This window comes from Mycobacterium sp. NTMscope_MAC_269 (assembly GCF_976985695.1).
The window spans coordinates 339,808-455,150 of record NZ_OZ335668.1 but is presented as its reverse complement, the minus strand read 5'-3'; the positions used below and the strand labels follow the sequence as shown (position 1 = coordinate 455,150).

Here is a 115,343-nt window from a genome sequence, read left to right as displayed (position 1 = left end):
GGGAAGTACAGCGTGCCCTCGAAGAGGTGGCTGTTGTACGACGTCGGCCAGTAATGGTAGGTCAGGTACCAGCCCTGGCCCCAGAACAGGATGACGAAGTTGGGGAACAACTGGAACGAATCCAGGCCCCACGGGTCGCATTTCGCCGGGTTGAGCCCCTCGGGCATCGGGCCCAGGTCGGGCTTGTCCCACGGCCCGAACAGCCCACTCCGGCAGATGTCCTCCATCGGTTTGCGCATCTCGTCTGCCATTTCCCAGGCCCGTACCCCCGAGGTGCTGACCAGCCGGTGGGGCCCGTCCAGCCGGTAGTGCGGGGCTTCAAAACCCGCCTCGGCGGCCGCCTTTGAGTACGCGGTCGGCGACTGGTTCGCGTGCAACACGGGCGCGTGATAGAACTCCTGGAACGCGTCCATGTAGAGCTTCCAGTTCGCCTTGACCTCCGAGCGATAGCACCAGCGCGACACCATCTTGTCGAAGGGGTAACCTTCCAGCCCGGCGACCATGGGGCCGAGGAACTCTCGCAGCGACTGCTCGGGCTTCTTGGCGAAGTTGACGAAGATGAACCCTTCCCACACGTCGCAGTGCACCGGCACCAGCCCGTAGCGGCCCTTGTCGAGGTCGAAGAATTCCTCCTCTTGCTGCACGAAGGTCAGGTTGCCGTCCAGGTCGTAGCGCCAGCCGTGGTATTTGCAGGTGAACTGCCGGCACACCCCGCTCGTTTCTTCCTGCGGCATGTCGTTCCACACCAGCTTGTTGCCGCGATGGCGGCACACGTTGTGATAAGCCTTGATGTCACCAGATGTGGTGCGAACCAAGATGATTGAGGTGTTGACGACCTTCAGCTCGCGGGTGAGATAGCTGCCTTTGCGCGGAAGCTGTTCCACACGACCGACATTGAGCCACGCCCGCTTGAAGATGGCGTCACGTTCCAACTCATAGATCTCGGGGCTGATCGAGTCCTCGTACGACACCGGCTCGGTGCCCAATTCCGGGTAGTGCTGAGTCCAGCTCCCCTCCGGCGGTTTAGGAAATCGAGCCATGATCGCTCCTTATGCAATTCAATCTCACCGAAACGCCCGCGCGAAAACAACCACCTGCGCACCGGTTTCACCGATCCCTGAGGGCTCCGTCACGGCCGACGGTATATCCTCGTCTCACCAATAGCAAGTAGTTGATACTGACCTCGGAGGCGCGGATGGACCACAACCCTGTCATGCACGTCATCTCGCCACACACCGAGGAACCCATCGCCGAGGTCAATGCGGCGGGGCCCGACGATGTCGACGCGGCGGTGGCCGCGGCGCGCGCGGCCTTCGGGGCCTGGGGTCGCAGCGAGCCGGCGGAACGGATCGCCGCGATCCGGCGCCTGGCCGACATCTACGACGGCCGCCGCGCGGAGATGGCCACCACGATCACGGCCGAGATCGGCGCCCCGATCAGCTTCGCCCAGCGCGCCCAGGTCGGCCTGCCGGCATTCATGATGCGCGCGTTCTGCGACCTGGCCGAACGGCATCCGTGGCAGGAGACCAGGCCCGGGTTCTTCGGGAGTGACGTGCACGTCCGCAAGGAGCCCGTCGGTGTCGTCGCGGCGATCGTGCCCTGGAACATGCCCCAGTTCCTCATCGTCACCAAGCTGGTGCCCGCGCTGTTGGCCGGCTGCACCGTCGTGCTCAAGCCCGCCCCCGAAAGCCCGTTGGACGCACTGCTTTTAGGCGAGATGATCGCCGAAGCCGGCCTGCCGCCGGGCGTGGTCAGCATCGTGGCGGGCGACGGCGCGCTGGGCGCCTACCTCGTCGGCCACGCCGGCGTCGACAAAGTGTCGTTCACCGGTTCCACCACGGCGGGGCGCGCCGTGGCCGCATCGTGCGCGGCCAACCTCACCAAGGTCAGCCTGGAACTCGGCGGCAAGTCCGCCGCCGTGGTTCTCGACGACGCGTCGCCGGACAAGGTGGCCGCCGGGGTGCGATCCGCGAGCCTGTCCAACAGCGGGCAGATCTGCAATGCGCTCACCCGCGTGCTGGTGCCGCACGGGCGCCACGACGAGTACGTCGATGCGCTCGCGGCCGAGATGACCGGCCTGCGCGTCGGCGATCCCACCGATCCCGAGACCCAGCTCGGCCCGCTGGTGTCCCGACGCCAGCAGCAGCGCGTTCGCGACTACATCCGGATCGGGCAGGACGAGGGGGCGCGCGTCGTCGTCGGCGGCACCGACATGCCCGACGGACTCGACCGCGGCTGGTATGTGCGACCCACCCTGTTCGCGGCGGCCGACAACAGCATGCGCATCGCCCGCGAGGAGATTTTCGGGCCCGTCATCACCGTCATCCCCTACCGCGACGACGAGGAGGCGCTGGCGATCGCCAACGATTCCGATTACGGGCTGGCCGGATCGGTGTGGAGCAACGACACCGAGCGCGCGCTGGCGATGGCCACCCGCATCCACACCGGCACGGTCGGCGTCAACCAGGGCTACACGATGGATCCCTTCGCGCCCTTCGGGGGCGTCAAGGCCAGCGGCTACGGCCGCGAACTCGGGCCCGAAGGCCTCGACAGCTATCTGGAGACGAAATCGATCGCGGTCGCGCCGGGATCCTGAATCCCTTGCGCGCTTGGCCGTTGTGGTCAAGCTTTGGAGTATCTGCGAACTACGTCATCCTCGCCGAACGTGCTGGCGCGCTGTTGGCCGTTGTCGTCACGGCTGAAAAATGTCCACTGCCGCGGATCGCTCTGCGGACCACTGATCATCTTGACGGTAAGGCGCAATTCAGTGGGGCGCCGCGTGCCGATGACGTCGCCGACGCCGATCTGCGACGGGTGAATCTCGGGTGCGTCGCACCAATTTTGTGTGGACATGACATCCATCCTCCTCTTGTTCGCCCCGAATGCGATTTCCGGCTCGCGTCGGGCAAGCCGCGTCCGGGTTCCGCGCCGCCCCCGGCTCTCTCGCATAGCGCTCAAACCCCGGTGGTGGGGTAGCGTCGAGCGTGAGCCGTTTCGTTGTCAGCGGTGATTCACCGCAATGGGCGCAGAGGACACCCAGAGGCAATGTGATTCCTCCACTCGCCACGCGACCGCGGACGAGCGATGCCAACCTAGGGAAAACTGTGTATCGCACGGCGCTATTGGTGACGTTGGTCCCCACCAGATTTGTCAGACGATGACGTATATGCGGGCGGGCCGGCGCGCAGCCGTCCCCGTCCGGCTCTCCGTATCCCGCGAGTTAGGCGGCGACATCGACGGGGCGTGGTGGCCGCGCGCGGACCGCATCACCAACGAACTGCCCGGACTTGTCGTGGCACTGACACCCCTGCTGGGAGACATCTGCTCCGTCAACGTCAACTGGCCGCCTCTACAACGACCGCCCGACTTCAACTGGCACGGATGGGAACACAAACGCCAGCACGTGATGACGTTCATCGGCAGCGAGGCGCGGGTGAACCTTTTGATCGTTCCCTATACGACATACAGCGCGCTTGCGCTGATGGTGCTGCGTCGCGCGGCCGGGCTGCCCGTCGACGCCAACGACCGCGACAAACCCGCGTTTGTCACCGCCGGCTCGATCCTGCAGGCCGCCCGACAACAACGCGCCGCCGGCCTTCACTGAACCGACTTCTGCAGCGGTCCACGGGGCGGTAGTTCCGCGGGGATTCGCCGTTAAGCGCTTTCGCTCACGACGAAGACGGCGACGTAGCCGATGGGGATGCCGGTCCACGCTGCGATGCAGGCGCGCGCCGCCAGCTCCACGGCGGTGCGGCCGGTGGCGCGGGTGGACCTGCCGATCTCGGGAATCCGTACCATCCATCCGTCGGCGTCGCGGGTGACCTCGACGTCGAAGCACTGACCGACCATCGGGCACTTCACGCGGGGGGCGAGTCGCTGTCGACGGGCGCCGCGCGACGCTTGTCGGCGCAGCAAAGTGGGCTGAACAGGCATGGCTGCTTTCCTGAGTCGCAATCGAACCGCGGGCTAGATTAATGCGCCTCGAGACGAAAACCTAATTGGTGGGTCTCCGCCGGATAACGGCGTTGCCGAAGCCGGTGTGGCTGCGGACCAGCGGCAGGTCCGCCATGGTCGCGACGCCCGCGGGCGCCGCGCAGACCGCCGGTACAGCGTTGAGCACCTGCATGGCGGTGGCCACGCTCGCCGAGCGCACGTGCTCCTCGATGCTGGCCGCGCGGCCGAAGCTGGCCAGGCAGAAGAAGTGGGCGCGCATTGACGGGTCGCCCTCGATGGTCAGCGTCCAGCCGTGCTCCGGGGTGGGCCAATGCTCGGGATATTCGCCGCCGACGGTCCACAGCGTTTCGATCTCGACGAGCACCTCACCGTCGCGCCGCCCGGACCATCTCCATCGTTGTCCCGCAGTGGTTCCGGCGCGCAACACGTGATCGAAGACCTGGTGATCGGCCTTCGCGGGCACCGCCTCCACCGTGGCCGTGACCTCGTCGATGCCGGCTCCCAGTTCGTCGGCGAGAAACCACACCTGTTCGGTGAACAGAGCGCTGTTGAACGCCAGGAAGTCGTTGGCCGTCGGATTGATCTCCTCGACCGGGCGACCGAATGCCATGCCGTCGAAAGTGATCGAGCTGCTCTCGTAGACCGACCAGTCGGCGCGCTCTTGCACCGTGATCTTGTCGATGGTGCGGCTCATGCCCGACAACGCCAGCGGCAGAACGCCGGAGAGGTTGCCAGGGTTCAGGCCGCTGCCGTGCACGGTGGAGCGGCCGCGGTGGCAGGCGTCGAGCACACGCTCGGCATCGCATGGCGCGAGACGCCGGGGGTGAAACAAAAAGGCCGTGGTGGCAACGTTTTTGCCGCTGCCGAGCAGGGCGCAGACCTCGTCGATACTGGCGTGGCGCGGGGCGTAGAGGACGAAATCGGCCTGCAGCGCAAGGATTTTGCCGAGGTCGGTGCTCGCCGAGACACCGATGGGGTTGCGCCCGGCCAACGCGCCGACGTCGGCCCCGTCCTTATCACCCGAATACACTCGGGCACCGACGATTTGGAGATCGGGCCGGTGGTCGATGATCGTCGTGATCACCTCCCGGCCGACCGCACCGGTGCCCCACACGATGACTTCGATGGGCGATTGATGAGTCAACTCAGCCTCTTCACGACGCTTCGATGTCCTTATCGAACTAGGCGATGGTAACGAAGCGCTGCCGAGCAGCTTCCGAATCGCCTCGCGCCGCGCGTTGTGTGATGCAGACCACATTTAGCTGTGATATGTTGCGGGCGTCACAACCGAGGGGATTTCATGGTGGGCGTGAATCGTTCGGGCAAGGCCGTCGTCGCGCCTCGCGCTGGAGCGGCGGTCAATGCACACCGGGTGCTCATGGCGTTGTTGGCGGTCACCATATTTATCTGCGCGATCGTCGGCGTCGTCGCGGCCGCGACGACGGGACACGAGACCGCAGCGCTCATCATCGCGCTCATGGCCGGCGGGAGTTTCTTGACCGCCGCCTTCTGCTAGAGCCGCGAGGTCGGTCGGCGCAATGTCTTTTGGGTGGAGCTAAGGGGACTCGAACCCCTGACCCCCACACTGCCAGGAGCAGGCAGGAACCGTGAACAGGCACGATGCCGGCGTTTCGGCAGTGTAGGGGTGGTGGCTGAGGGAGCAATTGTCGTCACGGTTGTCGTCAAAATTGTCGTCAGTCAACCCGCCATCGCGATCCGTTGCCCACCGGACAGCTCAACCCTCTTGGTAGCTCCAGCTGCGCAGTCGTTCCGCGATCTCGTCCAGGCCGGTGATTGCACCAGTAGCGACCTCGATCACGAAGTCGAAGCGCTCGTCCTCCAGCGCACTAATCCAGTGAGCGTTGATGGCCAGGAAGGTCCGACAGGCTGTCCACGCGAGCCGCTTGTTGCCGTCCACCAGCGCGTGATTCCGAGCCAGTGACTGCAATAGCGCGGCGGCCTTCAAGTGGAGATCCGGATAGGCATCCTGGCCAAACACCGAGGCGCGAGGCCGTGCCAGAGCCGATTCAAGCAAGCCGTAGTCCCCGACCACGACATCGCTCCCGACGGCCTCTCGGGCAATGTCTAGCAAATCTTCGAGATCCAGGAACTCGGTCACGCGTCCTTAAGACGCTCCAAAACCCCGGCCTCCTCGCGGACGACACGGTGCAGCGCCGCGGCAACCTTGGCCTTGTGCGCTCGTCGGGCGATGTACTCGTCGACGGCAGACAGCGCAACCACCTGCATCGAACGACCTTCGACAGTGGCCTGCCGTCGCAGCGCCTCCGCCTGCTGCTCACTGAGCCGCAAAGTCATTCCCACAACGACGATGGTACCAGATTGATACCACTTTCTCGCCGAGGGTCAGGGAAGCCCTCACAGAGCGCAGGTGAACTGCGTCGGGTGCACTTACACGATCTATATCCGAAGGGTGTCATTTTTTGCGCGAGAACCTACGTTTAGCGGGATTGGACAGCTGTCAAGTCCAAGTCCCGTCAGGCACACCGCCTCGCACTCTCCTATCGATGTCGACCAGCTCCGCACGTACATCCGCCATCGGGCGGAGCGCTCTACGTACCTCGAAGAATCGCCGAGCCACGTTTCAGGACGTTGACAACGACAACGGTCGCTTTATCAAAAATCCTTCGAAGGAGAGATTTTGACTTAGACAATCCTGGCCACTCTGCAGGTGCAAATGTCGCATTTACAGAACGTATCTCATCCCCGGATATAAATACGTAACGCCACTGCTTACCGATCGGTTCCAACGTGCCGTCAGTTTTGCGTACTACAAACGGAATTACTGAATGCTCCTTGAGAACTAACCAAGCCAACGTTTGGTCTGGTTTCGATTCGTAGCCCTGAATCCCGCCGTGAACCATCGCGTTAGTCTTCAACTCGACAGCAACAATGACATCGGTGTTGGGCGGCCGATATGTGACATCGAGCGAGTCAAACCACGCAGGGTTCGTCCTCACATTTCCCCGTGACGGCTCTCGAGCGCGAAGAACTCGATCCGCGATAAAGGCCAGCAGCCCCGCCACAGCCACGACCGTCAGGACAAAAAACACTACCTGACTTAGATGCGACGCTGAATATTGGGCAGGTTCGCTAGCAAGCGGGTAGAGGTGCGGAAACCATTGTTCTTCTAACTCCGGACGCCATCTGGCTATGCAATCGCGGACTTGCAGCAGCAGCCACACTGCCGGAGATACAAAGAAGACGCTCGCAACAATGATAAGACTGGTTTCACGTAAAACCGTATATTGGCGAGCTGGTCGGCTACGCTCCCTAAGGAGCTCGAATATCAATCCAGGAGTTACGAAGCAAAAAAATAGCAGAAGTGAAACGACCCGTCGATGGCATTTTCTAAATCGGTGATTCCAGTTAGGAAAGCCGACTCATTTGTCCACGTCTTCGGAGGTCTCCACAGCCAATTCGGTCGGACCAGACGGACCGCTGGTAGATGGCGGTAATTTGATTGGGCCCACCTCTACCTCAGGAACCGTGATCGGGCTTGATACGACCCACCCTTTGGTCTCCCCTGGGGGTTCATACGTCGGTGGAGGATCTGCCGCCGCATATTCAACGTCGCCATGCTCAGGTCCATCTGTCATTTCAGCATCCTGCGGGCTTTTGTCGTGAACAGCTGAGCAGCCTACCCACTTCGAGTTTGCAACGCCAGGAGTGCGGTCGGGCGCGGTATCGACTGGTCGCGATCAGCAAGACTTTGATGAGGTGGGCGGGGCTCGAACCCGCGGCCAACGGATTACGAGTCTCTTTTCAGCACACCGCTGACCAACACAGTAGGTTGGCTGATTCGCTCAGTACCGCTGCTCGACAGCAAAATTTGCCGTTGCCAGTACGGGCGGAGTGCCGGTCAAGTACGGCTACAAATCGGCCTCGGTCGCCGGGGTGAAGCCGGGGTGGCACCAACACGCCGAGGTGGGCTGACCACATCCACATCGTCCCGGTGCGAGCATCCAGTAATGGCCGACCCCGTGCGCGAAACCATGGACGGAACCCTGGGCTACTTCTGGACCGACCTCAAAGACGTCTTCAATATCGACAAAGCGAGCAACGGTTATGTGAGGCTCGTTGATGACGAGCTATTCCACGTGGGAACGCGCGCACGCTGGAGTTCGTTCGCGAAATCGGTCGTAACCAAAGTCGACTGCCACGCCCCGAAGCGATATACGGGATGACAGAGAGCACTCGCACCATCTTCTTCGATAGGGCGGGAGTATCGCGCTCGAACGTGATGGGCCAGCAAGCATCGACGCAAACGGTGCGCACACGCGGCGTCGTCGTCAATGTCCCCTTCGCCGTCCTTGAGAGTCCAGACTTCAAGGAAGTTGAAGTCTGGATTCCAGGGGTCACTCTTTGGTCTGGCTTGCAGGGCGCAACTGAGACTGTTGAGTTCTACGATGACGACCGACAGAAGGGTTACACCGCCGCGACGGTTCATGTTGAGCCGCTTGAAATCCAGATACGCCCTGGCCTGAAGCTGACCCTAGGCACCACCTGGTCCGTGGAGGGGCCTGACGACAGGCGAATTTTGAGCACTCCATTGGTTGTTGGAACGACCAGTGCAAGACCACGGACCTGGCAACAGCATGTTGTGCCACTCATAGCGGTTCAAGACCTGATCAACTTGGCCTACGAAGGTTTCGTGCCGGCAGGACACGGGACAGTCGAGTTCCAATGCGTTAAGGACAGACAACCGCGTCAAACTCCTCAGATGTGGAACTCGCGCCTTATGGCGGTGTCCCGTGGTGTATCGCGGCCGAAGTCCATGACAGAATTTCCGCTGTTCAACCTTCGCAATATCGGCGGCGTCCGAGGCGTGAGGAATTGGATTCGGCTCGACCACGAATATCCGCGCGCAACAGGTCCGCTCACAACCGCATACCGCTACGGAGCGAGCAGTGTGGAATTGCGGCTGATCGAGATCGCACTCGGTCTTGAGTACTGGACAAAGGTCCATAGAAAGCTTGGCCGCGCTTGGGCGCAACCACGACGGCTGCGACGGGGAGTGAACGAGCCACTACCGATGGCGGTTGGACGTCATGTCGGCCCAGCCTTCGCCGAATTCGTCGGTGACTTGGCAGAATGGAGTAAGCGGTTTTGGGACACCTATAGCAGCCTGAAGCACGCACCGTCATTTGAGTACGACATTGCTGAGGTTCGACTGCTCGGCGATAGCGGGGCGCTTCTACTCCTCGGCGCTCTCCTCAATCAGGTTGCTACCAACAAGATCCCGATGAAGGTGATCTGTGATAGCCACAGAACGCACATGATTGGGTATAACGTCCGAGAGCTGTTGAAATAGGGGGATCAAAACGAGATGGCCATACCCGACCCTCTGAAGCACTGTTACGCCCGCACGCTGCGGATCGAAAACGCCATGGGCCAGTGTTCGTCGTCGTTCGTATTGAGCTACGCGGAACGCCAATGGCTTGTAACTGCCAGGCATGTCGTCCAAGAGGATTCGGGCGAGCTGAGGACATTTGAAGTCCTGGAAGCGGACGGGACGCGGCACTCTGGCTCTGACCTGGAGAGACTGGCGATGACGTTCCCCTTCGCTGATGTGACCGTATTCCGCCTCTGGACGGAAGACGTCAGCCTAGAGCCTCCCATTGAACCGTATCGGGGAGAAGTGCATCCTACGCAACCCGTGTACTTCTTGGGCTTTCCCGATCTAGGCGAACCCTTACGCTACGGCTTGACATACGCTTCCCAGACGACGCCATTCATCAAACAAGCAATTGTGTCCGGCGAAGCGATGCACCGCAGTGGCCTCATGAGGGACATCTGGCTACTTGATGCATTGGCCCATCATGGCTTTTCCGGCGGCCCGGTGCTTATCCCCGAACCAAAATGTGAGGACTATCTGGTCCTTGGAGTGGTCAGCGGCTACGTGCCATCGAATGTACGTGTTCTGCCAGGCAAAGTGCCCTCGACTCCAATGCAGATAGGCGGAGTCGCGCCGTTGCCGAACGATGCCTTCTCTGAAACCAACTCGGGGCTAACGGTCTGTTTCGGTATCGGGCACGCGCTCGCCGATATAGATGCACAATTACGTGCTGACTCAGCCAGTTAGCTGCACCACATTGCTCGGTAAGTCGGCCTGCTTCGCGGGGCGCGTAGCTCGGGCAGGTTGTTCGCCGCGCCGCCGTCCTGTTCGGGGATGTAGCCGCCGTACACGTTCAACGTTAGTTAAAGGTGCTGTGCCCCAACCACTTCGACGCCTGCATGAAGTGAACGCCCGCCGATAGCCGGAGCGTGGCGAACGCGTGCCGGAGGTCGTGCATGCGGACGAAGGGCAACACCAAGTCGGTCGCCGCGCCACGAGCACAGCCAAGCCCAAGAAGAAGCGCGGCTAGACCGGGGCGTCTTCGGGGCGTCCGACCTTCAGGAACTTCATCTTGACGGACTGCGACCCAGAGGCGTCGCCCCAACCGATCATCTGGATCAAATTGCCGTTACCGGCGGCGAGGGGCGCAATTCGCTGCTGGGAAAACGTGTGGGCGCGAACATAACTAAAGTTTGCGTTCACTTCCATTACCTCGTCGCTCAACGTGTCGGTCAGAATCGCGCCCGGCGCGGTCGGCATCGAGGGAATGACCATGACCATCGCGTCCTGTCCGACGACGGGCGTCCGACCTGATACGCGACGTTGCGTCTTGACTAGAAGACGCTTCACATCTTCAACCTTGTGGTTCGCCACCAACTCGGGCAGCGTGTCGAAAACACGTTGGAACTCATCAGCTTTCAGCGACACGCCCGACACCATGTAGTGTAGATTTCCTGCGCTGAGTGGCATAAGTATCTGCTCAACCGCGAAGTGGTCGGCTTGCTTGAGCAGCTTGTCCGTCCCCTTCTCGAAGTTGGATATACGCGCGCAGTACGCGATGCCCGCCTGTGGCGGGATGCCTGCGAGAACTATCGAAAGCTTCCGCTTTTCCCAGTACTTAGCCAAGTCGAAAGCGACCTTGGTTGCACCCACCATGAGTGCGTCGACCGCGCCCGCCGTATCGACCTGCCAGCGCAGCGTGTCTGCGATCCAGTGTGATACGGGGATGGTCTCGCTGTAATCCGTATAGGCGAATCCCGTAAACGCGGCTGTCATGCATCCGCACCAGGACACCGCCTTGTTGAACCTGTCGTCGTGAAACTTGCCGCCTCTGGTAAGTCTCCGATCCGAGACCTGCATTACGTACTTGTGCGTAAGCAAGGTCTGAATAAGCGTCATCCGACTCCCTGGCCGCGGCCTGCGTTCACGCACACCAGCCTATGGCCGCACCCCGACCCTTCTCGGCGTGTCGCCGGGCGCGTCGCGCGCCCACACGCCGGAATGATGCCGGGGTCGATGGGGTTCGCCAGGTTGGGACTCCGCGGCAATACCCGCTCTGAAGTAGGGCGGGCGGGGCTCGAACCCGCGACCAACGGATTAGCACCCCACCGAGCGCGGTGCATGCCCATGAATCCCGTATGTGCCTGTCCGCCAAGCGATTACATTGCTCGTTAGAAGTTCATGATTGCCGTTGATTCTCGTACATTCTCGACCATAATCGCCGAATAAAAGACGAGGCTAGGAACATTAGCCATGAAACGGGCATGGCTCTCAGCGAGGATCGCCTCGCACGGGGCAGTCGCCTGGCGGGAGGTCGAGATCCGCGCGAAGCTGCTTGAGGCCCTCTGCAGCCAACTCACGGTTCACATTCGGTTGCGCGTCTGCGACCTTCAGGACACTAAGGCCGGTCGTTGACACTGGCTCGCCACGCGGATCGCACCAATTGCAGCGGTACCGGAACCGCTTGCCGCGCTTCCACCCGTTCCGACGCCGGGCGCAGTATCGCGATAAAGCCCCCGATTTCCCATGTCGATAGATTGTCGATCGTCAAGGCGTCGTGTTCGAGGGGTCCATCGACGCGTCGACGAACCTCCCCTTAAGGCCCAGGCGGGTCCACCGAGACTTTCAGTTTCAACGTGCGCCGGCTGAACGGGATCGGCCCCCCTTCAAGATGTTCCAGAGCCAACGCGTTGAGCTCGTAGCGTTCGAGTGAACCCACAGCTTCGACCTCGCCATGGCCCGCGGTTGCCTTCATAGTGACGATCTGCTCAGCGTCGCCGCTGACGACAATGCCGGGGCTGCGCGTGGCAAAGAGGTATTGCCGAGTCCCTCGCAGTGACCGCAACCGATCAACGAGGTATTCCTCGATCCACGGCGCGTGCAGCGCGTCCTCCGGTTGGTCGACCAGTACCGGTGTGTCGCCGTCCGCAAGCAGAATCACGAGGATCGCTGTGCATCTTTGGCCGTGGGCAAGCTCTTCGATTGGGGTGTAGGTGTGGTCGTCCGGCTTCTTGAACTTGATGGTGAGGACATCCGGACGGTCGATCGACTGCAGCTCCAGAAGCTCTTCCCACAGGTTGCGTTCATCGATATTGCCCAGTAGTTTCGCGAGGCTGGCCATATCGATTCCGTGCTCTGCGTCGACGAGGTCCGCGAGTTCCTGGGACCACATCGTGCGCGCGAACTTCAGCGGATGCGTGCGCAGCGCAAGCTGATTCAAGAACTCGTCCCTTACACGCGATCCGACTTTGATGCTATCGAGTGCGCTACGGAATTCAGAATGATCGCCTTGGCTGGGAATGTCGAGCTTCACGAAGCCAGCAGCCTTGGTATTGAGTTCCAGGACCCGCGCACGGCGCATTTCACGACGTTTGCGCCGCGCATCATGAAGGGCAGCAATGAGTTCCTCACGCTCGCACGCCAGCCTTTCGAGCTCGGGACGTGCCCGTTCTTCGAGTTCGGTCTTCGACGCCTCGGCCTGGGTCAGCTTCGTCTGCAATTGCTCGAGGCTGGCGCGCAAGGACGTCAGCGAGGCCTCGGGGTTGATCTTCTCCAGCTCCTCGTCAAGACGCTGTTTGAATCCCTCGAACCGCGTCGTCCATTCGCCGTGAATCCGCGCCAATGCGCCGGACGCGTCGGCGAGCGCGTCACCGATCTCCTTCATCCCGGCGCCGACCCGCTGGTGGAGACGTCCAAGTGCGGTGCTGACCTCGACGAAAAGACCAGCGTTTGTGGCGATCGATCCGCTGATCTCCGAGGCGGGCAAATCGAACTCGGGCAGTTCAATGTCATCCACGCTCCTCTTGGCGCGCTTCAGGCTCGTCTGCTCCTTTGTCCAGCCCGACTGTTCCTTGACGGCTTCGGTCTTGAACAGGTCGGTGAGTTGGCGTACCTGCTCGGTAAGCTCGGCCTCGTGGCCGGCCTCGGACGCCAGCTTCTGGACGCGGCGGCGGGTGGTGATCAGTTTGCGGGCGTTGGCGCGCAGTCCGTCAATCGCCAAGCCGACCGACTCGTTGATCTCTTCGAGATCGATGGAGGCATCGACAAGAGTCATGCGACCCACAGGCTCCCGCGAGTACTCGAGAATCTCGCCTTGGGAAAACGCCGCAATCGGACACAGGGCTGCGGGGTCGACATCAACTTCGGCCCAATCGATTCCGGTCTGCTGAAGCACTCGGGCAGTGGGCGATCCGCCAGTGCTGAACGTGCGTTCGATCCGGTACCGCTTCCCGTCGCATGCCACGTGCAGTAGAACCACGCTGTTGTTCATGAGCGCCTTTGCCATGCGCGAGTCGATCTCGCGGCGAATGTTGGGGAAAGCATCGGCGTCCACTTGCTGGTTCAGCGCGAATCGTGTCGCCTCCAGTATCAGCGATTTTCCTGCGCCCGTCCCTCCCAACAGACAGTTCAGATCGGGTGAGAATTCGATCCGTTGTCCGCCGAGGAACCCTCCCACCACCTCGATGTCTTCGATGCACGCGTACGAGGCCGCCGACGGCGGCTCCTCCAGCGAGATGCGCAACGTCGGGTCTGCCAGTGCGTGCCGGATGCCGACCAGGTCTGGTCGACTGGCTTTGATCCATGTGCGCCGCGCCCCGATGCCGGACAGCGCATGACAACTCTGGTCCTTATTCCATGTGTCCGATCCGCGGACGAAGGCCAGATTCCGCTGTCCGCCAAGGCTGTTTCGCACATCTTGGATCGTGTCGAGATGGACCACCTCGACGGCGCCGATGGCGCCGTCGAGGAGGATGTCCTTGACGTGAGCTTTGACGGTGAGCCGCATCAGGCCCTTGTCCTTCTCGATATGAGCCGGGATGGCCAGTCCGCCGGAGGCGGCTACCTTCGCCGCTGCGTCGGAAAAGCCGGCATTGGCCGCGATGTCCAGCTTGCCTCGATCGGCCTGGCCGATATTGAGCTTGACGAGCACCTCCTCGATTTGGCTCGGGTCCGTTCCCTGTTCCCACACAGCGAGGAGATGGCCCTCCGTGGTGCTGATTTCGACACCGGGCAGCACAACCAACGGCGTGTCACTGGCCGCATCCGCGACGGCTTTGCACCACGAGACCGTGTTGTGATCAGTGATGACGATGGCATCAAGGTTGGCGGCGATCGCGGCATCGACGATGTCTTGCGGCGTGCCGAAGTTCTCGTCCTTCGCATCCGCCGAACCCGGTGTGTGGACGTGAAAATCAACAGCCCAGAAGCGCGCCCAAGTGGTCATCGATCGAAAGCCTCCACGGTGCCGCGAGACATCGCACGCAGCACGCGGCATGGGCGTGCAGCCCGTCGGAACTCGGTCGTCGCAGCAACGCCACAATTAACGAAAAATACCTTAGTCACGGGAGAAGGACCCCGGCTGACTCGAACGCCATCAAATCCACACGGCACATCATAAGCTGCTAGCACAAGCTCAGAGTGGCGTGTCGCGGAACATGTCCGAGGTCTTCGACGGCAGCAAAACGTCACGTCCTGGCGCGTCATGCCAGCCGCCAGCGAACCTCGTGCAGTTGGATTAGCAACGTGGATTCCACAACCCTCCGCGATGCGTCAACAGCGTCGCCTCACCGCCGATCTTCACCCACCCAGCCAGTCGGAGAGCTAGCCAGCGTCCGGGGAAGGACACCCCAGGCCAGCCGACGCGGCGGCATCGAGCATGGGAATTCACCAGCACTTTCCGCATATCGTTCTATGGCGTTGTGTGGCAACCACCTTCAAGCGCCCTGGTAGCGCCGAGAAGTGCTGCGCAATGGTTCGAGGTTTGAAAGCCCATCAGGCGAAACGCTCATTCATGGATAACCGACTGGTATCCACGAAGAGCTCCCATGCCTAAGCTATGCCACGAGCTAAGCCGCAGCAGCAGTCACCTGCGATTGCCTATCCGGTTTGGTTTACGACTGGCTGGTCAACGAGGCAACGCGGCTATTCGGCGAACACGAAACATGATGTCCTCGAATCCTTCTCGCCAAGGGTTCGAGGACATCATCCCGGCTCAGCGACCGCCAGCTTCCTCGCCACGCCGCGACTTTTTCAGGTCGAAGTAGTTAGGAAACCGTATTGGCTCCGTCGACAGGAATCGAGGCGCCGTGCACATATGACGACTGGTCTGAGATCAGCCAGACGGCGGCGGCAGCGATCTCCTCAGGACGCGCCCAACGCCCCAGCGGGGGCATGTTGGCGGGGTCGCTGAGCGAAGGTATCGATTCGAAAGCCGCTTTTGTCATCGGGGTCAGTGTGCCGTCGGGCATGACTGCGTTCACCCGAACACCTGAACCAGCGCAGTCGATGGCGGCGCCTCTCACGAGACCGTTCACTCCGGATTTGGTCGCGCAGTACTCCGGGCTATGTCCGAGACCTCGCACAGCAGATGTCGAGCTGATTGCGACGATCGAGCCGCCACCGGATTTCTGCATCGCAGGTATTTCATACTTCAAGCACAAAAACATTCCCCGCAGGTTCACCATGTAGGCACGTTCGAAGGCATCGAGCCCAAGCTCTTCCACGGTCTGCCCGACGGGCGCGACGCCCGCACAGTTGATGGCCCCATCGAGACGACCGAACGTTGTGAGCGCAACATCGACCATGTTCCGGACCGCGTCCTCATCGGACACCTCGACCTCGACTGCTTTCGCCTGCGTCGGGCCACTCCGCCCGTTCAGCGTCGCCGCCGCCCTCTCGGCGCCCGGCAGATTGCGGTCAGCTACAACGACATTGGCACCGTACTCGCCCAGACGAATTGCGGCCGCTTCGCCGATGCCACTGGCCCCGCCAGTGACGAGGACGACCTTACCGCGAAGGTCGTTCACGAAGTCGCCTGTCCCACCGGCCAAACCAAAGGTAGCGATGTGACCGACCCGCCCTGGCCACCGCGGAAGGTGATCTCAGCACCTGGTGCGACCGAGAACTCCGGGATCCGCGCCAGCCACTCCTCCAACATCACCTGAACCTCTGTGCGAGCCAAGTGACTACCAGGGCAGAAATGCTTGCCGTATCCAAAGCTCGCGTGAACCGCATCAGTGCGTTTGAAGTCGACGTGCATCGGGCAGGCATTCACACGATCGTCGAGTCCGACCAGCATGCTCGGCGCGATAATCATGTCGCCCTTCCTCAGCTGTGCACCACCAAACTCGATATCGTCGCGCACCTCACGAGCCATGGTGACAATCGCGAATCGACGGAGAAGTTCGTCGATTGCCTTGGGAATGATCTCCGGTTCCTCAATCAGCTGCCTGCGGTGCTCTGGACTTCTCGCTAGGAATAACATCACGAAACTCACGAAGTTCAGCACCGTGTCGATACCTGTGATGAGCACCTGGACACCGATCGCCAGCGCCTCATCGTGGCTGATGACCCTGCCCTCGATGGGCTTGTTGATCATTCGGCTGATCAGATCCGTGCCGTCCGCACCGCTTCGTCGATCGATGTAGGGCCGGATGTAGTTCTCCAGCGCCATGAATCCGGAGATCTGATCCATGCCTTCGTCCACGTGGATGATCGCGTCTACCCAGGACTTGAGCCTGGGCAGGTCTTCGATTGGGAGATCGACCAGAGCGAGGAAGATCTTGATCGGGTAGATCTCGGCGAACTCCTTGGTGAACTCGCATGCGCCTCGACCGACGAGGGGTTCGATGAGTTCGATCGCCGTCGCGCGGATCTTTTCCTCAAGTGTTCGAACGACGGCCGGCGATAGATTCTCGTTGAGGAGTTTGCGGTAAGGCCGGTGCTCAGGGGGGTCAATTTGAACCGGGATCGTTTGTTGCTGCTCACCGATTTCCTTGGGAAGCAGGATCACCCGGCTCGAGAAGTGCTCGTAATCCGCGAAGACCTGCTTGACGAGCTCGGCGCGCGTGGCAATCCAATGGCCCCCGTTATACGGTGTCCACACCACATCTGCCACCCCCGGTTCTTGCAGCAATCGCCAGGATTCGTGAAAGTCCTGCTCCACCGCGGGCGGGTTGAACATATCGAATTCCACCACGCGCTCGGGAGCGACATGGCCTGGCCGTTCGACGGTATTGCTCGCAGTCATGATGACCACCTCTCGTCCATGGGTCGTGTATGGGTTATTTGTCCGGAACTATTTACCTGCTCGGCTGACAAAACTCGGCCGAGTCGCGCCGGGTAGTGAACTCAGGGTCGCGCCGAGCGCGGCGGCGGCCCGTTCACCGGATTCGGCCGAGTTGTTCGTGCTGGGGTTGGCGAAGTAGTCGCCAGCGAGCTGGATGGGGTCGCGGGGGTTCATCGATGCCCGCAGTTCAGCAGTTGTGCGGTAGAACCCGACATGCCGTGCATTCGTTGCGGTATCCCAGCGTTCCAAGTGGGCGAAGTCCACCTCCTGGGAGAACCCGGGGATGATCGTTTCCATGTCCTGGATCATCTCGGCCAGAACGTCGTTGTCTGATCGGCCCACGGCCGCTTTCGCGTACCGGTCGACCCAGTGGCCCGAAACGATTGCTTTGCCGGCGGGCGCGGCGTTGACAATGTCTCTGGAATCGAAATAAGTGATACCCAGCCCGATCCCGGCTTTGCTGGGGACTGCGACGATGGTCGGGATGTTGGCCGGAGGGCGCCGCAGCGCGAACATGCCTTTCAGGACGGCTGCGTAGGGGATCGATTGGATCAGCTCGCGCTGCCGGTCGGGTAGGCTTGGATAGATTTTCGCTACGTCGGGTCCGTTGACCGCAATCACACAACCTCGGCTAGCGATTGTGTGTTCCCCGTCGGCGTCCTGCCACGATGTCTGCACACCCGTATCGGTGCGCGTGATGTGCTGTACATGGGCCCCTGTGCGTACGTCAAGCAGCGAGGCGAGGCGCTTAGCTAGGAAGTCAATGCTATTGGAGTACTTCATGGGCGGCCCCTCGACGAACTTGCCAATGGTGATGAAAAGGTCCACCACGGACATGTTGGAAGGCTCGTCGAGGTAAATCCCGCGCAGCAGCGGGTCGATAACGTAGTCGTAAATTTCTTGATTGAGCCGTCGATCGGCATAGGACGATACCGATTCGGTGTCCAGCTGTCCTGCCGCCTGGTAATTGTCGTGGCCCAATCGGTAATTCCATCGAATCGCGTCGGCGACGAGGCGGCCCAGCAATAGCTTGCTGCGCCACGAGAGCAGTGGGGTTCGAAGCCCAGCGATCGCTGCGGCGAATCCTTTGCCGCCGATCCCCAGTACGCGGCCGTTTCGCGGGATACCGAAGCTCAATGGGACGGGCTTGAACGGGGTCCCCAGCCCGGCGTCGGCGCATAGGCGGGTGATCACCGTATAGCCCTGCGGAATCATCGTGGCACCGCGGTTAAGCAAAAATCCATCTCGTTGCATGCTGGCCATCTTGCCGCCGACCACATTCCCTGCTTCTAGAACAGTGACCGTCCAGCCTTGCTGTTGGAGCCGGAAGGCTGCGGCGAGGCCTGCGATGCCTGCGCCGACAACCACCACATCCGGCGAATTATGGTTGGAGTGAGTCGATTTAGAGGCGGGCGCTGTTGTTCTCTGTCGCCGCCGAGCTGCTTCAGCCACCTCACGCCTCCCGCGTTATCGGATTTTCGCCTTCAATTGTGTTGATGTGCCGGCATTTTAGATAATGCACGGTTCTCCTTGCTGCGGATCTGTTGTTAGGTTGGGGTTTTTGTTGTTTGGGCGTGTTTGATGAGTTGTTCGGCTGCGATGTATCCGAAGGTGGAGGATTGTCCTAGTGAGATGCCGCCGCCGGGGTATTTGTCTCCCATGCAGCTGGCGGCGGCGGTGCCGCATGCGTAGAGGCCGGGGATGGGGGTGTTGTCGTGGGTGAGGACGCGGGCGTGTTGGTCGGTGAGCAGACCGCCGGCCATGCCGACGTCGGTGGGATACATTTTGGCGGCGTAGAACGGTGCCTTGGTGATGGGGCCTAGGCAGGGGTTGGGCTTGTTTGTGGGGTCGCCGTAGGCGCGGTCATAGGCGTTGTCTCCGCGCCCGAAGTCTTCGTCGATGCCGGTGATCGCCATTTTGTTGAAGCGTTCCACGGTGTGTACGAGACCATCGGGGTCGATACCGCACTTGGCGGCGAGCTCACGCAGCGAGCCCGCTTTGACCAGGTGCCCGCTTTTGAGCCACGCCCGGGGCGGCACCGCCGGGGGAACTTGCCCCAGGGTCCATTTCCTGCGGTGGATGGCATCAATGATCAAGTAGGCCGGGATCGCCGGCACGCTCTGTTGGCGTGCGTATTGCTCGTTGCCCAGCGACATGTAGGACTGCGCCTCGTTGGCGAAACGCGAACCACTGTGATCGACCAGGATCGAGCGCGGTACCACCCGCTCGGAGATAAAGACCTGGCATACGCCGTTCTTGTCCATCAGACCGGGCAGATAAAACGCCTTGTCCAGGTTGCTGGTCGCAGCACCGATGGCAGTCGCGGCCAGCAACGGGTCACCGGTATCACCCTCGTTGACCGCGGTCCACTCGACACTGGCCGGATGCGGCCCGAACTTCTCGCGTAGCTGCAGGTTGCGCGCAAAGCCACCGCCGGCCAGCACCACCCCGTGGCGCGCGCGGATCGCGACGCGACCGGCCGGCTGATCGACGATCACACCGCTCACGTGGCCGTCTTCATAGATCAACTCGCGCATCGGGCTGTTTCGTGCGATGCGCAACCCGCGGCGTCGCGCCGCGGCGAGCAAATGACCGATATAGGACTGTCCCATGATCAGGGGTTTGACACCGGTGACCCTCCACTTGAGAGTCCGGGCGATGATCTTGGCGGTATCGAGCCTGGCCCGATTACTCACGCCCGCGTTCAGTACGGCGCGAAACTCCGGAATCGAGGCCAATACCATCCCCGCGGTGATGTCGGGCCGCGGCCGCGGCAGATCCTGCCAGGGACCCAGCGTGCGGGCATCAAGCCAGGGCGTGCTCAATTGCCGGTGAGTATGCGACCCGGGCGCTTCGGGGTGATAGTCCGGGTAGTCAGGAACGATACTGAGCGGGATCCCCTCGGCAAGCAGGAACTCGATCATCCGCCGGCCCCCGCGGATATAGGCCTCCTGGCGCGCCGCACTGGTTGCCGGGCCCTGATCCCCCACCACAGCCTGCAGATACCTCAGACCGTCTTCCACGCTGTCTTTGAACCCGGCCTTGCCCATCACCGGGTTGTCCGGGATCCAGATTGCGCCATGGGAATACGCGGTCGTGCCACCGAGCAGATCACTTTTCTCCAGCACAATCGGCTTCAACCCGGCGGCCTGCGCGGCCAGGCCCGCGATAAGCCCCCCACAACCCGACCCGACCACGATCACGTCGGCCTCATTGACCCCATCAGCATTGACCGCATCCACTACGCCATTGCCCGTCATCGATCGATCCTCGCAGTCACGTGACCCATTTCCCAGAAATTCGCGGTTTTACGTCGCTGTCAAAAATTACACCATTACGTCAGCGCCCATGTCAACCCACCCCCACACCCCACCTGATACCGCAATCACCAACAAACCAGCACCCACATCCGCCACACGATCAACAACACTGCAGAACTGCCCACCACAACACCCCCACGCCACCCCGCCCACCCCAAACCCAGCCCCCGCAGCGGCGGTCAGCCGAGCGAAAACAGCTGAGCGCAGGCAATCGGGTAGCTTGCTGACGTGAAGATCGCGGGCAGGTCGCCAGCGAGGCCGTCTCCGCTCCTCCGAGTTCGGTACGTCGGCTGAAAGCCGTCTGGGCGTTCGGATGTCGCTTAATCGGCTCAGCAACGCCGTGAGGCCCAACCACATCCCCGTACCAAGCTGTGTGCGCAGCGAGAAAAGTACGGAACCCAAACCGAACGTGAGGTGCGGATGAGGTTTCCGGTCCAGAGGAAAGCGCTTGGCTCCGAGGACACGTCCGAAACCCAATTCGCCGCCGCCCCATCCCTTGCCTGAAAATGAGCAGCCACGCGGGTCACTACGATCATGCAAATTTCATCCAGTGCGTCAGCGCCCAATGGTCAACCTGCCGCCAGTCCCGACGGAAGTGGACACGCTGATCCACTCGATGTGGCACAGGGTCTTCAATCTGGGCCTCGAGCTCGAAGTATCGGCTCGCGAGTCGAGAACCTGGTATCAGTATCCTCAGTCGACTTTCCGCAACATCCACGTTGACAAATTAAGCCAGGAAATGTCCGCCCTGCCGTGACGTACGGTCGACGGCGAGTTCAACCAAGAACTGGTGAAATTTTGCCCTGCTGCGGCGCCGTTCTTGGGATCATCGAGCGGACGAAAGCAGCTCGCTTGCGCGCAGTCGTGACTCGTCATGGAAATCGAAACCGATAACGCGGCACACCGCCAAGGCAGGAATCTGCTCACAGAAGTCGCGCACAAGTCACTCGCGCCGTCCTCGGCAAACCTCGCAGCCAATTGTTCAGTGTCGACCGCTCCACCCCGCATTCCCACGACTGACCGGACACCGACTGCGAGCTGCCTCAGGATCCGTTGTGCTTCTTTGGGTACGACCTCCGGCGTAGGGCGGCGATAGTACGTAGGGATCCTGCAGGTGTCACCGAAATTCCCGATCTGCGCCGGTCAGTTTCTGGTCATCCACGGGGAAGTCAATTAGTTAGCCATTTTTTTGTCGTTCTCATCAGCTTAGGCCAGGAAGAGGCTGGACAACCGCACCCCTGAGTGCTTACAGTCATGTCGACTATTCGTCGTATTAGTCCGCTAGCTGGTCGAGACCGGCATCGGCGACCACGTAACCCAAGTGAAATTACCTGCAACTACGTAGGAGAACGAATTGACGACAGCGCGAACGACGAGACTAGCGGTTGGGGCGCACATGGTGGGGGGCGTCCAAGCCGACAACGCCGAGCAAGCGATGCGCGCCGTCGCCGGGACGCTCGGCAGGCACGTATACGCGATGACCGACGGCGAGACCGGACCACGTAAGCAATGGATATTCTCGCAACTCCAGCCACTGCTGGCCGTCGACGGAATCCAACCAGCGGGCACCAAGAACGTCTACAAGGGCACCGTAAAGGAGGGTAAAGACGTAACCAAGCTTGAAGTTGATAAATCACTCACCAAGCTGCCCCGCCGCGTGTTGGGCTATGCCGATGCCGCCGAAGCGTCTTACCAGATCTTTGCTCGACTTCGCGGGGAAAGTGTCATTCCCGAAGGCGTCAAGTTCCAAGTCTCCCTGCCGACCCCGCTCGCACCCGTCGCCGCGTTCGTGGCCGAGGACGACCAAGAACGGTTTTACGGGATATACGCCAAGGCAATGGAGAACGAGATCGAAGACATCGTCAACTCCATCCCCGCTGAAGACCTCATGCTTCAGTTGGACATCGCGCTCGAACTGGCCGTACTCACCGGTGCGCAGTCGGCCGCTCCGGGCAGGCTTAGCGACAAGAAGTTCATGATCGACGAGATTCGTCGACTCCTAGCGCTCGTACCAACCGAGATCGAACACGGAATCCATCTTTGCTACGGCGACTTCGGGCACGCCCATTTCGCTGCACCACAAGACCTTTCGCTATGTGTCGAGCTCGCCAACGCGCTCAGCGGCGCGTTCGACTTCGTCCACATGCCGGTGGATCGGGAGAACGGCCTGAAGGCCGCCTACCACGAGCCTCTGAAGACACTCACTGCCGAAGGTCGACTCGCCCTAGGCATTGTCGACTACCGCGGCGACGAGCAGCGCACCCGCGACCTTTACGCTGCGGCGGCCAGCGCTGGCCGGGAATTCGCGGTCGCGACCGAATGCGGAATGGCCAGGCTGGACGAAGGCGCATTCCCCCAAGTGTCACTTCAGACGTTGCTCGAGCTTCATGCGGCGATTGCCGATCCCATTCGGTAGCCAGGATCACCATGACTGACAACGTCATGCGCTGCGTGGCTTTCTTAACGGTGACGGTGCGCCGCCACGCACCGAAAGCGTCACGAAAGTGGATGATTCTGGTATCGAGCTACGGCATTGCGGCGCGCCATGAGGGCGTGGATTACTCGCTGTACTGCCAGGGCTAGCCACCTGCAGGCTCGGATCGGCGAGGCGACGATAATCATCGTTGTCGCGATCGGGGATCGAATGTTATGTCGACGCTGACAAGCACCGACGAGATCGGCAGGGAAAACGCCGAATTGCGTCGTCTCGTAGCGGCGCTGCAGCACCTGTCAAGCCTCGCAGTGGAGAATGCCGCGCTGGATTCGGTCGTAGACTTCGTCGCCGAACGTGTTGATACTGCCGTCGCAGTGGTGGACGAACAGTTAAAGCTGTTGGCCGTATCTGCCGGCTCGGTATCCGATGCCGCGCAGATCTTTACTGACCAGCTATGCCATCCGCAGTTGGCTCAGGTTCTCGGGGTTGTCGGCCCTACGCGGCGGGCGTTACGCATTCCTGGCCTCGCCGGCGTGGCTCCGATGATCGTCGCACCGGTCCCCGTCGGTGGTGCGGTGCCGGCGTATCTCCTGACCCTGGACGACGGCATACGAGATGCCGGCGCGGATGTGCGGCTCCTGCTTACCGAACACGCGGCGACGATCTGCGGGGTGATCCTGGGGCGGGACCGGATAGTGGCCGCGGCAGCGACACAGGCGCGCAACGACCTCGTCGAGGGTCTGTTATCCGGAAACGGCAGAGATCCAGACGAGGTGCGGCGGTGGGCAACGCACCTAGGCTACGACGAGCAACACCCACACCGCGTGATCTCGTTCCTCCTACATGAGGGTTGCACGGATGAACGCTCGGCTTCGACGTCCGCAATGGTTCAGCGATTTTTCACCGCGCAGGCTCCGGAGGCTGTCACGGCGTTACGGGACCGCGAAGTGGTGATCTTACTACCGGAGCAGGATTCAGCGACACCGCGCGCCTTGGAGCTGTCAAAACTCTGCATCCGCCGCCTCACCGAAGCATCGCGCGATACGGCGGTGAATGCGGGAATAAGTGGGTTATGTGACGCAGCAACGCAAATCGCGCCTTCCTACGCTGATGCTCGTCGCACGGTTGAGAGCCTCGCCCGTATGGGACGGACCGGAACAGCGATTGCCGTGGAGGAGTTGGGAATTCGCCGACTCCTGTTACAGGTGCCCGACATCGGCCAGTTGCGCGACTTCGCCCATGACGTGTTTGGCGCTCTGTTGGTCCAGCCTGAGGACACCGCGATGGGGTATCTAGCCACATTGGCGTGCTACTTCCGCGTCAACAACAGTCTGCAGCGTGCCGCGCAGGAGCTTCAACTGCACCGCAATACTGTGACGTACCGGGTTCGGCGCATCGAAGAACTAACCGACCTGGACTTCCGCAGTCACCGCGACCGGCTGATGGCCCAAGTTGCACTCGAGATCATTGACATGGTGGATGTGATTGGCGGAAAGCAATGACGACCTTCACTGAAGCACTGGCCGAGCGAGTCCTAGTGTGCGACGGAGCAATGGGTACCATGCTGCACGCGGCGGGTAATTCGCTCGACCGAGCGTTACCAGAGCTTAACGTGTCGAACCCGGAGTTCGTCAGCACCGTTCACGACAGCTACGTGGAAGCTGGCGTAGACCTAGTTCTCACCAACACGTTCGGCGCAAGTCAACTTCGGCTGGCTGAGCACAACTGCGGCAGCGATATCCTCGAGATCAATCGTGCCGGCGTGCATCTCGCCCGCGCCGCCGCAACAGCTTCTCGGCGCGATGTGTTTGTCGGTGGGTCGATCTCACCTGCGGTGAGCGCTTCTCAGCGAAGCCGAATACCTGCCGCCCATCGGGTCGACGCCATTCGGGAACAGATCGCCATCCTTGCTGATGCTGGAGTGGACGTGCTCGTTCTCGAGACATTCGGCTACTTGGATGAGCTTGTGGAGGCGGTGCGGGCGGCTGCGGACGTCACGGACCTGCCGATTCTCGCGCAGGCAACCTTCACTACCGACGGCTGTACTCCGGGCGGGGAGACGCCGCGAGAAGTGGCCGCCGCGTTATCACGGTTACCGATCACCGCAATGGGCGCTAACTGCACGGTGGGACCCCAACTCATGCTTCGCATAGTCGAAGAATTGCGCCGTGCCTCCACGCTCCCCATCAGCGCCCAGCCCAACGCCGGGCTGCCCCGACGAACACATGGCCGACATTTCGAATACAACCTCGACCACGACTATTTCGCGCGTTACGCGCGGCGGTACGTTGGCGCCGGCGCGGCCATCGCGGGCGGTTGCTGCGGCACCACACCCGCACACATCCGCGCGCTTGGCGCCGCACTGGACCAGCGTCGCACGCCCGTGGCGGCAGCACCCATCCGCCAACCCACACCGAACGCATTCACGCGTCGCCTCGCAGAAGGTAAGTTCGTGGTCGCCGCGGAAATCGCTCCTCCTATTGGCGGGTCGACCGATGACGCCGCCGAAAGCGCAGCCAAGCTGCATGAGCGAGGTACCGAGCTGGTGGTTGTATCCGCTGCGCGGAGAACGCGTGCACAACTGTCCTCGATGAGCCTGGCATTGCAGCTACAGCAACACGTTGGAATGCAGAGCATTGCGACGATCACAACGTGGGACAAGACCATTATGTCGCTACAAGCGGATCTACTCGGTGCCCACGCGTTCGGGATGCGCGCAGTGCTCTGCGAGACTGGAAGTCCGCCGTTGCAAGGGGATTACCCGAATGCCGACGGCATCTGGGAGGTCGATTCGCTCGGCCTAATCGAGCTGCTGGCCCGGCTCAACGCCGGCCGGGACTGCAACGGCCTGGCGCTTGCCACCAAAACGTCCTTCCACATCGGAGCGCGCTGCAGCCCCGGTGCTGAAGATCTCGACAGCGAGATCAGCCGGACGCTAGCGAAGATCGCGGCCGGAGCGCAGTTCCTAATCACTCGTCCCCTTTACGAACTCGACCGCCTAACGCAGTTGCTCGCGGCCCTAGGGGCGGAGCGCGTCCCTGTGCTCGCTACGGTTTCGGCGCTGAGCGGGTTCGCCGAGGCCGAGTATCTGGCGTATGAGGTTCCTGACGTCACAATCCCGTCCGAAATCCTCGCCGAACTATCGACAGCCGCCACGGCGGAGCATCAAATCGGCGAGAAACTCGCAGCCGACCTCATTTGCCGTGTCCGCTCGTGTGCTGACGGCATCGTGGTGGTATGTGACGATAACCAAACCGGGCAGGCACTACTCGCGGCGTCGGACCTGTAGCACAACTCGAACCGTTGACGTTAGCTTTACTGCCCGCGATGTTGTGCTGGCGCACAAGGGCGCACCTTCAGATTTGGTGCGATGGCCGCCCCTGGCCTCAGCCGTCACAAGTAAGCAGCCGATTTTCCTATTGTGCAACCCGAAGACGGTCCAACAATGTGGATCTAAAGTGATCCGCGAAACACTGTTCCTGCCACCGAATTTCGGGAGTGTGGATGATCGAGCACAGCGACAGGGCGTATTCGTGGCCGAAGCCATTTCGGCCGCGGGTGCCAGCTCGGCAGGCCTACCGGTTACATGCTGTACTCGCGGAGAACCGCGTCTACCGCTACATTGCATCGTTTTTGGAACGACACCCGCGGATGTATCGGGCTTTCACTTCTATCGAGAAATCCTCCAAGGAGCTGCTATTCGGTTGCCGGATGTGCGGCCAGTGCGAGCTGCCCACGACGGGTTATGCATGTCCGATGACCTGCCCAAAGCAGCTGCGTAACGGGCCATGCGGAGGCGTCTCCCCGGAGGGGCGATGCGAAGTACATCCAGATGTGCGTTGTGTGTGGGTTCTTGCCTATGAACGTTCGGCAGCCCAAGGGCGCAAATCAGATCTCGCCCTCCTCCAGCGGCCCGTCGACCACCGTGAATGGGGCCGCAGCTCGTGGATCAACTACTGGCAGGGCCGCGACAACGAGATGTCCGTCTCAGCAAGCGGTTCGCAGCCGTCAATAGCCAGGAGTCCTGAGGTTCCAGTGCGATGAGTGCCGCCGTGCCGTCTGACCGCGGATTGAAAGACGCGTTGGCCGACGGCCGTTTCGCGATCACGGCGGAGCTGGGTCCACCGCGTGGTGCTGATCCGGATACGTTGGTGGCAAAGGCATCTCACTTGCTGGGCTGGGTTGATGCTGTCAACATCACGGACAACCAGGGCGCACGAGTGCGGATGTCAAGCTTGGGTAGTGCTGCGCTAGTGCAACGGGAGGGCCTCTCCCCCGTGATGCAGTTGACATGCCGCGACCGAAATCGTATTGCGTTGCAGGCGGATCTGCTGGCAGCAGGCGCTCTAGGTATCCCACATGTACTACTACTCACCGGTGATCATCCTCGTCTCGGTGATCACCCTGAGGCTAAGCCGGTGTTCGACCTCGATGGTGTGCAGCTGACGTGGCTGGCTCGCACCCTGCGCGACGATGGCGTGTTGTTATCCGGCGACGAGCTCACGGTGCGTCCGCAATGGATGATCGGAACGGTAGAAAACCCGTTCGCCCCGCCGCTGGCGCTGCGCGCCGAACGCCTTGCGAAGAAGGTTGCCGCAGGGGCGGAGTTTGTGCAGACCCAGTACGTCTTTGACCTTAGTGTGTTCACACAGTGGATGACCTGCCTGCTAGACATGGGCGTCACCGAACGCTGCGCGGTCCTAGCTGGCATCGGTCCGATCCGGTCGTTGCGGATGCTGGAGTTCCTACGTGCGTCAGTGCCCGGGGTCAACATCCCCAGTGAGGTCGAATTTCGCTTACGCGGCGTGCCCAGCGATCGGGTCGCTGAGGAAGGAATGAGATTGTGCGCGGAGACAATTCAACAATTCACTGAGATTCCCGGTGTCGCTGGGGTGCATGTCATGGCATTCGGATTCGAACACGGTGTCCCGGAAATTCTCGAGCGAGCGGGCTTGATACGCCGCAAAAGCGACAACCTTGGTGAGCGCCGCAGAGGGCGGTACAGGTGCTGATTGATTTTCGACCGCACGCACGATTGCGTGCCGAACGCCCTGTGAACCTCAGCGCGTCGGTTCTGCCTGTTGTGACAGCACTCAGTCAGACCGAAGCCGATTTATCCAAAGTTCGCGTGGTGTGCGACTGGGTGCAGTACCGCAACAACTTCCGAGACGTGGTGGATATCCGACCGATCCTGAACAACACCGGCCCGCATGCCTTGACGCCCAACGGTGCCCACGGTGGCGATATAGAAGTAGCGGTTGATGTCCGGCGTGTCTCCGACGCGCCGGTCAGCGAAGTAGCCTCAGCGCTGCTGCACCGCGAAACCGAGCGCCTCTTCCTAGAAGACTGGACGGCAGGCAGCCGTAGTTGTATTTGGCGATTCAACTCTTTGTACTGGTCGGCGCTGGACCTGTGGGAGAAGGCAACCGGCCGCGGTTATGAGCAAGCGCTGCCCGGAGGTGAGAGCGACGCACGCAACCGCACGACAGCAAGTGACCTCATCGTCGAACTCATGGCCGTCTGGGACCGGCTGGGTGCCGTCAACGCTCTACCGGACGAGTTATATGTAGTCGAGCTCGGTGTCGGGAACGGCAATCAGGCGAGGGTGTTCCTCGACGAGTTCCGTGGTATTGACCGACGACACGGCAAAGGGTACTACGAACGCCTGCACTATCTGATGTGTGATTATTCAGCGCACGTATTGGATTTGGCGCGCGAAACAGTTGCCGACCACACCGAGCGCGTGAGCTGTCTTGCCGTGGATGCCACTAGGCCGCGTACAGCGCTGAGCTTCTTGGGAGATAAGGTCTTTTTGGTCTACGTCTCCAATGTGTACGACAACCTGCCCACCGACGAGGTCGCGCAATTAGGCGGGCGCACCTATCAGGTACAGACCCGTGCATACCTGCCGGCTAAACAGGCCGCCGAACTGGCTAAGTCTGTATCGGCAAGCGCCACACAATTACTTGGCCTGGTCGACAAGTTATTGCGGCTGACACCTGGCCTGCTCGTCGATGCCTATCCGACACACTTCCCGGATGTGCAAACCGCGGTGGGATTCTGGCAAAGTACATGGTCGGCTTTGCGCCTTGAAGAACGCTATGTGCCACTGGATGGCCTGGACAATTACCGCATTACCAATACGCTGACCGGCGAGGTGTTACGCCCGCTGCTGGAGTTGGGCGCTGACGTGCGTATGCATGTCAACAACGGGGCCCTCGCGAGTTTCGACGACACACTCGCGTTACTTCATCCGTACGGAAAGCTGGTGTGCCACGACCTGTTTGTCACTGACATCGAGGGTTACCGCACGACCTTTCGCGGTCCGGGCAAATACGACGGGTCGGTGGTCAACTGGGTTAACTGGCCGCTAATGGCGCACGTGGGACGGCGCCGCGGCTTCGACATCCACCATGAACCCTTTCGACACCGCAACGGCGGGAACATCGTTACGATGACGGCCCAGGCGAGGGATTGATATGCACCAACGTCTTCCGATTCTCCCCACAACGGTCGTCGGCTCATACCCAGTTCCTGAGTGGATGGAACGGCTGAAAACTGATTATCTACGCGGCCGGATAAGCCAAGCACAGCTCGTTGACATACACGAAATGGCGATCAAAGCCGCGCTCCGTGATCAGGAACTGGCCGGCATCGACATCGTGTCCGACGGAGAACTCCGACGCGACAACGACATCGACTACTTCCTTGCCAGGCTGCCCGGTGTGCATATCGACCAGCGCGCCAAAGACTTCTACTTCGACTACTACGACGTAGCCCTGAACGACCCGCTGCCCCCTGCATTAGGATCCGACTTCCTTTGGCTCGCAGATGATTTCATGTTCACCGCTTCGCAGAGCCACAAGCCTATCAAATTCTCGTTCACCGGACCATTCTCCCTGGCCAGCCGTATCCGCAACCAGGCCGGCGTTGATCAGCATGAGCTCGTGATGGCGATGGCCCACCGCCTCAACGATGCTGCCCATGCATTGGCCGAAATCGGGGCAGAGCTTCTGCAAATCGATGAGCCGTTCCTTGCTGGCTATCCCGACGAAGTCGAAAGCACAATTGCGGCAATCAATGTCGTCACAGCGGGTGTGAACGTGGATTGGGCATTGCATGTGTGCTATGGCAACCGGTACGCGCGCCCGCTGTGGGAGGGGCACTACGATTTTCTGTTCCCGGCGGTGCTGGATGCCAATGTGGACCAGTTGGTACTTGAATTCGCACGCAAGGGATATGCGGACTTGCCCGTAATCGAGAAGTTTGGGTGGGATCGCAAGATTGGGCTCGGCGTCATCGACGTGAAAACCCATCAGGTCGAGACTCCCCGAATGGTAGCCACCCGCATCCGCGCTGCGCTGGATCTCGTGTCCGCCGAACAACTTGTGATCAACCCTGACTGCGGCCTGCGCAATCTATCTACCAGGGTCGCGCGTGCAAAGCTGGCGGCCATGGTCGAAGGCACATCGCTGGTCCGCAGCTGCCTGTCCCCAGTAACGGTCGCAGAACCATCAGAGACCCCCGATCCCGTCGCACAAGGAGCATGAAGTGACCCAATCAGAACCGCACGACTTCCTTTTCACCTCAGAATCAGTCACCGAAGGACATCCCGACAAGATCGCCGACGCGATCTCGGACGCGGTGCTCGATGCTGCATTGATCAACGACCCGTACTCACGCGTGGCGTGCGAAACGCTCATAACGACCGGGATGGTGGTGCTGGCGGGTGAAATTACGACCCCTGAGACACTCGACTACACCCAGATTGTGCGAGACACCGTCAATCGGATCGGCTACAACAGTGGCGACTACGGTTTCGATGGTCACAACTGCGCAGTACTCGTTGCGCTCGACAAGCAGTCCCCCGACATCGCACAAGGCGTCGACCAAGCGCACGAAAATCGCAGCGGCGCATCCGGTGACGAGTTCGACCTTGCTGGCGCCGGTGACCAGGGCATGATGTTCGGCTATGCAACCGACGAAACACCAGAGTATATGCCAATGCCAATAGCTTTGGCGCACCGTCTATCTCGTCGACTTGCAACTGTCCGCAAAGACCTGACGCTTCCGTACCTTCGGCCAGACGGTAAGACGCAGGTGTCGGTCCGCTACGTCGATGGGGTTCCGTTTGCGGTTGAGCGCGTGCTGATTTCCACACAGCACGCAGAGGACGTCACCAACGAACGAATTCGCGAGGATCTGTGGGAACACGTGATCTCCACCGAGCTTCCCGCCGGGTTCTACGACCCCAAGCAATTGTATGCCGATCTGTTGATCAACCCAACAGGCCGGTTCGTGATCGGCGGCCCGGTCGGCGACGCCGGCCTGACTGGTAGAAAGATCATCGTTGACACCTATGGCGGCTTCGCCCGTCACGGTGGCGGTGCCTTCTCCGGAAAAGATCCCTCCAAAGTGGACCGGTCAGCCGCGTATGCCGCTCGCTATGTCGCGAAAAACGTTGTCGCAGCCGGGCTTGCGCAGCGCGCCGAGGTACAGGTCGCTTACGCGATTGGGGTGGCTAGGCCAGTGTCACTGTTCATCGACACGTTCGGAACAGAGCATGTGGACCGCCATCTCATCGAGAAGCTGGTCGGCGAGCACTTCGATTTGCGCCCGGCCGCGCTCCGGTCCTACCTGAATCTTCACCAGCCCATCTACGAACCCACTGCCGCGTATGGCCACTTCGGACGGACCGACGTGGACCTGCCCTGGGAACACACTGATCGTGCTGCCGCGCTGCGCGCAGCCGCCGGCCTGGCCGACACCACTGTGGGGCCTGAAGGAGATCACGCATGACAACCATTGAGCAGAAACTCACCCCCGACGTTCGAAATGGCATCGAATTCAAGGTCGCCGATCTGTCGTTGGCGGACTACGGTCGCCGGGACATCGAGCTCTCCGAGCAGGAGATGCCGGGCCTGATGTCGCTGCGTCGTGAGTACCACGACGTCGCGCCGCTCAAGGGTGCGCGCGTCTCGGGTTCGCTGCACATGACGGTGCAGACCGCGGTGTTGATCGAGACCCTCGTCGCGCTGGGCGCCGAGGTGCGCTGGGCGTCGTGCAATATCTTCTCCACCCAGGACCACGCCGCGGCTGCGGTGGTCGTCGGTCCGCACGGCACCCCGGAGGAGCCCAAGGGCGTGCCGGTGTTCGCGTGGAAGGGCGAGACGCTCGAGGAGTACTGGTGGGCCGCCGAGCAGACCCTGACCTGGCCGGGCGAGCCTGCGAACATGATCCTCGACGACGGCGGCGATGCCACCATGCTGGTGTTGCGCGGTGCGCAGTATGAGAAGGCCGGCGTGGTGCCGCCCGACGAGGAAGACGACTCGGCCGAGCACCGGGTGTTTTTGAACCTGCTGCGCGAGCGCTTCGAGACCGATAAGAACAAGTGGACCAAGATCTCCGAGTCCATCAAGGGCGTCAGCGAGGAGACCACCACCGGCGTGCTGCGCCTGTACCAGTTCGCCGCCGCGGGCGACCTCGCGTTCCCGGCGATCAATGTCAACGACTCGGTCACCAAGTCCAAGTTCGACAACAAGTACGGCTGCCGGCACTCGCTGATCGACGGCATCAACCGCGGCACCGATGTGCTCATCGGCGGCAAGAAGGTGTTGGTCTGCGGCTACGGCGACGTCGGTAAGGGTTCCGCCGAATCGGTGGCCGGCCAGGGCGCGCGGGTGACGGTCACCGAGATCGACCCGATCAACGCCCTGCAGGCGCTGATGGAGGGCTTCGACGTCAAGCGGGTGGAGGACGTGATCGGCGAGGCCGACATCATCATCACGACCACCGGCAACAAGGACATCATCACCCTCGAGCACATGAAGGCCATGAAGGACAAGGCCATCCTGGGCAACATCGGTCACTTCGACAACGAGATCCAGGTCGCCCGGCTCGAGAAGTCCGGCGCCACCAAGGTCAACATCCGCCCGCAGGTCGACCTGTGGACGTTCGGCGACACCGGCAAGTCCATCATCGTGCTCTCCGAGGGCCGGTTGCTGAACCTGGGAAACGCCACCGGACACCCCTCGTTCGTGATGAGCAACAGCTTCTCCAACCAGGTCATCGCCCAGATCGAGCTGTGGACCAAGAACGACGAGTACGACAACGAGGTCTACCGGCTGCCCAAGCATCTCGATGAGAAGGTGGCCCGCATCCACGTGGAGGCCCTCGGCGGCGAGCTGACCAAGCTCACCAAGGAGCAGGCCGAATACATCGGCGTCGACGTCGACGGCCCCTACAAGGCCGACCACTACCGCTACTGAGGGCCAGCCCATGTCGATCACCACCGAGGTGCCCCACGCCGAGAGCATGGGGCACCAGGAATACCACCGCGACATCGGCCGACTAGTCGTGTCCTGTCCGGACGGCCCCGGGATCGTGGCCAAGGTCAGCACATTCCTTCATCGCCACGGCGCCAACATCATTCAATCTGACCAATACTCCACCGGACCAGTCGGGGGCAGCTTTTTCCTGCGGGTGGAATTCCACCTACCGGGTCTGACCGACAAGTTGACCGCTTTGCAGCGCGATTTCGGAACCGATATCGCCACCTCGCTCGGTGGGACATTTCGACTGCGAGACGCTGCGGCCGCTACCCGTGTAGCTGTGTTCGTATCGCGCTACGACCACTGCCTGCTCGACCTACTATGGCGGACCCGCCGTAGTGAGCTGCCAATGGAGGTCGTGCAGGTGGTGTCGAACCATTCCGACCTTGCCTCCGACGTGACCGGATTCGGGGTGGCTTTCGAGCACATCCCGGTAACGCGTGAAACCAAACGTGCTGCCGAGCTGCAGCAGTTGGAGTTGTTACGCGGCCGAGTGGATTTGGTCGTCCTAGCCCGGTACATGCAGATCCTGTCGGCCGACTTCCTGGATCTCATCGGCGTTCCGGTGATCAACATCCACCATTCGTTCCTGCCCGCGTTCGCCGGCGCAGGACCCTACGAGCGCGCAAAGGAGCGCGGTGTGAAGCTAATCGGCGCCACTGCCCACTACGCCACCGAGGACCTCGATGAAGGACCCATCATCGAGCAAGACGTTGTCCGCGTGTCGCACCGGGCCACCGCTGCCGAACTCACCCGGCGCGGCGCCGACATAGAGCGCACCGTTTTGGCGCGCGCCGTTCGCTGGCACTGCGAGGACCGCATCCTCATCGACGGCCGCACCACCATCGTTTTCTAGAAAGGGCCTAACTCATGTCCGACAGATCCATCGTTGTCACCGGATCGATAGCAACCGACCACCTTATGCGGTTTCCCGGAAGGTTCGCCGAGCACTTCATCGACACGCACCTCGACCGGTTGTCGCTGAGCTTCCTCGTCAAAGATCTCGTGGTCCGACGGGGAGGAGTGGCGGCCAACGTCGCCCTCGCCTTGGGCGTCCTGGGCCAACGACCGATCCTTGTCGGCGCCGTCGGTCCCGACTTCGACGACTATCGGGCCTGGTTGGAAGGCCGCGGGGTCGACTGTTCTCACCTGCTTGTCTCCGACACCGAATGCACCGCGCGGTTTACCTGCACCACCGACGACGACCAGTGCCAGCTGGCATCCTTCTATCCCGGGGCGATGAGCGAAGCGTCCCGCATCTCACTCGAATCGTTGGCCAGGACCCGCAAACTTGATCTAGTGATCGTGGGCGCAAATGACCCTGACGCCATGTGCATCCACACCGAGGAGGCTCGTCGCCTGCACATTCCGTTCGCTGCCGACCCATCGCAACAATTGCCGATGCTGGACCGAGACCGCGCCCGGATGCTTGTGGGCGGGGCCAAGTACTTGTTCACAAACGAATACGAATGGGAACTACTCACCCGCATCACCGAATGGACTGAGAACGACATCGCCGTCCGTGTTGGTCTTCGTATCACGACTCTGTCGGGCAACGGTTGTCTGGTCGTCGACTCGAGCGGCGACCAGACCCGCGTGCCAGCGGTGCCCGCGCGCGAGATCGTCGATCCCACGGGAGTCGGAGACGCATTCCGCGGTGGTTTTCTTGCTGGGATGGCGGGTGGTCTGAAATACGAAAACGCCGCACAACTCGGCTCGTTGATCGCAACTCTCGTGCTCGAGACCTCAGGCACACAGGAATGGCAACTCGATGTCGATGACGCCGTCGTCCGGCTCGCCGAGACATACGGTGCAGCAGCAGCGGGCAGCATCCTGCCGGTACTGCGCGCATCGCGGACGGCGCACGCTGTATGAGAGTTAAGTTCATCGATGGCGAGGTTGTGGCTCGACCGGCAAATGCCGCACGCGATGACGCCAACCACGACCTCCCCGGGACTGGGCGGGGGGATGACCATATCCGTCACTTCCACCGGCTCGCCCTTTTCCGTGAGATCACACCCCGCACCGTCTGGGTCATGGATTACCAACCTGTAATCTCGTCGTGGCATTTTCAGATGGCCACGGAATCGTCGCGGCGGTCAACACATCCCTGCACTGCCACAACAACATCCGCTACCGGACCAATTTCTGTTGCCACTCCCGTCAAAGACAGGCTCTCCTGCGACGGGACAGTTCTAGCTCGACTTATCTAGAGCGATACAGGGCCTATGAAGGCTGTTTCGAGGCGGGCCTTTACTGCAGTCAGGTACCGCGCGGCGTCCGCCCCATCGACGATTCGATGGTCGTAACTCAGCGATAGATAGGCCATCGAACGCACACCAAACTGTATGCTGCTCTCCGCGCGTATCGGCACGACCCGTTCGACGACCGACCCAACACCGAGAATGGCCGACTGGGGTTGGTTGATGATCGGTGTATCGAAAAGGGCGCCGCGACTGCCGGTATTGGTGATCGTGAAGGTGCCCCCAGACAGCTCGTCTGCACCAATGAAGCCGTTGCGGACTCGCTCGGCCAGGTCCGCAATGGCACGGGCCAACCCTCCGACGCTGAGATTCTCAGCATGCCGTATCACGGGCACCATCAACCCTTTAGGACTGTCGACCGCCATACCGAGATGGCAGGCGTGATGATAGGTGACCTCTGTGGCGCCGTCATTCAGCGACGCGTTGATAACGCGGTTAAGGGCTAGCGCATCGACCGCGGCCTTGACGAAGAATGGCAGGAAAGACAACTTAATCCCGGCTTCTTGCAGGAATTCGTCCTTGCGCCGGACTCGTTCAGCCGCGATGGCGGAGACGTCAGCTTCTACGACGGTGGTCAGCTGGGCAGAAGTATGAAGGGAATCCATCATGCGGCGCGCGATTGTTTGCCGAATCTTGGGCAGCTTCTCGATCGTGAGGTCCGCGGTGCGGTCGAGCTTGGGTGCGGTTGCCATCACGACGGGTACGTCCGCCGGGGGCGACGATGACGGCTCGGGTGGCACTGGATCGGCCGCCTCTGGCAGCTCCGGCTCGACGACTGCTGGACTGTCCACCTCCGTCGGCTGCGCTTGGTCCGCCTGTTCCCGCCGATCCGATCGATCCTCGACGGGAACAGGCGTCGTCACCGGATCCGCCGCATTGCGTTGTCCGATGACAGCCAAAGGCTCGCCGACGGCGACGACGCCGTCCTCGTCAGCGAGGATGCGCAGCAATGTCCCGGCCGCAGGTGAGACGACTTCGGTGTCCACTTTGTCCGTGGCAACTTCAACGATCGGCTCGTCCACCGCGATTTCGTCACCGGGTTGTTTCAGCCATCGTGTGACAGTCGCTTCGGCAACGCTCTCGCCGAGCTCAGGAAGCGGCACGCTTATCTCGGTCGCGTTAGTTGCTGTCATGAATCATGCTTCCTTGGTTATGGTTTCGCCGGCCGCGCCGATGACATCGAGAGCCGCGGCGACAATACTGTCGGTGTCGAGTCCGTGGTAGCGGTAGACTTCGTCGAGCGAACCAACCTGACCGTAACGACTGACACCCAGCGCAATGTGGTGCACACGATTGACCCCCGCCAGGAACGCCAACGTATGCGGGTGTCCATCCAGCACGGTCACGATCGGCGTGGCACGGTTTGCGGGAAACAGCTGATCAAGGATCCAGCTGTCCGCCGTCCCCCGGCCTTGGCGCGCCTGCATCGCCTCGAAGAGCAATCCCGGACTGGTGATACAGACTACGTCGGACGCGATGCCGGCCGAGCGGAGTCGCTCGGCGGCTGCGAGCGCTTCGGTCATGACTGCGCCCATTGCGACAATGGTGACTACCGCGCCATCACGGCGAACGATCGGATATCCCCCCGCCACAACCTGCTTGCGGCGACGTTCCCGCGCGGCCGGATCAGCAGGGACGTCGGCTAATTGCTGATCAACCGGCCGGGTGGACAACCGCAAGTAAGCGGAAGTGCCATTAGGCCGGCCGAGCCGGGCCATGCTGGCCAGCAGCGTCCATTCCACATCGATGGCAAACGCCGGTTCATACGCGATCAATGACGGGGTCTCGATACCCACGGAGGGTGTCGTAATGGATTGGTGCGCACCACCTTCTGCAGCGAGGGTCACTCCTGACGGCGTCCCGATCAGAATCGACTGTCCGCCCGCGTAAATGCCATATGTCCACGGTTCCAGCGCACGCTCTACGAACGGGTCGTACAGCACGCCGATTGGAAATAGCGGCGCCCCCCATCGACTCCAGGTCGCACCCAACTCGCCAATCAACCCGACGAGATTGGTTTCCGCGATACCGAGTTCGAGGTGCTGACCGGAAGGCCGCTCCCGCCAGTGCATGATGGTTTCGGCGTCATCGGCGAACCAGTCATGCCGTTCTGCCGGCGACCAAACGCCCACCTTGTTGATCCAACCCGCTAGGTTTGTGGTCGAGCTGACGTCGGGGCTTACCGTGACGACTCGCTGTGCCGCCTCCGGAGCCGTACGAGTCAGATCCAGCAACACCCTTCCGAGGGCCGCCTGCGTCGTGGCTGTCCCCTTAGGACTCCGCCCGAAATCCATTGGCACAGCGGGCGGTGATGCCGGAGAGACCGGTTGCCGGCGCAACCTCTCGGCGGTGGCTGAGCAATACCGCCCCGCAGGGGTTCCGATATCGAACCGATCCCACGGCCGTTGGGGATCCATGCCCAGTTGTTGCGCGAGCAACTCGTACTGTTCGACGGTCAGAAGCGACGAATGGTTCTGCGGATGACCTTCGATGGGCAGGCTCCACCCCTTGATCGTGTAGGCGATGATCACGGTGGGCCGGGAGTCATCGATCAGGCCGTAGGCGTCAATGAGGGCCTGCATGTCGTGGCCGCCGAGATTGCGGACGGCGGCCAGTAAGATCGAATCATCCAGATCTGCAATCAGGTCGACGATCTTCGCGCTATCAGGGCCGGATCCAGGCAACCGGTCACGCACCTCGGAGGCGTTGCACCGCAGCAGCCGTTGATATTCCGCGTTCGGCATCTCAAGGATGCGAGTACGCAGCGCGTCACCGCCTGGCCGAGCGAACAACGACTCGAGCAGTTTGCCGAACTTCACAGTGATCACTTGCCAGCCTGCGGCCTCGAACATCGACTCCAGCCGGCCCACGGCGATATTCGGCACCACTCGGTCAAGTGACTGCCTGTTCAAGTCGACGATCCACACGATCTCACCCAGATCGGCGGTGCCTGGGTCGACGATAGCTTCCCACACCGCGCCCTCGTCGAGTTCTGCGTCGCCAACCAACGAATATTGTCTACCACTGCCCGCGTCGGCGCCCAGTGTGGCATTGATGTAACGGCGCGAGATTGCCCCCCACATGGGCGCAGTGGCACCAATACCCACCGACCCGGTGGAGTAGTCGACTGGATCAGGATCCTTGGACCGACTCGGATACGACTGCAAACCACCGAACTGCCGCAATGCGGTCAAGTAGGACTCATCGAGTTCGCCCAATATGTAATTGATCGCATGCAACACCGGTGACGCGTGCGGCTTGACTGACACTCGATCCTCGGACCGCAACGCGGTGAACCACAGCGCGGTCATGATCGACACCATCGACGCGCACGACGCCTGATGGCCGCCGACCTTCAGCCCCGATTCATTCGGCCGGACGCGGTTCGCGTAGTGAATGATCGCGGTGGACAGCCATAACGTGCGCCGCTCGATCTCCGTCAATGCCGCAACATCCGCAGCAGTGGTCGGGCTGCGATCAGACTCCGTGACCGTGGTCATCAACATACTCCTCAGGTGCGCAGATCGCGTGCTAGTTTTCACTCAGTGCTCGGATAAGCGCAACGAGGTCGCCGATATATGGGCAGAATGCCAATCAGCGCCGATTTAGATGGGCCTGCCGGTTGTCGAAACGACAAGCTTGCGGCGGCCTGGCGGGAGATGAAGGGAATGATATGGCACGGAGCTTTCGCGCAGATGGAATCGATGTCAGCATCTTCAGCGCACTCATCTCCGAACCCCGTGGCAGCGCCGTCGCACTGGCGCACCGAACAGGGCTGTCACGCAACACAGTTCAGGCGCGATTGAACCGGTTGGAAGATCACGATGCCCTGGACTCGTTCCAAAGGTGCATTGACCCAGCAACCCTCGGCTTCCCGCTGCGCGCATTTCTGTTCGCGACCGTAACGCAGCGCAAACTCACCTCGATCGCCGCTGATCTGGCCGCGATTCCGGAGATCTTGGAGGTGCAGGGCATCAGCGGCGCAGTCGATCTGCTCATCCAGACTGCCGCTCGAGACGCTGATGATCTCTACCGAATCGCCGGTCAAGTACTGGAGATCGATGGGATCGACCGAACAACCACCGCGTTGGTGATGCGTACGCTCGTCGATTACCGCATCACACCGCTTCTCGGAGTTGAGGGTTAGTGGCACGTTAGGCCCTCAGACTACGGCCAAGCGCGTTCAAGCATTCGCCATCACACTGGCGGATACGCCGGGGTAGCGGAAAAGCGTTGCGACGAACTTGACCCTGACCACCACCTCCGCCTCCGGCCGCGGGTCTCCCTGCAGCGGTGGCTGGGCTGATCTGAAGTGACTCTGCCTTACTTCTACGGTGGTGGGCCAGGACTTAAGTCATACGAGACACCGGGCTGCGGGAGTTAACTCGCTATATGTATCTGGTCCTCCCCCAACGCTCCGCGTGGCGGCGAGGGCAGGGAGTGGTGGAACCCGAGTTCGGCAGTGCCCAAGAACGGGACCAGGCCCAGGGCGCCCGAAGATTGTCGCTGACCCACATAACCATTGGAACCGTCCGTCGCACGGTCTGATCAACGAGCGAAATTGATCTACGGCTGTAGTACTAGGCGCTTCGACCACGCAGAGTTGGTTCCCACCGTCACAGGTAGCCACCCAGCCCCCTGCCGATACCGTGATGCCGAAGTCAGGGTAGTAGTCTCGGGTCGCTGTCGGATCGGGTACGCCGATCGTAACCGACGAAAGTTGGTGCAGTGCCATCGTGAATTCCCTCGAGTCCGCAGGTCAATTACCGCGACCTATTACCAGACGCTCTCGCCGGCGACATCGGAACTTGCTGCGGCCTGCTTATCGGCGAGCACTCACGTGTACTCGACAACGACGGTCAAGTAATGCTGCGCCTGTACGCCGCCGACAATACCAGCGCCAGCATTATGGGCGGAACCTACCCAGGTGGTGGCGGCACCATCGGTCCTGCGATGGTCACTGGGTACAGTGCAGGCAAGTACTTGGCAACCTCCATGTGAGCCACAGCTGCCGCGACCGAACGATCGTCTACCGCCATACCGAGATGACACGTGCGGTGGTCGGTGCTCCAAGAGTCGGCTCGTCCAACGCAATTTCGTGACCGAACGCCGACCATCGACCATTCTGACATGCCAGTCGAAGAAACATCAAACATGTAGATACTATTGTGCGATGGCCCTGGTCCTCAACGACACTGCGGACTCCCAGCCTTGGTCGCCGCGCCAGGCCGAGTTACTCGCGGTGACGTTGCGGCTGTTGCAGCAACATGGCTACGACGGCTTGACGTTGGACGCGGTGGCCGCCACCGCGCGAGCCAGCAAGACGACAATATATCGCTGCTGGCCGACGAAGGCCGAGTTGGTGTTGGCCGCCTTCATCGAAGGTACCCGACAGGTCGCTACCGTGCCTGAGACCGGCACGCTGCGTGGCGATTTACTGCACATCGGAGAGGTGGTTTGCGATCAGGTACGTGCCCATGCCGGCACTATCCGCGCCGTGCTGTTCGAGATGTCGCGCAACCACACCCTCTACAAAGTGATGCAGCGCGAATTCCTCGACCCACGAAAATCCGTCATCGACCACGTCCTCAGCCAGGCCGTCGCCCGCGGCGAGGTCGATGCCGCCGCCATCACCGAAGACCTCTGGGACGTGCTGCCCGGCTACCTCATCTTCCGATCGATCCTGTCGAGCCGAGCGCCTACCCGGGGGACCGTCCAACTACTGGTGGACAGTATGATCATCCCCAGCCTCGCCCGAGGACCGTTTAACAGGACGTAATTGCCTGTGCTGTTTGAGAATTCACCCGGAATGCCAGTTGGTGACCGCCAAAATCTACCACCGCTTACCATCGAGCCCGAACGACCAAGTCACCAACGTTGTAGAGACCCACCCGGCCGCAAGCCCGCGGAGGCCGATGCTGCGATGCCTCGCGCTGCCGCATTTTGCTCAGGAATGGTGCTGCGCATAGTGCTGAGCCAGCAGGCTCATCCCGTAGTCGTTGCCGTTCGGTTCACGCATGATCGTGTGGACGTGGGATCGCTCCGGTTCTTCGTTGGCGAGCAGAACGCCCGGATGGTTATCGTACTCGATCAGCAAGACCGGCGAGTGCACCCGGTAGTAGAACGCGCTGGTTTCGTCATGCCGGCCGCGCCAGACGAATCGTGTCGCGGCAAAATGATCGGCGACTTGGTCGAGCTTTTTCGCGGCATGACCGGCTGGCAAGCGACCGAGATAGACCTCTCCTCCTGCTCGGGTAATAGTGCTCGGCGCAGAGCGAGGCCTCGATCGGTTTCCTCGCCGAAGGCTCTCAGACCCGCATATCGGCCACAGGGCGCGAAGGCCAATTCGGCGCCGAGGAAGACCGGGGCCAGGACGACCTGTGTGTCGATAAAGACGCAGTGAACATCGACGTGGTGACCCATCAGCTGCCAACCCCAGGGGTCCCCCGAGCTCGGATCACCGAAAACGGTGAAGTAATAGGTATATTCGCCGAGGGTGTCGCGGTAGTCGTCGATGTATTCGCCGAGGGCGAAGTTGAGTTTCATGGCATTGCGGATGGTGAAAAACCCCTCGGGGCTCAGGCCGGCCTCCACCACTGCGAGTGCATTCTCGCGTTGGGTTTGAGTTAAGCGGTCAAGGCGCATGCCTTTCGGCACCCACACCGGCAACGCGTTGGTCCACAGTCGCCAATCCGGGGAATCCATTGGGAGGCATCCCACTTGCCGCTGGTACGGCTCCAGTGAGTCCAGGTATCCGCGTGCGGCGTCGACGGATTTGCGCGCAGAGATCCCCGTGTCTTTCAAGGTGTACAGACCTCGTGTCACGTTGCCGTCGGTAGTGACGCCGACATAGGGGTCTAGGTAGTGTCGCAGAGCGGCCGAGAGTTCGTACCGAGCCTGCTCGGGTAACAGGTCTGCGTACAAGATCCCGTCCACGATCGGCAATGCTCCCCGTGCGCGGGGTGGTGGAATGCGAAACGGTTGACGGATCATTTGGACCTTGCTTGGTTGATGAGCCCGTTGTTGGGTTGAAATGGCGAAAACGATTGCACCCCAGATGGAATGCGGGTTGATATGACGCGATCGGAGCCATCGTCCGCCGGGACGTTCGAACACATCGGTGATGTCGCCGACGATCGTGGGAATGACCGAAGGCGTTGGCGAGTGCCCGTCGTCGGCGACGCTGATCCGGGCTGTAAATGGCCAGCGGCCGGGGAGCCCACAATGCGGTTGCCCGGCCAGTATTGCCTGCCGGGCACGCTGCGGGGCCCGGCCGGCTGAACCACGCATTCTTTCATGACAACCTCGGGTCCAACGTTGCTATGTCCGCGCGGGGATCCTGTGACGTCCCAACAGTTATGCTGCACTGGGGGTCTGAGGCAATCAACGCGCGACTTCCGACTGCACTGTTCGCACTATCCATACAATTCCTCGTCGTTCGGCGGTGACGACGGCGACCGCTGAGAGTCGGGCATGCGGTTTATCCTGCCGCCTGGGAGTGCCGGACAATTCACCTGGTGAGGATTCTTACGGTGTCATTAGTGGCTCGATCATGTTGCAGCGATGACATGCCGATGCGTTCGGCACGGCCTCGCGGAATACTCAGAGGCACACCACGATTAGGTCGAATCCGACTCCGCGCGATGGCGGATGCCACGCTGGCTGATCGGCGGCGTCGAGGCAACCGCGCCCGGGATGAGCAGCGGGTGAAGCCGATCATCGGTGAATTCTTCGGCCGTGGCGGCGAGGGTCGCCAACACCGAATCGGCATCGGGATGTGCCGTCGGTGCGCGCGTAAGCGCACAGACCGTCTCGTACAGGCTGGGATCGACGACGCGGCGAAAGGCGATTCCGGGGATATCGTTGGTCAAAGCGAGGGTAGCCGGGTGCAGACCGACCCGATCCCCCGCCGCTACCTGGACTGCCAGCTCGTCGTACCTGCAGACCTCGTCGACGATGGGCGTGACAACACCGGCCTGAGTGAAGCTGACGCGGCGGTGGTTTGCCACGAAAGGGTTGTCGTGTCCGGGAGTGGCCAACACGCACCGGTTGCGGAGCTCAGCCAGGGGAATTTCCGAACTCATCGCCAGTGGGTCATTCTCGCGCAGCACCGCCACGACCGGGACCTTGCATAGCGAAACCGCCGTCAATGGTTGCCGCACAGCAGCGGACCAGCACAGCCCGATGTCGACTGAGCCGTCTTCGATCTCGCGGATTTGCTCCGCAGTGTGCATCAACAGCGGTCGGATGGCGGCGGCCATGTGGTCAGCGCCACGCGAAGCATGGGCGAGCACGGACGGAAGGAACAGGCGCCCCAGCTCAGGGGTGTAGGCGATGGTAATGCCTGTACGGTCCTTACTGCGGGCGCGCGCGGACTCGTGCGCTAGGCGCAGCTGCTGATAGGGCTGCCAGACGTCATCCAAAAACCTTGCTCCGTACTGGGTGAGGCGCACACGTCGAGTCGAGCGATCGAAGAGGCGGCCGCCGAGGCGTCGCTCGAGCCCGGCGACGGCCTCACTGACGCTGGCCGGGCTCAGATGCAACCGCTCGGCGGCCTTGCGGAAGTGCCGTTCCTCGGCAACGGCCAAGAAGCACTCAAGATGACGAAGGTCCCATGACACGCTCACGGCCGAAGCTTCTTCGGCTGCAGCGTCAAATATCGACACCACGTCAGCACGTCACCGAGAAGAGCCGATTGGTCGCATCTCAGCGACCATCGCGACGACGATACCCGCACACCTCCGCGCCACGAACCCGACGGCGCCGGTGGTCCGGCACCCACAGGCATCTGAGACCGGCGCCGAGATCGGATGGTCAGATCGCGGTCACATGCGTGGATCATGAGTCAATCCTGTGTCAACGATGAACGAGAATCGACCCAGTCTACGTTCTTGTTCACTATTCGTCTGCATCGTTGAGGTTTTGTGAGCGCCTCAGTCCAGTTGTGGCCCCACCCCGTCCCACCGGGTGGTGCCGACGGGTCTGACCGCATCGGCGTCAAGACCCGCGAGTCAGGGTGCGGCGCCGCTGAGATCAGAAGGCGTGGACAAACCACACCGCGACCGCGATGCCACCGGCAACACCGGCGAACAGCAGCATTGCTCGATTCACGCGCAAACAGACGCTGCCCGACGAACGGGTGACAGAACGCCGCCGCCATCGGAGCCTAGCAAACCACGCGGTGATCCCCATCATGATGGCTAACAGCATGGGAAGCACTCCTTTCGCCGCACCTCGGCAGTCGGCTCAACTGAGCTCGCGCAACTCTTCAGGAGTCAACGTGAAAGATCGCGCGGCAATGTTTTCCTCGAGGTGCGCGAGCGATCCCGTGCCGGGGATAGCCACCGTCACGGGCGACAGGGCCAAAAGCCACGCAAGTGCGATTTGAGAGACCGTGGCGCCGCGCTGCTTCGCAATCTTCGCCAAAGCCGCGTCATTGATGTCGGTTCGGCCGCCGCCCAGAGGATAAAAAGGCGCAAAACCGATGCCAAGCTCTGCGCACTTCTCCAGGACAGTCCTCTCACCGCGATTGGTGATGTGAAAGTTGTTTTGTACAAGGACTACTGGCGCAATATCACAAGCTTCAGCAAGGTGGGCGGTGTCGATGTTGCTCAGCCCTAAATGACGGATCAATCCCTCCTCACGCATCGCGGCGAGCACCTTGAAACGGTCGGCCAGCGATTCGCCGTGCGGCACCTCCATCATTCCGATACGCAAGTAGACCACGTCGAGACAATCGACGCCCAATGCTTGCAAGTTGCCCTCCACCTGCGGGCGAATGTCCTTCGCGGAGCCCTGCCGGGGGCCCTCAGGAGCGAAGATCGGACCCACCTTGGTTGCGATTACCAAGCCGGGCGGATAAGGGTGGAGCGCCCTCCTGATCAGTTCGTTGGCGCGCACCGAACCGTCGCCGCTGCGGTAAAAATCCGCCGTGTCAATGTGGTTGACGCCAAGTTCCAGCGCACGACGCAATACAGCGATGCCCGTCTTGGGATCTCGGGGGGGGCCGAGAGTAGTCGCTGTGGGCAGACGCATCGCACCAAACCCTGTCCGGTTGATCGTCAAATCGCTGCCGAGACACAATTCGTCGGACACGGCTCTCCTTTCCTCGACGGGCTGCCCAGTGATGCCAACGTCCTCGTTAACTATCTGCCGTATGAGTTTATCAGCGGTGGGCGTCTACCGGATCGCGATCTCCGTTCGTGCTTCACTTCAGCTTGACCAGCTCAAGCCGGCTCAACCCCTCTCCTGTGCGCCTGTGATCGCGTGCACAGTCTTTCACCCACCCTTTCACGCATCCCCGCGAGTGACGGGACGCCGCCGCCACACTTGCCGGCATGCACACGCCAGAGGATCACCTACTGGCACAGCAATCATTCATCTTCCACGTATTAGCGGTTACGTATGCTTGCGGGCGGCCAGGCTGTTGTCGTTCCGCCGACCAGACGGTAACCGGCGCGGCGGCGGTGCGTTGCGTTGATTGGTGGAGGAGTTCTGGGTTACCTGAGCGCAGTCGCCCCGGCCGCACCGATTATCACGTTGCGCCAATGGCATTGAGGATCGCCGTAGCCGCGTTGCGGCCGGCAGCCAGCGATACGCCTGGGCCCGGATGGCTTCTTGATCCACAGAGAAAGAGGTTGTCTATAGGTGGAAAGTACTGCCCGAGTTCCGCTATCGGGCGCATCCCACTGATAAGGAACCACGGCGGCGTGGGTGGAGGTGCCCTGTACGGCGGATGGGAGGATGTGCCCAAGGTCGACAGGGCTGTGGACGATCCGTTGAAGGATCCTGCCCGCCAGGTCCGGGATGTAGGCGCGGGTAAGCAGTTCGATGACTCGGTCCGTCAACGGGTTCTTCGCCTCGTCCCAATCGCTCACGCGTATGCTGCCCCCCGCGTCTCCGCGGATTTGGTGCGGCAGCGGCTGAACCAGTAGCTTCATCAGAGCGCATCCCTGAGGTACGCAGCTGGGGTCGGCAGCGCTCTCGTTGCATACCAGTGCGAATGGCTCGTCGGGCAGCAGCTCGGCGCACACCTGCTGGGTCAGGCGAGCGTAGTAGTCCACCGTAGTCGGGCTCGGATGCACATATACCGAGCTGCCAATGTCCTCCCCAGCCCTATAGTGCACCGGCGAATCCAACGCCAGATAGATCGTCATCACGGAGGCGCTCATTTCGTACTGGCGCATTTTGCGGATGATCGTCTCATCGACGACGCCTTCGCCGAGTAGGCCGAGCACCAGTTGGCGCGGATGCACACTCGACGCACGCAGGCGGAAAACTCACGCTATCGCCGCCCGCGAGTTTGGCGGCGATAGCCTGTCCGTGCTCCACCTCGATCTGACGCACCGGCGTACTTGTGCGGATCTCGCCACCGTGCTCCTCGATGACCGCGGTAAGCGCCCCGGTGAAACGCCGCATCCCGCCCTTGACGACGTTGTTGCCGCGGCGCTGCACCATCATCGAAAGCAACCACGCCATCGCACCGCTTCCGGCGTCATCGGGTGACGCGCCCACATGGGCAGGCCATCCGCTCATCAGCATCCGCCCCGCTTCCGAGGCGAAACATTCGCTGCTCCACGACCGATAGCTTTGGGCCTCAAATCGGAACTGATGCGCCCCGGGCACTGTCCCGGCGCCCGGGGCGAGGGGAGGATTGTTGATGGCCGCCACGATCAACTCTTCCTAAGCCACGAACATCTGATAAAGCGCAAGCCAAGTCTCCGCGTCGCTGGCGGAGTGGTGCCCCAGCCCGAGCGCGGTGTTCTCGACGTCACGACGGATGGACACCGCCCGGCTATCGGGGAAGACGTGGGACAGCCCTGGATCGGGATAGAGCAACTCCAGACCGTGTTGGTCGAGTGCTAGCTCGTTGAGCGCTGGAGAGAAGTTCGCTGCCTCGAAACAGAGGGCTAAGCATCTGACCAGAAACCCGGCTGAGTGATCTCCTCGGTGCTAGTCATCCCTCCGACCGTGTCCCGGGCCTCCAGGACCAGCACCTTCAATCCCGACTTCGCCAGATACGCCGCGCGAGTCAAGCCGTTGTGACCAGCTCCGATCACGACCGAGTCGTAGTCTACTGACACCTTTCTCCTTTTGTTGCGGATCGTGGCTGCTTGACGATCGGACGTAGTCGATTAACGTTTCCGGGCGCCGACAGTCGCTATTGCTCGCAGGGGCACCGTCCTGACATCGTCGTAACTTCAGAGGAGATGGAATCCGCCAGCTTGTCGCTGGCGCTGGCACGATCACCGGCTGCCGTCGAGAGCACAGCGGGGAAGCTCTCTTACTGAATTGTCAATTATTCGTCGTATTAGTATAGCAGCTGTGTATGCTCCAGGGAGGGGCTGTGCTCTCACACGGTTTAAGGGATCGCTCGTGGCTTCCGCCGCGACGCCGAATGCCTGACAACTCCGATGGCGGCGGCCCCCACATGACAGACCGGCCCATCCGCGATTGATACGAAACAGGCAAGGAAGGTTACCCAGACGATGCCCGAGACCGAGGTTAACGTCGCTACCCCAGACGGGACCATGTCCACGCTCCGAATCGGCGACCAGGAGGATCCGGCGGTGATCGTCCTGATGGCCGCACACGGTAGAAATGAAGAGATCCTGCGTGTCGCCCACAGGCTCGCCGAAAACGGCTACTGCGCACTGGTTCCCGATCTCTTCTACCGCTGGGGCCAGAACCTGACCTACAACCCCGTCACCCAACTGGACCGGATGGTCGAGACGCTGAACAAACTCACCGACCAGATGGTCGTTTCTGACGTCGGGGCGATCCTCGACACCCTCGACGGCCGGCCAGTCGGCATAATGGGATTCTGCATGGGCGGGCGCTTCGTGGTGCGATCAATGGCTGCGTATCCCGACCGAATCATGGCCGGTTCGGCGTTGCACCCCTCACACCTCTACTTGGAAGGCAATAGCGACTCTCCGCACTTCGACGTCGCACGGATCTCCGGTGAAATCTACTTTGGCTTCGGTGCCACCGATGACATTGTGCCACCGGAGAATTGGGAGGCCGTCCGCGATCAGGCCGAGCGCCACGGCGTACGAGCCCGGATCGACATCCATCCGAGCGCCGCTCACGGTTTCATGCTGCCGGGTCCGTGGTATCAACAGACTGCCGCCGAGGCATGCTGGGATGCAACCTTCGACGTCCTGCGTGACCTGCGCGAGTCATCAGACGTTCACTAGGACGAGCCTCCGGCGGTACTGGCCGGTCAGGTACACCTGGCCACGCCCATTGCGGTGTGGGCCCCCGGCATCGCGCTGGCGGCACTCGGCGCCGGGGTGGTGATTCTGGACATATCACCGCAGCTGTGACGGTGAGACCGAAGTAAGCGCAGTAGCCTTGTGCGCATTACAAAGGCTGCGCGGGCAATTCGGTGTATGCGAGCTGCCAGCGGTCGTGAAGAGGCGGAGGCATGGGCGGAAGATTTAATTTTGTCGCCAACGCGGTGGCCGTGGATGGGCCAACCACCGCTATCGGGGATCTTGTCTAGCCGTGTCTTCGGGGCCACCCGGAAAGCTTTGGCAGCTCGCCGTATCAGTCAACCGTCCTGATGTATGTATGACACCGAGCGCGGATTTGGGCCCGGCCGAATCCTGACAATCGGTTACCTACGGTGGGACATCAAGAACTGTGGATGCCAAAACCCCGGAGATCTACATCTATGGTCAGTACGCTTAGACGTTGACTAACGCTAGGAGACGGCGAGCGTTGCCCTCGAAGATCTGGCGCCGGTCCTGCTCGGACAGGTCAAGCGCTTCGACATCTGCGAACGTCCGTTCGGCGTTCTGCGGCATACCATAGTCGGTACCGAACAGGGTCTGGTCGACTCCGAAGAAGTCGATACACGCGCGCAGGCCGATCGGGTTGCCCGAATGAAAAGTGTCGGAGAAAAAGCGGCGCAGGTAGTCCAGCGGGGGGTTCGGCATCGACGCAACCGTTTGGTACTCAGGAAATGTTCCCGGGGCGAGATTGCCGACGCGACCGGCCAGATACGGGATTACGCCGCCCTGGTGTGTGATGATCCGCAGCCGCGGGTGACGCTCAAAGAGCCCGGAGAACGCGAGACGTACCATGGCTTGACTGGTCTCATACGGCCAGCCGATTGATTGCCACAAGAAGTATCGCGACACATTCTCACCGGCGAAATCGGCAACGCGCATCCGCCGCGCGGGATGCAACCATATCGCCCGGTCGAGCTCGGCCATCGCCGCGAAGATCGGCGCGAACTCGGGATCATCCAGCGGGCGTCCGTGAACATTCGTGAACAGCTGGATGCCCACCGCACCGAGTTCACGCACGGCGTAATGAGCCTCGCGTACCGCGTGGTCGACGTTGTTCAGCGACACCTGGGCTGCGAAGCCGACGAACCTGTCCGGGTGCGCGGCGACCAGAGCCGCCAGCTCTTCGTTCGCCAGCCGGCACAGCTGGCCACTGGCCTGCGCATCGGCAACATCCTCGACCGGCGGCCAGATCATGATCAGCACCTGACGGTAGTCCTCGCCCAGCGAGTCCATATGACGCCAACGTGCGTCCCCGGGGAACATAATCGGTATTACCTCCGGCGACCAAACGGCCTGGACAAACCCGGCCGCGGCTGGATCCGCCGGATTCGTACGCAAGCTGCGCAAGACCTGCTCACCGTAGCGAGGCGTCGCGATGTGCGCATACGCGTCGATTTTCATGCGAGTCCTTCCGTTGAGTGGGCGACGAAGGTCTGGTGCAGTTCGCCGATTCCATTAATCCAACTGTCCAGCCGCTCTCCGGGCTGGATGAACCTCTGGGGCTTGCGCCCGAAACCAACACCCGACGGCGTTCCTGTGAACACGACGTCCCCCGGATAGAGGGTGACAATGTGCGACAACGCCGCAACGAGCCTAGGCACTGGGAAAATGAGCTCCTTCGTCCTGGCCCTCTGCACCACCTCGCCATTCAGGGAGCAGCCGAGTTCTAGGTCGTCCGGATCAGCGAATTCATCCGTCGTCACCAACCAGGGCCCCTGCGGGGAGAATCCGGCAAACGACTTGCTTAATGCGAACTGCGGTACTGGTCCCCGCATTTGCGAAATCCGCTCGGAAATATCCTGTCCTACCGTCAATCCCGCGACGTGGGACCACCCGGCGGCTTCGTCGATCTTGCATGCTTCGCGCCCAACGACCACGACGACTTCGACTTCCCAATCCACATCGCCCCCGGCCGGAATCACAACCGTCGTTTCTGGCCCCGCGAAGCTCGAGACGTACTTCGCGAACACCGGTGGTAGGTCGGTCGGCGACTCCATCCCGGACTCGCGGGCATGGTCCCCGTAGTTCAGTCCGATAGCGAACACCTGACGCGGGGTTGGCGAGGGCGCACCCAGCTTCGTTCGATCGATGCGATCGCCGCTGCCGTTGGCAACGGTGCTGTCGAATACCCCTGCCCAGGCACTGAATTCGGCCCACTCCTGGTAGATTGCCTGCAACTCAGGGCCGAATCTGCCGTCCGAGGCGGTGGCGATGTCAACGGCCGTCTCGTCACCGTTGGGGCCGAAGACGAGTGCCGCCCGGTTGTCGTGGTTGGCGATACGCATACAGACGCGCTCCTCAGATCGTAATTGACAGAGGTGTTTAATAGTACACCCTTTAGAAAGCGCTCAACGGGAGCGGGTCCCACGTTCCTGTCACCAGGTCCATCACAGTCACCATGGTGGTCTTCCGGCACTGCAGAGCGCGCCGGGCCTCAAGGATCTTTAATCTAATGTCGGATTATTGACTATATAGTCGGTATCACCATAGAGTCGGCATCGGAGTAGTACGCCTCATCGGTTCGGCTGAGACCCGCTCATACCTAAATGACCTTCTAGCGCGACAAGAAAGTGTGGAGTTATGACAGAGGATCGCACTCTTATTCGTGGCGGCACCGTGATCACAATGGAGCCAGGCGCGACCGATACGGTCGCTGACATTCTGATCGAAGGCGATCAGATCGCGGCGGTAGGAACGGATCTCGCCGTAGCCGAGGGGTCGGCCGAGGTCGTTGATGCCACCAACCACATCGTGATTCCTGGGTTTATCGACACTCACCGCCACGTTTACCAAATCTTCATGCGAGGTCTCGGGTCAAACTGGTCGTTGATGGAATACCTGACCGCGATCATCGGCACCCTCGGCCCGAACTTCACACCCGAAGACGTGTTTCTCGCGAACCGGCTGGGTGCGCTTGATGCGATCGATTCTGGCGTCACGGCGGTATTCGACTGGTGCCAACAAAGTACGTCGCCGGAACACACCGATGCGTTGATCGCCGGGCTTGAGTCAGCCTCGATTCGCGCTTCCTTCGGCAGCGGCGCAAACATCATCGACCTTCAAGACTGCCTGCGGCCGCCATTCATGACGAGTGTGCCTCTCAACGTCGACGAAGTACGACGGTTGCGCAACAAATACCCCTCCGATACAAGTCTCTTGACTATCGGGCTGGCCGGCCGCGGCCCTGATCACACGCCTATCGAGGTCGTGCAGCAGGATTTCGCGGTCGCCCGTGAACTGGGTATCCGGATCAACATGCACCTCGGCCAAGGAGTAATGCCCGGCCGCTCGGCGGTCGCAATTCTCAATGAAGCCAATCTACTCGGCGACGATCTCACCCTTGGCCACTGCAACTACTTCACCGACGAAGAGATCAAGCTGATGGCCGACCACGGTGTCACCGCGTCGGTGACACCCGAAGACGAATGCAACATGGGACATGGTTGGCCACCGATCGGCCGCATGATCGCAGCCGGCCTGTGGCCCAATATCGGGATCGATACCTGCATTGCCGTCGGCGGCGACCAGTTCACCGCCATGCGGTTTGCGCTGGCAATTCCCCGCGCCCAGGACAACGACGTAGCCCTGGCGTCCGGCCAAAACCCGTGGACGCTAAAACTCACCACCCGTGATGCATTGAGAATGGCGACTATTGAAGGAGCTCGGGCGCTGGGCCAGGAGGATCGAATTGGCAGTATTGCGCCCGGCAAGCAGGCCGATATCGTAATGATCAACACCGCGCATGTGTCCATGACGCCCGTCCTCGATCCTGTGTCCACGGTCGTGCACAGCGCCGGTCGCTCCGTCGTCTCGGACGTTTTCATCGCGGGTCGACAGGTCAAGAAGGATGGGCAACTCGTCGGAAGCGACATCGCACAACTGCAGACTGCGGCTAGTCAGGCCGCCCGGGCCCTGCTGCAGCGATGCGGTATCACGCCGGGCTGGGCCCCGCCCGCGCCGGACAACGCCGTATATCTCGCCGAGGCAGAGAACGTCGGCTGAGGCGACCGCGGCCCCCCGGAAAGCACCGCTGTGACAATCAGACTCGGACTTCAAATTCCCAACTTCTCCTACAGCACCGGGGTCACCGACCTGTTTCCCACCGTGATCGCGCAAGCGCAAGAAGCCGAAGCTGCCGGCTTTGACTCCATCTTTTTGATGGATCACTTCTATCAACTGCCGATGTTCGGAAGTCCGGACCTGCCGATGCTGGAGGCCTACACCGCACTGGGTGGCCTGGCCGCCGCCACTCAGCGAGTCCAGCTCGGCACCCTCGTCACGGGGAACTCGTACCGTAACCCCACACTGGTGGCCAAGGCGATCACGACGCTGGACGTGGTTAGCCAGGGCCGAGCAGTGCTCGGCATCGGCACCGGCTGGTTCGAGTTCGAACATGACAGCCTCGGCTTCGAATTCGGTAGCTTCACAGAGCGTTTTAACAAACTTGATGAGGCGTTGCAGATCATCCTGCCGATGCTGCACGGCGAACGTGCGACGTTCTCGGGCCGCTACTACCGGACCCGGGAGGCCGTGGCCAATCCGCGGTTCCGCGATCACATTCCGCTACTCATCGGCGGAAGCGGCGAGAAAAAGACCATCCCTTTGGCCGTGCGGCACTTCGACCATCTTAATCTCCTCGCCGGCTTCGACGAGCTGCCCGCGAAGGTAAGCGCCGTGCGCCGCCTTTGCGAGGAGATCGGTCGTGACCCTGCCACTCTGGAGACCACCTCTCTGCTCACTGCGGTGGTCGACGAGAACCTCACCGAGGACTCCATTCCTGCTGCGATGAAGCAGCGCGTGATGGTTGGCAGCGCCGGCAAGATCGCTGACCAGATCAAATCGCAAATCCTCGACTTGGGCGTCGGCGGTGTGGTCATCAATGTATCCCCCAGCATCCAGCGTTACCAGCCGGGACACCTCACCGCACTCGGCGAGGCACTCGGGCCACTCCTGGCTGCCTGATCCTAAACACGTTGCTGTCGTTGACGATCCCTTAATCGGGATCGTCAACGGCAGCGAGGACGACAACCTTGCCCGTCAGCTGCCCTGCATCGGCCCGTGCATGAACATCGCGCAAGGCTTTCAGGGGGCTACGTTCTGCGACGTCGATATGTAGCTGGCCGTCATCGACGCGGGTCACAAGCTCTGCCAGCCGCGCTGCATCGCTGCGGGAGAACACCCGCCCCGTGCGCACGCCGCGTTCGGCATCCACCGGGGGCGGAGTGGTCGCACTGATGAGCACGCCCCCATCGGCGACCAGGTCGACCAGATCGGCAATTTCACCTTCAGAGACTCTAACCAAGTTCAAAACCAGGTCGAATCGCTCGCCAGCGAGCTGAGTAGTTAGCGGGCCATCGGTGTAATCGACGATGCGGTCGGCACCGTAACCGGCAATGCGTTCCCGGCTGCGCGGACTCGCCGTGGCAGTGACGACCGCCTCGATTCCCTTGGCAAGTTGCACAGCATATCCGCCTACCGACCCCCCGGCACCGTTGATCAATACGGTCTGTCCAGCCTGTAGCTTTCCCTCATCGAACAACGCCTGCCAGGCGGTCAGTGCGACCAAGGGCAGGGCGGCGGCTTCCACCAAATCGACGGTGTTCGGCGCGTGTACCAGCAAATCGGCACTGACTAGTACGAATTCGGCGGCCGCCCCGTCTTCGGTCATCGGCAAGAATGCCACTACTGCGTCGCCGGTGTTCCAGCCTGAAACCCCCTCGCCGAGTTCAACGATCGTGCCGGCAAGGTCAACATTCGGCACATGGGGAAGGGTGAGCGGGAACACCGGCTGCAAAAAACCCGCCCTGATCGCTGAGTCGACGGGGTTGAACGAAGTCCCGACAACTCGCACCAAGACCTGGCCCGGCCTGGGCGTGGGACGCGGGACGTCTTCGTATACGAGTACGTCGCTGTCGCCATATTGGTAGTAGCGCACTGCCTTCACGGTTCCTCCTGTGTGTAGATATATTTCGAGACGGATGCCAATTTCTTTAATGGGTCTCGGTGTCGAATTAATCCCGGTCGCCTACCGAAAACGTGAAATCAGCACCGGATCAGTATTCGGAACCAATCGGTTCCTCACCTTGACTACATATTAGACGAATCATTAACGTTTGCGTCGACGCCCGTCGAGTCTACCTGGTGGGCTTGGCTTCCGAAGAACGCAAAGGGTATCAGAAATGCATGACACTGCGTCGAGTCCCAGCCTCGACGGAGCCGCAGCATCGTCCAATCAGGCCGCTCGATTTGACCATCACGACGCGACACGCAATCCGGGCGATATATGGGCGGATCATGAATCGTTGCGCAGCACGTGTCCGGTAGCCCGCGTGGACCGATACGGCGGGTTTGAGCTCGTCTCAGATTACGACGAGATCAGGCAGATCATCTCCGTGCGCGAGGATTTCAGCAGCGCTGGCGAGGGAGTCTTCATTCCTCGACCCTCTGGACTTCCCATCCTTCCCGCAATGGAGTTCGACGGCGACGCCCACCGGGCCTGGCGAAAAGTCTTCGACGGCCTTCTCAACCCGACCGCGGTGCGCGCGCTGGAACCCCTGATTACCGAGATCGTCGACGCTCATATCGATGCCTTTGCCCGCCATGGCAGCGCCGACCTCATCCCAGCATTCACCCCATCCAGTGCCCGGCGTCGTCATAGGCCGGATGGCGGGGCTGTCGAATGAGTTTGCACAACCAGCAACTCTTCGACACGTTCCTCGCGGCGCCGGCCGAAGACACACAGAGCTTTCAGGATTTCGTCGAGTTCATCCACGAGCGTCTCCATTCGCGCTGTCCGGCCGCGACGGATGATTTTCTACGCCAACTCGCAAGCGGCCGCTACCAAGACATGGAGATCGACGACAACACCGCAGTGCTAATTCTCATCGCCTAATGGGCGGCGGACATCACTCGACCGCATCCGGGCTAGCGGGTCTGGTACACCACGTCCTGCGCAATGACGACCTTCGCCGTCGACTGGTTGCCGAGCCGCAATTGGTGACAAATGCCGTGAACGAAAGCCTGCGCCTGACGACTCCCCTGCAACTATTCGCCCGAACCACTTTGAACGACACCATTATTGGCGGCTGTCCTATCAGCCAGGGCAGCCGAGTACTGCTCAATTTTGCCGCCGCCAACCGCGACCCTGACGAATTCGACCGGCCAAACGACTTCGTCATCGACCGTGCCCACTATCGGCATCTAGCCTTCGGCTACGGCGCACACATATGCAGCGGCCAGCACCTCGCCCGCGCCGAACTCCGCATCGGCCTACTTCGCCTGCTGGACCGCCTTCCCGATCTCGCCCTCGACGGCGAGGCCGAGTTCACCGGTTTGGTGGGCGACAATCTCATGGGTATCCGCAGCATGCCAGTCCGATTCACCGCGCAGGGGTGACGCTCCCACTCACGTGACGCGTTCGGGATCCTGAACGAGGGTGTGGAGGGTATTCGATAACCGGTGCCCAGGCCGCCGCCGTCCCACTGGCGGGGCCGGTTAGGTCGCTTGTGAGATGACCCGAAGTCAATCCCGCGGTGATCACGAAAGCATCGATTGATGGGTACGAACAATTCCCTCACGTTTTAGTCGGAGCCAACTACTTTCGCGCTGACCGCTACGCCGGCGGCCAAACGAGCGGCTCGCCGCGCAACCACGCATCACGCGCCTTGACCAGCGCGTCGCGCCGGGGACCCACTTCTGTCGGCATGTCGGGCACGATCTTGTGCCCGAGCCCCTCTTGGAGGTATGCGAGCCGTTGGTAACCGTCCGGACGGCGGGCCATGATCTCGGGCTTCAATTCGACGGTCTGATTCGGGTCGGTCGGAACGATGTAATCGCGTTCGTAGACCGGCTGGCGCAGCACCATCCCCCAGCGGCCCTCGCGGCGCTCAACAAAGTCGAACACCATACCGATGCACGTAACGTCACAGAGGACACCTTCGACCATGCCGCGCTGCATGATTCGCAGCTTCGACATGGCAAAACCACGGTCCCCTTCGACCAGTGCCGCGCCACCGCCACCGGAGTGCAGCGTTCGGTCACCTTGCGCAAAGCCCTTGGACGCCGCTTCGACGAATTGCTGTGGGGTCGCTTTGCCTCCCCAGGTGGTCATCAACACACCGTCGTCATGCCACACCTCGAGGAAGCGGTCCCACTCGCGGTTGTCGCGGAAGATCATCCAGTTCTCGACGAGCTCGCGGATCGCGATGCGGTCGAGCAGCGTGTCGTTGTTGCCCATCTAGTCCTCCTGTCCGGGGCCGAATTTCGCTACCGAAACTCGAGTCGTCATTTCAGCGTCAGCCGATCCCTGATCAACGTGTCGAATAGTTTCGCGGGGTCCGCCTCGTTGTGTCCGGCTCCGGCCAGTTCGCGGTAGTAGTTCTCGACCACGCGAATCAGGGCAAGGGGTGCGCCCAGTTCGGTCCCGTAGGCGATGACCTCCTCGATGTCTTTGTACGCCATGGCGACAGTGACCAACTTGCCGTCGAATCGCCCTGTGGCAATCAGTGGCGCGCGAATCTTGAATTGGCCCGACATCGCACCAGGGCTCTCCGAGATCAACTCGGCTACCTGCATGAGATCCAGTCCAGCGAGCTGCGCGTAGGCCATCGCCTCTGCGGTGGCAGTCACGTGGACCATGCCGAGGAACTGAGCAACGAGCTTCATCTTGGTACCCGTGCCGAATTCGCCTACGTACTTGACGTTGGGCGACATACCGTGCAATACCTCGGCACATCGCTCGTGTTCCTTCGGGTCACCGCTGGCATAGATCACCGCCAGCTTTGCCTCGACCATGGCCGGGGTGCCGGACACCGGCGCGTCTAACATTTCAGCGCCGCGCGCAACGAACCCATCGCGGACACGTTGCTTGAGTACCGGCGCGATTGTGCTCAACTCGATCATGCTCGGAACGGCGGTCGCGGCGAGCACCCCATCCGGGCCGACCGTCACCTCCTCGAGCTCGGCTAATGTCCGCAAGCAACTCACGACGACGTCGGCCACCTCTGCCACCGCCTTAGGTGATCCGTCGCCGGGTACCGTCGCACCATGGGCCGTCAGTTCCGCGGCCCTGCCTCGGCGGGTGCACACGACGTCGTACCCCGCGTCGAGCAGCCCGCACGCCAGCGGAAATCCAAGCCGACCCACACCGATGAAGCCGACCGTTGGGTTACTCATGACATCGATCCTTCCTTACTGGGTCACTTCTGCGACCAAGTCTCTCGAGTTGTCCTACTGGGCAAGCAGATTCACGAATCATTCGGTCGGAACCGGGAGAACAGTCGCAGGTGCGATGAAAAGCGGCTCGATCCGACGGGACCGGATGAGCCACCCTCCACCGTGGCGCTCGAAGACGTCGGCGACGTCGGCGACCAGTGTGGGCGTGACCGTCGGTCGTGGGGCATCCCCGTCCTCCGCAAACAGAGTCACGATCGCGACGGCCGATGCGCGATCTGTTTCCGCCGAGGTGATATGCATGTTGGTGACGACGTGGCGGGTGACCCGCGGGCCGTTTGCGGCCCGTTGTGTATAGATCTCCTCGATCTCTGCCGTCCCGCGGAAAGTCTGTGTAAATATCCGCAATTCGGCATCCGACACGAAGAAGCTGGCCGCCCGCCTGCCTTCTCGATGATCGATTTCGAACCATAGAGCCGTAACGATGTCGAGCAGCTCCTCTCGCAGCGAGCGCCGGTCGAGCTGCTCCGCGCTCATCCGGGCATACCTCCATTCGGCGTGAGATTTCGGGCGTCCGTTACCGCGACGCGCGCGCCCCCGAGGACGAAGGCGACGTCACTGCCGACCATGACGAAACTGTGGCCGCGGCTGTACAACTGAACTGCCTCGGCCCCTGTGACGGCGACGGCGCCAAAATTCAGGGCTGATGCACGGCATGCGTCTTCTGCATGCCCGACCAGCGTTCGAGCGGCCTCGCCGCCCGGCGCGAAGCCAGCCGAGACTGCCAAGTCATACGCCCCGATGAACAGCGCATCGATGCCAGGGACCCCGGCAATGTGCACCGCCTCGGCAACGGCCGCTGGGCTCTCAAGCTGGGCCACCAGGGTCACCTCATCGTTACCGCGGGCCAGATAAAGGGTGGCATTGAGTTGTCCCCAGTCTCCCGCCCGAGTATTTGGGCTCGCACCGCGCCGTCCACCCGGTGGGAATCGGCACGATTCGACGGCCGAATGGGCGACGTCGACGCTGTCAACATGAGGAAGGAAGAGACCTGCCGCGCCGGCATCGAGCACCGGCTGCACGTCGCGCGGTGTATGACCCAGAACCCGCACGAACGCCGGAATGCCGTGGCCCGACGCCACCGAGATCATGGTTGACATGGTGCGCACATCGAAGGCGCCGTGCTCCCCATCGATCACGACGAAGTCCATTCCGGCGGCCGCCAGAAGTTCGAGGACCTCGGGGACAGGGAGCTTGACCCATGTCCCGATCGCCGGCCGGCCGGCTGACCATGGTGCCGTCACGACTTACTAGCCTTCATAATCCTGGGCGTTGATGACCCATCCTCGTGCGGCGAAATCCGCTCGCGGCGGGGCAAACACGTCAACAAGGTGGTGCATCCCCTCACCGATGGCGCGTGAGGTGTGGACGATGCCCGGCGGGATTATCGTGATCGACGGGCTCGCGCACTTGATATGCTGATCGCTGCGCCAGTCACGTAGCCGCGGCGTCCACGGACTCCGCAAGTGATGGGTGTACTCACCGAGCAAAGTCACCGTAGCCTGCTCGAAGCTGTCGTGTACGTGCGGCGACAAAGAGTCGGTGTCGCGAGCACCGTGTTCGGGAGCGAACCAGTTGACCATCAGCGAGTCACTACGAAAGATCCGGCCAAACCGGGCCGAATCCACTGGTATGTCGGCTGCTAGATAAACGCGCACCGTGCCGGGTCCTGGTACAGGCGGCCGGTCCGGCAACGGTACAACCGCGGGATCCGGCTCGCCATAGGTTGCGTTGTTGTCCGCGCGGACCCGCACATCGGCGGAGCGGGCCGTGAAAATCCGCAAAAGTCCGCCGTCGCTACCCGCAACCAGCCGACTCGCACCGGCCGGGATAATCGCGAGCACGGGCCCCACTATCGACGTGTCTACGTCACCAGGTGCGAAGACCGTAACTGCGGTCGCCTCGGGAACGATGACGATGTGCTCGTCGGGAAGGTTGACCTCCGACAGGGACTCGCCCGCGCGTACCCATGCGTAGCCGATGCAGAAGTTCTGACCACGAATGTACCAGGAACACTTATCAATCGAGTCGGCCTCGCAGCCGTATTGATCGGAAAACCCGTAGAACGCAGGCGCGCGCGGAGCACTTGTCGCGGTTGACATCCCGGCGCTTGCCGGGCTTGCAGAGGACGCTTGAGGCGCCTCTACTACCATACGTTCGTTCACCAGTGACTCCCCGACTGCAGCATGCCATCATCACGCATGCGTACTGCGGTGGCTTGTAACGCAGCCGCCAAAGTCATAGTGCCCTGGCCGGTTTCGGCAATCAACGAACGCCTTCCGAAGCCACCATTCGCCGTGACCGAACAATCGGCCTCGGCTACCGACGCCCATCCGTCACATTGAAATAGCCGCGCCATCAATCTCTGTGCCACCGTCAGGAACCCAATTCGGGATGCAGTCCCACCCAGCCTCCACCGCGACATGGATCGCGAGGTCCTCGCATCGCAAGATCTCGTCGACGCTTTTACGCCACGGCGCCGCCCCTGAAAAGCCCACCTTGGAACGGCCACGATGGCTGTCATGAGCCTGATACACGACGACCTCGCGCAATGCAGTACGTGTCGGGCGACAACACATTGTCGGCGCATCAGTACTGAGTCCCGAAATCAGTATCGGATTTCAGTATCACTACTGCTGCGCAGCAATTGTGCCGCGTGTCACAGTCATGCCGCACCATCGAGAACGTCTCTCGACGAAGGCGTCCCGGCGGAAGGTATTGGCAGCGTTGGCTCCGGCTGGCGCCAAACAGCGATCGGAGGCAATTAGCGATGCTCACCCCGACCCCCTCTCCCCTCCACACGTCCGATTTGCAACGGATGGTTTCCCAGGCGGTCTGGGACCGCAAAATGGCAGGCTCGGATGCGTTCCGCGCTCGGCGTGCTGAACGGCGTATTGCAGCGCTTCTCGATGAGTTCGCCGAATCCGTGCTGTCGCGCCTCGATCCGGCACCGGGCAAAAAGACAGCAGCTTGCGCAGGGGTCTCGACGTGACAGCAACTGATGCGGCGACTGCCACCGCATTATCGCCGCCCATAGTCACCGTGACCGACGCCGACGGAGGACGGCGAATTAGCGTCTTCGGCGCCAATCGGACAGAAATCTGCGGGGCCTTCAAACCGGCCAACCGTCCCTATTGGCTGATGTATGTCACCAAGGCCGTCGCCGACGCAGTCAACCGATCTAATCCCGCTTTGGTCCCACACCGCCTTCCGGTGACCGCGAAACAAGACGCCGAACAGTGGGTCGAACTGATCGCCGGCCTGTACCTGAAGGCCGCAAGCCAATGCGGCTAGGCACACCACCCCGCGGGACGCCTGTCGAAGAAGCGCCGAACCCGGAGTGGCCCACCACCGGTCATCAGATACCCGAAAGGCGTTGCATCACATCCGGTTTAGATCGCCACCCCGCTACCAACGTATACATCACGACACGTGACGGAGTACGACTTGCGGTGAGCGACTACGGCTCTCGAGAGGCTGATCAGACCGTGGTCTTCCTGCATGGGCTTTGTCTAAGCCGAGTGTCGTGGATGCACCAAATCGACCACCTGCTGCGACGGTACGACGGAGCCGTTCGTGTCATCAGCTACGACCACCGCGGACACGGTCGATCGGATCAGGCTCCGATGGGCAGCTATCGCATCGAGCAACTTGCCGATGATTTAGCCCAGGTCCTGACCGCACGTCAAGTGACCGGGGCGCTCACCTTGGCAGGGCACTCAATGGGGGGAATGTCTGCGTTGTGCTACCTCGCCCGTTCGTCGGCGGAGCGGCCCGTCGAGCCTCAGGGACTCGCGCTGGTCGCCAGCGCTGCAGGAAACCTTGGTGAACGCGGCTTGGGCAGGTTTTTGGCCACCCCCGCCACCGGTATGCTGGCCAGGCTCATCGACCACACCCCCGCGCGGACTATAAGAATTCTGACGGGGCCGCTGCGCGCGGCGCTCGATCGCCGCCACCTCGGTGTGCGCCCAGGACAGGCAACGCTCGCTGCCGTCACGGCCGCGGCCCTGGCCACAACACCCTTGCCGACCGCCGTGGGGTTTCTACCCAGCTTGCAGTCCTACGACCAATACAAGACGCTCGAGTCGATACGCGCAGACACAGTCGTAATTAGCGGAGGTCTAGATGTCCTGACACCACCGGCGCACTCTCGCGACCTCGCCGCCAGAATTCCACGCGCCACTCATGTGCATCTGCCCGCAGGTGGACACATGCTGCCCTATGAGGCTCCGGACATGGTAAACGCTGCCATCCAGCGGGTAATTAGTCCGTCGAAGGCCACACTTTGCGTGCCGGCAACTCCACTTCCGGCATAGAAACACATCGGAAGCACTGTCCACACTTAGCCGACAAATCAGTAATGAAATCAGTATCGCGGGCATGGTGAAGGTGTGTGCCTTGTGACACAGTGTCGACATGTCACCTCTGCCAGGCGGGATGCACCTGCGCAACGGCGGTATCGCTGCGCAGGCCTTGACAAGGTTGGGTTTGTCCCAAATGCTCGACCACGATCGGAGACCGTTACCAATGCCCACCGCGTCTGATTCCTCAACACAAACGTCAGATCTTCAGCGCTTGGTATCGCGGGCAATTTGGCACCGCAGGCAGGCGAGCGCGAAACCTGATCCACTCGCGACTCGACGAGCAGAAAGCCGCGTTTCTGAACTTCTCGACGAGTTCGCCGAATCTGTACTATTGCGGCTTTCCTCTCCGCGTCTTGTTCCCGAAGTGACTGACGCGACTGTTAAGATTCGCACGTGCCAGCCAAAGGTGATCGAAAGCTCGCGAGTACGTCCAGGCGCAGTCGGACAGCTGCCTCACAGACTAACGCCGCTTTAGAGGCAACGCCTCGGAGTAGCATTCGGCGTGAGCTCGTCGAGGACCAGATCCTGTCCGAGGCTGCGCGGCTATTCGCACAGCGGGGCTTCGCCGGCACCAACCTGCAAGACATCGCAGAGTCTGTCGGAATAACCCGACCGGCTCTCTATTACTACGTGCGCAGCAAGGAAGAGATCCTCTCCCGCCTCGTCGCGGAAGGCACCGAAGCGCCAGCCGCCGAGATCAAACGCTTGATCAACTCGCCCGACACGGACGCGGCCACCAGGTTACGTGCGGTGGCATATTCCATCGCGTTACGCCGTGCGACCGATCCCTTCCAGCTTCAAATGCTGGTGCGTTCCGAGTCGGAGCTACCGGCAGATCTAGCTCGCTCTTACCGCTCGGCTCAGCGCGCCACGCTTCGCGAACTTGTTGCCCTGATCGATGGCGGAATTGAAGCAGGAGAATTTCGGCCAGTCGATGCAAAGAGTGCCTCGCTGGCCATCATCGGCATGTGCAACTGGGTTGCCTGGTGGGCGGAGTCGCTGGATGGACAGACGCCAGACGAGGTCGCACGGCAAATCGCCGACCTTGCGCTGGCGATGGTGCGCCAAGTCGACCGTGACGGCAAGGGCGCCAAGGAGGGGCCAGAGGCTGTGATCACCCGAATGCGTTACGAACTGGATTATCTTAGTCGGCTACTCGAGCCGCGAGCCCCCACGACCAGGGCAGCCAAGAAATCTGCGCGCGCTAAGTCTAGTTGAGATCCGCGGTGTAGCGTCGTCCCATGGATGCGCGATTACCGGGCAACCTACCTGCGGAAGTGACCAATTTCGTGGGTCGCCAACATGAGATGGAGCAACTGCAGAAGGTGTTCTCTGCAGGCCGGCTTATCACGCTGACCGGACCGGGAGGGGTGGGCAAGAGCCGCCTGGCCAGGCGCTTTGCCACGGCCGTGCGGGACCAGTTTCCCGACGGGGTCTGGCTTGTCGAGCTCGGTGAGCTCAGAGCAAGTGATTTGCTTCCATTTCAAGTGGCGCGTGCCATAGGCCTCAAGAACGGCACCGGCGAGCCCTCGAGGACGCTTGCCGAACAACTCACCACGAAACAGCTTATGCTTGTCATCGACAACTGCGAGCACATGGTTTCCCCGGTGGTCGAGTTGATTAGCACATTGCTTACTACGGCACCCGGCCTACACATCGTCACTACCAGTCGGCAGATACTCGGCGCCGAGGGCGAACACATCTTCGAGGTGCCGCCAATGCCGAACGGCCCGTGCGACGACCGCGGTGAACTCGGCTCCCCTGCCCGCCTCTCGGATGCTAGTCAACTATTTCTGGACCGCGCTACCGCCGTAGTTCCAAATCTCGTCGTCAAACCGGACACCATGCAAGCCGTGGTTCAACTTTGTGAGCGACTGGAGGGTATGCCACTGGCGATCGAACTGGCCGCCGCCCGCCTGCGCGCATATTCGGTCCACGAAATCCTCGGCCGGCTCAAACATTCATTCGACGTGCTGACATCGGGCCCACGATCAGCTCCGGCCCGACATCGCGCCCTCGAGGCAACTATTGACTGGAGTTTCGGCCTGTGCTCGCCGGCCGAGCAATTGTTGTGGACGCGATTGTCTGTGTTCGCCGGCGGGTTTGACATCGGCGCGGCCGAAAAGGTCTGTGCCGACGAGCGATTGCCGCGTTCGGAAATCTTTGATCTGCTGGCCGGCCTGGTTGACAAGTCGGTCCTTAGTTCCCGTACTTCCGTCTCGGGACCAGGCACCAGGTTCTCGATGCTGGAAACGGTTCGCGAATTCGGCCAGACGCGTTTGAAGGAGTCTGGAATGGCTGCCGACATCAAGCAGCGCCACATCAAGCATTTCACCGCGCTCGCCGACCGCTACCACACTGACTATTTCAGTGAGCGTGAGATCGGCTGGTTCAAGGCAGTCAGCATTGATCTTCCGAATTTGCGGTTGGCCCTGCAAAACTGCCTGGATAAGCCCGGGGACGCCACATCGGCGCTGCGGATTGCCTCCTGCTTGCGGATGTACTGGGCATCTCCTGGATTGATCCTGGAAGGCATTCAATGGCTACGTAAGGCCCTCGAAGTAACTCTCGCGCCCAGCCCCGACCGTGCAGAAGCTCTCTGGACCTGCGCTTTTCTCGAGCTGGTGTCAGGTGACGTCGACCAAGGGGCCCAGACGCACGCCGAGTGTCGGGAACTCGCAGAGAAGTTGGGACTAGAACGGGTCCAGGCATTTCTCGCGCTGTGCCCTATGTTGACCGACTCGGTAGTTGGAGACCTCGACGCGGCGTTCGTCGGCGCACAGGAGGCCGCACGGCGTGGACGAGAGACGGGGAACGCTGTGCTTACCGGTGAGGCGCTCACCATGGCGTTCATGATGGCCTTTAGACTTGACAGACCTGAAACAGGCAAAGTCGGCAAGGAGGCGCTCGACTTCCTGGAGGCAGAAGGCTCCCAGTTCTATCGAGCGTTCGCACTGTGGATCCAAGGACTAGTGCATTGTCGCGGCGGCGACGCCGCTGCCGCGATGGGCTGCCTGAGAGATTCCTTCGGCGTATTCGATGCCGTCGGCCACGATCTCGGCATCGCGACGTGCCTGGGCGGATTTGCCTGGGCCGCCGCCATGCTGAATGAGCCCGAACGCGGAGCGGGACTTCTGGGTGCGGCGAACACAATCTGGCAGACGGGACCGCTGCGCGAGCCGTTTCTATGGTTTCGGTTCAAAGTGGCCGAACCAGTCGAAGCACTGATCCGCAATGCCATTGGCGAGAAGGCCTTCATCTCCGCATTCAACGAGGGCACACAGCAGGACTTTCATCGACTCCTCGATCCCCTACCCGAGGATGCTAACGACGACAGTAATCGGCTATCGGCTGCCAGGCTAGCCACCCTTACCCGCCGCGAGGTCGCCGTCGCAGAACTCCTCGCCAAGGGGCTCACCAACAGCGAAATCGCTGGCGAGCTGGTGTTATCCCGTCGCACCGTCGAATCGCACGTCTACCACATCTTTGCGAAGCTCGGACTGAATTCGAGGTCGCAGGCCGCCGAGTGGTTCGCCAAGCATGCTTATCCGAACATCACCTGATGCACCCGCAGAGTATCCATATACTCGCGAACCGCGGATATCAGATCGCCGTCGAAGTCGAACGCCAAGTGGTACTTGTTGGTGTAGTGGCGGCCGTTGGTGAGGTTCGCGTTTGACTCGGCCTCGACGGCTACCCGATCGTCTTCAGCAATCATGCTGATCGGCCTGAAGGTAGCCGGTCCAGCAGTATTATTCGCGATCCCTGAGAGCATCGCAGGGATTTCTGATCTCGTGAATGTGCCAGAGATCGGAAGCTCGCCTGCGATCCACCATGTCGCGTTATCGGTCAGCCGACGCAATATCGCCTCCGCGTCGCCAGTCTCGAAGGCCTCCAGGAACTCCAACACCACGCGCTTGTGGGCGTCGATGGTCATGTCTACGTCTTTTCCTCCGACAATCTCCTAAAGGCCAGCCTACTGCCGAGCCGACATCGACACCGTAGCATCGATCAGACTACCAAGTCAACTAATTGACGTTTGTGTATAGCAAGGCTCCAGGCAGCGTTTGATTACAGACGTGCTGATGTATTAACGTATGAGTTGAATCCGAAGGCGGCCAACTCCCGCGCGTCTTCAAACGAAGGAGTGCACGCGATGTCAATTAAAACGGTTGGGTTCATTGGCGTCGGTCGACTAGGTTTTCCGCTGGCGAGCGCGCTGCTGGATGCCGGCTTCGACGTGGTATGCGCGGCGCGCGGGAGGAGCGCTGAACTCGCCGAGCGCGGTGGCAGAGTCCTGGTGGACGGAACAGTACGCACTGTCGCTGAAGCATCCGATGTGGTCCTTTCCTGCTTGCCATCGGCGGCGTCGCTGCACGAAATCCTGGATGGCCCAACCGGACTGCTCGCGGCTGACCATGTACCACCCCTGATCGAACTGAGCACTCTGCCCATCGCACTCAAGACAGACGCTCGTCGACGGCTCCAGGCCTGCGGATCGGACTTACTCGACGCTCCCGTTAGCGGCACACCCGCAATGGTGGCGGCGCGGATCGCAGTGATTTATGCCAGCGGCGATCGCTCTCTGCATGACCGCGCCGAAGAAGTGTTCCGGGCGATGTCGCCGCACTACGTCTTTGTCGGTGAATTTGGGACCGGCACAAGGATGAAGCTCGTCGCCCAGTATCTGGGTCTGGTGCACGTCACCGCCGCCGCGGAAGCGATGGCCTACGCGAAATTGTCTGGGCTCTGCCTAGATCAGGTCACGGAGCTTATCTCGGCCAGCCCTGGAGCGGTATCTGGACAGTTCAAGATCCGCGCACCATTGATGGCTGCCGGGCAATTCGACGGCCGATTGGTTACGGTTGATATGACACTCAAAGACATCCGCGAAATCCTCGCTTATGCAAGGGAAATCGATGCATCGGTGGACTTGATTGAAGTTGCCGAAGCTCACTTTCGTCGTCTTGAGGCCGAGGGGCACGGTCAAGCGGATCCCGCCAGGTTGTTCGAAATGTTGGTCAGTCACGCGCAGGCAGGCGCTCGATGAGACTTGCTCGCCTCGCTGGCGGACTCACCGGGGTTGTCATCGACGTCGGCGATGCGCCGCAAATAGTTCCCGTCACGGGGGCGATTGACGCATTCGAAGCAGATTCGACGAATATCGCATCGCTGCGCCAGTGGTTTCGTGGCTACCCTGAGAATTGGCTACCTTTGATATCTGACTGGCACTCTGTCGGCCCGCTGCTGACTGACCTGATCGCGCGCTGCCACGACGATCACAACCGCGGCCGAGACAGGATCGAATTGTTGCCCGTCACGTCAACACCACTGGACCCACCGCTGCCCGATCGCACGACGCGGATCTTTGCCTCGGGCGGAAACTTCACCCAGCATGCGACGAAGATGTCCTCGCAGTTGGTATCAAAGGACGGCCCCGGCACCCCCGGCGAGTTCCCACCGTGGGGCTTCTACGTCATCCCAGGAACCGTCGTCGGTCCGGGCGCGACGGTTACTCCGCCTCCCGGCACGCAAAAACTCGACTACGAGGCCGAGGTTGCGGTCGTATTCGGCGCGCAGACAATCGCGGCTGGGCAGGGCGATTACGTGCCATGGGGCTACACCGCGTGGAATGACTTCAGCATCCGCGACGCCGCACTCGGCCTGTCGCGTACCGACCATGGTCCACTGACGTGGTCGCTGACAAAGAACTTCCAGACGGCAAACAGTTGTGGGCCATGGATGGTGGTCGGACACGATCTCGATGTTCGGGATCTGCGAATTCGGTGCTGGGTCAACGGTGAACTCCGACAAGACGGTACGACTGCGGACATGATCTACTCCTTCACAGACACCGCCCGCTATATCTCTAAATATCTCCCCATCGCCGCCGGCGACATGGTGTTGTCCGGCACCCCGGCAGGGACCGCCATGGAAGGCGGCCTTGACGGGCCTTATCTTTCGGACGGTGACCATGTCGAGGTCCTTGTCGAGGAAATCTCCAAGCTCGGTAATGAAATCAAGATGGGCAGTTGATGACGCGCCCGTTCAGGAAGGGGTAACACGCATGGCCAGCAAACCGCGACTCGCCCATGTCGTGCTACAGACGAGTCGGTTAGAAGAATTGCGGGATTGGTACTGTGCGGTGCTGCAGGCTCATGTGGTCTATGAGGGACAGAGCTTGTGCTTCATCACATGTGATGAGGAGCACCATCGGCTTGCGCTGATGGGCGCTCCCGAACTCCAATCGCGTAACCCAGGTGCGTCCGGGATGCACCATACTGCATACACATTCGCCGACCTTGACGATCTGCTCAGCCGCTATGCCGAGCTGAAAAAGCAGGGAATCACGCCACAGGTGCCGATTCAGCATGGGGTCACGACATCGCTCTACTACCAAGATCCCGATGGCAATTTTCTAGAACTGCAGGTAGACAACTTTGCGACTCCCGACGAAGCGACGGCCTACATGCATGGCCCGGAGTACATGAGCAATCCCGTCGGGGTCGCGTTCGATCCGAACACGATGCTAAAAGCCCTGAGGAGCGGCGTGTCGGTCGCCGAGTTGAGCACCCAGACATGGGCACGGACCGCCTGTCCAGGACTTCCTGATCCGTTGGCCGCCCTGACCGGCGCCTGACCCGGCATGGCCGTTGGTAGAGGCGAGATCCTTTGGTCCCCATCCCCAGAACGTGTCGCTGCCTCGCGGATGGTGCACTTTCAGCGCTGGTTAGCCAACTCGCGCGCGGTCGAAACGACTGACTTCCCGTCGCTGTGGCGGTGGTCGGTCGATCATCCGAACAAGTTCTGGCTTGCGATCTGGGATTACTTCGACGTCATCGCGTCACACGAGGCGAATATCGCATTGGCGAGCCCGAAGATGCCTGGTGCTCAATGGTTTCCGGGAGCAGAGTTGAACTGGGCGGAAAATCTTCTGCGCCACAGCGACGAACAGAGCCCAGCAATCGTCTCTGTATCCGAGGACGGTACATCTGCGGAGATGTCTCGCGCCGACTTGGTTTCTCGGGTCGCCAACCTCGCGGCAAACCTTCGGGCGATGGGCGTAAGACCTGGCGATCGGATCGCCGCGGTGCTTCCTAACATCGCACCCACAGTCATCGCACTATTGGCCGCCGCAAGCATCGGAGCGGTCTGGTCGTGCTGTGCGCCCGACTTTGGGGTCAAAGGTTTGATAGATCGGTTCGCACAGATCGAACCGACAGTCTTGATTGGTGTCGACGGCTATCGACACAACGATCAGGCCGTGCCGAAGATCGACCTGTTGGCCGAGCTTTATGCCGAACTGCCCACCGTCAAGCACGCAGTGCTGGTTCGGAATCTGGTGCCGTGCAGACCGGTTCCGGCCGGAATACACGATTTCGGACGTCTGGTGGAAGGCAACGCGACAGCCGATTACACGCAGTTGCCGTTCGACCATCCATTGTGGATCCTCTACAGCTCGGGCACCACTGGGATGCCCAAGGGCATAGTGCATTCCCACGGCGGCATCCTGTTGGAGAGCCTGAAAGCCAACTCGCTGCACTACGACCTCGGTCCCCGGGATCGGGTGTTCATCTCGGCCAGCACAGCGTGGGTCGTGTGGAACATGCTGGTCAACGCGATGTCGACCGGAGCGACGATCGTCACTTACGACGGTAGCCCGCTGGCCCGAGGGGCCGACACCCTTTTCGCGATCTGCGCGGCGGAAAATGTCACCCGTTTCGGAACGGGCGCCGCGTACTTGACCAAGTGCGAGAACTCCGGTATCAGTCCCGGCGAGGCCCACGATCTGTCGTCACTTCGGTCGATTCTGAGCACGGGATCGCCGCTGCCGGACCCGACATTCCGATGGGTTTACGAGTCTGTGAAGCACGATGTCCATCTGGGTTCCGACAGCGGCGGAACCGACGTCGCAACGGCTTTCGTCGGTGCCAACCCGCTACAGCCGGTGCGCGTCGGCGAGCTACAGGGGCCATGGCTCGGCGTGGCGGTGCAGGCATGGAACGAGGCCGGTACCCCGGTGGTCGGCGAAGTCGGCGAGATGGTCATCACCGCACCGATGCCGTCCATGCCAATCTACTTCTGGAACGACCCCAACGGTCAGCGCTACCACGATGCCTACTTCACCGAGTTTCCCGGCGTGTGGCGGCACGGCGACTGGATCGCAATGTCACCGACGGGCGGCTGTGTCGTGCAAGGTCGCTCGGATTCCACGATCAACCGGGGCGGCGTTCGAATGGGATCGGCCGATATTTACGGAGTTGTCGAAGAGCTCCCCGAAGTGTCCACTAGTCTGGTCGTTGGAGTCGAATTGCCACAGGGCAGTTACTACATGCCACTATTCGTGGTTATCGCGGACGGGCACAGACTCGATTCCGAATTGAAAAGTAGGATCCGAGAGACCATCCGCTCGAACATTTCTCCCCGTCACGTGCCCGACGACATCATCGAGGCACCGTCGGTGCCGACCACACGCACCGGCAAACGGCTGGAGATTCCCGTCAAAAAGCTGCTACAAGGCCGATCCAAGAGCGAAGTCGTCAACACGACAACCATCACCACCCCCAATGATCTCGACTGGTATGCCGATTTCGCCCGCCAGTTCCTGGTCCGAGACAGAAAGTCCTAAAGCATGAGCGAAATCGTCATTGTCGGCGGAGCCGGTTGGGCCGGAACGGAGTTGGTCCGTCGCTTGGCCGCCGTCCACGCGGACTTCAGTGTTGTCAGTCATAGCGATGCCGGATCCGAACGGCTGCGATCGGCAGGAGCCCAGAACGTCGTGCGCGCCCACCTCGACGATCCCTCGACATTGAGGTCAGCGTTTAGCGGCGCGCGCGCCGTCTACGCGATCCCGCCGACACTGCATCAAAACGAAGACCAGCTGATCATCAACGCCGTGCGAGCGGCGGAGGCCAGCGACGTCCAGCAGTTCACCTATCACTCAGTGCTGCACTCCAATACCCCGTTCCTGCGTAATCATGTGCGCAAGGCCCGGGTCGAGTCGACTCTGCAGTCCAGCAGCCTGACGTGGACGATTCTCCAACCCTCCATTTACGCGCAGGTGATCATGTCGATGTTTGCCAACAAACCGGCCGGCGTGGTCGGAGTGCCATTCGACATCGACTCCAAGATTGCGATCGTCGACCTCGCCGAATGCGCCGAGGTTGGTGTCAAGGTTCTGACTGAACCCGGAGTACACGACTACGCTACTTACGAATTGGCCGGCCCGACAACGACCTTGCGGCGATGTCTCGCCGACGTGGGACGCGCTCGCGCTATTGACCTGGAGCCCGAGATACTCCCCGTACACCAAGGTGCATTGCCGCCGCCGGCACAGGGCAACCCCGAATCGGCGGCCGACATGATCTCCACCTATGCCCACTACGATCAACACGGCTTCCGTGGGAACGCGTGGATACTGACGCAATTGCTTGGCCGCACACCGGCTTCCTTCACAGATGTGGTCGCACGCCATTTCGGCTCTGCCTCTGCTCAAGTACCCAATTGAATCCCCGTAGCAGTCACTACCGTCAATTGATTGACCCTCCCGTCAGTCATCGATAGGATGACCGAGGATCGCTGCGTACCCCCAGCCACACAGCAACGAGAGGGCCCCCTGCGGGGACCTATGCTTCACGAATTTTTAAGCGAGGTGTCAGTTTGAGCCGCCTTCCCGGCGCCACACAGGTGCTTGTCGCAGGAGGCGGGCCGGTGGGGCTCGCCACCGCCGTCGAGCTCGGGCGGCGCGGCATCCGCTGCGTCGTGATCGAACCGCGCGAAACCGTCTCGCGTGCACGGCCCCGCTGCAAGACGGTCAGCGTACGCACCATGGAACACTTACGCCGTTGGGGATTGGCCGACGAGCTCCGCAAGCGCGCACCGCTACCGTTTGAGTGGTCGCAAGATATCGTGTTTTGCACCTCACTGGCCGGCCATGAACTCTCACGCTTCACGGGCGTGCTTGGCCTCGCCCACGATGGTGACCGCTATCCGGAACCGGGTCAGCAAGCACCCCAGTTCGTCCTCGAGGATCTGCTGCGGGAAACCGTTGCGTCCCTTGATTCGTGCGTCCTCGCGACCGGTTGGTCCGTTACGGGCCTCATCCAGAAGCCCGACGCCGTGGAGGTGTCGGTAGTCGATTCCACTGGCAACTTGGCCGTTATCACCGCCGAGTACGTGGTCGGCGCCGACGGAGCCCGAAGCGTTGTCCGCGAAGCAATAGGGTCGGCGTATGTCGGTGAGCAAGCTCTTCGCCCCAATTTCGGCATGCTATTTCGAGCACCAAGGCTCTGGGACCATATCCCCCACGGCCCCGCCGTCCAATACTGGACCGTCAACGCGAGGACACCCGGCATCGTCGGCCCCCTCGACTTGAACGGCACCTGGTGGATCGTTGCATTCGGGGTTGATCGCGACGCCGGTATGGACCGCGGACATGAACTGATCCGCGATGCTATCGGCACGGACACGGACGTCGAGATCCTCTCCACCGACCCTTGGACCGCGCGCATGCAATTGGTCGACCGCGTCAGCAACGGCTGCGTTTTTCTCGTAGGCGATGCCGCCCATCTCAATCCGCCGTTCGGCGGGCACGGGCTGAATACCGGCGTCGGCGACGCCGTCGATTTGGGCTGGAAGTTAGCCGCCGTGCTCACGGGTTGGGGCGGGCCCAGACTGCTCGATAGCTATGCCGCCGAACGCCGGCCAATCCAAGACCGGGTGATCGACGAGGCTGCGGCCAACATGAAGGTACTCTCCACCGATCTGACGACGGCGGACCTCGATTCAGACGGCGACGTCGGCGTGAAGGCGCGCGCTCTTGCCCATGAACGAATCCAGGAGACCAAGCGCGCAGAGTTTTACGCTTTGGACCTTGTGCTGGGCACCGGTTATGACAATTCACCCATTATCGTCTCGGAATCCTCCCAAGGTCCGGGCCGTCCCGGGTACCGCCTGCCGCATGTCTGGCTGCGTGATGGCGTATCGCTCTATGACGAGCTCGGAGCGGGCCTGACGCTGCTCGTGTTCGACGGAGGAACGACCACCGGAAGCGACGCCGTGACCAGGTTCCGGACCGCGGCCGAGGAGCGTCAGGTGCCGCTGAAAATCCTTGACCTGCAGCGAGGAGACCTAAGGGATCGGTACGGAAGCGAGATGGTCCTCGTCCGGCCCGATCAGTATGTCGCCTGGAGCGCCGACACTGCGCCGACCGATCCCGGGTGGATCCTCGACCGCGCCAGAGGCGCGTGATATCCGCCTTATCTCTGCTTTATCTCTACCGCATCGAATTTGAAGGAGTTGTGATGGCAGGAAGTCTTGCGGGCAAGGTCGCGGTCGTGACCGGAGGTGCCGCTGGCATCGGTCGAACGATCGTGCAGAAGCTATCGGCGGAAGGTGCCGACATCGCGGTCGCCGACGTCAACGCGGCCGATGAGGCGGAGGCGCTGGTCGAGGCCAATGGGAGGCGGTTCTTCAGTGCGAAGGTCGATGTGTCGGACGAAGCGCAGGTCAATGATTTCGCCGACCAGGTCCGCGACGCGCTGGGCACCGTCGATATTGTCATGAATAACGCGGCCATCGCGCAAATGGTTGATTTCGACAATGTGACGTTCGAACAATGGCGCCAAATCTTCTCCATCAATGTCAATGGCGCGTTCCTGACGGCGAAGGCCTTCCTCGAGGATGTGAAGCGCTCCAGCGCCGGCAGGGTGATCAACATGTCATCGACAAGTTACTGGGAAAGCCCACCCACGTTTGTGGCATATGTCTCCGCTAAGGGCGCCATCAACGGCCTCACTCACGCCATGGCGACGGACCTCGCCAAGTACGACATCACGGTCAACGCGATCGCGCCCAGTGTGGTCCGCACTCCCACAACGCTCTCTCACCTCAGTGAAGAGTTCTTTGACATGCACATTCAGCTGCAGAACCTCAAGCGTCAGCAGACGCCTGAGGACGTCGCCAACCTGGTGGCGTTTCTCGCCTCCGACGAGGCGGCGTTCATCACCGGCCAAATCATTGCCGTGGACGGCGGGCTCACCCGGCGCTGACGCGAGCTTGCACCGCGCAGATCAGACGGTCAGCGCCGGGCGGTACGTGGCACGTAACCGCCTGGCGTTGACCAACTTCAGTGCGCCCGCCCACCCCGCAATACCGAGCACAGCGCGCTTAGTGACTAAAGAGTCTGCAGCACCAACTATTCGGCGAGATGATACTGTTGCCATTTCGCGCTCGGGCCGCCTCTGAACCGAGTATTCGTCGATACCAACGACTCTGGGCCCGCACACCTCTTGACACCGATGCGGACGTGGACGGACAACTCGCTGACCAGGCCGCCCATGGTCCGGGAGGAGATGGTCCCGGAGAAGGCCGCCCCCGGCGCTTCCCGAAAGGCATCGGCTTGAACCCGCGCCTCATGGGCGCAGGACGCGATGGACGGATGCGGCCCCGCCGTGTTTCCCCCAAGCGCACTCCCGCTGAGCACTTTCGCACTTGCGGCCTCGCCGCATCAGCAAATGTGGTGACGAATGATCAGAGAGCCGTTGCGGCTAAGCCTCCCTGTGCTCTAGCCGTAATCCCCGCGGCCAATCAATGTCGAACGCCCGACTCGGCGAGAGCTCATCAGGTCACGTGATGACTCCACCATTGGGCAGCAATCGCTGCAACAGTGCAGCCAAATAGACGTACGCGGCGGTGGCCATCCCACCGCCGCGTACGTCGCGAGCCCGTTGACTAGCTCGACGCGGTCTTGACCCCGAACGTCTCGTCCAGGTCGGTGCCCAGCAGTGCGTCTGCCGGCGGAGGCGGGCCAGGACCAACCCCGGGCGGGGGTGGTCCACCGCCCCATTCGTCGACGGCCTTCGGATCCGCCACACTCCAGGTACGAGGGACGTATGTGGGGTCGTGCAGGATGATCTCCTCCTCGACCGAATACTCGAACCAGTAGCCGTCCAAATCCCGGAAATACATGGCGATGTTGTGCCCTGGCCCATGCCGGAGGGGACCCCATTCGATCTCCACGTCATTGGCGCGCAACGCCTCTGCAGTGGCGTAGAACTGGTCGACATTCTTCATGCTGAACTGAAGGTGGTGCAGCCTACTTTCCGGGGTGCGGACAAGCACAACGTCGTGGTAGAGGTATCGGCCGGGTGACCGCATGAACGCCATGACGTAGTTGCCGTCCGGGGCCAGGATTCGGCTGGAGTGCAAGTGCCCCAGCACGTCGGCAAGAAACTGCTCCTCAGCTTCGAAGTTCGGGGCGCCGATGCCGACGTGGTCAGGAACGACGGGTGTCGGGCCACCGGCGCTCGGCGCCTCGACGAGGTGCGCCACCGGGATGTCTGTGTGCACACCCGTGGTGAGTTCGATACGGTGCCCGCCCGGGGTCGTGAAACGCACCGCCGGGTTCGATTCCCACTCAATGTGCGCGTGCCGCTCCACTTCGACGCCGGCAGCGGCGACACGCTCGGCCGCTCGTTCCAGCACCTGTTCGTCAGTGACCAAATAACTCACGTGGTGCATGCCATGAGCATCCCCCGGCTTGTAGACCAGCGAGTACCGGTCGACCCCATGCGCACTCAAGTAGTGCGTGCCGTCAGCGGTCGCGTGCTCGATGGTGAAACCCAGCCGGTCGGCCGCGTGTTTGGCTGCTGCCTCCGGGTCCTTCGCGTTGAGCGCAACATAGTTCACGCGCTCAATACCAATTGCGGACACCCGCGACCTCCTCGATCAGTGAACGAATAGCTCTTGACTATAGAGTCGAAGTATCTACACTCTAGTTTCGTCCCGATCTTCCGTCAAGCGCGCTCGGGCCGCTTACCGATGCGTGCGTCAATGGTTGGCTGTTGAAGTGCAAGGGCCACAGCCATCGTAATTCCAAAGTGGCGAGAGTATCTCGAGCGCGAAAGGCAGTGATGTCAGCATGATCCTGGTGCTCGGTGCATCCGGCTATACGGGACTGGCAGTGACACGGGAGCTTGCGGCCAAAGGTCTGGCTGTCCGTGGGTTCATCCGCGACGCCAACAAGATCGACTCAGTCCGGGCGGCTGGCGCAACAGAAATCATCGTCGGTGAGCTGCGAGATCTTGAGGCCCTCCAACACGCGGCCCGCGGCGCCCAAGGCGTGTTCTTCATCGGCCCGCGCTTCATGCCCGAAGAGGCCGCACTGGGAATAGTCTTGATAGACATCGCGATCCACGCAGGTGTCACCCGATTCGTGTACTCCGGTGTGTACCACCCCACGATCCTCGACCTACTCAATCACCAAGCCAAGGTCGACGTCGAGGATCACCTGTACAAGTCAGACCTTGAATTCACGGTGCTACAGCCTTCCCGCTTCATGCACGGCCCGATCCTGTCGAGCAAAGATCGCATCATTACCGAAGGTGTGCTCGCCGACGCGTTCTCGCCGGACAAAAAGATGGCCTACGTGGACTACCGCGACGTCGCCGAGGTTGCGGCGATCGCGTTCGCAGAACAGCGACTGGTCAGGGGCACTTTCGAGCTGTCGGCACCTGGCGAGTTCACCCTGCACGAGGTCGCCGCCAAAATTGGTCAAGCAATCGGTCGGGCTCTCCGCGCCGAGCAGGCCCCGATACGGGCCTACGGCCCCGCGGCGGGGCTGCTCAGCCAGCCCTTCTCCGCCGAGGGGTTTCGACGCCTCCGCGACTACTACGACCGTTACGGATTCCGCGGCGGTAACGCGCTCGTGCTGGAGACGATCCTGGGGCGGCCGCCCCGCAGCTTCGAATCTTGCGCGGCCGCGCTCCTGAATGCGTGAGTCTACTACCGCGCCTCGTCCACTGTAGATGGACCGCCGAAACCAGCCGTGCTATAACTTGATTGTCCAATATTTGACTATAACGAAAGTTGGTGGGTTGGTGTCTGCGACAATCCGGAATAGCCTCTGATGCGCTGGGCCACGCTCGCCCATGTTCACCTCGACCGGGTCGCCTCGCCATGGTTGGTACGGCGGTTCGTTGATCCCGCCGCCACGTTCGAATTTGTCCAGTGGGGGTTGGACGGGCAGCTTCCGGATCCGTCTCGGCTGCAGGCGCCAGAAGGCGCGACGCCAATCGGTATGCCCGGCGTCGAACTCGGGTTGCATGATGAACACGGATCGTGTTTCCAAAAGATCTTGCGCGCATATGATTTGGATGATCCCGCACTGTGGCGAATGGAACGGACGATCGCTGCAGGCATAAGTCACGCGCTCGGCACGCCGAAGCGCGTTGACGAGACCGAAGAAGAGCGCACGCTCGGTGCCGCGCTCAACGTGCTCGGAACGGCATTCGGCGTTGCCTTCGACGACGCCGAGCATCTCGAACACGCCATGTCGCTATATGACGCCGTCTACGAACACTGCCGAATACGGGAGTTGCCCGACGACATCCTCGCCAATGCTCCAAAACTGCCGCCGCTGCGCACCCCCTATCTACGCGACGCCCTATTTCGCGACGTGGCCAATTCAACGACAAACAATGGAGTGTCATGACCCAGCCCGACTTCAGTGATTTCCCGTCCGCGTTCCGCGGGACGACGTTCCGGCCCGGCGATGCGGGTTACCGAGACGCACGGACGATCTGGAACTGCCGCACCGCCGATGCCACGCCCGCGTTCATCGCGCAGTGCACCGACGTCGAGGACGTTGTGGCTGCCGTGCGATACGCGTCGGATCGTGATCTGCCGTTCGCCATTCGCAGCGGCGGCCACTCGATGGACGGTTCAGGAGCGCCCGATGGGGCGTTCGTCGTGGATCTGTCCCGGCTGAAGGCTATCGAGGTCGATCCGCAGACAGGCGTTGTTCGCGCCGGCGCAGGCATCTTGCTCGGCGAGATAGACGCCGCCACCCAGTTGCATGGGCTTGTTGTCCCGTCCGGCACGGTCACCACCACGGGTGTCGCGGGCCTTGCCCTAGGTGGCGGCCTCGGGTTCAACACCCGCAGGTTCGGCATGACCGTCGACAACATGTTGGCGTGCGACCTGGTGACTGTGGACGGCCAGCGGGTCCGAGCGAGCGTGGACGAGAACCCAGAGTTGTTCTGGGGACTGCGTGGCGCGGGACACAACCTCGGCGTTGTGACGTCGTTCGAATTCCAAGCTCATCCGGTGGGGCCACAAGTCTACAGCGGCATGATCGTGTACCCGATCGATCAGGCCGAGACGATCATGACCAAGCTCGACGCGCATCTAGCCAATGCGAGTCGCGCGTTGACGGTGGATCCGGTCTTGCTTCCCGCACCACCCTTCCCGTTCCTTCCCGAGTCGCTGGTCGGGACGCCGATCCTGATCCAGATCGTCGTCTACACAGGCGATCTGGCCGAGGCGGACGCCACCATCGAAGCACTCGCCGCCCTCGGAACTCCGGTGGCGAACACGGTCGGCCCCTCGACTTGGCTCGAGGCGAACAGCATCCTCGACATGATCTCGCCGCCTGGCCGGCGCAACTACTCGCGTGGTGGCTATGTCGCGGGCCTCACCCAGCCGCTCATAGCTAGGTTCATTGAGCAGATCAGCAAGGCCCCGGCTCCCGACGGGCCGCCTATGAGCGCAGCCATCGCAATTCAGGCACTCAGCGGTGCGTTTCACGATTTCGACGAGGACTCAGTCGCCTTCTCGCGTACCGGGACGCAGTGGTTGTGGGAGGCACTCGTCGCGTGGGACAACCCCGCACGCGACGACGACTTCCTCAATTTCACCGCTGATGTGCTGGCCGCTACCAAGCCGTACCTGCTGTCGAACAGCTACGTCAACCTCGTCGCTCACCAGGGGGAGGAATGGCTACGCGGCCTGTACGGCAGCGAGCAGAAGTTTCGCCGGCTGCAAGAACTAAAATCGCGATGGGATCCACGAAATCTGCTGCGCTTCAACAAGAACATTGCACCGGTCGCCCTCACTTCGTAGTGGCAGATCATGGCTCTCGTGCATAAGCACGGCGTTGCCGTTGGTGCGCACTTGGTCGGTGGGATCAGGGCGGAGAGCGCCGAGGCGGCGATGCGCGCCGTCGCCGGAACGATCGGTATGCACGTGTACGCGATCACCGACGGGGAAACAGGGGCACGCAAAGCGTGGATAGCTTGGCAGATCGCAAAACTTGCCGGCGTCGATGGGATTGAGTTGGTTGGGACGACAACTGTTTTCGAGGGTGCCGAGAACGAGGTCACGCAGGTGCCGAAGCTTGCGATCGACGCGGCGGTCACCGAACTCCCCCGACGCGTCGTGGGCTACGCCGACGCGGCCGAGTCTTCGTACAAAACCTTCGTGCGGCTGCGGAGTCAGGGACTGATCCCTCAGGGCGTCAAGTTCCAGGTTTCGTTGCCTACCCCGCTGGCACCGGTTGTGGCGTTCGTCAGCGAGGAGGACCAAGAGCGGTTCTACCCCATTTACGCTGCGGCGCTAAAAAAGGAGGCGGCCGAGATTGTCGACGCCATCCCGGCCGACGACCTCATGCTGCAATTTGATGTCGCGATCGAAATTGGCGTCCTCAGTGGTGCCCAACCGGCGACGCCGAAGCTCAACGACAAACGATTCATGATTGATGAGATCCGCAAATTGTTAAACATCGTGCCGGATGAGATCGAACACGGCATTCATCTCTGCTACGGCGATTTCGGACACACCCATTTTGTGGTGCCACAAGACCTCTCGTTATGTGTGGTTTTCGCAAATGCTCTCGCCGGTACGTTCGACTTCGTCCATATGCCGGTGGATCGCGAAACCGGGCGGAACCCGCGATATCACGAGCCGTTACAAGATCTGACTGGCGATGCTCGGCTTGCGCTGGGCGTAATCGACTACCGCGGCGATGAACAGCGCACGCGCGAACTTATCGCCGCGGCCGCCCAGGTCGGCCGGAATTTCGCCGTAGCAACCGAATGCGGCATGGCGAGGATCGACGAGGGAGCCACCCCGGGTCCGCCGCTTCAGCGTCTACTCGAGCTCCACGCAGCCGTCACACAACCAATTCGCTAAGGGAGCCCCACACTCGACCATTGCGAGAGTTGCGCATTCGTCCCGCGTGTTTGCCGATCGCTCGTATGCGCGCTCCTAATTCAGCTGACATGGATTGTATGCGCAAGCGGCGCGGGACCATGCCCCCCTATTCGCCGAGGTTCTCCGCCTCACAGCGATGCAGCGACGATCTGACACAGATTCTTCGGTGTAGCGTCGTCTCAGTGTCAGGGTGAGGTTGCCGCTTGTTGCGGTGGTTGGATCCTGATCACCTGGTGTTTGGCTCGTAGCGTCGGTGCCGCCTAGTGGGTTGGCGTTCATGCGTTTTGTCGGCATCAGGTGTGAAGGACCGGCCGGCGTGACTTGATAGCGTGGCGTCGCCCCCACTGAGATGTGTCCGCCGACCGGCCCAACCGTCACCTCACAGTGAAGGAGGCAACCTCCATGGTTGTTGTTGGAGCCGATGTCCACAAGCGCACGCATACGTTCGTCGCCGTGAACGAGGTGGGCCGCAAAGTTGGCGAGAAGGTCGTGGCGGCCACGACCGTCGGTCATCGCCAGGCGGTTCGATGGGCTCGCACTCAGTTTGGTGTCGAGCTGGTGTGGGCGATCGAGGATTGCCGACACTTGTCAGCCCGACTCGAGCGTGATCTGTTATCCGCCGATCAAAAGGTGGTGCGGGTGCCACCGAAGTTGATGGCTCACAGCCGTGCTTCGGCGCGTACCCGAGGCAAGTCCGATCCGATCGACGCGTTGGCCGTCGCGCGGGCTTACCTGCGTGAGCCCGAGCTTCCGGTGGCCTCCCACGACGAGGTGTCGCGGGAGTTGAAGCTGCTGGTGGATCGGCGTGAAGACCTTGTAGGGCAACGCACTTCGACGATCAATCGGTTGTTGTGGAGGGTGCACGAACTAGATCCTGGCCGGTCGCCGAAACCGGCGTCGCTGGATTTGACCAAGCACCGCCGGATCCTCGGTGACTGGTTGGCCACCCAGCCCGGTCTGGTTGCCGAGCTGGCCCGCGAGGAACTGGCCGATATCACCCGACTCACCGAGGCCATCAATGCGTTGGCTAAACGGATCAGTGAGCGCGTCCGCGCGATCGCTCCGGCGCTGCTGGCCATGCCCGGCTGCGCCGAGCTCACCGCGGCCAAGATCATCGGCGAAACCGCCGGGGTCACCCGTTTCAAAAGCGAAGCCGCATTCGCTCGTCACAGCGGCGTGGCCCCCATCCCGGTGTGGTCAGGAAACACCGCCGGGCGGGTCCGAATGACCCGCAGTGGCAACCGTCAACTCAACGCCGCCCTACACCGCATCGCCGTCACTCAGATCCGCCTCAACGGTCTCGGACAGGCCTACTACCGGAGCCGTCTCGCCGCCGGCGACTCCACCACAGAAGCCCTACGCTGCCTCAAACGCCGACTGGCCCGCGTGGTCTTCCATCACCTCCACACCGACCACAACGCCCGAACAAAGCCTTGCCAACCAGCCGCCGCTTGACATAGGAGAAACTCATGGATGCGCGACGGCCGGGCAACCTACCCGCAGAGGTGACCAACTTCGTAGGTCGCCACGACGAGATCGAGCAACTACGGAAGATACTATCTGCAGGTCGCCTCATCACCCTGACCGGCCCGGGCGGCGTAGGAAAAAGCCGACTGGCCAGGTTTTTCGCTGCGGCCGTGCGAGACAGATTTCCAGACGGAGTCTGGCTCGTCGAACTCGGCGAGCTCAGAGCAAACGATTTGTTGACATTCCAGGTTGCTCGCGCCGTGGGTATCCAGGACAGCTCTAGCGATCCCCTAACGATGCTCACCGAGCAGCTGGCCGCGAAACGACTCATGCTTGTCATCGACAACTGCGAGCACATGGTCCCATCCGTAGTCAAATTGGTGCGAACGTTGCTAACCGCCTGCCCCGACCTGCAAATCCTAGCCACTAGTCGCGAAGTGCTCGGTACAGAGGGCGAACATACTTTCGAAGTACCTCCGTTGCCGTTGGACCTCGGCAGCCGCATCGGCCGCCACGACGTTGGTTACCGCCTACCAGATGCAGCTCAGTTATTCGTTGACCGGGCGACTGCTGTGGTGCCCAACCTCGTAGTCCAAGCGGGCACAGTGAACACCGTCATTGCGCTTTGTCAGCGGCTCGAAGGCATGCCCTTGGCGATCGAACTGGCAGCTGCGCGGGTGCGCGCGTACTCCATCCACGAAATCCTCGCCAGACTTGAGCAGTCCTTTGCGGTGCTCGCAGCTGGTCCCCGATCGGCGCCAGCCAGGCATCGCGCCTTGGAGGCGACAATTGAGTGGAGCTTCGGGCTATGCTCACCAACCGAACAAATGCTGTGGACGCGGCTATCTATTTTCGCTGGCGGATTCGACATCGAAGCGGTCGAAAACGTATGTGCTGATGAGCAATTGTTGCAAACTGAGGTATTTGATCTTGTCGCCGCCCTCGTCGACAAATCGATCCTGAGCTCTCGCACTAGCGCCGACGGGAAGGGTACTAGGTTCACGATGCTAGAAACGGTGCGGGAATTCGGGCAGGCACACCTACCGGAATTTAGCGGCGCCGACGCGGTCAAGCATCGCCACATCAGACATTTCGCCGCGCTAGCCGGGCGTTACCATCTTGACTACTTCAGCGAACGCGAGGTCGCCTGGTTCCGCGCCGTCAGCACAGACCTTGCAAATTTGCGCGTGGCTCTGCAAAACTGTCTCGACCAGCCGGGAGTTGCCGAGGCAGCGCTAGAGATCGCTTCTTGCTTGCGGATGTACTGGGCATCGCCCGGGTTGATCCTGGAAGGCATTCAGTGGTTGCGCAAAACGCTGGCCATCGCATCAGAACCTACCTCCGAGCGCGCAGAAGCACTATGGACGCTCAGTTTTCTCGAGTTAGTACAAGGCGATATCGACCGTGGGATGCAGACGGCAGCCGAATGTAGAGATCTCGCCGAAAAATTGTCCTTGGACCGCATCCAAGCATTCCTTACCCTATGCCCAGTATTGGCTGACTTCCTACTCGGCAATCTGGATGCGGCACTTGTCCACGCCAAGGAGGCGGTTCGGTGCGGGCGTGCAATCGGCGATGCCGTGCTCACAGGGGAAGCGCTTGCCCACGCGTTCCTGATGGCCTTCGCGCTAGACGATCCAGGGTCCGATGAGCTTGGTCGAGAGGCACTGGAGTTCCTCGAAACCGAGCGCGCACAGATGTATCGAGCGTTGGTTCTAATGATCCACGGCATGCTGCAGTGTCGCCGGGGAAGCACCTCGACGGCGATGGGGTATCTGTCCGATGCATTCGAGGTCTTTGACCTCCTTGGTCACGACCTCAGTATCGCGATGTGCTTAGGCGGATTCGCGTGGATCGCTGCCATTTCGGGCGACTTCACGCGGGGCGCCCGCCTTCTGGGTGCTGCCCACGCGATTTGGCAGGCCGGTCCCCTGCGTCACCCGACATTGCTATTCCGGGACCACATCGGGCAACAGGTCGAGACCCTGATTCGAAACTCGGTCGACGACGTGGCCTTCGACGCGGCCTTCAAGGAGGGCGCCCAGTGGGACTTCCATCAGCTGATTGATCAACGACTGCTAGCCACCAACCATGGCTGCAGCGACGCCGCTGAACAGCAATCCGCCGGGGCGTTTGCGGTGCTAACCCGTCGTGAAGTTGCAGTCGCCGAACTCGTCGCCAAGGGGCTGACCAACAACGAAATCGCCAGCGAATTGGTGTTATCGCGGCGCACAGTGGAATCGCACGTCTACCACATCTTCACCAAACTAGGTCTGCAGTCCCGAATGCAGGTAGCGAACTGGCTGAGCAGCGGGACCGATTCCCGAGTCGATGCTCATTCGACCATCAGCTAGGCATGCGCGGATCGGTACCGTCCGAGTCTGGGGCTCATCCAAGTGCTGCGCAGGTGGGTGTCTCGTGCCGGTCGCGGGCCCTTCCTAGCCGGCGATCAACTGCATCATCGGGTCGACCACGCCGTGAGTTCGGGGTAATCGATGTAGCCATGTTCATCGCCTGCGTAAAAGGTGGCGGTGTCGGGGGTGTTGAACGGGCCGCCCGCGGCGAGGCGTGCGGGTAGATCGGGGTTGGCCAGGAACAAAGTTCCGAACGAGATCATGTCCGCGGTGCCATCCTCGATTAGAGCTAGTTCGCCGATACCCGTCACGGAGTCCGGAGTAGACGGATTGGTGCTAACCCGTCGTGAAGTTGCAGTCGCCGAACTCGTCGCCAAGGGGCTGACCAACAACGAAATCGCCAGCGAATTGGTGTTATCGCGGCGCACAGTGGAATCGCACGTCTACCACATCTTCACCAAACTAGGTCTGCAGTCCCGAATGCAGGTAGCGAACTGGCTGAGCAGCGGGACCGATTCCCGAGTCGATGCTCATTCGACCATCAGCTAGGCATGCGCGGATCGGTACCGTCCGAGTCTGGGGCTCATCCAAGTGCTGCGCAGGTGGGTGTCTCGTGCCGGTCGCGGGCCCTTCCTAGCCGGCGATCAACTGCATCATCGGGTCGACCACGCCGTGAGTTCGGGGTAATCGATGTAGCCATGTTCATCGCCTGCGTAAAAGGTGGCGGTGTCGGGGGTGTTGAACGGGCCGCCCGCGGCGAGGCGTGCGGGTAGATCGGGGTTGGCCAGGAACAAAGTTCCGAACGAGATCATGTCCGCGGTGCCATCCTCGATTAGAGCTAGTTCGCCGATACCCGTCACGGAGTCCGGAGTAGACGGATTGAGGATGAACAAGCCGCCAAACCGTTTGCGCAGCTCGTGTGTGAGTTCACGGTCCGCCTTCTCGCCCATTTCCATGGTGTGTAGGTAAGCCAGTCCGACCGGCTCCAGCGCATCGACCAACGCCGGGTAGGTATCGCGGTAATCGTCCTCGACGATGTCGTTGAAGGAGTTGGCCGGAGAAATCCGCAGTCCGACGCGCTGCCCGCCCACAGCGTCGGTGACTGCACGCGCCACCTCGACGGTCAAACGGATCCTTCCCTCGACCGATCCCCCCCAGCCGTCGCTACGCTGGTTAGCGTTTGTGGAAAGGAACTGATGCAGTAAATAGCCGTTGGCACCGTGTAATTCGACCCCGTCGAAGCCGGCGTCAATTGCATTGCGTGCCGCTTGCGCGAAATCGGCAACGGTATCGGCGATACCCGCCTCCGTCAATTCCACCGGGGTAACGAAATCCTTCATCCCCTCAAAGGTGAATACGTGACCAGCTGCGGCCACGGGTGATGGGCCGACCGGCACCAACCCGTCGGGGAGCAAGCACGGATGACCGATTCGGCCGGTGTGCATCAGTTGCGCGAAGATCACTCCGTCTGCGCGATGCACTGCATCTGTCACCGTTCGCCAGGCCGCCACCTGTTCCAGCGAGTGCAACCCCGGGGTGTTGGGATAGCCCTGGCCTATCACCGAGGGTTGGGTGCCCTCGGTGACGATCAGTCCCGCGCTGGCACGCTGCGCGTAGTACGTCGCCATCATCGGCGTTGCGGTGCCTTTCGGTCCATGCGCGCGACTGCGGGTCATCGGCGCCATCACGATGCGATTGGGCAGGTGCTTGCCGGCGATCTCGATCGGGTCGAACGCGGTGGTCATGCTTCTCCTCGTACTTCTGATGTCCTGTTTGGACTTTCATGCGCTTGCGGTGACGAATTATTATATACGATTATGTATAATGTTTGACACATAGGGCAGTCGCCTGCATTCGACCCTCCCCCATTCGCCATTGGGACGCGACCAGCGCGGCGACACGAAAAGCACTGCTTCGACATCCCGATCTGCTGGTGACTGCGATCGATCTTCGACGGCCTTGACGGTGTCGACAAACTCGGTGACAACCTGGATGCGCTGCTGGCAAACATGACTGACATGGACAGGCTGATGCCACACATCGTCGCGCAACTGCCACCGTTGATAGCAGTATCGCGGGACATGCAGTCGACGACCGTGAAGACGATGTACAGCACCTTCTCGGACCTGCTCGATCAGATCGGCCGCATGACCGACACCGCAAGCGCGATGGGCCAGGCCTTCGACGACGCGAAGAGCGACGATGGGCTATATTTGCCGCCCGACGCATTTTCGAGCAAAGGATTTCCAACGAGCCTTGAAGTTGATGATCTCTCCGGATGGCACATCGGCGCAGTTCATCATCACTCATGAGGGCGATCCGGCTACGCTGCAAGGTATTTCGCACGTCCCTGCTGAGCTCAATGCCGCCAAAGAAGCCTCTAAGGGCACACCGCTGGCCGACGCCAAGTTCTCCCTCGGCGGAACTGCTGCGATATACAACGACATCCAGGTCGGCGCGAAGTGGGACCTAATGATCGCGGCGGTCGGCGCCATCACGTTGATATTCATGGTCATGCTCGTCATTACCCGCGCGCTAATCGCCGCGTTCGTGATCGTGGAACCGTAGTGCTCTCGCTTGCCGCGTCTTTCGGCCTATCAGTGCTGTTGTGGCAATACATACCGGGACAGGATCTGCATTGGATGGTGCTAGCGTTCTCGGTGATCATCTTGTTGGCCGTCGGCTCGGATTACAACCTTCTGGTCGTATCCCGGTTCAAGGAAGAGATCCACGCCGGAATCAAGACCGGCATAGTCCGCGCAATGAGGGCAAAGGGGTATGGTCACCGCCGCGGGTGTGGTCTTCCCCATCGATCGCTGCCTTGCTTGGACGCTGGTTCTTGTGGCCCGCTGCAGGTCCGCAGCCGACCCGCGCGTATACAGACCCCTCAGCGGCCACAATCCCCTCCGGATTTGATGGCCAACTCGGTCCTTGCCGCACCTCGCTGACGTACGGCAGGACACCACAACCGTTGGTCGGGTGCCCGATCGGCGAACGGATCGGCCCGAGACCGACTGGGGGACTGCGCCGACCTGGAGGTTCACCGCAGCGGTGGCACTGACCTTGCTGAGGGTGACGAGATCCCTGCCGGGTAAGCCTAACCACGCGGCATCATCGACGTTGATGACCACCGCTGGTTGTTGGCTCGATCAAAGCCCGCCAGGCCGCAGGGCTTCGGTCACGATGGAGCCTCTGCTGGTTGGACCCTGCTGGCTTGGGACCTTGGGACCTCCCAGAATGGAACGTGGCCTCGCCCGCTGCCCCAAGGAAGGATCGATGGCCGCGCAACGGATCCAACATCGTCGAGACTGAAGCGATGTCCTCGCCGCCCACCCGGTCGGCAATGGACTGCGCCGCCCCGAGGTCAGAGACATCCCACATAAGCGGCCGGACACAAATAGCTGATATCCCATCGAACCGTGGCCATGTTGACCTTCGCACGCTCGATCGCGCTACCTGAGCCGTCGATTTCCCATCTTTGAAAATCCTTGTAACGCTGAGTAAGTGGCATTGTAGTCGCGCCCGGCGCCAGGATCGAGGACCTCACCACGGATCGCACCGCCAGGGCGACCAATCGCTTGACGGCGGTCTGCGGCTCACCGATGTCCCACGGTGTGACGGTGGGCAATTCACGCCCAAGCCGTTGCTGATGATCATCGCTGAACACGACCTATGCACGTTCACCGAGGTTCAACGTGAAGCGTATCAGGCTGCCGCGAAACCGAAGAAACTCCTTAGCTTCGACGGCGGCCACTTCGAAGCGTACACAACGTTTTTCGAAAGCACTGGGCCACCGGCTCGCGACTGGTTTGTCGAACACCTTATGCCGAGCGGGAATGGAAACGGTAGTCAACCGCGCGCCGGCACCCGTCGCCCGCCCATATAGCGCCAGCTAATCGTAGGGGTCTACCGGGCGGTCCTTGAAGGCCTACTCCGCCCCGATGACGAGGGCATCGCGGTCGAACTGCGCTACCCGTCCACCGCGAAGCGCACCGATAGCGCTGTACCAGATAGACTGCCGCACTCCGGCTTTCCGTCGATCGATAACTAATGTCTTCTCGGAAATGAACTGCACATAGTTCCCAACCGAGCGGGTCTCGTCGGCGTATTGCGCAATATTGTCGATGACAGGCCGGAACTCGGGTACATCAAGAACGAAGAGTTCGATCATCGACTCCGTTGGCCCTCCAATTCGGTGGCCGCATTCTCCAGGATAAGTTCCGCCTTCCGCGCCCAAAGTTTCGACATCGTCGGCGCGTCCTCGGTTTCAATCACATCGATGAGCGCGCGCAGGGTAACTTCAGCATCTTGATCGTCGACCTTCGATGTCTCGCGAAGTGGATACGTGAATTCGATCAGATAACCGTTCGGGTCGTGGGTGTAGATGGATTCGATCATTTCGTGCTTGACCCGCATCTCAACGACCCATCCGCTGTTCTCGAGTCGTTGCCGGTATTCATCCAGGGCCTCGGCGGAGTCGACGTGGATCGCAAGATGGCGGGAGTCTCGAAAGAACCCCGGCACTTCCGGACCATGCGTTGCGTAGGCATCCTGGCCCGCAGCGCTGAACTTCTCAAGACCGAAGTAGTAGAAAAACGCCAGCCGATCGCCCTTTCCGATGTCAAAAAAGAAATGGACGAAGTCGGGATGATCTGAAGGGCCCCACCCCACAGCACATACTGAGTGGACGATGGGAAACCCGAGTATGCCGTTGTAGAACCGCACGGTGCTAGTGGGATCGAACGTCGGAAATGCGGCATGGTCGACGCCTCGGGCGAGGTGGCAGGGCTGCTCACTCATAAGGATCCTCTTCTTTGCGTGCTCTACCTCAATAATAGACGGTATGGTTGAACATTGGCCGGGCATGTCAAACCGTCTCATTCCGGCTCTAGTGCCGCTAGCCCTGCCCGTGCGATCGCAACATCAGCCTCCCAGGAATGCGCGCCTGCACCGATCCCCCCCACGACCTTTCCGCCGATCACGACCGGAAGCCCGCCCGGGAGGTCGACGATGTCGTCGATCTGCGCAGTCAGCTTGGCGGCCACCTCGGCCGGCAGATCGCCAGTCGGCAGACCCGTGTAGACGGCGGTGCGCGCCTTCTTCGGAACGATGTCCGCCGCCAGGGGTACGGCATCGTCCATCAGAACCCACGCGCGCAGCAGACCGCCGGGGTCGACGATGGCAATGCCCGCGGGCGCCTTGATGCGCCGGGCTTCCAGAACAGCCGCTTTCAGCATTTTGAGCACGGCGGCTTCGGCGATCCGCTGGCTCACCGTGACATCGGACACGGGCACTTCCTTTCCGAGTAACTGCGAAGTCGGCATCAATCGACGATGCGGACGAGGTCGATACGGCCCGCGATGAGTGCGGAGGCAGTCAGATCCTGGGCATTGCCGGGAACGGCGACGCCCACCGGGATCGTCAGTTCGCGACGCACCCGTTCGGCCACCGCCAGGCGATCGAGGACCTGAGACCGGCCGGCGCCACCGACTAGCCAGACCAATTCGGCGCCATTGCGGGCCTGTGCTTGCGCCTGTTCTAGATACTGCTGAGCCTGGGCGCTCCAGGGGTCGCCGACGCCGATGTCGATGCTCATCAGGTCGCCCGGGACGTTGGATACGATCCGACTCGGCCATCGCATCCGACCGGTGTCGAGCGGCGTGCCCAGTATCCAACTCGTGAGATCACCGAGCGCCGCCCCGTCGGGTTCGGCCTCGGCGAAGTCCGCCGCAGCCTGCCCAGCAAGCCCGGGCTCAGTCGCCGCGAGATCGGCGAGTGACACCACGCCGGCGCGACTGAGGTACGCCACGGCCATCCGGGCGGGCGACAAATCGTGGCGCATGGTCAGCGATTCCCACCACAGTTGGCTGCGCATGGCGGCTTCTTGTAACCGTTCGATTTTCGGCCGCCGGGCGGCTTCATACCGCGGCAGCGCCTCGATGAGCGGCCCGTCGCCGACGCTGTCGATCGCTTCCGACAGAGCGATAGCGCTCTCCAGCGCCAGCTTGGTGCCCGAACCAAGTGAGGGATGCGCCGTTGCGACGGCGTCGCCGAGCAGCACGATGTTGTCGTGGTGCCATCGGGTGCACGCCAATGTGGTGAAATGCCCCCAGCATGACCGGTTTCCGAACAACTTGCCGCCATTGAGCAACGGCGCGAACGCATCGGACAGATACTCCAGCGCCTCGACGTCGGAGTCGTTTTCAGAGGCCCACGTGCGGCCCGCGAAACCGGCTCGTTCCACGGTTTGTTGGCTGGCTTCGACAACGAGCGCGGTAAGACCGCGGTCATAGGAGTACGCGTGAGCCACAAAAGTGCCTGCCGGCGTCTGCACCGGCATAAATACTGTGCTATCCAATTCGACCTCGCCACCGCACCACAGGAACGCACCCCGACCAACATGAGTGTGGGGGCCAAGCACGTCGGCGAACTTCGCTCGCGTCGTGCTGGACGCCCCGTCGGCCGCGATGACCAGATCGGCACCGTCGCTGAGTTCCTCAACGGAGGCCGACTTGCCGACCACCACCTCGACTCCAGCCTCGGCGGCACCGTCGAGCAGAATCCGCAGCAGCTTGGACCGGCGCACTGCGCCGCTGTGGAACTGCCCGAATTGCACAGCACCCTGGGGCAAGTCGAACCGTGCGCCCCGAAAGGTGAACATCTCAGCGGTCAAGCGACGCAGCACCTGCGCATCGGCCCGCTCCAGCGCGTCAACCAAACCATGCGTGAGTCCCACCCCGAAACCGAACGTGTCATCTGGGGGCAGCCGTTCATACAACCGCACTCGCCAGTCGGGATGGCTCAGTGCAATCAGACGGGCGGCGAATGCGCCGCCCGGCCCGCCTCCGATGACTTCCACACGTCGGTTCATTGGTCCTTCGTTTCGTTCAGCCGCCGGCCGAGATCTTCTCAGCCTCGATGGCCTGAGTTATCTCTTGGCGCAAGCGTGCCTTGTTTACTTTGTGAATATTGGTGAGCGGCAGGCTCTCTCGTGACTCGATACGTTCCGGCCACTTGAATTTGGCGACTCCACGCCGCTCGAAGTGTTGCTGCACCGCCAAGAGATCCGGTGGCTCTACACCCTGTTGTGCAACGACAAATGCACAGCTGCGCTCGCCTAGCCGCTCGTCGGGCATGGCCACCACCGCCGCCCGTTCCACGGCGGGATGTTCCATCAGAACCATCTCCACCTCTTCGGCATTGATCTTCTCGCCGCCGCGGTTAATGAGGTCTTTGATCCGGTCCTCGAGCCGGTAGTACGAGCGACCCGCGTGAGACACTTCAACTACGATGTCTCCGGTGCGGTAGAAGCCATCGGTAGTGAACGCGTTGCTGTTGCGCTCGGGTGCTTGAAAATAGCCGCGGATGGTGTAAGGCCCCCGCGCGCACAACTCGCCTCGTTCGCCAACAGGGACAGGCTCCTCGCTGCCAGGTTGCAGTACACGAAGCTCATCGCACGGCGAGATCGGCGTCCCGTTGGTGTGGTGCCGAACCACGACGTCGCGGTCGAACGGGGAGACCATACACAGCCCTTCGCCCATACCGAACATCTGTGTGACACGGCAAGTCTCGGTTTCGAACGCGTCGATCACCTCGGGCGGCAGGGCGCGATCCGCCCACACGAAAGCCCGCAATGTACCGAGCGCGGCGCGCAATTCAGGATCGCCGTCGATGACCCGCACGATGGGCCGTGTGGCCAGCATGTGGGTGATCGGATACACATCCGCCAAGGCCTTGAACGTTGCTGGATCCGGCGCGCACGTCACCAGGCACGCCCCGACTGCATGAGCCGCATGCATGGCGCAGACGACGCCCGCGTTGTGCACGATCGGCAACAAGTGTGCGGTGCAACTCTCGTCGTCGATACCGACTGCTTCGGCCCAGGCTCGTGAATTGTACCAATACTCGGTGTGCAGGCGGGGGATCAGCTTGGGAATGCTCGTGGTCCCACCGGACAGTTGCAGCACCGCCACGCTTTCGGGCGAGATGCGTCGTTGGATTCCGTCGATCGCGTCACGAGCCATATCGGGGTCGACCTCGGCGGCCAGCAACGAGTCGAGAGAGATCCCGTCGCCCTGCGCGGCGTCGGCGCCGGTGGTGACGAGCAGGCGTAGCGACGACTGCTCTGCTCGCACGGACAGCGCCACTTCGCGCAAGTCGGGCCCAGCAGAGGCGGTGTCAATCACGTGCGCGATCGGGACGCATTGATGGGCGATCGCCACGAGTTCGTGGCGGCGATGAAGCGCAAGCGTCGCCACCGGAATCGCGCCCACCTTCAAGAGGCCATACCAGATGACGGCTGTCGTTGCCCGATTGGTCACTTGTAGGAGCACTGGATCTCTCGGACGGATACCCCGCTCCCACAGGCCGACCGCCACCCTGTCCGCCTGGCGGTCCAGTTCGGCGTAGGTCAAACCGAGGTCCGGACCGACCACCGCCATGTGGTCGGGAAAGCGATCGGCCACCGCGCGGAACTCCTGGGCGATCGTGAGCTCACGCCACGCCCCGGCCGCCCGGTAGCGCACGATGGAATCGTGTGGGTACGGAACGATGCCAGGGTCGCTAGCGGATGGTCCGGTCACTTTCCGCGTTCCTGGGTCCACGAGACGATTTCGTTAATAGTTGGGCCAATTCCCGATTCTTCGCCCGATGTGATTGGCCTGCCGAAGTGGTCGGCGCGAATTCGCACGTGCGTGACGTCGCTTGCTGCCAACGCTCCCAACGCAGTTGCGATATCGCTGGGAAAGACCGAAACGTCACCGGTGAACTCGACGACCAGGGTTGGCAGCGTCACGCCGGCAAGCGACCGTTCCAGCGACGCGTTTGATGACAGGCCCGACCACGTTGACAACCACGCTTCGGGTGTGGTGAGCCGACCGAATCCGTTGACGCCGTAGTTCGACATTGCGGGACGAGCGCTGATCACCGAACCGTACCGTCTGTCAGAGGGTTCCAGGCTCAGATCCATACACCGTAGATCGGCGTCGGTGCGGTAGGTAGTGATTACCGGGGTCAGGGTGCTGCGACGCCGTTCAATTTCCGATGCGGTACCCGATTTGACCTTCTTGCGAGCGGCGAACTGAGCTGAAATCAGCTCCCGCGCGGCGCTATCAATCCGAGCGACTCGTTCACGCTGGGCCTGCTGGTACCGGGTTACGAAGTCAGCAGAATAGTGCGAGCCTTCTGGAGCGTCGCCAAAACCGTTGGCAGAGTCAAATGGATCCAGCTCTCTGATGACAGAGAAGGGATCCCTTTCGTCGCCGACCGATGGGTCGATCGCGCCTAGCAACAGCCGGCCTTGTCCTGGGTGGGGCGCCACCAACACCAGCCCGTCCGGGGCGGGCATTGGAGCCGCTGCGAGGTTGGTAGGCGCACCCCCTGGAGTCCGCGCGATCCGATCAGCGGGCTGGGCCAGTGCTTGCTCGGTGTACAAGGAGTAGAGCCCGCTACCACCGGAGTGGCCTACCAGGACGATGTGCTCGAATCCGCTGTCGCGCAGCAGTTCTACGCCAGCGGCAACGTCAAGTATCGCAGCCTCATGGAGCAATCCCATGTCATTGCCCACGTTGCGACTCACCTGGGCCCACACTGTGTGACCCGCCTCCAGCAAGCCAGGAATGAACGGGTGCTGACGCAGATCCTGGCGTGGATGCATGAGGCAGAAGACCGTGCTGCTGTCGGTGTGAGCGGGACGATACAGAGAGCCACGGGATACCTCACCGTCAAACGCGATGAGGGTGCGCTGAATAATGGTGATGTCGTCCGGCAGGTCCCGAGGCCACCAATCGACCATGAGGGCTGCTCTGCCGCGCCCGGAAGGGGACCTATCAGTTTTGGGTGCTGGCACCGGCGCCAACCTCTCTGACATGGATTCCCTTTCTGGTTCCGTTGATCAGCACGCGTGCTGCTCGACACGTAGGTCACCGAGCACAGCCAGCAGTGACGGATCCAACGGAACCGCTTGCAGGCCATCTTCGTCCGATCGCACGTGAACTTTCGTCAGCCACATCTCAACTGCGGGCGCTGCGCCCGGATCGGTGGTGAACTGGGAGTGGAAGATCAACGAACTATTCGCCACTTGGTCGACCCACAATGTCGCGAACACCTCGTCGTCCAACCGCAGAGGCGCCCGGTAGACGACCTCCGTGTGCACCGCGGGGTATCCGCCGCCATGGTCAATCGTGTGCGACGTGGGCAATCCGATATCGGCAAACCACGTCGTCATTAGTCGCTCGGACCAGCGCAGCGGAGCGCCGAAGTAAATGACACGCGCAGCATCGGTGTCACCCATGACGACACGGAACCGATCCCGCGCCAGAAGAACTCGCCCATCGCTGAGACCCTTCCGTGACACCCACCTGCCTCCTCGTCGAGCGACTATCAACCGTCGCGCGGAGATCGCTTACAGTGCAGCCTCGTTTGAGCCAAATGTCTGTTGTATGGGTTACCCGTTGTCGCAAAGAACAGTGCCGCAATGGTCAACGTCATCGATCAGGTCGCCTTTGAGCACAGCCTTAGACTGAGTCTTCCGAATATGCTCTCGCACAGTGGGTCCTCCTATTCCACGTCTACTCAGACGAACGGCACCTCCGGGGCAAGACCGCATAGAACCCGGCCGTGCAACTCCGCATTCGTAGTGAACAGCAGGAACGAGTGAACCGACAACGCCTGGATGTCGCTGAGCATCCGACTGAGGGGATCGCGCTTATGAATCGCGCTAGCCCCCGAAGCCTGCTGAACAATCTCGACAATCTCGCGGCAGAGCCTGATCACCCATGCCGTATCGGACCTGCACCGTACCCGATGCACGATGTTAGACAGATCGCGCGTAACGTCGACGACTGTCTGCGCACCGCGATCGGCATGAAAGCGTGCCTGATCCAGCTTCATCGTCGCCTCATCCATCTGGAAATGGGTCACTGCTGCCTCGGCTTGCTGATGATAATTGGTATAGGTGATCCCGCGCTTGCGGACCCGATCGTGAAGCAGATCTACTGCCTTTTCCGCGATTCCGATAGGAGTGCCTGCCGAAGCTGCGACGAATAGCGGAACCGTCGGCATCCGGAAATACGGGTTGTCGGCATTGGCCTTCGACAGTGAACGACCGTTGAGAATGTCAGACATCTTTAGCACCCGGTGCTCGGGGACAAACACGTCTTTGACGGTCAACGTGTTCGATCCGGTTCCGGCAAGGCCGCTGACCTGCCAATCGTCGATGGCTGTTGCTTCGCTGCGCCAAATAATGAACTGCGCCACGTCCGGAACCGTGTGTTCACCAATGATCGTCGAAGTCAGCAACGCGAACTGTGCGTGGTGCTGCCCGCTGCAGAACCGCCACGTACCCGAAAGGCGATATCCCCCAGCAGTTCGCACAGCCTCGCCAGCAGGGTTGAAGTGGGCGACACCCTTGGGCTTGTCAATTGCGTAGACCTCGTCTTGGGCCTCGTCGCTGAACGGGGCAATCATGTAGAGCACACCGTTGTAGATAGAGGTTACCCACGAGGCCGAGGCGCAGCTTTTGGACAGTTCGGCCGCAACGCGATTCATCGTCTTTATCGAGGATTCGTAGCCCGCCCTATACTTTGGCGCAAGGAGCTTGAACAAGTTGGCTTCGTCAAGTGCGCTGACAACACGATCGGTGAGACGGCCGAGCAGAACCGCTTCGTCGGCATCTTCCGCCAACACCGGCGCGACGTCACGGGCTGATGCGATCAGTTGGGCAGAGACACTCGAGTCCTTGTTGTGGGGGCCACTGGCAGCGTCCTCGACCGTCATCATCGGCACTCCTTTGGGCGATAGACCCGATCCCATTCGGCATTCCACATCACAGTATGGCTAATACGACAAAGCTGTCAATAATTCGTCTTACCTGTAATTCGCGTCTGGTCGCCACTTCGATTGCACCCACATGCGGCTGGCGTGACGCTTCCGTGCGCCGGGTCCAGGGGACGGCGCTGTATGAACTACCGACGAGTCGTTTGGGACGGCATGGTTGGCGCGGGCCGTGGCTAGGATCGCACTCGTGCGAGAACTTCACGTAGCTCGTCCGGTACGTAGCCACCGGCCGCCCACCACGCATAGAGCGCCTCGCCGACGTTGCGCGACAGCTCCACATGTTCCCGCGCGGCCACCATAGTCAACCGGCGAATAGCGCCGGAACTATCACCGCCTCCCAGTTCCACGCAGACGAGGTTGTGCTCCTGCACGCTCAGGTGGTCGCGCGTGCAGGAGAGCAGCACCCAGGCCAAGTTAACGTCATGCAATCGAGCTGTCATGCTGGACGACTCCGGTCTGCAGCGAGCCCTCGGGGGACTACCAGCGTCCCAGTGGCACGGGGTACCTCTTCGATGACAGGTCGACACAGCATTGCGCGCACAGTCGCCCTCAAAAGCTCGTGCGCAACAGGCGCGCTCGATGCGCAAACATATACGTATAATATCTGACTAATTGATCGACAATCAAACCGCGGTCCCTGCTAAGGTGCCGTTTCGTTGCCACCGTCGCAGACCTAAGGCCGTGGTCATATCGGGCCGATATAGCGGACATAAGCAGAATAGACAACTCGTTCGTCAACCAGCACTCTGCGAACTGGAAAGAAGTAGCGCATGGCATCGAGGCCTCCATCCTGGGACCTGAATGCATGCGCTGCGTGATGTCGAGGCAACTAGCGGCACGAGTCCCTATCCATGACATGCCGGCTAAGCTAAGCAACTGTCCAGAAACGCCGGATTTGGCCGACACGTGTATTTCAAACGGGTCAGATTCTCGATTGGCGCCTCCTGTTGGACCGCACGGTCACCGGTAAGGCGCCCGAAGGGTGGTGGGGCGCTCCTCTTCGTGATCGCCCGCTTCCCGCAGATCTCGGCGATCCCCGCCTACGTTATGGGTATCGGCGTATTGCCTGAACATGCGCCACCGTTTGCTCGCCGGTCTGCGTCGCGCGAGATCTGAAAGAAGGTCCGTTACGGAGCGCGAGTAGCCTCTCGCGGCTCAGCGGGAGACCGAAACGTGTTGGAGCGTCCGTTCGATGACTGGCCGGTGGGGCCGACGGCCGCGCTGCACACGCCGCGCGTTCCTCGCCTACGCGACCGTGTTCTTGCTCGACCTGCGTGACGGGACCGGCTGGGACAGTGAATACGAACGTGACGTGTAGCGGTTACGCCGGCTCGGTGTTTCCGGCCATGGCGGCGGTCCAGCATCAGTCGGTGCACGGACGAAAGCTTTAGCGCCGACTTATGGATAGTACTGGCAGCCACGGTGTTTCGACCCTAGGAATTCACGTTCTGGTGAGCACCAACGCCGCGGGTTTGGGTTTGCGGCGGGCAGGGCCGGCCGGCTCCCAGGTCGACGCCGCGGTGTCGAATTCGGCCTCATCCATCGCACGCACTGGTAATGTCACTTGGTTATCGTGTCGCCGGATACCTTCAAGCAGGATGGCCACATATCGGCGCCACAGATCCGAGTCAACATGGCCGGCGAATTCGCTGACCGTCCCGGCCAGCAATCCGAAGATCGGCATATCGGTAAAACATAATTCGGGGCGGACGTAGCCATCATTTTGGGCTCGCTCAACGAGTTTGGTGAGTAGCGGGCCGAGCCGATCCTGGACAGCCCGCACACGGACGCCGCCGTAGCACTTGCTGAATGCGATCTCCCGCAGGCCACGGTCAGTAGCGGTGATCTCGCACATCTGCTCGACGAACCAGGTCAATGCACTCCATGAGTCATGTTGCTGCAGAGCAGTTTCGGCCAGAATAGTGAACTGGTTGAGGCCATCTTCAAAGATTGCCTCCAGAAGGTCTTCTTTCGTACTAAACCGTCGATAGACCGTGCCTACTCCCACGCCGGCGTGGTGGGCCACGTCATTGAGATTCGGCTCCAAGCCTTTGACCGCGAACAGGCCACGGGCCGCATCGACGACGCGCTGCCGGTTGCGTTCGGCGTCCCTGCGCAGCGGTCGCCCTGTCATCTCCCGCGTAGTCACGGGACCGAGTGTAACCGGTATTACATAGAACCGGATTGACCTTATCCACTTAATTGATTAGCTTAGCTGAAGACTTTGTCGTCGCTGCCAAATGCGCTGTCCTAGAACTTGAAAGGCAAGCACCGTGATTGCCCCTGAACCCCTGGCTGGCCGTCGCAACTCGTCGCACCCAAAAGCTGCCACGCCTGGACGAGGCCGCCGGCGGTTGCAGGATGGACTTGTCGGTATCGGTGGGAAGCAGCGATGACCCGGGCTCTCAGCCGAATATGGCTGCCCATCTTGATCGTGGTGGCAGTGGTGGTCGGCGGTCTCGCCGTCGTTAACCTGCGGTCTGTTTTCGGATCGAATCCCGTTGTGGTGACGCCCAAAGGCTCCGACAGCGCAGCGGACTTCAATCCTAAAGTCGTGACCTATGAGGTGTTCGGCTCCGGGGCCGGCGCGGTGGTCAACTATCTGGATCTCGACGGTATACCGCAGCGCGTCGAGACCGCGCCGCTGCCGTGGACGCTGCGATTGACGACCACCAACCCCGCCGTGTCGCCGAACATGCTGGCCCAAAGCGACGGGCAGGCCATCAGCTGCCGGATCACCGTCGATGACGTAATCAAAGATGAGAGGACTGCCACGGGCGTGCATGCTCAAACCTTCTGCTTGGTGAAGTCCGCATGACCACGTACGTGGACGACGCCCCGACCGATGCCATCGCCACTGCCCGGCATCAGTCACGCCGCCCGCGGATCCCGCGACTCATCCGTGCGTTCGCGGTCCCGATCATCCTGGGCTGGATTGCCCTCATCGCTGTGCTCAACACTGCGATCCCGCAGCTCGACGAGGTGGGCAAGCTCCGCGCGGTGTCGATGAGCCCTAATGACGCACCGTCGATGATCGCGACCAAACGCGTCGGTGAGGTGTTCAAGGAATACAGCACCAGCAGTTCGGTGATGATCGTGCTCGAAGGTGACCGGCCGCTGGGCGCCGACGCTCATGCTTTCTACGACCAGATGGTGCGGGACCTGCGGGCCGACACCAAACACGTTCAGCACGTTCAGGATTTCTGGGGTGACTCGTTTACCGCCGCGGCCGCCCAAAGTCCGGACAACAAGGCCGCATACGTGCAGGTCTACATCGCCGGTGACCAGGGTGAGTCGCTGGCGAACGAGTCGGTGGCAGCGGTTCGGCATATCGCCGCGAAAAATCCCGCGCCGACGGGAGTGAAAGCCTACGTGACCGGGCCGGCGGCGAGCACCGCTGATCAGAACGCCGTTGGTGACAAGAGCATGGAGATGATCGAACTCGTCACGTTCGGGGTCATCATCATGATGCTGCTGATCGTCTACCGGTCCATCGTCACCACTCTGATCGTTTTAGGGATGGTCGTGCTGGGACTCTCCGGCGCGCGGGGACTTGTGGCATTCCTTGGCTACCTACATGTCTTCGGTCTGACGACCTTCGCGACCAACATGGTGGTCACGCTCTCGATCGCCGCGGCCACCGACTACGCCATCTTTCTCATCGGCCGCTACCAAGAGGCACGTCGGGCCGGTGAGAATCGAGAATCCGCGTACTACACCATGTTCCATGGCACCGCACATGTCGTGCTGGCCTCTGGACTCACTATTGCCGGAGCGACCTTCTGCCTGCACTTCACCCGGCTGCCGTACTTCCAGACAATGGGCATCCCGTTGTCGGTCGGCATGAGCATTGTGGTGGCGGCAGCGTTGACGATGGGCCCAGCGGTCATTGCGGTGTGCAGCCGGTTCGGCAAATTCCTTGAGCCTAAGCGCATCACACGGTCACGTGGATGGCGCCGGATCGGTACGGCCAGCGTCCGCTGGCCGGGTGCGATCCTGGTCGGTGCGGTCGCCGCGGCACTGGTCGGCCTGCTCACCCTTCCCGGGTACCACACCACCTATAACGACCGCATCTACCTGCCCGGTGACGTACCGGCCAACGTCGGATACGCGGCAGCCGACCGGCACTTTTCCCAAGCGAAGATGAATCCGGACCTCATGATGGTCGAAACCGACCACGACATGCGCAATCCCGCCGACTTCCTGATCATCAACAACATCGCCAAAGCGCTGGCGCGGGTGCACGGCATCGCCCAGGTACAGACCATCACCCGCCCCAAGGGGGAGCCGATCGAGCACTCCACCATCGCCTACACCGTCGGCCAGAGCGGCACCGCACAGATCATGAACAACGACTACCAACAGACGGTCCTCGACAACACGTTGAAACAGGCAAATGACATGCAGGTCTCCATCGACTCGATGGAGACGATGCAGGGCATCACCCAACAGCTGTCCGAGGTCACCAAGAGTATGGCCGCCAAGATGGACAACACGTCGCTGGACATCCAGGATTTGCGCGACGATATGGCCAATTTCGATGACTTCTTCCGGCCGCTGCGCAGCTACTTCTACTGGGAAAAGCACTGCTTTGACATCCCGATATGCCAGTCTCTGCGGTCGGTTTTCGACGCACTTGATGGCATCAGCACGATGTCCGACGATTTTCAGGACATCGTGCCGGACCTGCACCGCATGGCGGGTCTGACCGGGCAGATGGTCGCGGTGATGCCACCAATGATCCAAGTGATGAAGAACCAGAAGCAGATGATGCTCAACCAGTATCAGGCGCAGAAGGCCCAGCAAGACCAGACCCAGGCCATGCAGAACAACAACACGGCGATGGGGCAGGCCTTCGATGCGGCCAAAAACGACGACTCGTTCTATCTGCCACCGGAAGCATTCCAGACCAACGACTTCAAGCGCGGCATCAAACTGTTCCTGTCTCCCGACGGCCATGCTGTGCGCTTCACCATCATTCATCAGGGTGACCCCTTGACCGAGGGCGGCACGTCACGCATCGAACCGCTCAAGATCGCCGCAGCCGACGCGATCAAGGGCACGCCATTGGAGGGTTCCTCGATCTATCTCGGGGGCAGCGCGGCCATGTACTACGACATGCAACAAGGCGCCAACTACGACCTGCTGATCGCGGCGGTGGCGGCACTGATCCTGATCTTCACCATCATGGCCGTCCTCACCCGCGCGGTGGTCGCGGCAGCGGTGATCGTCGGCACCGTGGTACTCAGCCTGGCCGCCTCGTTCGGGCTGTCGGTGTTGTTATGGCAGCACGTTGTCGGTATTCCGCTGCACTGGATGGTGCTGCCGATGTCGGTGATCGTGCTGCTGGCCGTGGGCGCGGACTACAACCTATTGCTGGTGTCTCGCATCAAAGAGGAGATTCATGCTGGTCTCAATACCGGGGTGATCCGCGCGATGGTCGGTACCGGTTCGGTGGTGACGGCTGCGGGTCTGGTGTTCGCCTTCACCATGATGTCGATGTCGGTGAGCAAGCTCATCATCATCGGGCAGGTCGGCACCACCATCGGCCTTGGCTTGCTGTTCGACACCCTGGTGGTTCGCTCGTTGATGACGCCGTCGATCGCCGCGCTGCTGGGTAAGTGGTTCTGGTGGCCGCAGCGGGTGCGCCAGTATCCCGTGCCGGCAAGTTGGCCACAACCGATTCAGCGCGCCCCCCAGGAGGATCTGGTATCAAGCATGCGATAGCTACCGTAATAACTTGTGCGGTAACACTTCCTCACGTCTGTCATCGCCTGCGGCACGAACGCCGATTTCGGTCAGCAATTTTGCGCAATTGTCGGCGCGGCCCTCCATACGGTTGGCGGAACTACTTGCGGACGGCGTCTGTTGGAACCGACTCCACCCCAGGTTCGATCCACGTTGGGTGCGTCGGTGCGCTGGGTACTACAACGGAAAGGTTTGTGAGCGGCGGAGGGCGGCGGGCCATTCCGAAACGATCCCGTCAGGGTCGTGTGACCCGACTTGGCTCAATTTAGCTTCTCCGGGGCGCTTCGTTCTCCACCGTGGTGATCGAAAATTCCGCCGGCCAGTTGCGGTTGCGAGCGGGGTCAGGTCGGCGTTGGTAGAGCGGCAAGGCGCCCGACGGTTCATGCTAGCCTCGAAGTTTCGTGTCGTTGAGAGTTTTGACGGCGTGTAATGCACGGAAGTGCCTGTCCTGCAGGGGATTCTTGGATTGCTGAAGTCTCAAGATCTCCGAGCGGGAAGGCACTCCGTAGGTGAAGCGTAACGCAGTTGCTGGGCTGGTTGTCGATCATCGCCGCGAGTCGTTGGTGACGTCGTCGGGGGCGGTGATGATGAACGAGACGATCCGGGTCGCTGGTCTGCGACCAGCGCTGTCGAAGGCCCTGTCTGCGTGGTGCCCGTCGCGGGCGCGCCACGATCCGGGCAAGGTGCTGCTCGATGTGGCGATCGCGGTCGCCCTTGGCGGTGATTGTTTGGCCGACGTGGCCGCGGTGCGCGCGCAGCGCGACCTGTTCGGGGGCGTGGCCTCTGACCCGACAGTGTCGCGGTTGTTTGCGGCGTTGGCCCTCGATGCCGTCACGACCGATGCTGCGGTCGCGGCGTTGCGCACTGCGCGCGCTGTGGCCCGCGAGCGGGTCTGGTCACGGCGTCGGCCGCTGGCGGGTACGCCGGGAACACGCGATGGCGGCCAGGTCATCGTCGATATTGATGCCACAGTGGTGATGGCACATTCGGACAAGGAGGGCGCCGAGGCGACCCACAAGATGTCCTATGGGTTTTCTCCGATGTGCGCCTTTGTCGACCATGGCGAGCACGGCACCGGAGAAACTCTGGCACTGGATCTGCGCCCGGGAAAGGCCTCGCCGTTCAATAGCGCCGATCACATCACGGTGCTGGGCGCCGCGCTGGACCAACTGCCCGCCGCCGAGCGGGGCCAGGTGCTGGTTCGCGCCGATGCCGGCGGGGCATCCAAAGCATTCATCCATCACCTCACCGACGCCGGTCTGCAGTACTCCATCGGGTTTGCTGCCCACGGGCCGGTCCAGGCCGCCATCGAGACGATCCCCGAGCAAGCCTGGGTTGCGGCACTCGACAGCGACGGCGCACCTCGTGAGGGTGCCCAAGTCGCCGAGCTCACCAACTGGATGCCGAGCCCGGTCAAACCCACCCGTTCGCCAGCCAGGTACGGCCCCCAGGAATGGCCGGCCGGAATGCGGGTCATCGCCCGCCGTGAACGTCCCCACCCCGGCGCCCAGCTACGGCTGACCGACCACAACGGCTGGCGAATCACCTGCTTTGCCACCAACACTCGCGGAACCGGCTGGACACTGCCGACCCTGGAAGTGCGCCACCGCCAACGCGCCCGCGCCGAGGACCGTATCCGCTGCCTCAAAGACAGCGGCCTACGTAACCTGCCCTTTCACAGCTACCAGGCCAACCGCATCTGGCTCGAAATCGTCGCCCTGGCCGGCGATCTGATCGCCTGGACCCAAACCCTGGCCTTCGACAGCCATCAACCCGCCCGCAGATGGGAGCCGAAACGTTTCCGCTTCCGACTGCTCGCTGTGGCCGGCCGAATCATCCACACCGGCCGACGACGAAGACTCCGCCTGCCCCAGCACTGGCCCTGGAATCACCTCATCGACACCGGCTGGGCCAGCCTACGCACCACCTGAACAAATCCCACCCGCCCACCCACCAAGGACCCGGAGAGCCGGCGACACAGCGCCGGCGATCACCGCTGCACCACACAACCACAGCAGCAGCCAACACTGCCGCCACGCCGACCAACCCACCGACCAACAACGACATGAAATTTCGAGGCTAGAGGGGTGTTTCGGTTGACCTCGGTCACGCAATGTTGCCGGTGCGCCCGCAAATTGGCCTGAGCGTGGAGAGCCCCTTATCCACGGGGACGGTGGAATGCTGCCGTCGAGCACGAGAGCCAGAATTCTGACTCGTCCCCGGCTCTCCCCGGAACACGCCTCTTTGTCAATCTCGTTGAAAGGCAGTGAGTTTGAGTTGGATGGACACGCTGCACCCGCGATGCGCGCGGATCGACTGCTCGAATAAGGACGCGAAGGTTTGTATCCGAGTTCAGGGCCAAGCACGCAAACGAGCGTCATCGACCGCGACGACGTGGGGAGCCACGACGTCGCAGATTCTGGTGTTGCGTGAGCACCTGATCGCCGAGAAGGTCACGTGCGTGGTGATCGAGTCCACCAGCGATTACTGGAAACCGCTTCACTATCTGCTCATGACGAGCTGAACATGATGCTGGTCAACGCGTCGCGGGTTCGGAATGTGCTGGCCGCAAGAGCGATGTCCGATGCGGCGTGGCTGGTCGATCTCGATGCCCACGGACTGGTGACGGCGTCGTTGGTTCCGCCGCCACCGATCCGGGCGTTGCGGGATTTGACCCGCACCCACATCACGCGGGAACGCTCCCGCGAGGTAATGTGGTTAGAGGCGCTGCTCGTACTGATCGCCGGCCATAATGATCCCGCTGCGATTGCCGATCTGGCCAAGCGGACACTGCGCCGGAACCTGACCCAGGCGCTGGTTGGCCGAACACACTGAGCATCACGCGTTCATGACGCGGTTGTTCCTGGATCGCATCGACGCGCACAGCGCCGATATCGCTCTCCTCGATGAACGCATCGAGGAGATGATGGTTTCCTTTCGCGCTGCCCGGCAGCTCTTGATCAGGATTCCCGGGTTTTCCGGCAAGACGGCCGAGATGTTCATCGCCGAGACCGATGGAGACATGAGCGTGTCCCCAGTGCGGGTCATTTGGTGTCCTGGGCAGGGGTCTCACCGGGCTCCAAACGCAGCAGCGAATCGATGTCCACAAACATCCGCTCGTCAGTGCTAGCCAGCAGCGGGGTGCGCGCGGCCAGCGCGATCAGATGTGCGCGGGCCACCGCGGCGAGTTGCTTGCTGTGCCCGAGGGTGCACTCCCGCAGGAACATCCCCAACGTCGCGGGCCCATACACCTCATCGAACACCCGTGGGGGCCGCCGACACGCAGCACGCTCGCGTCATCGATACTGTCGGCACCGCAGGCTATCCCGCGACAATGGACGTCTGAACCTCGGGTGGAGTCGGTTCCAACAGACGCCGTCCGCAAGTAGTTCCGCCAACCGCATGGGGGCCGCGCCGACAATTGCGCAAAAATTAGTGAGCGAAATCAAAACGCAGAGCGCCGCCAAGGGCGCACTGCCGATCCTACAGGGCGGCGACGGATCCCTGCGTCTTTGGCGGGCGAAACCTGGGTCCTTGCGCAGTTGGCCGAAACACGTGGAGCCGCAATGTTGGTGAGGCCAAGCGGGGCGCTCCTACGATGGAGGAGCGCCCCGCCGACTCAGGGGGCCGCCACCTCCGAAGAGACAAGTTGCGTCCAGTTTCAAATGTGAACATGCAGGGTCCCAGGCAAATCAGGGCGAAGATCATGCCCCAGTCGTAGCACCGTCGACTGCGGGACGCGCGGCGAGAACGTCTAGATACTCGTAGAATTCGACGATCTTCCCGCCACGGCCGCGCAGGAAGAAGACATAATTTCCCTTGTAATCACCGCCGTCTTTGAGAATGGCTTCGCTTCCAGCACGACCGATAGCAAGCTCCGGGTCATCGGTTTGATAGATCTCCAGACCTGTGTACTTAAATCGCTGGAACATCTGTCCCAGCATTCCCATTACCTCGGCAACTTGCTCTTTGCCTTGTGTTCTGGGTGGTAATCCGGGAGCGGTGAAGGGCACGTACAAAACGATGTCCTCCGCGAACACTTCGGTGGCGCAGCTGAGTTCATCCACGGCCTTAAGCCAAGTGCGGAGAAGCTCGGTCGGCGTCTGCTCTGTCATTTTCGTTTAATACCTTTCCCGTGTGTCATAGTGTTCTACTCGTGGTGGTGGCGGTGTTGGCATCACGACCCGCCGGGATCTGTTGTTAGGTTGGGGTTTTTGTTGTTTGGGCGTGTTTGATGAGTTGTTCGGCTGCGATGTATCCGAAGGTGGAGGATTGTCCTAGTGAGATGCCGCCGCCGGGGTATTTGTCTCCCATGCAGCTGGCGGCGGCGGTGCCGCATGCGTAGAGGCCGGGGATGGGGGTGTTGTCGTGGGTGAGGACGCGGGCGTGTTGGTCGGTGAGCAGACCGCCGGCCATGCCGACGTCGGTGGGATACATTTTGGCGGCGTAGAACGGTGCCTTGGTGATGGGGCCTAGGCAGGGGTTGGGCTTGTTTGTGGGGTCGCCGTAGGCGCGGTCATAGGCGTTGTCTCCGCGCCCGAAGTCTTCGTCGATGCCGGTGATCGCCATTTTGTTGAAGCGTTCCACGGTGTGTACGAGACCATCGGGGTCGATACCGCACTTGGCGGCGAGCTCACGCAGCGAGCCCGCTTTGACCAGGTGCCCGCTTTTGAGCCACGCCCGGGGCGGCACCGCCGGGGGAACTTGCCCCAGGGTCCATTTCCTGCGGTGGATGGCATCAATGATCAAGTAGGCCGGGATCGCCGGCACGCTCTGTTGGCGTGCGTATTGCTCGTTGCCCAGCGACATGTAGGACTGCGCCTCGTTGGCGAAACGCGAACCACTGTGATCGACCAGGATCGAGCGCGGTACCACCCGCTCGGAGATAAAGACCTGGCATACGCCGTTCTTGTCCATCAGACCGGGCAGATAAAACGCCTTGTCCAGGTTGCTGGTCGCAGCACCGATGGCAGTCGCGGCCAGCAACGGGTCACCGGTATCACCCTCGTTGACCGCGGTCCACTCGACACTGGCCGGATGCGGCCCGAACTTCTCGCGTAGCTGCAGGTTGCGCGCAAAGCCACCGCCGGCCAGCACCACCCCGTGGCGCGCGCGGATCGCGACGCGACCGGCCGGCTGATCGACGATCACACCGCTCACGTGGCCGTCTTCATAGATCAACTCGCGCATCGGGCTGTTTCGTGCGATGCGCAACCCGCGGCGTCGCGCCGCGGCGAGCAAATGACCGATATAGGACTGTCCCATGATCAGGGGTTTGACACCGGTGACCCTCCACTTGAGAGTCCGGGCGATGATCTTGGCGGTATCGAGCCTGGCCCGATTACTCACGCCCGCGTTCAGTACGGCGCGAAACTCCGGAATCGAGGCCAATACCATCCCCGCGGTGATGTCGGGCCGCGGCCGCGGCAGATCCTGCCAGGGACCCAGCGTGCGGGCATCAAGCCAGGGCGTGCTCAATTGCCGGTGAGTATGCGACCCGGGCGCTTCGGGGTGATAGTCCGGGTAGTCAGGAACGATACTGAGCGGGATCCCCTCGGCAAGCAGGAACTCGATCATCCGCCGGCCCCCGCGGATATAGGCCTCCTGGCGCGCCGCACTGGTTGCCGGGCCCTGATCCCCCACCACAGCCTGCAGATACCTCAGACCGTCTTCCACGCTGTCTTTGAACCCGGCCTTGCCCATCACCGGGTTGTCCGGGATCCAGATTGCGCCATGGGAATACGCGGTCGTGCCACCGAGCAGATCACTTTTCTCCAGCACAATCGGCTTCAACCCGGCGGCCTGCGCGGCCAGGCCCGCGATAAGCCCCCCACAACCCGACCCGACCACGATCACGTCGGCCTCATTGACCCCATCAGCATTGACCGCATCCACTACGCCATTGCCCGTCATCGATCGATCCTCGCAGTCACGTGACCCATTTCCCAGAAATTCGCGGTTTTACGTCGCTGTCAAAAATTACACCATTACGTCAGCGCCCATGTCAACCCACCCCCACACCCCACCTGATACCGCAATCACCACACCGCCGCCGATGCATAGGCCTTATGTCCAAGCGACGAGCTGTGGTACGACTGGCAAGACCGATCCGCTTGATCTGACGAACTAGCGGCCGCCGTCCGCCGCCAAACCCGGTGAACGCCGTCGGAGGCTCGTCAAAGGCAGTCCGTCCAGGGGCGTGATTGACATCTAAGTCAAATTTCCGTCTAAACTATAATTCGACAGTGGAGTCGCGCGATCGACGGCGGGAGCTGGTGCTTCGTCGTCGTCGTAGTGAAGAAGGAGTGAAGTTGGGTCGCATACCGTTGAGCTTCCTGGCCTGAAAAACTTGCAGAGTCAGTGCCCAAAGTCTCGAGTATGACTTCCACTAGCTTTCTGAAAGTTGGAATGTCGCGCAACCCGTCGTCGATCGCCGCGCTCCTGCGCATAGCAGACGGGCGGGGTTACCGGGTGCGCGATTGTCTGGCGGGTACCCAGCTCGAACCTGCGGACATCGGACGAGGCCACTTCTCCGCCGACACTTCTCAAGAGCTGACAATAATCCGAAATCTGCTGCGTGTGTCGGGGAACGAGTCCGGCCTTGGAATACAAGCCGGCAGCGTCGGAAACCTTGGTGTCCTGGGTGTTTGGGGGCTGGCCCTCCCGCTCTGTCAGACGATCCGAGACGCAATCCGTGTGGCCTTGCGGTTTGGATACCGCAAGTTCTCATGGGAGTTGGTGGCTCCCACGATCATTCCGTGTACGGGTGGATTGCACATAGTGCACGAGACCTCAGGCCTTCCAAGCGATGTACGAGCGTTCCTGATAGAGCGCGAGCTGGCGTACAAGCTCACAGTCATATCACTACTGGCCGATCGTGCGATTTCCCTCCGCGTCGAATGCACTCTCGATGCTCACCGCGGTTCGGTGTTGGCGGAGCAGTTTCCTCAGCATAGCTTCGAGTTCGGTTGCTGCACGGATGCAATCATCTTGGATACAGATCTGCTGAATCTTTCGCTCCCAAACGCGGATCCGGATGGCTTACGGCTCTGTGAGCGGCAGTGCGAAATTCTCCTCGCGACTCGGCCCGACCGAGCCAGCGTGGCAGCTGAAGTTCGTAACTCCCTGCTTCAGAAGGGTCCTTCCCGAGCATCTCCCTCCGCAATCGCAGCCCAGCGTTTCGTTGACCCCCGTACGCTCCGTAGGCAACTCGCGGCGGAGGGTACTTCATACCGCGCGCTGCTCGACGAAGTACGCCAGTCGGTGGCCGTTGAGCTTTTGACAACGACAGGACTTCCGGTCGACAAGATCGCCGCCCAGGTCGGATACACGGATGCCGCCAGCTTCTCCCGCGCATTCAAGCGCTGGACCGGGGTCTCCCCCGGATCCGCCCGGACAGCTCTGACCGCAGCCGCACCGGAATGGCCATCCGAAACGGACACGGACTGTCCGCTACAGCCATTGTCCCCACGTGCATCTGCTGGTTAGCGTGTTCGACATGTCGACGAAATATGCGCATCTAGCGATGGACTGGATTGACGCTCTCAACTCGAAGAAGTCCGACCAGATCCTCCGCCCCTGGGCGGATGGGTTCGTCATCCACGCCGGAGCCAGTCTGGGCGAGATCAATGACCCAGCTTCGCTGACCGCACTGATCGAGGGATTCTGGAATGCCGTGCCGGATTTGCATGTCGTGATCGAAGATCTGGTCTCCGACGGCGACCGCGTAGCGATCCGCACCCGCTCGACCGGTACCCATCGTGGTGAGTTTGCCGGTTCCGCCGGCACCGGCAACCAGGTGTCATTCCCGGCCTATGCCATCTTGAAGGGTACCGATGACGGTATCGCGGAGGAGTGGGTCCTCGATGATCTCCTGACCTTCTTGATTCAGATCGAGGCCGTACCTGCCAACATCGTCATGGCTGGCCACGAGGCACGCCACTGATGTCGGTCCCAGAAGGACGCGAACAGCGTCACAAAGGCGATCAAACGCCAGAACTAATCGAGCAGCTTTTGGAGGCCCATATCGCCGCCGAGATAGCTGATGACCTCCAAGCCACCTTAGGGTCCATGTGTACGGAGCCAAGGTGGGAGTGCCCGCCCCTTAACTTCCGTGTCACCGGGGTACCGGCGGTGCGCGAGTTCTACAGACGCATCCTGAAGAACTATGTCCCCCGGATTAAAGGCTTAGAGGAGCTGTCACGATCTTTCGGCGCCGGCCAGGGCGTGATTGAGCACATTTTTACCATGGAGATGCCCGACGGCACTATGCGGAAGGGCCATCACATCGCACTGGCGGTTATCGAAAACGGCCAAATGGCATGTGAGCGTGTCTATTTCGATGGCATAGTCGAAGAAGTATTCCGCTGGGCGCTCGGCGAAGACTTTTTCGCGCTGCCCGGCGTAACACCCCTGAATCCAGAATAGGACAATGGCAAATGGTGTCCTATCTGCTCGACTGTGAGAACCCCGCTTCCGGCCGCAAAGCAGGCGGCGAGGGCCCAGGTCTCTCCTGTCCCATCACGTCGCGTTTCTCTCAAACCGACAGCTGTAAGCCACCTGTGCTGAGTCTTACTAACTGACAGTACTGACAGCAGAACATATAGTCGGGTACCGCGTCCGTGCGCACACATTCTCACGGCTGCCCTTTGGAAGGAGTTTGGAATGACTGCGTCCTACCACGACCGTGAGGCCATCCGCGAGTTGACGGCACGATACAATTTCGCCGCCGACGCAAAGGATCTCGAGGGCTTCGCTGACTGCTTCGTCGAGGACGGTGTGTTTGAGGCGGTTGGCCAAGTCCGATTGCAGGGCCGAGAAGCCCTCAAAGGGTTGATCGCGGGACTCACCTTTCCCACACTCCACGTCACCGCAGACGCGGTCGTTGATGTCGATGGTGACACCGCGAGGCAGCAGGCGTGCTCAATCATCTACGGGCGTAATACTCACGAGAATGACGTACGGGTGGTGACAATCGCACGATGCACCGATCGGTTCGTTCGGACCGCTAAGGGATGGCGGTTCATCGAACGAATGGTGACGGCATACAACGACCTGGGTATCGCGTTGGCAGAACTCTCGTGATCCGAAGTCCCCTTTGGCTGTGCGAATGTTCGCCTCGGGAAGCACTTGAGGTCACTGGGCGCTAAATCGACAACCATGAATGCCCGCCGTCTCCGGGATTGCAACGTGTCAGCTATGAAGTCGACCCACGCATAAAAGTGGAGATGATAGAGATCGATTGGATCAATTGGACATAACGTCTCGCGAGGTAGCTAGCGATCCGTGAACGCTTCAATCACCGCAGCAGGATCGAAAAATTCAAGATGTTCTTGGATCAGTCCGTCCTGAAAACGTAGACGCAGTACATAGTAATTGACGTAGGGTGCGCCCCAAACGGTTTCGGCTTCTCCGCGGGCGGTGACGAAGACTAAATCTGGATCGTCAGCCGCCACATGCGCATCGACATCGTGAAAGCCGAAGTATTTCCATTCCTGCCACACGTCCGCCACGCGTGCACGGTTGGCTTCGCGGCCGATTGTTGGTGCATTGTCACCGGGCATAGTGACAGCGTGCAGAGTCAAGTCTTCGGCCACAACGTCGTCCCACTCGTCAAGTGCGCCGCGTGCAAGCACATCGAGCCACTGGCGGGCTTTGACTGCATTGTCAGTCACGGAAAACCCCTCTATCGATCCGATTGATACCGGCGCTCCGCGGCAATGGCGCCCGAAACCCTAATGTGACACCACATATATCAATTGACAATTGTAGTGAATTTTCGACGGATTCGTCAAGGACTCGAGAGGTAAATCCGACCGAAAGCTCCACCAGCCGAGGGTGCTTTAGTAACAATCGCGCCAAGGGAGCAACCAAACGCGATCGCCAGTCCATGGCCACCACACTATGCGGCGACCTTGAGGATGAGAACAATCCTTGCTGGCGTCACTCTGGCCGACATCGGCGAAGGCATCGGACACCACGACTTCAACGCTCGTGCATAGCGCGGCGTCATAAGATCTGCTAGCTATCCGTCGATATCGTCTGGTCTGCAACACATTCCGTTCTGGAGTCATTGGCGGCAGCAACGTGATACAGCGAGCGCCAACCACGAGCTATCGCGCGCTAGACGTTGGCGTCCGGCGACTTCATGGTTGCTCAATTGGCCCGTACCTAGTTCTCCGGTGGTTGGTAGCCCGCCGCCGAGTTCCGCAGTTGCCAGATCTGCGCAGGGCACAGGAGATTAACCGCGTACGAAATCAAGTAATTAGACGCAAACTCGTCGTTGGGCGTCATCCCGCTTTTGACGTCACTCATTATTTGAGCGTAGCCTTCGCCCTCACTGACTTTGCCGCAGATTCCGTAGCCATATTTGACGGCTTCGTCTAGGTTTGCAAAGTTGTAGTGCCGTCGCACCATCACGTCATACACATACTCGACCTCTGGAGCCGGGGCGGCCTGTACCGCCGTGGCTCCACAGACGGCCGTGGCGACCATCAAGACGGCTAAGCAACTAGCGCGCTTTATGGCCCTTGCCCTGGCCCGGCTGCATCGTGTCACGCGAGGCCGGATCGATCTGCGGTTAGATGCACGCAACGACCACGCATCGCCATGCGCGAGCTGACCGCTGATATGGGCTTTCCGGTATGAACTCATATCATCCCTCTTGCTTCATGATCGATTGAGGCACTGCGCTGGTTGGCCTAATTCGGCGGATAAGCGGGCGGCGGATAGACGCCTCGTAGGATCCAGGGCAACCATCTGATGCCGTATTCGAGTTCGTCGCTGGCGTCGTAATCAGGGTTGGGGTCAGGCGGAACGTTCTCGCCTTGGGTATCGATTGGTTGCTGCGGCTGCCCATAGACTGCCACCACGACAGTGCGATCCGGACTATTTGATGTCCACACTCCGACTTGGCTATTAGCGCAGTTGGACATGATGCCGAAATCAACAGGGTCGTGATACCACCGGTTGATCAAATCGTTCCCGCTGATCGCAATGGACTGATTGATCGCCACGGTTTCGGCCACCTGGCCTCGGTAGCCGGCAGCATTGGCGCGATCTTGCGGCGTGGAGGCATCCGAACCGATATCACCGTCGAGCGCGCGGTTGTTCAGCACATCCTCGGCGTGCCGCTGCGCAGCATTTTGCAGTAGCAGGTTGGGTCTGACGTCGTTGGTACAGCCCGCCTGATGCTGCACCGTAAAAACATTGGCGACCACGCCGTCGTTGAGTCGCTTGTTGTTCGGTATCAACGTGTTGTTATCGCCGTCCGCATGTGCGGCCTGGGCACCCAGCAGGCTACCGGCGGCCGCGCAGACCAAACCGGACAACGTCAATGGCCGATATCGCATGTCGATCTCCCACCTGTTAGTCGCCGAGCACTGAACAATGGCTGGCGCACCGCGGCATCGCGGTTTAGACCGGTTCGAAGCGCGAAATGAGCCATCGGCCATGGACCTTGTCGAGGGTGACGGTCACGGTAGAGGCGGTGTCGGTGGGTGCGTCATCTCCGATGGTGATCGTCTGGTTGACGAAAACAAGTACCACTGCGTGGTTTTCGGTTGCCGAAACCGACGCAGCTCCCGGAACCGAGGCCACTGCGGAGATTCTTTTCTGTTTGGCGCCCGGAACGACGACCTGGTTGATCAACTGAGAGTATTCATCGCGGAATTTGCCGGTCAACCGGTTAGCCGCGGCGGGTAACTCCTTGTCCACGGTATCCGGGCGGTACGAGAGCATCGTGATCGTGCTTTCGGTCGCGGCTTGGGTCGACTGCACGGCCGCCGTCCGCGCCAGCGCTGCTGAGCCGGCTTGCCACTTCAGGTAAGCCCCACCAAATGCCAGTATCAGCGCCAGCGCCGGCAGAATCCCATAGCCGATGATGCGTTTCGAGGAGAACCTGGCGGCGCGCCGACCCTCGGGCGTTCCGGCAAGGCCCACCTCGTCAGCGACCTCAGCTTCCTCGCAAGTACCGGCGCTCGCACCGATGTCCGCTGGGCGGTCGTGAAGAGCCGGCGCTTCGTCAAGTTCGGACCGCGATCCGTCCGTGGTGTTGTCGGTGAAAGTCGGCACAATGGGCTCCAATCCGGTAATCGAGTCTTGCTCAGCCGCGGTCATGGCACGAACTGAACATCGGATACCTTGCTGCTGGCACCGATCTTCTGCACGTCCATCCGCATCCGCCACCTACGCGGATCTTGTTCCGGCGCACCGGCAGTCGACGTTTTCACTGAGACCACGACCAACACCCGCGCCTGGGCACCATCCTGCGACTCCAGGCCTGCTGCGATGATGGTGCCCGCCGATTTCGACTGCGCCTTTTTAACGACGTCGATGAACGGTTGAGACCGCTTTTGGAAATCGTCATGGAAAGCACCGGTCGACGAATCCAGGATCCGCTGCACATCGGCGTCAACTTTGGTGTAGTCGATGGTGGTCAAGTTGACTGCCCCCTGCTGGGCTACCGCCACCAGCTCGTTGCGCAACTCCTGCTGTTGATGGCTTTCATACGACCGGTAGCCCATCCAGCCAGCCAAACCCCCTAATACGACGACGACGGCAGCGCCTATCGCGATCTCACGGGGCACGCTCCAAAAGCTCTGGTGGCCAATGGCTTCGGCGCCATCTTCGCTATCGGTTTCGTGTTGATCCGCCCCGTCACACACCTGCTCCATGGCTGTGGACTCATCCTCCGCGGACAACAAACGTTCCTGCGCCATCGCCGAATCCTCCGATGCCACGGCCGAGTCCGTCATCGCGGGCGATCCGTTTAGCCGCTGGCCGACGGTATCAGCATGCTTTGCCATGTTTGCTCCTTTACGGCTCCACGGGCCAGGTTTGTTTGGGTGTACACACGCCCATCCGGTCCAACGTATTTGCCGGTGGTCGGGTTGTAGTAGGCAGTCGCTATCGGCGGCGGTCCCGGGTGCTGAGGAATTTCCTGCGCCGACGGCGTCAGCTCAGGCTGTGAACTAGGTTCGGGTGAACCTTGTTCGTGTGCTGGCGTTTTCGTTCCCGGGTCCAGCTCCGGGACGCTTTGCCCCGAAAGCGTCGCGTTCGGGTCTCCCTTCCAGTTGTAGCCATCATTGAGCGGTACGTAGGGCTTATCGCTCTCGCATAGCTTCACGGTCGCCGCGCGCTTACCCGGCCGCGTCTCGCATGGGTAGTTGCGCGCGCCCCGCACCACATTTGGCGCGTCTTGCGGTATGCGACAGTAAAGATTGCCGGCCGGGCGGTCCGGGTAGTCCTCAAAGCTGGGCGAGCGAATCTGCTGGGGGGGAAGGAATCCGGTGGTACAGGGTGGCGGGTAGTTGAGGTTCAGGTTGAAG

The 115,343-nt window shown here is 61.3% G+C and carries 110 protein-coding genes and 4 pseudogenes (2 of these 114 only partly in view); 57 read left to right on the top strand and 57 right to left on the bottom strand.

Annotated elements, in window-relative coordinates:
* On the bottom strand, positions 1-1,040 hold the 5' portion of the coding sequence (locus tag ACZ50Z_RS02225; RefSeq protein ID WP_464482079.1) for an aromatic ring-hydroxylating oxygenase subunit alpha. Its footprint begins 229 nt before the window's first position; only the first 1,040 of its 1,269 coding nucleotides appear in the window; the start codon lies at positions 1,038-1,040; the stop codon falls past the left edge of the window.
* A gap of 155 nt (positions 1,041-1,195) precedes the next feature.
* Between ACZ50Z_RS02225 and ACZ50Z_RS02220 the strand changes: the two genes are divergently transcribed.
* Positions 1,196-2,596: an aldehyde dehydrogenase gene (locus ACZ50Z_RS02220; protein WP_464482078.1), complete on the top strand. Its 1,401-nt coding sequence runs from the start codon at positions 1,196-1,198 to the stop codon at positions 2,594-2,596.
* A 26-nt stretch (positions 2,597-2,622) separates the two neighbouring features.
* On the opposite strand, the gene ACZ50Z_RS02215 is transcribed toward ACZ50Z_RS02220, so the two are convergent.
* Entirely contained in the window at positions 2,623-2,853 is a 231-nt protein-coding gene (locus tag ACZ50Z_RS02215; protein ID WP_464482077.1) for a hypothetical protein, read from the bottom strand.
* 304 nt (positions 2,854-3,157) lie between these two features.
* On the opposite strand from ACZ50Z_RS02215, the gene ACZ50Z_RS02210 reads away from it, so the two are divergent.
* Positions 3,158-3,604 (top strand): DUF5994 family protein, encoded by a 447-nt coding sequence (locus ACZ50Z_RS02210; protein ID WP_464482076.1) that lies wholly within the window; start codon positions 3,158-3,160, stop codon positions 3,602-3,604.
* Between the two features lie 50 nt (positions 3,605-3,654).
* Here the strand turns inward: ACZ50Z_RS02210 and ACZ50Z_RS02205 are convergent, their stop codons facing one another.
* Complete coding sequence (locus ACZ50Z_RS02205) at positions 3,655-3,849, bottom strand: long chain fatty acid-CoA synthetase Faa4p (protein ID WP_464482075.1); 195 nt, start codon at positions 3,847-3,849, stop codon at positions 3,655-3,657.
* Between the two features lie 145 nt (positions 3,850-3,994).
* Positions 3,995-5,098 (bottom strand): NAD(P)H-dependent amine dehydrogenase family protein, encoded by a 1,104-nt coding sequence (locus ACZ50Z_RS02200; RefSeq protein ID WP_464482074.1) that lies wholly within the window; start codon positions 5,096-5,098, stop codon positions 3,995-3,997.
* Between the two features lie 156 nt (positions 5,099-5,254).
* Here ACZ50Z_RS02200 and ACZ50Z_RS02195 point away from each other — a divergent pair, with 156 nt between their 5' ends.
* Positions 5,255-5,470 (top strand): hypothetical protein, encoded by a 216-nt coding sequence (locus tag ACZ50Z_RS02195; RefSeq protein ID WP_464482073.1) that lies wholly within the window; start codon positions 5,255-5,257, stop codon positions 5,468-5,470.
* 219 nt (positions 5,471-5,689) lie between these two features.
* Here the strand turns inward: ACZ50Z_RS02195 and ACZ50Z_RS02190 are convergent, their stop codons facing one another.
* The 3 genes from ACZ50Z_RS02190 to ACZ50Z_RS02180 all read right to left on the bottom strand — a co-directional run bounded on the left by ACZ50Z_RS02190 (position 5,690) and on the right by ACZ50Z_RS02180 (position 7,295).
* Positions 5,690-6,073: a type II toxin-antitoxin system death-on-curing family toxin gene (locus ACZ50Z_RS02190; protein ID WP_464482072.1), complete on the bottom strand. Its 384-nt coding sequence runs from the start codon at positions 6,071-6,073 to the stop codon at positions 5,690-5,692.
* Positions 6,070-6,276, bottom strand: coding sequence for a CopG family transcriptional regulator (locus tag ACZ50Z_RS02185; RefSeq protein WP_464482071.1), 207 nt, complete (start codon positions 6,274-6,276; stop codon positions 6,070-6,072). The genes ACZ50Z_RS02190 and ACZ50Z_RS02185 overlap by 4 nt, the downstream gene beginning before the upstream one ends.
* A 248-nt stretch (positions 6,277-6,524) precedes the next feature.
* Positions 6,525-7,295, bottom strand: a complete 771-nt coding sequence (locus tag ACZ50Z_RS02180; RefSeq protein WP_464486049.1) for a DUF6338 family protein — start codon at positions 7,293-7,295, stop codon at positions 6,525-6,527.
* Positions 7,296-7,943: 648 nt separating this feature from the next.
* Between ACZ50Z_RS02180 and ACZ50Z_RS02175 the strand changes: the two genes are divergently transcribed.
* From ACZ50Z_RS02175 to ACZ50Z_RS02165, 3 genes are read left to right on the top strand one after another with little or no spacing between them, the layout of a single operon-like run.
* Entirely contained in the window at positions 7,944-8,159 is a 216-nt protein-coding gene (locus ACZ50Z_RS02175; RefSeq protein ID WP_464482070.1) for a hypothetical protein, read from the top strand.
* Positions 8,066-9,286 carry an ApeA N-terminal domain 1-containing protein gene (locus ACZ50Z_RS02170; protein ID WP_464486048.1) on the top strand — a complete coding sequence of 407 codons (1,221 nt, stop codon included), beginning with the start codon at positions 8,066-8,068 and terminating at the stop codon, positions 9,284-9,286. The genes ACZ50Z_RS02175 and ACZ50Z_RS02170 overlap by 94 nt, the downstream gene beginning before the upstream one ends.
* Positions 9,287-9,301: 15 nt before the next feature.
* Positions 9,302-10,057, top strand: coding sequence for a S1 family peptidase (locus tag ACZ50Z_RS02165; RefSeq protein WP_464482069.1), 756 nt, complete (start codon positions 9,302-9,304; stop codon positions 10,055-10,057).
* On the opposite strand, the pseudogene ACZ50Z_RS02160 reads toward ACZ50Z_RS02165, so the two are convergent.
* The 7 genes and pseudogenes from ACZ50Z_RS02160 to ACZ50Z_RS02130 form a co-directional block, all read right to left on the bottom strand.
* A pseudogene (locus ACZ50Z_RS02160) lies at positions 10,046-10,301 on the bottom strand (tyrosine-type recombinase/integrase); the annotation flags it as partial. The gene ACZ50Z_RS02165 and the pseudogene ACZ50Z_RS02160 overlap by 12 nt on opposite strands.
* A 35-nt stretch (positions 10,302-10,336) precedes the next feature.
* Positions 10,337-11,209 carry a hypothetical protein gene (locus ACZ50Z_RS02155; RefSeq protein WP_464482068.1) on the bottom strand — a complete coding sequence of 291 codons (873 nt, stop codon included), beginning with the start codon at positions 11,207-11,209 and terminating at the stop codon, positions 10,337-10,339.
* Positions 11,210-11,906: 697 nt separating this feature from the next.
* The gene (locus ACZ50Z_RS02150) at positions 11,907-14,534 is read right to left on the bottom strand and encodes an AAA family ATPase (protein WP_464482067.1); all 2,628 of its coding nucleotides are present in this window, start codon (positions 14,532-14,534) and stop codon (positions 11,907-11,909) included.
* 820 nt (positions 14,535-15,354) lie between these two features.
* The gene (locus ACZ50Z_RS02145; RefSeq protein WP_464482066.1) at positions 15,355-16,116 is read right to left on the bottom strand and encodes an SDR family NAD(P)-dependent oxidoreductase; all 762 of its coding nucleotides are present in this window, start codon (positions 16,114-16,116) and stop codon (positions 15,355-15,357) included.
* Positions 16,113-17,339, bottom strand: coding sequence for a cytochrome P450 (locus ACZ50Z_RS02140; protein WP_464482065.1), 1,227 nt, complete (start codon positions 17,337-17,339; stop codon positions 16,113-16,115). The genes ACZ50Z_RS02145 and ACZ50Z_RS02140 overlap by 4 nt, the downstream gene beginning before the upstream one ends.
* A gap of 48 nt (positions 17,340-17,387) precedes the next feature.
* Positions 17,388-18,830 carry a protoporphyrinogen/coproporphyrinogen oxidase gene (locus tag ACZ50Z_RS02135; protein ID WP_464482064.1) on the bottom strand — a complete coding sequence of 481 codons (1,443 nt, stop codon included), beginning with the start codon at positions 18,828-18,830 and terminating at the stop codon, positions 17,388-17,390.
* A 95-nt stretch (positions 18,831-18,925) separates the two neighbouring features.
* Positions 18,926-20,638 carry an FAD-binding protein gene (locus ACZ50Z_RS02130; RefSeq protein ID WP_464481988.1) on the bottom strand — a complete coding sequence of 571 codons (1,713 nt, stop codon included), beginning with the start codon at positions 20,636-20,638 and terminating at the stop codon, positions 18,926-18,928.
* 1,456 nt (positions 20,639-22,094) lie between these two features.
* On the opposite strand from ACZ50Z_RS02130, the gene ACZ50Z_RS02125 reads away from it, so the two are divergent.
* The 12 genes from ACZ50Z_RS02125 to ACZ50Z_RS02070 all read left to right on the top strand — a co-directional run bounded on the left by ACZ50Z_RS02125 (position 22,095) and on the right by ACZ50Z_RS02070 (position 35,338).
* The gene (locus ACZ50Z_RS02125) at positions 22,095-23,114 is read left to right on the top strand and encodes a uroporphyrinogen decarboxylase/cobalamine-independent methonine synthase family protein (protein ID WP_464482063.1); all 1,020 of its coding nucleotides are present in this window, start codon (positions 22,095-22,097) and stop codon (positions 23,112-23,114) included.
* Positions 23,115-23,125: 11 nt separating this feature from the next.
* Entirely contained in the window at positions 23,126-23,281 is a 156-nt protein-coding gene (locus tag ACZ50Z_RS02120) for a hypothetical protein (RefSeq protein ID WP_464482062.1), read from the top strand.
* Positions 23,282-23,347: 66 nt separating this feature from the next.
* A complete protein-coding gene (locus ACZ50Z_RS02115) occupies positions 23,348-24,634 on the top strand; it encodes a PucR family transcriptional regulator (RefSeq protein ID WP_464482061.1) in 1,287 nt (428 codons plus the stop codon).
* Entirely contained in the window at positions 24,631-26,421 is a 1,791-nt protein-coding gene (locus tag ACZ50Z_RS02110; protein ID WP_464482060.1) for a bifunctional homocysteine S-methyltransferase/methylenetetrahydrofolate reductase, read from the top strand. Before ACZ50Z_RS02115 ends, ACZ50Z_RS02110 begins: the two co-directional genes overlap by 4 nt.
* Positions 26,422-26,636: 215 nt before the next feature.
* A complete protein-coding gene (locus tag ACZ50Z_RS02105) occupies positions 26,637-27,176 on the top strand; it encodes a methylenetetrahydrofolate reductase C-terminal domain-containing protein (RefSeq protein ID WP_464482059.1) in 540 nt (179 codons plus the stop codon).
* On the top strand, positions 27,173-28,144 hold the full coding sequence (locus ACZ50Z_RS02100; protein WP_464482058.1) for a methylenetetrahydrofolate reductase: 972 nt from the start codon (positions 27,173-27,175) through the stop codon (positions 28,142-28,144). The genes ACZ50Z_RS02105 and ACZ50Z_RS02100 overlap by 4 nt, the downstream gene beginning before the upstream one ends.
* Entirely contained in the window at positions 28,138-29,610 is a 1,473-nt protein-coding gene (locus ACZ50Z_RS02095) for a class I SAM-dependent methyltransferase (RefSeq protein WP_464482057.1), read from the top strand. The genes ACZ50Z_RS02100 and ACZ50Z_RS02095 overlap by 7 nt, the downstream gene beginning before the upstream one ends.
* Before the next feature lies 1 nt (position 29,611).
* Positions 29,612-30,682, top strand: coding sequence for a uroporphyrinogen decarboxylase/cobalamine-independent methonine synthase family protein (locus tag ACZ50Z_RS02090; protein WP_464482056.1), 1,071 nt, complete (start codon positions 29,612-29,614; stop codon positions 30,680-30,682).
* 1 nt (position 30,683) lies between these two features.
* Entirely contained in the window at positions 30,684-31,931 is a 1,248-nt protein-coding gene (gene metK, locus ACZ50Z_RS02085) for a methionine adenosyltransferase (protein WP_464482055.1), read from the top strand.
* The gene (gene ahcY / locus ACZ50Z_RS02080; protein ID WP_464482054.1) at positions 31,928-33,400 is read left to right on the top strand and encodes an adenosylhomocysteinase; all 1,473 of its coding nucleotides are present in this window, start codon (positions 31,928-31,930) and stop codon (positions 33,398-33,400) included. The genes metK and ahcY overlap by 4 nt, the downstream gene beginning before the upstream one ends.
* 10 nt (positions 33,401-33,410) lie before the next feature.
* Positions 33,411-34,319 (top strand): formyltetrahydrofolate deformylase, encoded by a 909-nt coding sequence (gene purU, locus ACZ50Z_RS02075; RefSeq protein ID WP_464482053.1) that lies wholly within the window; start codon positions 33,411-33,413, stop codon positions 34,317-34,319.
* 14 nt (positions 34,320-34,333) lie between these two features.
* Entirely contained in the window at positions 34,334-35,338 is a 1,005-nt protein-coding gene (locus tag ACZ50Z_RS02070) for a carbohydrate kinase family protein (protein ID WP_464482052.1), read from the top strand.
* A gap of 32 nt (positions 35,339-35,370) precedes the next feature.
* Here ACZ50Z_RS02070 and ACZ50Z_RS02065 read toward each other — a convergent pair.
* The 3 genes and pseudogenes from ACZ50Z_RS02065 to ACZ50Z_RS02055 all read right to left on the bottom strand — a co-directional run.
* Positions 35,371-35,501: pseudogene (locus tag ACZ50Z_RS02065) on the bottom strand (S-(hydroxymethyl)mycothiol dehydrogenase); the annotation flags it as partial.
* 171 nt (positions 35,502-35,672) lie between these two features.
* A complete protein-coding gene (locus tag ACZ50Z_RS02060) occupies positions 35,673-36,860 on the bottom strand; it encodes a 2-oxo acid dehydrogenase subunit E2 (RefSeq protein WP_464482051.1) in 1,188 nt (395 codons plus the stop codon).
* 3 nt (positions 36,861-36,863) lie between these two features.
* Entirely contained in the window at positions 36,864-39,227 is a 2,364-nt protein-coding gene (locus ACZ50Z_RS02055) for a transketolase-like TK C-terminal-containing protein (protein ID WP_464482050.1), read from the bottom strand.
* Between the two features lie 173 nt (positions 39,228-39,400).
* Between ACZ50Z_RS02055 and ACZ50Z_RS02050 the strand changes: the two genes are divergently transcribed.
* The 3 genes from ACZ50Z_RS02050 to ACZ50Z_RS02040 all read left to right on the top strand — a co-directional run bounded on the left by ACZ50Z_RS02050 (position 39,401) and on the right by ACZ50Z_RS02040 (position 41,506).
* A complete protein-coding gene (locus ACZ50Z_RS02050) occupies positions 39,401-39,874 on the top strand; it encodes an Lrp/AsnC family transcriptional regulator (protein WP_464482049.1) in 474 nt (157 codons plus the stop codon).
* 593 nt (positions 39,875-40,467) lie between these two features.
* Positions 40,468-40,728 (top strand): FAD-binding protein, encoded by a 261-nt coding sequence (locus tag ACZ50Z_RS02045; RefSeq protein WP_464486047.1) that lies wholly within the window; start codon positions 40,468-40,470, stop codon positions 40,726-40,728.
* 172 nt (positions 40,729-40,900) lie between these two features.
* Positions 40,901-41,506: a TetR/AcrR family transcriptional regulator gene (locus tag ACZ50Z_RS02040; protein WP_464482048.1), complete on the top strand. Its 606-nt coding sequence runs from the start codon at positions 40,901-40,903 to the stop codon at positions 41,504-41,506.
* Positions 41,507-41,674: 168 nt separating this feature from the next.
* On the opposite strand, the pseudogene ACZ50Z_RS02035 reads toward ACZ50Z_RS02040, so the two are convergent.
* The 8 genes and pseudogenes from ACZ50Z_RS02035 to ACZ50Z_RS02000 form a co-directional block, all read right to left on the bottom strand.
* Positions 41,675-42,720: pseudogene (locus ACZ50Z_RS02035) on the bottom strand (DUF3500 domain-containing protein).
* A 626-nt stretch (positions 42,721-43,346) separates the two neighbouring features.
* On the bottom strand, positions 43,347-44,354 hold the full coding sequence (locus tag ACZ50Z_RS02030; protein ID WP_464482047.1) for a LysR family transcriptional regulator: 1,008 nt from the start codon (positions 44,352-44,354) through the stop codon (positions 43,347-43,349).
* 406 nt (positions 44,355-44,760) lie between these two features.
* The gene (locus tag ACZ50Z_RS02025; RefSeq protein WP_464482046.1) at positions 44,761-44,937 is read right to left on the bottom strand and encodes a hypothetical protein; all 177 of its coding nucleotides are present in this window, start codon (positions 44,935-44,937) and stop codon (positions 44,761-44,763) included.
* 36 nt (positions 44,938-44,973) lie between these two features.
* Positions 44,974-45,822, bottom strand: coding sequence for an aldo/keto reductase (locus ACZ50Z_RS02020; RefSeq protein ID WP_464482045.1), 849 nt, complete (start codon positions 45,820-45,822; stop codon positions 44,974-44,976).
* A gap of 404 nt (positions 45,823-46,226) precedes the next feature.
* Positions 46,227-46,964: a hypothetical protein gene (locus ACZ50Z_RS02015; RefSeq protein ID WP_464482044.1), complete on the bottom strand. Its 738-nt coding sequence runs from the start codon at positions 46,962-46,964 to the stop codon at positions 46,227-46,229.
* Positions 46,930-47,397: an FAD-dependent oxidoreductase gene (locus ACZ50Z_RS02010; RefSeq protein WP_464482043.1), complete on the bottom strand. Its 468-nt coding sequence runs from the start codon at positions 47,395-47,397 to the stop codon at positions 46,930-46,932. Before ACZ50Z_RS02010 ends, ACZ50Z_RS02015 begins: the two co-directional genes overlap by 35 nt.
* A 12-nt stretch (positions 47,398-47,409) precedes the next feature.
* A complete protein-coding gene (locus ACZ50Z_RS02005) occupies positions 47,410-47,565 on the bottom strand; it encodes a hypothetical protein (RefSeq protein WP_464482042.1) in 156 nt (51 codons plus the stop codon).
* A gap of 71 nt (positions 47,566-47,636) precedes the next feature.
* Positions 47,637-47,786, bottom strand: coding sequence for an NAD(P)-binding protein (locus tag ACZ50Z_RS02000; RefSeq protein ID WP_464486046.1), 150 nt, complete (start codon positions 47,784-47,786; stop codon positions 47,637-47,639).
* 429 nt (positions 47,787-48,215) lie between these two features.
* On the opposite strand from ACZ50Z_RS02000, the gene ACZ50Z_RS01995 reads away from it, so the two are divergent.
* Complete coding sequence (locus ACZ50Z_RS01995; RefSeq protein WP_464482041.1) at positions 48,216-48,926, top strand: dienelactone hydrolase family protein; 711 nt, start codon at positions 48,216-48,218, stop codon at positions 48,924-48,926.
* Positions 48,927-49,418: 492 nt separating this feature from the next.
* Here ACZ50Z_RS01995 and ACZ50Z_RS01990 read toward each other — a convergent pair whose 3' ends face one another.
* Positions 49,419-50,426, bottom strand: coding sequence for an amidohydrolase family protein (locus ACZ50Z_RS01990; RefSeq protein ID WP_464482040.1), 1,008 nt, complete (start codon positions 50,424-50,426; stop codon positions 49,419-49,421).
* Positions 50,423-51,310, bottom strand: a complete 888-nt coding sequence (locus ACZ50Z_RS01985; protein ID WP_464482039.1) for a fumarylacetoacetate hydrolase family protein — start codon at positions 51,308-51,310, stop codon at positions 50,423-50,425. The genes ACZ50Z_RS01990 and ACZ50Z_RS01985 overlap by 4 nt, the downstream gene beginning before the upstream one ends.
* Before the next feature lie 295 nt (positions 51,311-51,605).
* Between ACZ50Z_RS01985 and ACZ50Z_RS01980 the strand changes: the two genes are divergently transcribed.
* Positions 51,606-53,027: an amidohydrolase family protein gene (locus ACZ50Z_RS01980; protein ID WP_464482038.1), complete on the top strand. Its 1,422-nt coding sequence runs from the start codon at positions 51,606-51,608 to the stop codon at positions 53,025-53,027.
* Positions 53,028-53,057: 30 nt separating this feature from the next.
* A complete protein-coding gene (locus tag ACZ50Z_RS01975) occupies positions 53,058-53,987 on the top strand; it encodes an LLM class F420-dependent oxidoreductase (RefSeq protein WP_464482037.1) in 930 nt (309 codons plus the stop codon).
* A gap of 31 nt (positions 53,988-54,018) precedes the next feature.
* Here ACZ50Z_RS01975 and ACZ50Z_RS01970 read toward each other — a convergent pair whose 3' ends face one another.
* On the bottom strand, positions 54,019-54,969 hold the full coding sequence (locus ACZ50Z_RS01970) for an NADP-dependent oxidoreductase (protein ID WP_464482036.1): 951 nt from the start codon (positions 54,967-54,969) through the stop codon (positions 54,019-54,021).
* Positions 54,970-55,204: 235 nt separating this feature from the next.
* Here ACZ50Z_RS01970 and ACZ50Z_RS01965 point away from each other — a divergent pair, with 235 nt between their 5' ends.
* The 3 genes from ACZ50Z_RS01965 to ACZ50Z_RS01955 are packed head-to-tail and all read left to right on the top strand — an operon-like array spanning position 55,205 to position 56,420.
* Entirely contained in the window at positions 55,205-55,708 is a 504-nt protein-coding gene (locus tag ACZ50Z_RS01965) for a hypothetical protein (protein WP_464482035.1), read from the top strand.
* A complete protein-coding gene (locus tag ACZ50Z_RS01960) occupies positions 55,705-55,917 on the top strand; it encodes a hypothetical protein (protein WP_464482034.1) in 213 nt (70 codons plus the stop codon). The genes ACZ50Z_RS01965 and ACZ50Z_RS01960 overlap by 4 nt, the downstream gene beginning before the upstream one ends.
* A complete protein-coding gene (locus ACZ50Z_RS01955) occupies positions 55,917-56,420 on the top strand; it encodes a cytochrome P450 (RefSeq protein WP_464482033.1) in 504 nt (167 codons plus the stop codon). Before ACZ50Z_RS01960 ends, ACZ50Z_RS01955 begins: the two co-directional genes overlap by 1 nt.
* Before the next feature lie 217 nt (positions 56,421-56,637).
* On the opposite strand, the gene ACZ50Z_RS01950 is transcribed toward ACZ50Z_RS01955, so the two are convergent.
* From ACZ50Z_RS01950 to ACZ50Z_RS01930, 5 genes are all read right to left on the bottom strand, one after another.
* Entirely contained in the window at positions 56,638-57,261 is a 624-nt protein-coding gene (locus ACZ50Z_RS01950; protein WP_464482032.1) for a nuclear transport factor 2 family protein, read from the bottom strand.
* A gap of 47 nt (positions 57,262-57,308) precedes the next feature.
* Complete coding sequence (locus ACZ50Z_RS01945) at positions 57,309-58,199, bottom strand: NAD(P)-dependent oxidoreductase (RefSeq protein WP_464482031.1); 891 nt, start codon at positions 58,197-58,199, stop codon at positions 57,309-57,311.
* Between the two features lie 78 nt (positions 58,200-58,277).
* Positions 58,278-58,733 carry a nuclear transport factor 2 family protein gene (locus ACZ50Z_RS01940; RefSeq protein ID WP_464482030.1) on the bottom strand — a complete coding sequence of 152 codons (456 nt, stop codon included), beginning with the start codon at positions 58,731-58,733 and terminating at the stop codon, positions 58,278-58,280.
* The gene (locus ACZ50Z_RS01935) at positions 58,730-59,500 is read right to left on the bottom strand and encodes an HpcH/HpaI aldolase family protein (protein WP_464482029.1); all 771 of its coding nucleotides are present in this window, start codon (positions 59,498-59,500) and stop codon (positions 58,730-58,732) included. The genes ACZ50Z_RS01940 and ACZ50Z_RS01935 overlap by 4 nt, the downstream gene beginning before the upstream one ends.
* Before the next feature lie 6 nt (positions 59,501-59,506).
* Positions 59,507-60,421, bottom strand: a complete 915-nt coding sequence (locus ACZ50Z_RS01930) for a hypothetical protein (protein WP_464482028.1) — start codon at positions 60,419-60,421, stop codon at positions 59,507-59,509.
* A gap of 605 nt (positions 60,422-61,026) precedes the next feature.
* Between ACZ50Z_RS01930 and ACZ50Z_RS01925 the strand changes: the two genes are divergently transcribed.
* The 5 genes from ACZ50Z_RS01925 to ACZ50Z_RS01905 all read left to right on the top strand — a co-directional run bounded on the left by ACZ50Z_RS01925 (position 61,027) and on the right by ACZ50Z_RS01905 (position 66,183).
* Positions 61,027-61,248: a hypothetical protein gene (locus ACZ50Z_RS01925; protein WP_464482027.1), complete on the top strand. Its 222-nt coding sequence runs from the start codon at positions 61,027-61,029 to the stop codon at positions 61,246-61,248.
* A complete protein-coding gene (locus tag ACZ50Z_RS01920; RefSeq protein ID WP_464482026.1) occupies positions 61,245-61,550 on the top strand; it encodes a hypothetical protein in 306 nt (101 codons plus the stop codon). The genes ACZ50Z_RS01925 and ACZ50Z_RS01920 overlap by 4 nt, the downstream gene beginning before the upstream one ends.
* A gap of 158 nt (positions 61,551-61,708) precedes the next feature.
* The gene (locus tag ACZ50Z_RS01915) at positions 61,709-62,572 is read left to right on the top strand and encodes an alpha/beta fold hydrolase (RefSeq protein WP_464482025.1); all 864 of its coding nucleotides are present in this window, start codon (positions 61,709-61,711) and stop codon (positions 62,570-62,572) included.
* A 441-nt stretch (positions 62,573-63,013) separates the two neighbouring features.
* Positions 63,014-63,838, top strand: a complete 825-nt coding sequence (locus ACZ50Z_RS01910; RefSeq protein ID WP_464482024.1) for a TetR/AcrR family transcriptional regulator — start codon at positions 63,014-63,016, stop codon at positions 63,836-63,838.
* Positions 63,839-63,861: 23 nt separating this feature from the next.
* Positions 63,862-66,183: an ATP-binding protein gene (locus ACZ50Z_RS01905; protein WP_464482023.1), complete on the top strand. Its 2,322-nt coding sequence runs from the start codon at positions 63,862-63,864 to the stop codon at positions 66,181-66,183.
* Here the strand turns inward: ACZ50Z_RS01905 and ACZ50Z_RS01900 are convergent.
* Positions 66,165-66,557, bottom strand: a complete 393-nt coding sequence (locus tag ACZ50Z_RS01900; RefSeq protein WP_464482022.1) for a nuclear transport factor 2 family protein — start codon at positions 66,555-66,557, stop codon at positions 66,165-66,167. The two genes, ACZ50Z_RS01905 and ACZ50Z_RS01900, sit on opposite strands and share 19 nt — an antisense overlap.
* 210 nt (positions 66,558-66,767) lie before the next feature.
* Between ACZ50Z_RS01900 and ACZ50Z_RS01895 the strand changes: the two genes are divergently transcribed.
* From ACZ50Z_RS01895 to ACZ50Z_RS01865, 7 genes are all read left to right on the top strand, one after another.
* Positions 66,768-67,670, top strand: coding sequence for an NAD(P)-dependent oxidoreductase (locus tag ACZ50Z_RS01895; protein ID WP_464486045.1), 903 nt, complete (start codon positions 66,768-66,770; stop codon positions 67,668-67,670).
* Positions 67,667-68,656 carry a fumarylacetoacetate hydrolase family protein gene (locus tag ACZ50Z_RS01890; RefSeq protein WP_464482021.1) on the top strand — a complete coding sequence of 330 codons (990 nt, stop codon included), beginning with the start codon at positions 67,667-67,669 and terminating at the stop codon, positions 68,654-68,656. The genes ACZ50Z_RS01895 and ACZ50Z_RS01890 overlap by 4 nt, the downstream gene beginning before the upstream one ends.
* Before the next feature lie 31 nt (positions 68,657-68,687).
* The gene (locus ACZ50Z_RS01885) at positions 68,688-69,260 is read left to right on the top strand and encodes a VOC family protein (protein WP_464482020.1); all 573 of its coding nucleotides are present in this window, start codon (positions 68,688-68,690) and stop codon (positions 69,258-69,260) included.
* 6 nt (positions 69,261-69,266) lie between these two features.
* A complete protein-coding gene (locus ACZ50Z_RS01880; protein ID WP_464482019.1) occupies positions 69,267-71,249 on the top strand; it encodes an acetoacetate--CoA ligase in 1,983 nt (660 codons plus the stop codon).
* A 3-nt stretch (positions 71,250-71,252) separates the two neighbouring features.
* Positions 71,253-72,128 (top strand): SDR family oxidoreductase, encoded by an 876-nt coding sequence (locus tag ACZ50Z_RS01875; RefSeq protein ID WP_464482018.1) that lies wholly within the window; start codon positions 71,253-71,255, stop codon positions 72,126-72,128.
* A gap of 179 nt (positions 72,129-72,307) precedes the next feature.
* Complete coding sequence (locus ACZ50Z_RS01870) at positions 72,308-73,870, top strand: FAD-dependent monooxygenase (protein WP_464486044.1); 1,563 nt, start codon at positions 72,308-72,310, stop codon at positions 73,868-73,870.
* A gap of 53 nt (positions 73,871-73,923) precedes the next feature.
* A complete protein-coding gene (locus ACZ50Z_RS01865) occupies positions 73,924-74,670 on the top strand; it encodes an SDR family NAD(P)-dependent oxidoreductase (protein WP_464482017.1) in 747 nt (248 codons plus the stop codon).
* Positions 74,671-75,352: 682 nt separating this feature from the next.
* Here the strand turns inward: ACZ50Z_RS01865 and ACZ50Z_RS01860 are convergent.
* Positions 75,353-76,309, bottom strand: a complete 957-nt coding sequence (locus ACZ50Z_RS01860; RefSeq protein ID WP_464482016.1) for a VOC family protein — start codon at positions 76,307-76,309, stop codon at positions 75,353-75,355.
* Between the two features lie 232 nt (positions 76,310-76,541).
* Here ACZ50Z_RS01860 and ACZ50Z_RS01855 point away from each other — a divergent pair, with 232 nt between their 5' ends.
* The 6 genes from ACZ50Z_RS01855 to ACZ50Z_RS01830 all read left to right on the top strand — a co-directional run bounded on the left by ACZ50Z_RS01855 (position 76,542) and on the right by ACZ50Z_RS01830 (position 84,432).
* The gene (locus tag ACZ50Z_RS01855; protein WP_464482015.1) at positions 76,542-77,399 is read left to right on the top strand and encodes an SDR family oxidoreductase; all 858 of its coding nucleotides are present in this window, start codon (positions 76,542-76,544) and stop codon (positions 77,397-77,399) included.
* Positions 77,400-77,528: 129 nt separating this feature from the next.
* Positions 77,529-78,113: a chromate resistance protein ChrB domain-containing protein gene (locus ACZ50Z_RS01850; RefSeq protein ID WP_464482014.1), complete on the top strand. Its 585-nt coding sequence runs from the start codon at positions 77,529-77,531 to the stop codon at positions 78,111-78,113.
* Positions 78,110-79,522, top strand: a complete 1,413-nt coding sequence (locus ACZ50Z_RS01845; RefSeq protein WP_464482013.1) for an FAD-binding oxidoreductase — start codon at positions 78,110-78,112, stop codon at positions 79,520-79,522. Before ACZ50Z_RS01850 ends, ACZ50Z_RS01845 begins: the two co-directional genes overlap by 4 nt.
* Before the next feature lie 9 nt (positions 79,523-79,531).
* On the top strand, positions 79,532-80,590 hold the full coding sequence (locus ACZ50Z_RS01840) for a uroporphyrinogen decarboxylase/cobalamine-independent methonine synthase family protein (protein ID WP_464482012.1): 1,059 nt from the start codon (positions 79,532-79,534) through the stop codon (positions 80,588-80,590).
* Positions 80,591-80,995: 405 nt separating this feature from the next.
* Entirely contained in the window at positions 80,996-82,066 is a 1,071-nt protein-coding gene (locus ACZ50Z_RS01835) for an IS110 family RNA-guided transposase (RefSeq protein ID WP_464482011.1), read from the top strand.
* A gap of 14 nt (positions 82,067-82,080) precedes the next feature.
* Positions 82,081-84,432, top strand: coding sequence for a helix-turn-helix transcriptional regulator (locus ACZ50Z_RS01830; RefSeq protein ID WP_464482010.1), 2,352 nt, complete (start codon positions 82,081-82,083; stop codon positions 84,430-84,432).
* A 104-nt stretch (positions 84,433-84,536) separates the two neighbouring features.
* Here ACZ50Z_RS01830 and ACZ50Z_RS01825 read toward each other — a convergent pair whose 3' ends face one another.
* Positions 84,537-84,743 carry a hypothetical protein gene (locus tag ACZ50Z_RS01825; protein WP_464482009.1) on the bottom strand — a complete coding sequence of 69 codons (207 nt, stop codon included), beginning with the start codon at positions 84,741-84,743 and terminating at the stop codon, positions 84,537-84,539.
* A 22-nt stretch (positions 84,744-84,765) separates the two neighbouring features.
* On the opposite strand from ACZ50Z_RS01825, the gene ACZ50Z_RS01820 reads away from it, so the two are divergent.
* Entirely contained in the window at positions 84,766-84,981 is a 216-nt protein-coding gene (locus tag ACZ50Z_RS01820; protein WP_464482008.1) for a response regulator transcription factor, read from the top strand.
* Between the two features lie 104 nt (positions 84,982-85,085).
* Here ACZ50Z_RS01820 and ACZ50Z_RS01815 read toward each other — a convergent pair whose 3' ends face one another.
* Positions 85,086-86,177 carry an alkene reductase gene (locus tag ACZ50Z_RS01815; protein ID WP_464482007.1) on the bottom strand — a complete coding sequence of 364 codons (1,092 nt, stop codon included), beginning with the start codon at positions 86,175-86,177 and terminating at the stop codon, positions 85,086-85,088.
* A gap of 273 nt (positions 86,178-86,450) precedes the next feature.
* On the opposite strand from ACZ50Z_RS01815, the gene ACZ50Z_RS01810 reads away from it, so the two are divergent.
* Both ACZ50Z_RS01810 and ACZ50Z_RS01805 read left to right on the top strand, forming a co-directional pair.
* Positions 86,451-86,744, top strand: a complete 294-nt coding sequence (locus tag ACZ50Z_RS01810; protein WP_464482006.1) for a hypothetical protein — start codon at positions 86,451-86,453, stop codon at positions 86,742-86,744.
* Positions 86,635-87,380: pseudogene (locus tag ACZ50Z_RS01805) on the top strand (MMPL family transporter). Before ACZ50Z_RS01810 ends, ACZ50Z_RS01805 begins: the two are co-directional and overlap by 110 nt.
* A gap of 416 nt (positions 87,381-87,796) precedes the next feature.
* Here the strand turns inward: ACZ50Z_RS01805 and ACZ50Z_RS01800 are convergent.
* From ACZ50Z_RS01800 to ACZ50Z_RS01755, 10 genes are all read right to left on the bottom strand, one after another.
* Entirely contained in the window at positions 87,797-88,099 is a 303-nt protein-coding gene (locus ACZ50Z_RS01800; RefSeq protein ID WP_464482005.1) for a hypothetical protein, read from the bottom strand.
* A gap of 261 nt (positions 88,100-88,360) precedes the next feature.
* Positions 88,361-88,603 carry a glyoxalase gene (locus ACZ50Z_RS01795; protein WP_464482004.1) on the bottom strand — a complete coding sequence of 81 codons (243 nt, stop codon included), beginning with the start codon at positions 88,601-88,603 and terminating at the stop codon, positions 88,361-88,363.
* A complete protein-coding gene (locus ACZ50Z_RS01790; protein ID WP_464482003.1) occupies positions 88,600-89,232 on the bottom strand; it encodes a VOC family protein in 633 nt (210 codons plus the stop codon). Before ACZ50Z_RS01790 ends, ACZ50Z_RS01795 begins: the two co-directional genes overlap by 4 nt.
* Before the next feature lie 77 nt (positions 89,233-89,309).
* On the bottom strand, positions 89,310-89,720 hold the full coding sequence (locus ACZ50Z_RS01785) for a GlcG/HbpS family heme-binding protein (RefSeq protein WP_464482002.1): 411 nt from the start codon (positions 89,718-89,720) through the stop codon (positions 89,310-89,312).
* Between the two features lie 35 nt (positions 89,721-89,755).
* Complete coding sequence (locus ACZ50Z_RS01780) at positions 89,756-91,303, bottom strand: FAD-dependent monooxygenase (protein ID WP_464482001.1); 1,548 nt, start codon at positions 91,301-91,303, stop codon at positions 89,756-89,758.
* Positions 91,304-91,319: 16 nt separating this feature from the next.
* On the bottom strand, positions 91,320-92,957 hold the full coding sequence (locus ACZ50Z_RS01775) for an AMP-binding protein (protein WP_464482000.1): 1,638 nt from the start codon (positions 92,955-92,957) through the stop codon (positions 91,320-91,322).
* 53 nt (positions 92,958-93,010) lie between these two features.
* Complete coding sequence (locus tag ACZ50Z_RS01770) at positions 93,011-94,225, bottom strand: alpha/beta hydrolase family protein (protein WP_464481999.1); 1,215 nt, start codon at positions 94,223-94,225, stop codon at positions 93,011-93,013.
* Between the two features lie 99 nt (positions 94,226-94,324).
* On the bottom strand, positions 94,325-94,723 hold the full coding sequence (locus ACZ50Z_RS01765; protein ID WP_464481998.1) for an acyl-CoA thioesterase: 399 nt from the start codon (positions 94,721-94,723) through the stop codon (positions 94,325-94,327).
* 281 nt (positions 94,724-95,004) lie between these two features.
* Positions 95,005-96,207: an acyl-CoA dehydrogenase family protein gene (locus ACZ50Z_RS01760; RefSeq protein ID WP_464481997.1), complete on the bottom strand. Its 1,203-nt coding sequence runs from the start codon at positions 96,205-96,207 to the stop codon at positions 95,005-95,007.
* Positions 96,208-96,440: 233 nt separating this feature from the next.
* The gene (locus ACZ50Z_RS01755; protein WP_464481996.1) at positions 96,441-96,707 is read right to left on the bottom strand and encodes a hypothetical protein; all 267 of its coding nucleotides are present in this window, start codon (positions 96,705-96,707) and stop codon (positions 96,441-96,443) included.
* A gap of 752 nt (positions 96,708-97,459) precedes the next feature.
* Here ACZ50Z_RS01755 and ACZ50Z_RS01750 point away from each other — a divergent pair.
* Entirely contained in the window at positions 97,460-97,585 is a 126-nt protein-coding gene (locus ACZ50Z_RS01750; RefSeq protein ID WP_464481995.1) for a hypothetical protein, read from the top strand.
* Positions 97,586-97,708: 123 nt separating this feature from the next.
* Here the strand turns inward: ACZ50Z_RS01750 and ACZ50Z_RS01745 are convergent, their stop codons facing one another.
* Entirely contained in the window at positions 97,709-98,401 is a 693-nt protein-coding gene (locus ACZ50Z_RS01745; RefSeq protein WP_464486043.1) for a TetR/AcrR family transcriptional regulator, read from the bottom strand.
* 258 nt (positions 98,402-98,659) lie between these two features.
* On the opposite strand from ACZ50Z_RS01745, the gene ACZ50Z_RS01740 reads away from it, so the two are divergent.
* The 4 genes from ACZ50Z_RS01740 (at position 98,660) to ACZ50Z_RS01725 (ending at position 104,850) form a co-directional block, all read left to right on the top strand.
* Complete coding sequence (locus ACZ50Z_RS01740) at positions 98,660-99,085, top strand: MmpS family transport accessory protein (RefSeq protein WP_464481994.1); 426 nt, start codon at positions 98,660-98,662, stop codon at positions 99,083-99,085.
* The gene (locus tag ACZ50Z_RS01735) at positions 99,082-101,994 is read left to right on the top strand and encodes an MMPL/RND family transporter (protein WP_464481993.1); all 2,913 of its coding nucleotides are present in this window, start codon (positions 99,082-99,084) and stop codon (positions 101,992-101,994) included. The genes ACZ50Z_RS01740 and ACZ50Z_RS01735 overlap by 4 nt, the downstream gene beginning before the upstream one ends.
* A 530-nt stretch (positions 101,995-102,524) precedes the next feature.
* Positions 102,525-103,946, top strand: a complete 1,422-nt coding sequence (locus tag ACZ50Z_RS01730; RefSeq protein ID WP_464481992.1) for an IS1380 family transposase — start codon at positions 102,525-102,527, stop codon at positions 103,944-103,946.
* 526 nt (positions 103,947-104,472) lie between these two features.
* Entirely contained in the window at positions 104,473-104,850 is a 378-nt protein-coding gene (locus ACZ50Z_RS01725) for a hypothetical protein (RefSeq protein WP_464481991.1), read from the top strand.
* Positions 104,851-105,059: 209 nt separating this feature from the next.
* Here ACZ50Z_RS01725 and ACZ50Z_RS01720 read toward each other — a convergent pair whose 3' ends face one another.
* The 3 genes from ACZ50Z_RS01720 to ACZ50Z_RS01710 all read right to left on the bottom strand — a co-directional run bounded on the left by ACZ50Z_RS01720 (position 105,060) and on the right by ACZ50Z_RS01710 (position 107,928).
* Positions 105,060-105,278: a hypothetical protein gene (locus ACZ50Z_RS01720; protein ID WP_464481990.1), complete on the bottom strand. Its 219-nt coding sequence runs from the start codon at positions 105,276-105,278 to the stop codon at positions 105,060-105,062.
* A gap of 441 nt (positions 105,279-105,719) precedes the next feature.
* Positions 105,720-106,130 carry a nuclear transport factor 2 family protein gene (locus ACZ50Z_RS01715; RefSeq protein WP_464481989.1) on the bottom strand — a complete coding sequence of 137 codons (411 nt, stop codon included), beginning with the start codon at positions 106,128-106,130 and terminating at the stop codon, positions 105,720-105,722.
* A gap of 85 nt (positions 106,131-106,215) precedes the next feature.
* Entirely contained in the window at positions 106,216-107,928 is a 1,713-nt protein-coding gene (locus ACZ50Z_RS01710; protein WP_464481988.1) for an FAD-binding protein, read from the bottom strand.
* A 465-nt stretch (positions 107,929-108,393) separates the two neighbouring features.
* Between ACZ50Z_RS01710 and ACZ50Z_RS01705 the strand changes: the two genes are divergently transcribed.
* The 4 genes from ACZ50Z_RS01705 to ACZ50Z_RS01690 all read left to right on the top strand — a co-directional run bounded on the left by ACZ50Z_RS01705 (position 108,394) and on the right by ACZ50Z_RS01690 (position 111,099).
* Complete coding sequence (locus ACZ50Z_RS01705) at positions 108,394-109,503, top strand: helix-turn-helix domain-containing protein (RefSeq protein ID WP_464481987.1); 1,110 nt, start codon at positions 108,394-108,396, stop codon at positions 109,501-109,503.
* Positions 109,487-109,960 (top strand): ester cyclase, encoded by a 474-nt coding sequence (locus tag ACZ50Z_RS01700; RefSeq protein WP_464481986.1) that lies wholly within the window; start codon positions 109,487-109,489, stop codon positions 109,958-109,960. Before ACZ50Z_RS01705 ends, ACZ50Z_RS01700 begins: the two co-directional genes overlap by 17 nt.
* Entirely contained in the window at positions 109,960-110,442 is a 483-nt protein-coding gene (locus tag ACZ50Z_RS01695; protein ID WP_464481985.1) for a hypothetical protein, read from the top strand. The genes ACZ50Z_RS01700 and ACZ50Z_RS01695 overlap by 1 nt, the downstream gene beginning before the upstream one ends.
* Positions 110,443-110,679: 237 nt before the next feature.
* Positions 110,680-111,099, top strand: a complete 420-nt coding sequence (locus tag ACZ50Z_RS01690) for a nuclear transport factor 2 family protein (protein WP_464481984.1) — start codon at positions 110,680-110,682, stop codon at positions 111,097-111,099.
* A 191-nt stretch (positions 111,100-111,290) separates the two neighbouring features.
* On the opposite strand, the gene ACZ50Z_RS01685 is transcribed toward ACZ50Z_RS01690, so the two are convergent.
* From ACZ50Z_RS01685 to ACZ50Z_RS01660, 6 genes are all read right to left on the bottom strand, one after another.
* Positions 111,291-111,689, bottom strand: a complete 399-nt coding sequence (locus tag ACZ50Z_RS01685) for a nuclear transport factor 2 family protein (RefSeq protein WP_464481983.1) — start codon at positions 111,687-111,689, stop codon at positions 111,291-111,293.
* A 496-nt stretch (positions 111,690-112,185) separates the two neighbouring features.
* Positions 112,186-112,509, bottom strand: coding sequence for a DUF732 domain-containing protein (locus ACZ50Z_RS01680; RefSeq protein WP_464481982.1), 324 nt, complete (start codon positions 112,507-112,509; stop codon positions 112,186-112,188).
* A 206-nt stretch (positions 112,510-112,715) separates the two neighbouring features.
* Positions 112,716-113,366, bottom strand: coding sequence for a CAP domain-containing protein (locus ACZ50Z_RS01675; protein WP_464481981.1), 651 nt, complete (start codon positions 113,364-113,366; stop codon positions 112,716-112,718).
* A gap of 64 nt (positions 113,367-113,430) precedes the next feature.
* A complete protein-coding gene (locus ACZ50Z_RS01670) occupies positions 113,431-114,132 on the bottom strand; it encodes a hypothetical protein (protein ID WP_464481980.1) in 702 nt (233 codons plus the stop codon).
* Entirely contained in the window at positions 114,129-114,716 is a 588-nt protein-coding gene (locus tag ACZ50Z_RS01665; RefSeq protein WP_464486042.1) for a mammalian cell entry protein, read from the bottom strand. The genes ACZ50Z_RS01670 and ACZ50Z_RS01665 overlap by 4 nt, the downstream gene beginning before the upstream one ends.
* 68 nt (positions 114,717-114,784) lie before the next feature.
* Positions 114,785-115,343, bottom strand: partial view of an MCE family protein gene (locus ACZ50Z_RS01660; protein ID WP_464481979.1) — the 3' end only. The gene runs 959 nt beyond the window's last position; only the last 559 of its 1,518 coding nucleotides appear in the window; its start codon lies beyond the right edge, outside the window; its stop codon occupies positions 114,785-114,787.

Coding starts and splice junctions, on each gene's coding strand:
- ACZ50Z_RS01965 (WP_464482035.1), top strand. CDS start 55,205: ATGCATGACACTGCGTCGAGTCCCAGCCTCGACGGAGCCGCAGCATCG.
- ACZ50Z_RS01995 (WP_464482041.1), top strand. CDS start 48,216: ATGCCCGAGACCGAGGTTAACGTCGCTACCCCAGACGGGACCATGTCC.
- ACZ50Z_RS01945 (WP_464482031.1), bottom strand. CDS start 58,199: ATGAGTAACCCAACGGTCGGCTTCATCGGTGTGGGTCGGCTTGGATTT.
- ACZ50Z_RS02120 (WP_464482062.1), top strand. CDS start 23,126: ATGACTGACAACGTCATGCGCTGCGTGGCTTTCTTAACGGTGACGGTG.
- ACZ50Z_RS02105 (WP_464482059.1), top strand. CDS start 26,637: ATGATCGAGCACAGCGACAGGGCGTATTCGTGGCCGAAGCCATTTCGG.
- ACZ50Z_RS01875 (WP_464482018.1), top strand. CDS start 71,253: ATGAGCGAAATCGTCATTGTCGGCGGAGCCGGTTGGGCCGGAACGGAG.
- ACZ50Z_RS02210 (WP_464482076.1), top strand. CDS start 3,158: ATGACGTATATGCGGGCGGGCCGGCGCGCAGCCGTCCCCGTCCGGCTC.
- ACZ50Z_RS01845 (WP_464482013.1), top strand. CDS start 78,110: ATGACCCAGCCCGACTTCAGTGATTTCCCGTCCGCGTTCCGCGGGACG.
- ACZ50Z_RS01680 (WP_464481982.1), bottom strand. CDS start 112,509: ATGGTCGCCACGGCCGTCTGTGGAGCCACGGCGGTACAGGCCGCCCCG.
- ACZ50Z_RS02140 (WP_464482065.1), bottom strand. CDS start 17,339: ATGACTGCGAGCAATACCGTCGAACGGCCAGGCCATGTCGCTCCCGAG.
- ACZ50Z_RS01780 (WP_464482001.1), bottom strand. CDS start 91,303: ATGAACCGACGTGTGGAAGTCATCGGAGGCGGGCCGGGCGGCGCATTC.
- ACZ50Z_RS01760 (WP_464481997.1), bottom strand. CDS start 96,207: ATGACGGTCGAGGACGCTGCCAGTGGCCCCCACAACAAGGACTCGAGT.
- ahcY (WP_464482054.1), top strand. CDS start 31,928: ATGACAACCATTGAGCAGAAACTCACCCCCGACGTTCGAAATGGCATC.
- ACZ50Z_RS01980 (WP_464482038.1), top strand. CDS start 51,606: ATGACAGAGGATCGCACTCTTATTCGTGGCGGCACCGTGATCACAATG.
- ACZ50Z_RS01695 (WP_464481985.1), top strand. CDS start 109,960: ATGTCGGTCCCAGAAGGACGCGAACAGCGTCACAAAGGCGATCAAACG.
- ACZ50Z_RS01885 (WP_464482020.1), top strand. CDS start 68,688: ATGGCCAGCAAACCGCGACTCGCCCATGTCGTGCTACAGACGAGTCGG.
- ACZ50Z_RS02100 (WP_464482058.1), top strand. CDS start 27,173: ATGAGTGCCGCCGTGCCGTCTGACCGCGGATTGAAAGACGCGTTGGCC.
- ACZ50Z_RS01810 (WP_464482006.1), top strand. CDS start 86,451: ATGGACAGGCTGATGCCACACATCGTCGCGCAACTGCCACCGTTGATA.
- ACZ50Z_RS01900 (WP_464482022.1), bottom strand. CDS start 66,557: ATGACCATCGACGCCCACAAGCGCGTGGTGTTGGAGTTCCTGGAGGCC.
- ACZ50Z_RS02110 (WP_464482060.1), top strand. CDS start 24,631: ATGACGACCTTCACTGAAGCACTGGCCGAGCGAGTCCTAGTGTGCGAC.
- ACZ50Z_RS01905 (WP_464482023.1), top strand. CDS start 63,862: ATGGATGCGCGATTACCGGGCAACCTACCTGCGGAAGTGACCAATTTC.
- ACZ50Z_RS02115 (WP_464482061.1), top strand. CDS start 23,348: ATGTCGACGCTGACAAGCACCGACGAGATCGGCAGGGAAAACGCCGAA.
- ACZ50Z_RS01840 (WP_464482012.1), top strand. CDS start 79,532: ATGGCTCTCGTGCATAAGCACGGCGTTGCCGTTGGTGCGCACTTGGTC.
- ACZ50Z_RS01790 (WP_464482003.1), bottom strand. CDS start 89,232: ATGAGTGAGCAGCCCTGCCACCTCGCCCGAGGCGTCGACCATGCCGCA.
- ACZ50Z_RS01830 (WP_464482010.1), top strand. CDS start 82,081: ATGGATGCGCGACGGCCGGGCAACCTACCCGCAGAGGTGACCAACTTC.
- ACZ50Z_RS01850 (WP_464482014.1), top strand. CDS start 77,529: ATGCGCTGGGCCACGCTCGCCCATGTTCACCTCGACCGGGTCGCCTCG.
- ACZ50Z_RS01710 (WP_464481988.1), bottom strand. CDS start 107,928: ATGACGGGCAATGGCGTAGTGGATGCGGTCAATGCTGATGGGGTCAAT.
- ACZ50Z_RS01740 (WP_464481994.1), top strand. CDS start 98,660: ATGACCCGGGCTCTCAGCCGAATATGGCTGCCCATCTTGATCGTGGTG.
- ACZ50Z_RS01705 (WP_464481987.1), top strand. CDS start 108,394: ATGACTTCCACTAGCTTTCTGAAAGTTGGAATGTCGCGCAACCCGTCG.
- ACZ50Z_RS01690 (WP_464481984.1), top strand. CDS start 110,680: ATGACTGCGTCCTACCACGACCGTGAGGCCATCCGCGAGTTGACGGCA.
- ACZ50Z_RS01745 (WP_464486043.1), bottom strand. CDS start 98,401: ATGACAGGGCGACCGCTGCGCAGGGACGCCGAACGCAACCGGCAGCGC.
- ACZ50Z_RS01675 (WP_464481981.1), bottom strand. CDS start 113,366: ATGCGATATCGGCCATTGACGTTGTCCGGTTTGGTCTGCGCGGCCGCC.
- ACZ50Z_RS01865 (WP_464482017.1), top strand. CDS start 73,924: ATGGCAGGAAGTCTTGCGGGCAAGGTCGCGGTCGTGACCGGAGGTGCC.
- ACZ50Z_RS01795 (WP_464482004.1), bottom strand. CDS start 88,603: ATGATCGAACTCTTCGTTCTTGATGTACCCGAGTTCCGGCCTGTCATC.
- ACZ50Z_RS01750 (WP_464481995.1), top strand. CDS start 97,460: ATGACTGGCCGGTGGGGCCGACGGCCGCGCTGCACACGCCGCGCGTTC.
- ACZ50Z_RS02165 (WP_464482069.1), top strand. CDS start 9,302: ATGGCCATACCCGACCCTCTGAAGCACTGTTACGCCCGCACGCTGCGG.
- ACZ50Z_RS01735 (WP_464481993.1), top strand. CDS start 99,082: ATGACCACGTACGTGGACGACGCCCCGACCGATGCCATCGCCACTGCC.
- ACZ50Z_RS02055 (WP_464482050.1), bottom strand. CDS start 39,227: ATGACCACGGTCACGGAGTCTGATCGCAGCCCGACCACTGCTGCGGAT.
- ACZ50Z_RS02070 (WP_464482052.1), top strand. CDS start 34,334: ATGTCCGACAGATCCATCGTTGTCACCGGATCGATAGCAACCGACCAC.
- ACZ50Z_RS01890 (WP_464482021.1), top strand. CDS start 67,667: ATGAGACTTGCTCGCCTCGCTGGCGGACTCACCGGGGTTGTCATCGAC.
- purU (WP_464482053.1), top strand. CDS start 33,411: ATGTCGATCACCACCGAGGTGCCCCACGCCGAGAGCATGGGGCACCAG.
- ACZ50Z_RS02050 (WP_464482049.1), top strand. CDS start 39,401: ATGGCACGGAGCTTTCGCGCAGATGGAATCGATGTCAGCATCTTCAGC.
- ACZ50Z_RS01815 (WP_464482007.1), bottom strand. CDS start 86,177: ATGACCACCGCGTTCGACCCGATCGAGATCGCCGGCAAGCACCTGCCC.
- ACZ50Z_RS01985 (WP_464482039.1), bottom strand. CDS start 51,310: ATGCGTATCGCCAACCACGACAACCGGGCGGCACTCGTCTTCGGCCCC.
- ACZ50Z_RS02060 (WP_464482051.1), bottom strand. CDS start 36,860: ATGACAGCAACTAACGCGACCGAGATAAGCGTGCCGCTTCCTGAGCTC.
- ACZ50Z_RS01960 (WP_464482034.1), top strand. CDS start 55,705: ATGAGTTTGCACAACCAGCAACTCTTCGACACGTTCCTCGCGGCGCCG.
- ACZ50Z_RS02220 (WP_464482078.1), top strand. CDS start 1,196: ATGGACCACAACCCTGTCATGCACGTCATCTCGCCACACACCGAGGAA.
- ACZ50Z_RS01955 (WP_464482033.1), top strand. CDS start 55,917: ATGGGCGGCGGACATCACTCGACCGCATCCGGGCTAGCGGGTCTGGTA.
- ACZ50Z_RS01880 (WP_464482019.1), top strand. CDS start 69,267: ATGGCCGTTGGTAGAGGCGAGATCCTTTGGTCCCCATCCCCAGAACGT.
- ACZ50Z_RS02125 (WP_464482063.1), top strand. CDS start 22,095: ATGGTGGGGGGCGTCCAAGCCGACAACGCCGAGCAAGCGATGCGCGCC.
- ACZ50Z_RS02195 (WP_464482073.1), top strand. CDS start 5,255: ATGGTGGGCGTGAATCGTTCGGGCAAGGCCGTCGTCGCGCCTCGCGCT.
- ACZ50Z_RS02150 (WP_464482067.1), bottom strand. CDS start 14,534: ATGACCACTTGGGCGCGCTTCTGGGCTGTTGATTTTCACGTCCACACA.
- ACZ50Z_RS02130 (WP_464481988.1), bottom strand. CDS start 20,638: ATGACGGGCAATGGCGTAGTGGATGCGGTCAATGCTGATGGGGTCAAT.
- ACZ50Z_RS01755 (WP_464481996.1), bottom strand. CDS start 96,707: ATGACAGCTCGATTGCATGACGTTAACTTGGCCTGGGTGCTGCTCTCC.
- ACZ50Z_RS02175 (WP_464482070.1), top strand. CDS start 7,944: ATGGCCGACCCCGTGCGCGAAACCATGGACGGAACCCTGGGCTACTTC.
- ACZ50Z_RS02025 (WP_464482046.1), bottom strand. CDS start 44,937: ATGCTGTTAGCCATCATGATGGGGATCACCGCGTGGTTTGCTAGGCTC.
- ACZ50Z_RS02205 (WP_464482075.1), bottom strand. CDS start 3,849: ATGGTCGGTCAGTGCTTCGACGTCGAGGTCACCCGCGACGCCGACGGA.
- ACZ50Z_RS01770 (WP_464481999.1), bottom strand. CDS start 94,225: ATGGTCGATTGGTGGCCTCGGGACCTGCCGGACGACATCACCATTATT.
- ACZ50Z_RS01765 (WP_464481998.1), bottom strand. CDS start 94,723: ATGGGTGACACCGATGCTGCGCGTGTCATTTACTTCGGCGCTCCGCTG.
- ACZ50Z_RS02155 (WP_464482068.1), bottom strand. CDS start 11,209: ATGACGCTTATTCAGACCTTGCTTACGCACAAGTACGTAATGCAGGTC.
- ACZ50Z_RS02215 (WP_464482077.1), bottom strand. CDS start 2,853: ATGTCCACACAAAATTGGTGCGACGCACCCGAGATTCACCCGTCGCAG.
- ACZ50Z_RS01950 (WP_464482032.1), bottom strand. CDS start 57,261: ATGGGCAACAACGACACGCTGCTCGACCGCATCGCGATCCGCGAGCTC.
- ACZ50Z_RS01670 (WP_464481980.1), bottom strand. CDS start 114,132: ATGACCGCGGCTGAGCAAGACTCGATTACCGGATTGGAGCCCATTGTG.
- ACZ50Z_RS01940 (WP_464482030.1), bottom strand. CDS start 58,733: ATGAGCGCGGAGCAGCTCGACCGGCGCTCGCTGCGAGAGGAGCTGCTC.
- ACZ50Z_RS01990 (WP_464482040.1), bottom strand. CDS start 50,426: ATGAAAATCGACGCGTATGCGCACATCGCGACGCCTCGCTACGGTGAG.
- ACZ50Z_RS01925 (WP_464482027.1), top strand. CDS start 61,027: ATGCTCACCCCGACCCCCTCTCCCCTCCACACGTCCGATTTGCAACGG.
- ACZ50Z_RS01855 (WP_464482015.1), top strand. CDS start 76,542: ATGATCCTGGTGCTCGGTGCATCCGGCTATACGGGACTGGCAGTGACA.
- ACZ50Z_RS01715 (WP_464481989.1), bottom strand. CDS start 106,130: ATGACAGAGCAGACGCCGACCGAGCTTCTCCGCACTTGGCTTAAGGCC.
- ACZ50Z_RS02090 (WP_464482056.1), top strand. CDS start 29,612: ATGCACCAACGTCTTCCGATTCTCCCCACAACGGTCGTCGGCTCATAC.
- ACZ50Z_RS02040 (WP_464482048.1), top strand. CDS start 40,901: ATGGCCCTGGTCCTCAACGACACTGCGGACTCCCAGCCTTGGTCGCCG.